Raw genomic sequence first — 115343 nt, forward strand, 5'->3', positions numbered from 1 at the left:
TGGAAGCAGATACCATTATCCCGCCCCAACTGGACATTCAAAACAGGTATATACCGTCTTCTGACAAAGGTAGAAATATCCGTTTACGAACTTACAGATCGAAGGAGAAAAGCAATCTACCGATCTTACTATATTTTCATGGTGGTGCTTTTATCTATGGAACTCCCGAACAGTATGATTTTATATTCTTTCGACTGGCTTCGGATCTGGACTTAATGATTGTTTCTGTCGATTATCGATTAGCTCCCGAACACCCATTTCCTGCGGCTATGGAAGACGGATATGATAGTTTAAAATGGCTCGTTCACCACGCTTCTCAACTTGGTGGAGATCCGAATCGTGTCCTCATTGGAGGCAGCAGTGCTGGAGCCACAATTGCGGCCTCCATCACCCATTTGGCACGGGATAAACAAGAAATAAAAATCAGACATCAGCTTTTACTTTATCCTGCGATGAGTCATTTGCTCAACACAGCTTCAATGGAATCATTGGCGGATGCACCTATGCAAACCAAAAATGCCGCGAAATGGATGTGGAAACATTATCTACCCCATATGGATCAACGGCCTGCCTATGCGGTGCCGCTACTTGAAGAAAATTTCAATCAACTGCCCGATGCTACGGTAGTGGTCTGCGAATTTGATCCGCTTAAAGATGAGGGGAAAATGTATGCCGAGAAATTACGACAAGCAGCTGTATCGACGGAGCTTATCGAAATACAAGGAGCGGTGCACGCGTTTGATTTTTTCGAGAGTTCGCTATCAGATGCATTTTATGACCGATTATTGAATGTATTAACAAAAACAGTAAATCAAGATAAATGAAAAAAATAATAGTAGTCAATGGACATCCGGACAGAGAAAGTTTTAACAGTGCTATTGCTCAAACCTATATCCAATCGGCACAAGAAGCTGGCGCTGAAGTTCGATACCTCGCCATAGGGGAATTGGATTTCAATCCAAACTTGCAATTTGGTTATCGGAAAAGGATGGAATTGGAACCTGATTTGGTAAAAGCTCTTGAAGATATCCACTGGAGTAATCATCAAGTATGGATACATCCCATGTGGTGGCTGGGGATGCCGGCTATTATGAAGGGCTTCTTTGACAGAGCATTTCTTCCTGGCCTTACTTTTAAAAGCAACAAAAATGGAATCAGCGAAGGATTATTACAGAACAAGACAGGAAGAATCATCACCACAGCAGGTGATGTATCTCTGGATAGTTATGAAAAAAATTATGGTTCGAGTGGACTTATTCAGTTGAAAACAGGAATTTTGGAATACTGTGGAATATCTGATATAGAAAATAATTTTATTGGACCTCTGTATGAACTGGATGAAAATGATCACCTCAACTGGCTCATCAAGATCGCTAATTTGGCGAAGATGGATACTGAAAATAAGGCAGCTGAAAACCTTTATTATAGTTAAGTGGAAGGAGTTGACGCTCCTATCCACCATATATGGCTATCCCCTTTTCTTGTAAGACAAGTCCTTTCCAGGCAAATAATTTATATTGTTTTGAATCCCAATTGCCTTCACTTGATTTTTCTAGTACAATTCCCTTATCGGAATCTGGTAAAAAAATTTCGGCTTTCGAGTTGTCCGCACTGAAAATGATATAGGTTGGATTTCCTTCTACTCGAGCGCCATCTTTTAAAGGATTTAGTTTAGTTTTAAACGAAGCCAAGGTTAAACAGTTTTGCTCTAGTGTAGAATATACTTTTCCATCTTTATACAAGCAAGCATTTTTCTGCTCATCGCAATCCGTTTTAACCAATGGCATATCGGAAGAAAATGTTAAACTGTTGACATCCTTAAAGGTGGTACCATCTGCATTCATATCTCCGTAACCTTCCATAAGCGTATCTTTTTGGACTTGAAATGCTACTTGTCTAACCGACTCTAATCCTTCGGATTGAAAGGTATAATTTGCAACCAACACCCCGTCTTTCACTTGACCAATAAAAGTTCCTGTATTCTTGTCCTTTTCAGCAAAAGCATAGCTTAAATTTCCTTTCACTTCTGCTCCACTTTCAGTAATTTCTAAGGAAACTTTATTTTTGCCATCATTAAAGACATAGCATCCTAAATCAAGTGCCGTACTGGTTTGCTGTGGCACCTCAGATTTAACCTCATGAGCATCAGCTTTTTTCGCATCTTTATTTCTACAGCTTAGCATGGCGAATACGACACAGGATAATATAATCAGCTTTTTCATATTTTTCTATTTTTAATATTTTTATTGCTTTCTCTAAATTTAATTTTAATTTCTGACATCTTAGATGTTAAGTGTTTTTTTAGAAATTATTAACATGCTGTTTTTCCAAAATTGTTCTGAAGAATCGTTTAAAAATCAATGACACTTTCCATGAACGGCCTATTCAATTGATAAAAGACAAAATGAATTTCGATCATTGTCCCCTACTCACCGCATGCCTACTCTGTAACAAGCTATTAAGCCTTTTCGACAAACAAATAAGTACAAGAGCGAAAAATGTGGTGATAAACATCAAAATTAAAACGTTGCAACAGTTGTAACTCGATTTGCTGTTATGGCAAATACCTCCTGCCCTGTTTTAGCTTGAATTAAATATAATCCGGTAAACAAACTAAAGGCGGGCAATAAAGCGCTGGAGTCGTCAAAAACAAAGCAAGGTAATTTTAACCGTTGTCTTGCTGGCCCCTTCAATAATATGCCGGGGTGTATATGTCCCGAAAAAATATATTTACCGTGATCAGGTGCATCTTTTCGCTCATGTACAAAGCAGAAATCACCAATTTCATAGTAGGTTGAAAAAAGGTTAATCGCTAATTGTTCATAAAAAATCCCCGCCAACTTATCATGATTGCCTTTCACCAAAATAATTTCCAATGTTTTATTTGCTGTCCTCCATATCCGAAATTCCTCTAAATCCATATTATGATGATGATGAAACATATCACCAGTTACCAATAACGTTTTTGGATTGTACATCGCTACCAGATGATCAAGACGCATTATATCGGTTTCGGATACTTGTTTAGGAATTTGCAGGCCCTCTTTCCTAAAATGTCCCGACTTACCCAAATGAAAATCACTAATAACAAGCAACTGATAATAAGGAATATATAACGCCCTTTCCTGATCAAGTATGAGCTCAATTCCTCTTTTTATAATGCGAATCATCTTCATCTAAATTTTTAAATACCTCTGCCTTCATTCTTTCTATTCTTGCCTCTAATTCTTCAGAACTCATACTCTCACGCATACTATCAACTTTAATTGGAAAAGAAAAAGGGGTAAAACGCTCTGCCGACTTTAGTACAATAGTACTCTGCTGAATTCTCTGTAAAGCTCGCAATAATCTCGGTTCTTCAAGCTGATAATGAAAATTTTCATCATAAGCTTGTCTGAGTAATAGATTTTTTGAATCATAAGATTCAAATACATCAAAAAATAAAGATGATGATGATTGAATCTGTTTATTTTTTAAATATTTACCTGGATAACCTTGAAATACCAGTCCTGAAATACAGGCAATATCTCTAAACTTTCTTTTGGCCATTTCTGTCCCATTGATACTGGCATTGATATCTTCACTCAAATTATCAGGTGAAAAAACGTCATAAACAATCGCATCATCCATGGGAATTTCTTGATCACTCAACAGTTCAAAACCATAGTCATTCATCGCAATTGAAAATGTAATGGGCATCAATTTTGAAATCCGGTAAGCCACCAGTGCCGCCATGACTTCATGGACCAATCTTCCTTCAAAAGGGTATGCAAAAAGATGGTATCCTTCTTTGGTTTTGATGAGTTCTACCAAAAACTCATGTTCCAATGGTACATGCGTAATCGATTCTTGCAATTCAAACAATGGTTTTATTACGGTCAACTCTTCTTCTTCATGATTTCCATTCAGTACTTGGCTATATTTTTTACGTAGTATCGCTCCCAAATTAGAACTTAATGGCAGTCGTCCACCCATCCAACTTGGTGTTATCGTCTTTTTATGATTACTTCTTCTCACAAGAACCAGCATATCTCGGACCATGACAAATTCCAGACTTCGTCCCGCTAAATTAAAACGGTCTCCAGGTTTTAATTTGGAAACAAAATACTCTTCGATCATCCCAATATATCCGCCAGTCAAAAACTTTACTTTTAGCATCGCATCGCTCACGATAGTACCAATATGTAAACGATGGCGCATGGCAATCTGTCTACTCGTTACTTTCCAGAGGCCATCCTCATCATCTAAAACTACTTTATGAAATTCGGGATATGCCTGTAAACTATTACCTCCTTGAGTAATAAACTGCATACACCAAGCAAATTCTTCTGCCAGTAATTCTGAAAATGCAAAAGTATTTTTTACCTCATCAAAAACTATTTTATCGTCAAACCCATCGCCGACGGCTAAGGTCACCAAGTATTGAATCAGGACATCAAAAGGTAAGATAAAGGGTTCACGTCTTTCAATCTGCTGTGTCTTTGCTGCCGTTTTTATTGCAGCAACTTCAAGTAATTCAAGAGCGTGCGTGGGCATAAAATAAATTTTTGAGGTTTCAAAGGGCGAATGCCCACTACGTCCGGCACGCTGTAAAAAACGCGCCACCCCTTTTGGAGATCCCACTTGGACTACGGTATCTACAGGTTTAAAATCGACGCCCAAATCGAGAGAAGAGGTGCAGATCACGACTTTTAGAATACCGGTATGCAGCGCATCCTCAATCCAATTGCGCAACTCAAAATCAATGGATCCATGGTGTATAGCCATTTGACCGGCAAAGTCTGGATGAATTTTTAGTAAATGTTGAAACCAGATTTCCGCCTGACTACGCGTATTGGTAAAGACTAGCGTGGTTTTACTTTTTTTGATAATTGGAATTAATTTATCTGCCAATTTTATGCCCAAATGCCCTGCCCAAGGAAGCATTTCAATGGTATCTGGAATAATGGATTGTATCCGGATTTTCTTTTCGGCATCTGCTTTGACAATTATTTTTGGAACCATCTGGTGGGGCTGCAACACTTCCAGAGCTTCTTCTAAATTACCTATTGTAGCAGAAATACCCCAAATACGAAGTGTTCTGTCCGTTCTCGATCGAATTATTCCTTTGATTCTGGACAAAGCCAATTCGACCAATACACCACGCTTTGTACCCAATAGCTCATGCCACTCATCTGCGACAATACAAGCGAGGTCATCAAATAGATGGTCTGTATTTTTTTGTGCTAAGAGCAAATGTAGGCTCTCTGGTGTAATCAGTAACACCTGTGGCATGGCACGTTTTTGTTTTTGTCGATCCGATATGGATGTATCGCCGTTACGTACACCCACTGTCCAGTCGATATTAAGCTCTAACAAGGTCTCCTCCATTGCACGCGCCAAATCTTTTGCTAAGGAACGTAAGGGTGTTATCCAGATCATGCGGAGTCCTAGTTTTTTCTTTTTCTTGGATTGACCATGTTCTTGATTGAGATAGGCAATAATAGGTGCTAAAAAAACGGAATATGTTTTTCCAAAACCTGTTGGAGCATTGACCAAACCACTATAACCTTGCAAATAGGATTCCCATGTTTTTTCTTGAAATGGAAATGGCTTTCTTTTATTTGTTTTAAGCCACTTTAAAACGTGTTGATAACCAATTGTTTTTTTCATCTTTCACTAGCTCTCAAAGTTGATTGTAATAGCATTTGCAGATCTTCTAGTGTGTTGATATCAGCGACTTTTTTATCTCTTCTCCAACGGACAATACGTGGGAATCTTAACGCTAGTCCGGCTTTGTGACGCTTACTCACTGCTATACCTTCAAATGCAATTTCAAATACTAATTCTGGTTTAACAGTACGAACTGGTCCAAATTTTTCAATCGCATTTTTCACAACAAAACTATTCACCTCTTTGATTTCTTTATCTGTAAGACCCGAATATGCTTTGGCAATTGTAATAAATTGATCTCCATCACGCACGGCAAAAGTATAATCTGTAAAAAAGTTTGCTCTTCTTCCACTCCCTTTTTGAGCATAGATCATGACGACATCGATCGTGAAGGGTTCTATTTTCCATTTCCACCAATCTCCTCGTTTTCGACCATTATGGTAAAGCGAATCTTTATGTTTTAACATAATTCCTTCACTATTCAATTCACGAGACTGCTTTCTTTCTTCTTCTAGTGCGTCCCAAGAATCAAATACCACCATTGGCGCAGGAAGTATGATGTTTTCTATGGGCAATAATTGTTCCAGTACAGCTCTTCTTTTATGCAGGGGCTCATTTCTATAATCTACACCAGCAAATTCGAGTGCATCATATGCATAAAAAGCAATAGGTGCTTCTTCCAATTGTTTCTTATAAATTATCTTTCTATTTAGACGCTGTTGCAAGGTACTGAACGATAATACTTCACCATCACGAACAGCCAATATTTCTCCATCGATCACCGTACCATTGGGAAGACCAGTTAAGGCAATATGCAATTCGGGAAATTGATCGGTGACTAATTCTTCTCCTCGGGACCAGATAAACAATTCGTCATTTCGTTTAATAATTTGCCCTCTAATACCATCCCACTTCCACTCCGCCTGCCAGTCCTCTGGAGATCCTAGTTCATGCACAGGTACATCAATTGGATGTGCTAGACAAAAGGGATAGGGCCAAGAACTATCTGTATTAACATGTGAACCGTTTACTAAATCGGTAAAGGTAATCTGGTCAGGATCCCACTTTCCCATGATGCTATGCGTGATGTGGTTGCTATCTAAACCTGTTAATCTGGACAAAGCATGAATTAAATTTTTGGTCGATATGCCTATTCTAAAATTACCTGAAATCAATTTATTAAATACAAATCGCTCTTGAGTATTTAATTTTTGCCAAGCATGAAATACAAAATCTTTTTTTTCCTGATCACTACTGTGAACCAGTCCCTTCAACTGTAAGATCCATTGATGTAAAGGGACATCAGATTCTGATGTAGAAGGTGGTAAAAGCAGTGCTATGGTTTCGCTTAAATCGCCTACATTATGATAACTCTCGACAAAAAGCCAAGGAGGTAAACCCGTGATTTCGATAATCCATTCTTTCAATAACTTGGTATTGATAGTTCTTTTAGGCTTTTTACCCGTAAATAAGGCAATCACCCAAATTTTATCAGCATCATCTGCTTCTGAAAAATAATCCACCAATGCAGCTAGTTTATCATTGGTTTTGTTGCTTTGCTCAAGCTTGGAAATTAACCTGCTGAATTTTTTCAAATTATCACCTCCTTTTCTGCTGCAACATCATCATCTTCTTGACCAAACTGCGTCGTTACGGCTTGGGCAGCTATGCCTTGTTCGGATAAGTATCGAGCAAATACCGATGTAAATCCATGCGTCACATATATTTGTTCGGCTTCAGTAGCTTTGATTGCTGTAATCAGACCATTCCAGTCCGCATGATCACTTAATGCAAAACCAGCATCAGCACTCTGCCACCTTCTGTGACTACGCACCTGCATCCATCCTGAACAGACACCAACAGCTGCTGACTGTAAACTCTTGATCCACTTGCTATCGCGCATTACTGGGGGCACGATCAAAATACCTCCCTGTAACTCGTCCTTAGTCAATTCTGGAGTTATAGTTTGATATGCGGCTAATGGCACTCCTGCATGTTCAATAGCTTCATTTAATCGTCCAATACTGTTGTGCACATAGATCGAAAGATCGCCCGCTAAATTTTTTAATAAGCGTTGTGCTTTGCCTAAACTGTAAGCAATGAGCACGGTTGTTTTATGGTCTTCTTTATTTTGAACAGCCCATTTTTTTATATCGTCGAAGATGATGTCCTGTGCCAACCAATTGTATGTAGGCAGCCCAAAGGTGCTTTCTGAAACAAATGTATGGCATTTGATCGGTTCAAAAGCCGTGCTGACTCCATCATATTCGACCTTATAATCTCCCGAAATAACACAAATCTCCCCTTTGTAGGCCAATCGAACTTGTGCCGAACCTATTACATGACCGGCTGGGTGAAAAGATATTTCAACTCCATTTCGCACGACAGTCTCTCCATATCCTAATGATTCGACAATAAGATCGGCACTTATGCGGCACTTGATGATCGCTTTTGTGAAATGGTGACATAGGTAATATTTATTACCCCAACGCACGTGATCGGCATGACCGTGGGTGGTGACAGCATAGTCTACAGGCAACCAAGGATCAATGTAAAAATCTCCTTGTTTGCAATAAATACCTCGATTAGTAAAACTTATTAAAGCCATATGACTAATAACAAGAATGACAGTAATTAGTTTACAAAGCACCACGATTGGATGCTCATCAAACTATTTGCCATCCAAATTGTTTAATCTGTGTACGATCTACTTATTTTTAAGCGAAAAACAATATGGACATACAATATGTATTAGAAGAAAAAGGTGGACCAATCTTTGCGTTGGCCATTCACGACGGACACCAACTTGCAGATCAACTTACGCCTATCATGAATCTCTCGGAATCTGAAAGATTGAGAGAGGAAGACCCCTTTACAGGAATGTTAACGGACATTGATACCAATCGGCTGGTTGTTAAAACCTCCAGATTTCAAGTGGATCTAAACCGATCCATTCAAGACGCCGTTTATTTACGCCCCGATCAGGCTTGGGGACTACAGGTGTGGAAAGAAGCTCCCACTAAAATGATGTTGACTGAGCTACAACGTTCTTATCATTATATTCAAAAAATATTATCACTGATTATCGAAAATAGTATTCAGAAGTATGGGTATTTTATTATTTACGATATCCATAGTTATAATGCCAAACGTCAAGGACCTGATGAAATAGTGGATACTGAGGCTAATCCGCAAATAAATATTGGAACACTTAATAACAAAGGAATCTGGAGACCGTTAATAGACTCCTTTGTAAAATATATAAAGGATCACCGTATTCAAGATCAACCTATTGACATACGTGAAAATGTGAAGTTCTCAGGAGGATACTTGTCCAAATGGATAACAAGTAAATATGGTCAAAAAGGATGTGTTCTATCGATTGAATTTCGTAAAGATTTTATGAATGAATGGACGGGTATACCTCACCTTGACCATATTGAGTCGTTGAGAAAAATCTTACATTCTTCTGTATCCTTCATCAAAAAAAGCTATCAAAATCACTATGGATCAAAGTAAAGCAATCGCAAAAGCAGTTACATCCATCATACAAAGAGAACCCGTTCACATCCAGTTTTCAAAAGACAGTAAGCTCGTTCTGAAACGCATCAGCCCGTTACTTTTGATCTATCGTATTCCTGCTGAAGGCAAAGATCAGATGATATCCAATCTGGCAAAATCGGAGACATGCTCTCTTGTGGGCAAAGAATCTGATTTAGATTTTACTGCTGTTGTAACCCCTATCATCCGACAAATGATAGATGAATTTGGGGCTTGTCAGCTCATTGAAATCTGGCAAGATAAAGAGATGGAAAGCGATGTATCTATTTATATTTCGCAAAAATCGGCTTTGACTATTGCTCAAAAGTTTATTAAAGATTTTAAAACCAATGAGCAGCAGATGGCTTTGTCGATTGACATAAAAAAAGATACCAAGTCACCAAGTCCTCCGGGAACACAACCGGTTATCAATCCTTTAGCGGAAGAATTTAAGCAGTTGCTCTATGCTGGAATTGCTATAAAACCACACTATCTGGATGAAAATTCTGGCAAAGCCTATCCGCTAATTTTGCGAAATTACAGAGATGTTTTAACGAAAAGTCTACGCAAGAGCTTTTTAGAATTTGTTCGTCTTTATACTTCTTTGAAAGTTTCTCAGTTCCGCATGTTAAGTACAACGGAGCTTCAACCGCTGGTGTTAGAAATTGATCAAGAATTGGCTCTAGAAAGTCAAAAATTTGATTTTTTGTTATTAGTAAGTCCATTAAATGCGCGTGAAGCTTGGATCCAATTTAAAAAAGATAAATTTTTAAAAACACCTAAATTTAGGTACAGACCGATGCCTGTAGATCCAGAATTGGTCAAACGAAATTTATACAATCTTCGGATCGAGGATATTGATGATCCAACAATCGCATATCTTTTTAGAGATAAAAGAAAAGAGTTGGATGCGATGATGACGATGCTCATTGATCGCGGAAATGAAGGCTTTTTGCATGGTAGTTTACAAGTTTTTGGTAATGTGAATGACCATTTGTTAGAAACAGCGCGCGCCATTTTAATGGTCTATGAGCACAGCGAAGATAAGCCCGTTGCTCCGAAGAACATGATCAATGCTACTGAATTTGCTAAATTGGCGAAAGAGGAACTTCATTATTTGAGACAGCAGATGCCTGCTTTAGAAACGGGTGTACGGATTCGAGATGATATTACGGGTATTATGGTCAACCGTGGTGTGCTCAATATCAGTAAAGATTATCAAATCGAAGCTTCAAGAGCTATCGCATTGATTCAGCATGAAGTCGGAACCCACATCGTCACCTATTTTAATGGTAAAGCGCAGCCTTTCAAATTATTCAGTCTAGGTGTACCGGGCTATGAACAATTGCAAGAGGGTCTTGCTGTATTTTCGGAGTATATGGTCAATGAACTTAGTGGTGATCGTCTCCGCATTATTGCTGCTCGTGTTGTTGCTGTTCATCATATGTTAGCAGGTCATAATTTTAGCGACACATTCTTCCTATTGGTCGATCGTTATCATTTCACCGAAGAGATATCCTTTCATATCTGTACGCGCGTATACCGTGGTGGCGGATTTACAAAAGATGCGCTTTACCTCAAAGGTCTGATGAGCATCATTACTTATATCCGAGAAGGAAGAGATTTATCTCCTCTCCTTATTGGTAAAATACGGGAAGATTATATTCCAATCGTAGAAGAATTAACACAACGTGGATTATTAAATAATCCCATCTTGAAACCGCGCTATCTAGCAGAACCATATTTACACAATTTAGATCGAATTAAATCAGGGGACAATATTTTCAACCTATCAAATCATTAACATCATATCATCTATGAACATTGCATTCGTCATCAATCAAACGCATAAAGAAAAAGCTAGTTTTACAACAACATTATTAGCACTAAAGGCCCTACAACGTGGTCATTCGATCTATTACATCGGTTTGGCAGATTTTGTCTACCTCGGTCAGGATCAGATTGCGGCACATGCCCGAGCAGTACATCAGATTGAAGATATCACGGATTGCGAAGAGCTGATGGATAAACTTCGATCTACAAAAAAAGAACGGGTTCTAGTCCAAGATTTAGATATCCTGTGGCTTCGATTTGATCCCGTCCTTGATATGATCAATCGTCCATGGGCAGCATCTATGGGATTACAGTTTGCTCAGCTGGCACAACACAGTGGTGTCCGGGTTCTTAATAATCCGAAAGCCTTAGTTGATGCTGAAAATAAACTTTATCTTGAAAAATTTCCAGAAGAAATTCGTCCGAAAACAATCGTGACTCGCAGTTACGACGACGTAAAACAATTCTTTGATGAAGAGAACCATAAAATCATCTTAAAACCATTAAAAGGATCTGGAGGAAAGAATGTATTTCTGGTCAATGAACAAGAAAGTAAAAATCTAAAGCAGATTGTAGAAGTCATCTGTCGAGATGGTTATTTAATTGCACAAGAATATTTACCAAATGCTCAGTATGGCGATATCCGTTTTTTTCTATTGAATGGAAAGCCGTTGGTTATCAATGGAAAATATGCAAGTGTTCATCGAGTGCAACCTGAGGGCGAATTACGAAGTAATATTCATCAGGGGGCGACAGCGCAGCAGGCTGTAATCACTCCTGAGATATTGGAAATGGTCGAAAAAGTTTCCGAAAAACTGATAGAAGATGGGATGTATTTTGTCGGATTAGATATCATTGCAGATAAAATCATGGAAATCAATGTTTTTAGCCCTGGGGCATTACCACAGGCCTGCGAATTGAATGGTGAAGATTATATAAGCGCAATCCTTGAAGATTTGGAAAAATCAACTTCAAAAAAAGAAATCAAATCATAGATACAGTCTTACATCAGATCAAATAAATCTACTGTTTTTTTTAATGTAATGAGTAGTAAAGTGTTTGGGAGAAATATGCATTTCCATTGTTGTCTTTAAAAATTAATCGATATCTTGAACCTATATTTTATAGCATTCAGAAGAAGATTTTAAAGTGGAACAACTCAATCGATTTGATCGCATTCTTGCAATTTTAATTCAACTCCAATCAAAAAAAACGGTCAGGGCACAAGAGCTGGCAAACCGTTTTGAAGTCAGTTTACGTACCATCTACCGAGATGTAAAAAGTCTGACTGCTGCCGGAATACCGATTATCGGTGAAGCTGGATTAGGTTATGAATTGGTAGATGGTTACAAAATACCGCCTATGATGTTTTCTAAGGCTGAGATTTCGAGTTTTGTGGCTGCAGAAAAATTGGTGTTCAAATTTATTGATCAGGAAATGAAGAATCATTTCTCTTCGGCTTTGTTTAAATTGAAGGCAATTATCCGAAGTTCGGATAAAGATTGGATGGAGACTATCGACAAACATGTCGTCATGAAATCGATTGGGCACAATCAACAAAATAAAGCTTTACCCAATACGCTAACCCTGCTTTTCCAGTGTATCGCACAGAAAAATGTATTGCAAATTGGTTATCAGGCAGCTTATCAATCTGATATTACTATTAGGGAAATCGAACCTATCGGGGTATTCCATGAAAGTAATCATTGGTATATCTATGCTTTTTGTTTAGTTAGAAATGATTACCGTCAATTTAGAAGCGACCGTATTTCGGATATCAAAATATTGGATCAGATGCAGTTTAAACAGCATCCCCCGTTGGAAGAGTATTTAGCTGAACGAGAATTGGATGCAATAATTACTAGAGTGGTTATACAGGTCGATCGGCTGTTTGCCCATTATCTACATTGGGAACGCAAATATTTTGGTTTTAAGGAAGAAAGCATTAAAGGTGATCGTATTGAAATGATTTTTGATGTAAAAAATGCAGATATGGGTTTTGCAAGATGGTTTCTTATGTTTGGTGATCGTGCTGATATCATCAGTCCACAATCGCTTAAAGATACGGTCAAATCTCTGCTACAATTACAGATCAAACGCTTGACATAATCAATACTTCCAAAAAAGTGTTTCGCCTTTTCGGAAGTATTGATGATTAAAAATTTTCTATTTGGTATAACGGTCCCAAAAAAATGGAGGCTCAATGCCTAATGCTCGTAGATATACAAAACCCTGCCCGCGATGGTGCACTTCGTTATCTATAAAATATAAGATATTATCAATAATAGGGAATTCATATTGACCAAATAAATTAAATGTCTGATGAAATTCATCCTCTTTCAATTGTGACCATAATTCTTTAAGTTCTTCTGTATGCTGGTCCCAAACGGCTAATATGTCCGCCTTAGTCGTGTATTTCATTCCTTCGGTATATGCTTCTACCTGTTTATGAACAATACCTTTCAAACCCGGAACTGCAATCGAGATGAGCTCATTGACCATTTCACCGAATGTACGCATACCTGGTACGGCATAATTGAAAAGTTCTGCTTCAGGAAATTTCTCAATGGTTCTTTTAGTCAGGTTTCTATGCCCCAACCAATGCTTTAATAATTCTTCTTTCGAAATAATTGCTACTGTATTCATATCGCTTATTTTAAATTGATACTTCAAAAATAGCGGGGATATTGACAGCCTATTGTCAGTAACAAAAAAATTATTTAGGCATGACCCGGTAAGTGGGATCGTTTTCAGAAGTCTCGATGAGTACAGGGCTGTCTGCTTTTTTCAATATCGCTTTACAGTCTTCACTCAAATGTCGCAATCGGAGTATTTTGGATTGACTCTGATATTTCTCCGCAAGTTTATTGACCGCATCAATAGCACTCATATCGGTGATCTTACTTTCTTTAAAATCAACAATCACATATTGAGGATCATCATTTATGTCAAACTTTTCTAAAAATCCTGTTACCGATCCAAAAAATAAAGGTCCATATATTTCATATACTTTATTTCCTGCTGCATCAATTGTTTTTCGGGCACGGATACGCTTCGCATTATCCCAGGCGAATACCAATGCGGCAATAACTACTCCAACGAGAACAGCTAACGCTAAGTTGTGGAGTACAATCGTAATCAAAGCAACCAACATACCCACAAAAATATCAGACTTTGGCATCTTGGTGATAATACGGAAAGAAACCCATTGAAAAGTGCCAATAGCGACGACCATCATCACGCCTACCAATGCTGCCATGGGTATTTGTTCTATCAATGGGGATGCGACTAAAATAATGGTTAAAATAGTCAGCGCACCAATAATACCAGACAAACGTGACCGAGACCCTGCATTGATATTGACCAAGGTTTGTGCGACCATGGCACAACCGCCCATCCCTCCAAAGAAACCATTGACCAGATTAGCTGCACCTTGCGCCATTGCCTCTCTATTGGCATTGCCTTTTGTATTGGTCAACTCATCCACCATCGATAAGGTCAACAAGGACTCAATGAGCCCTACTGAAGCCATAATCAGTGAAAATGGAAAGATAATCATCAAAGTTTCCCAGCTGAAGGGTAATTCTGGTATATGGAACGCGGGTAAATTTCCTTTTACAGATGCGATATCACCTACCGTTTTGGTATCGATGCGGAAGATATATACCACTAAAAAAGTCGCCAATATCGCGATTAAGGAAGCTGGGATCGTTTTTGATATTTTAGGAAATACATATACGACAAATGCTGCAAATAGCGTCAAACCGAGCATGATATAGGCAGATGGTCCAGACAACCAATGCGTGACTCCCGAGGCATCGACTGTCTTAAACTGCTCCACTTGCGACATAAAAATAATAACTGCTAACCCATTTAAAAAACCAAACATCACGGGTTGTGGTATCAGTCTCACAAACTTCCCAAATTTAAAAGCGCCTACAAGAAACTGAATAATACCCGCCAATACAACTGTTGCAAATAAATATTCTACACCATGCATACTGATCAAGGCGATCAGGGTGACAACTGTAGCCCCTGCTCCTCCCGATATCATACCCGGTCGACCGCCTAAAACAGCGGTCACGATACCCATTATAAAAGCAGCATACAACCCTGTTAAAGGAGAAAGTCCTGCTAGTATGGCAAAAGACAACGATTCGGGAATCATCGTCATCGCAACAGTCAATCCAGCTAAAATCTCTACCCTGTAATTGATTTTCCCATGTGGATTTAAATATCGAAGTGGTGCACTCATTAATTTTTTTTTGCAAAAATACACAAGCATCCGCAGATACTTACGGATTTTATATTCTTTTTGATATCTCTCAGAGATAAGGGCTGCAGAGGCTTGTATCTGTCAGTAAGGGTATTGAAATCATGAGTAGCTGAAGAGATGAAAATAAAAATCTCTCAAAATAATCTCCAGGAATATTTTATACCGATCTTATAGAATACAATAAATGAATGTTTTTAACTTTGTATCTTAAATTTAGACCCCGTTCAGTAATAATTAAAAACTCATGATAGAGGAGAATGTCTTATTAGTATTATCATTATTTTTTGTGATGGCGATGTTATTTGTGATCAGCCAAAGAATAAAAATCTCTTATCCCATTTTATTGGTTATTGGAGGTTTAGGAATATCACTTATCCCAGGAATGCCTGTAATAAGCATCAATCCTGATTTGGTATTTTTAGTTTTTTTACCACCCCTACTTTTTGAAGCGGCTTGGTATACGAACTGGGATAGCCTAAAAAAGTGGCGTCGATCAATAATAAGTTTAGGCTTTGGACTAGTATTTTTTACTTCGATTGCGATCGCTTATTTCTCTGTCAATATTATTCCTGGATTTACCCTTGCATTGGGATTTTTGTTAGGGGGCATTATTTCTCCTCCAGATGCTGTTGCAGCGACATCGGTATTGAAGGGGGTCAAAATTCCAAAGCGAGGTATCACATTATTAGAAGGAGAAAGTCTCGTCAATGACGCTGCTTCGCTAACTGTATTTAGATTTGCGGTTGCTGTTATTCTGACTGGTCAATTTGTGTTTCAGAAAGCAGCATCAGAATTTGTGGTATTATCCATCATGGGTGTTGTCGTAGGTTTGGCTGTCGCACATATCTTATATTTATTTTTACGCTACGTCGCTAAATCTTCCAGCATCTCCACTCCTATCACACTGATAGCTCCCTATATCATGTATATCGTGGCAGAGCATTTCCACTGGTCTGGTGTATTGGCAGTCGTGAGCGGCGGATTGTTTTTATCCTTTCGTTCTGGTGACTATCTGAACTATCATACCCGCATCCAAACCAAAGAAGTTTGGGCTACTTTAGGTTTTTTATTGAATGGATTTGTATTTATTTTGATCGGACTGGAATTACCGGTCATTGTGGCCGGATTAGGAGCATATTCTCAAGGAGAGGCGATTAACTATGCTTTAATCATTAGTGCTATTGTTATCGTGCTGCGTATAGTATTGGTATATCTATCCGAATTTCTTCCTCGCATGTTATCCAAAAAAATAAGGGTTAGAGAAAAGAGTCCAGGTTGGAAATTACCTTTGATCGTAGGCTGGGCGGGCATGCGTGGTGTTGTTTCTCTTGCATCTGCATTGGCAATACCATTAACTTTAAATAATGGAGACCCTTTTCCGCATCGCAATTTAATTCTCTTTATCACCTTCGTTGTTATTTTGATTACATTAGTTTTTCAGGGATTGACGCTTCCTATTTTAATAAAACTTATCAAGATAGATGAAATTGATATTGAGGAACCTGTCGAAAATCAGATCGACGAAATTCGTGTATTGTTAGCAAAAGAATCTATCGCATATTTAGATCAGAATTATAGCAAAGAAATGGAAGAATATGAAACAATTGCGAGAATAAAAGAGCAATTACAAAGAAGTATCTCGGTTTCTGAAAGTGCAAAACAGGATGATAGCTGTGCTCAATTGACTGCGGTAAGGAGTCTCTATAATAAAATCATGTTAGAAATTGTTGCCATTAGAAGAAATGGACTTTACAAAATACGTGAAGAAAAGCATTATGATAGTAGTATTATCAAAGACTTAGAATATACGCTTGATCTGGAAGAATCAAGATTAAAACGTAAATAGTAGAAACCTAAACTCTGGTGCCGACAATAAAGTAATAATACTTAACTTTCCGGACTATTTGATAAATTCAATTTATATGGCAAATGAATAGTCCGGGGCAAATTCCTTTTAATAGCTTTATCCACTTAAATAGACAGGATAGCACTGCTATTTATGTACAATTGGCACAGCAAATTATTCAGGCTATCCAACGAGGTTTTATACCTATCGGAACGAAATTACCAGGGAGCCGACAACTGGCTCACACTTTATCCATCCATCGTAACACCGTCGTAGCAGCTTTGCAGGAACTTGAGGCACAAGGATGGATTGACGTCAAAGCGAACATTGGATCGTTTGTTCTTAAAAATTCTACGAAAGCAAAGAAAAATATCGAACGATCTGGTACAGTAGTACAGAAACAGTATGCTGAGCAGACAGGTTATGAATTTGAAAAGAGCACCATATTAGAAAATCCTTTCGAACCCAGTATGTGTGTACTGAAATTTGATGATGGTATTGCCGACAGCAGGCTTTCTCCCATTTACCAGCTATCCAAATTTTATACGGCAAACTTAAAGCGAAAGAAAAACTTAAAATATCTAGGTTCCATCGACCAAAACAGACCGGCATCTTTTAGAGAACAATTGTGCAACTTTTTAAACCAAAGCAGAGGGTTACACATCCAACCTAAAAATCTTTTAATAACGCGCTCTGTCGAAATGAGTACTTATATCATTGCTCAAACTCTCTTGCAAGCGCATGATCTGGTCATTGTCGGTCAGCCCAGTTATTTTGCAGCGAATATGATTTTTCAGCAAGCTGGTGCAAGAATTAAATCTATACCTGTAGATCATGATGGTATTGTGATCGAAGCTCTTGAGCAGATCTGTCAAACACACAAAATAAGACTTCTCTATCTTACTCCGCATCATCATTATCCGACTACAGTAACGCTGAGCCCGCATAGAAGAACGGCGGTGCTACATCTGTCTTCCCAATATGGTTTTGCGGTCATTGAAGATGATTATGATTATGAGTTTCATTATAATGAGGCTCCCCTTATGCCCATGGCGACTGTAGATTATGATGGTATGGTCATCTACACCGGCAGCTTTGGCAAATCGTTAGCACCGGGCTTTAGAACTGGCTTTATCGTCGCTCCTGAAAATCTGATTTTAGAGCTACAAAAGCTGTTAAATATGATGGATCATCAAGGTGATTTTGTGATGGAACAAGTGCTAAGCGATCTGATAGAGGAAGGTGAAATACACCGATCGTTAAAAAAATCGATAAAACTTTATAAAGAAAGACGCAATTATATGAGTTATTTATTTGCCCGTGACCTGCATGAATATGTAGATTTTGAGATCCCTAATGGCGGACTTGCACTTTGGACCAATTGGTCTAAAAATATAAATTTAATCCAGTTGAGAAAGGAATGCGCTAGGGCGAATCTATTTTTACCTAAAACTATCTTGTACCAAGCGAAGGATATGACAGCAATACGAGTAGGATTTGGCAATTTGAATGAAGTAGAAATGGAAAAAAGCGTCACCATCCTTGCTGAGTCACTAGCCAGAATAATATAGAAGTTTGTATTTTTCATCATTAAATCCCTAATTTTACATTAAATTTTTCACTATGAGCTATCCCATTCCTGCTAGCGAGTCGACTCCAGCAACTGCTTTTCAACGATTATTAGATGTCTTATATACGCTTCGTGTAGCTTGTCCCTGGGACAAAAAACAAACGATGGAATCATTGCGTCACCTCACGATCGAGGAGCTCTATGAACTTACAGATGCTATTTTGGACGAAGATTACCCAGAGATCAAAAAAGAATTGGGTGATGTGATGATGCACTTGGTATTTTATGCCCGTATCGCGGAAGAAGAAAATCGCTTTACGATTGTGGATGTCTTAAATGGCATCTGTGACAAGCTGATCAGCCGTCATCCGCATGTATATGGCGATATCAATGTGGAGAATGAGGATCAAGTAAAACAAAACTGGGAGACGCTTAAGCTAAAAGAGGGAAACAAATCTGTATTATCTGGTGTACCTCATGGTCTGCCTGCTTTGGTAAAAGCGTATCGGATCCAAGATAAAGTTCGTGGAGTAGGATTTGACTGGGAAGACAAGAAGGAAGTTTGGGCTAAAGTGGAGGAAGAATTAGATGAATTTAAGGCTGAGTACGATATTGACAAACCAGAAGAATCAGATCTCGATAAAGCAGAAGGTGAATTTGGAGATTTGCTATTTTCATTAATAAATTATGCAAGGCATATTGGTATTAATCCTGAAAATGCATTGGAGCGTACAAATAAAAAATTTATCAGCCGCTTTACTTATCTCGAACAAAGAGCAGGTGAAAATGGACAGAACCTACAGGATATGACTTTGGAGGAAATGGACGTCTACTGGAATGAGGCGAAAAAATTAACGAAATCGTAATAAGCCTGAACTTTCGGATCTTTTTGATGTGTAAAACTCACTATAGATAAAAAAAAAGCCTTAAAATATAGCGGATATGATCTGCTATATTTTAGGGCTTTTTTACTTTATGATTAAACTTGAGATTAGTTTTGTCTTTTAATATCTTCTAATGTTTCCAGTTCGTTGAGATCGAATGGAGTCTCTTGATAAACATAATAATTCAACCAATTATTAAACAACAAATTAGCATGTCCTGACCATCTGACCAAAGGTCCTTGAGCTGGGTCATTGTTTAAGTAGTAATTATCTGGAACCTCTATCTCGAGCCCTTTCTCTACATCACGCATGTATTCTGTATGCAAAGTCAAGGGAGCGTATTCGGAATGTCCTGTCAGATAAAATTCTCTTCCACCGCGTGAAGATAAAATAGCTAAGCCTGCTTCTGGCGACTCGGACAATAGTTCAATTTCTGGTTTATTTTCAATTTCTGATTTTAATATCGTGGTATGTCTACTGTGTGGGATGAAAAATTCATCGTCAAAGCCTCTGAATAATGGATTGGTTTTATCTAAAGTGGTATGCTTAAACACGCCGAATAGCTTTTCAGCCAATGGGCTTTTTTCAACTCCATAAAAGTGATAGAGTGCCGCTTGTGATGCCCAGCAAATATATAAGGTTGAAGTGACGTGTTTTTTTGCCCAGTCGAAAATACGGGTGACTTCATCCCAATAGTTAACTTCTTCAAAAGGCATCATCTCGACAGGCGCACCTGTAATGATCATACCATCATAATACTGATCTTCTATTGCTGAAAAAGACTTATAAAATAGCTCTAAATGCTCCTGAGGAGTATTTTTAGACATATGAGTATCCAATCGTAAAAATTCGACTTCAACCTGCAATGGATTATTTGACAATAATCTAATAAAATCGGTCTCTGTTGTAATTTTTAACGGCATTAAATTTAGAATGAGCACCTTCATGGGACGAATGTCTTGTTCGTTGGCTCTCAGATCGCTCATTACAAAAATATTTTCCTTTTTTAATAGCTCAATAGCTGGCAAATTATCTGGTATTTTTACTGGCATATGCTTTCTCCCTCCCCTTGGTTTAGTTTGGGTATAAATATAAAAAAAATTAAATTACTAATCTCCCAAATACTGATAATAACAACAATTAAATATTGTTTAACAGGGATTTGACTCATAGAAAAAGCACGCAGAGGGTACCTTTCAATCTTAAAATAATAGATGGCAAGAATATCGATTATTAGATTTTTTCAGATTCGGTTTTACTGAGAAAGACTAAGTTCCTTTTGTACCACATTTAAGAAAAGATCAATTCCCGGATGGCTGACACTGGCATTATAGATCAATGATAAGGTGGTCCTTTGCTTAATATGGATTAAATCAATAAATTTCACTTTTGAAGTATAACCTTTTTTTAATGAGGCTGGAACAATCGCTACTCCTAACCCCTGTTCCACAAGATTAAAGATGGTCAAGGCATTGACTGTACGTAAAGCTACATGCGGATCAAATGCCGCATCTTTAAAAATGCTCATCACTAAATCATAATAGGAATGACTATAGTCTTTTGAAAAAAGAATAAAGGGTTCATTCTTGAATTCACTCACACTGGTGAAGTTTGCCTGCTGAATGGGGTAATCTCCTGGAACAACTAAAGAAAAGTGCTCTTTGACGATGGCAATATGATGAATTCCTTTTGGAAAATCATCTAATCGAACAAATCCAAAATCTAATTCTTCTTTCAATACCTTTGCAATCTGCATTTCATTCGATAGTTCCTGCAAGTCGACTTCTACTAAAGGGAAATCATGTTTCAGATGGACCAATACTTTAGCAAGGACAGATTGAACAGCAGATCCAATAAAGCCAAGACGAAGTTCCGTAAGATCGTCAGATCCCATAATACGGAGCTCACGTGTCATCTTATCCATGTGGCTGAATAAAAGATCTACTTCCTTTTTTAGATATACTCCTGCTCCGGTCAATCGCACATAGCGTTTACCCCTATCAAATAAAACAGCCTGATAGATATCTTCCATTTGTTTGATCTGGCGCGATAACCCCGGTTGGGAGATATAAAGTCGTTCAGCTGCTTTTCTAAAATGTAATTCCTCTGCTAAGACTTTAAAATAATAAAGATGCCTCAATTCTATTTGATAACTCATAGTAATCAACACTTGTCAAAATTGGTATTTATAATCATTAAAGATATCAGTTAAATTTGAGATAATAGAATGAAATCATAGCGGGCAAAGTATTTTTTATCCTGCGACAATGGTATAATCGGCGTACGTGAAATCTAAAAAATAGGCTTACTGTATTTCGCAATATGATTCTTCATGATTTTAAAAAGCTTAAAATAATATGGCTGCTCAAAACCAAATAATCAAGTCGCGTGCAGCAAATTTATCCAAAGATGTGGATACACGTTTAATACAATTTATTCAATGGAAAATAAACTAAAAATATTTCAATACGGCAATGATCAATTAACTTGTTCTATCGCCATGCAACTTGCGACAGGACGTATTAAAGGAGAACTCACTGCATCAACTATAGAAAAGGTCGTACAAAGCGCTCAATATGTGCAAGATATAGTTGATTCTAATAAAATAGTGTATGGTATCAATACTGGATTTGGACCGTTGTGTACTACGTTAATCAATCCTGCAGACACTAAAAAATTACAAGAAAATATTTTAAAAAGTCATGCCGTGGGTGTCGGAGAACCGATCGATAAGCAATTGTCCAAATTGATGATGATCTTAAAGGTGCATGCGCTTGCTAAAGGATATTCGGGGATTCAGTTGACCACATTGGAACGCATGATATGGTTTATTGATCACGATATCGTCCCGATCGTTCCCAAGCAAGGATCTGTAGGAGCATCTGGAGATCTTGCCCCGCTCTCCCATTTATTTTTACCACTAATTGGATTAGGAAAAGTTTGGTATCAAAATGAGATACGACAAACTTCAGAGGTATTAGCATTATTGGGAACGAATGCGATTACATTGGGTGCCAAGGAAGGGTTAGCGCTCATAAATGGAACACAATTTATGGCGGCACATGCTGTTAAAGCGGTCTCAGAAATGCATAATTTACTTGAAAATGCAGATCTGATTGCAACATTGATGATAGAGGGTTTAAATGGATCGATCAAACCCTTTTTTGCACAACTCCATCAACTTAGACCTTACAAAGGGAACCAATATGTAGCAAGTACTATCTATAACTTATTACAGGATTCGGAAATAGTGACTTCTCATCATAATTGTTCACGTGTTCAAGATCCTTATTCCTTACGCTGTATTCCGCAAATACATGGTGCATCGCGCAACGCATGGTTACATTTAAAAGATACCATTGAAATTGAGATCAATTCTGTAACAGATAATCCGATTATTATCGACAGTGAATTGACTATTAGTGGGGGAAGTTTTCACGGTCAGCCGATTGCGCTTCCCATTGATTATGCGACATTGGCGATCTCTGAAATCGGAAACGTTTCTGATAGACGCGTCTATCTTTCACTGGAAGGTGATACGCCAAATGTGCCCAAATTACTATTGAAAGAAACTGGCCTCAACTCAGGTTTTATGATCTTACAATATAGTACTGCGGCATTGGCAAGTGAAAATAAAGGATTATGTTTTCCGTCCAGTGCTGACAGCATCCCAACATCATTAGGACAAGAGGATCATGTGAGCATGGGATCCATTGGTGCCCGAAAACTGCTACAAGTCATCAATAATGTCGGCAATATACTGAGTATCGAACTCATCTGTGCGGCACAGGCTTTTGATTTTCATAAACCACTCCAATCGACAGCTATTATGGAAGCAGTGCATCAGGAAATCAGAAAAGTGATACCACATATAACGGAAGATCAAATGATGGAAGATATTCTTTCTGCTGCGCAACAACTTATTTCTTCAGGATGCTTGGTACAGGTTGCAAAACAAATAGCGGAGGAGCAACATGTGCCTTATCACGGATTACATCACGAATATTTTAATAATTTTTAATAATGGATAAAATATTAATTGGTCCCTTCTCTCAATTGCTATCATTTGATAAAACGCCATTAAAAGGAGCGTTAGGAGATGATCAGATCGAAATTGCGAAAAACGCTGGCATAGTGGTTGAAGACGGTAAAATAGTTGCGATTGGCGACTATCGTGATTTAAAAAAAAGTGTACATAACGAGGCAGAACTGCTATTGATGGAAGGCGATACCGTATGTGTCCCAGGTTATATCGACTGCCACACGCACCTAGCATTTGCTGGAAATCGAGCAAATGACTTTGCATTACGAAATGCTGGTGCCAGCTATCTTGAAATTGCAGAATCAGGTGGAGGTATCTGGAGTACCGTACTGCATACTCGAGCGGCCAGCGAATCGGACTTGACTGCACATATCGTCCACTATGCAAAAGAATTATTAACACAAGGAATCACCACTATTGAAGTTAAAAGTGGATATGGGTTATCCATCAAAGAGGAACTAAAAATACTGCGTGCCATTAAGAAAGCACAACAATCTGTTTCAGTTGACTTGATTCCGACTTGTCTAGCAGCTCATATGAAGCCCAAAGACTATACGGGTAGCAGTAAAGACTACCTGAATGAAATCGCTCATGAGCTTTTCCCAGTATTAAAAAGTGAACAGCTGACCAACAGAATTGATACCTTTATTGAAAAAAGTGCTTTCACTGCCGATCAGATTGAACAGTACTTCAGCAAAGCTAAAGAAATGGGCTTTGACATCACGGTACATGCGGATCAATTTTCAACATCAGGATCTGCGGTTGCAGTTCGATTTGAAGCAGTAAGTGCAGATCATCTGGAAGCATCAACCGATTTGGAAATTGAATTATTGGCAAATAGCCATACTGTTGCTGTCGCATTGCCAGGTGCGTCAATTGGTATCGGTTGCGCGTTCACTCCTGCTCGAAAGCTCTTGGACCGCGGGGCCTGCTTAGCTATTGCTACTGACTGGAATCCGGGATCTGCACCAATGGGTCAACTCATGACACAAGCTACTATTCTAGCAACTGCGGAGAAATTGTCAAATGCTGAACTCTTTGCCGCAATTACATACCGAGCTGCTCAAGCCCTAAATTTGAGTGACCGAGGAAGATTGAGGAACGGAGAATTAGCTGATTTTGCCGTTTACAAAACCGATAACTATCAAAATATCACATACAGACAAGGTACTTTAAAACCTATCCAGGTATGGAAGAAAGGAACCTTGATCTATACGAAAGGAGATGAAACATGTTAACTTTTAAAGACGAAATATTACAGGGAATACCTAAGCATTTACCTCCAAAAGTTGCTTATGATGCAAGTGTAAGTCATGCTCCTAAACGTAAAGACATCTTATCCAAAGAAGAGAAAAAATTAGCGATAAAAAATGCGCTTCGTTATTTTCCTATGGATTGGCATGTAGAATTGGGAAAAGAGTTTCTACAAGAATTAGTACAATTTGGACGTATCTACATGCATCGTTTTCGCCCCAGCTATACGATGTATGCAAGACCAATTGCGGACTATCCTGGCGAAAGTCTTCAAGCGCGAAGTGTCATGCTGATGATTCAGAACAACCTCGACCCCGCTATTGCGCAACATCCTCATGAGCTCATCACCTATGGTGGAAATGGTGCTGTGTTTCAAAATTGGGCACAGTATGTATTGACCATGCAATACTTAGCTCAAATGACCGATAATCAAACGCTGCACATGTATAGCGGTCATCCTATGGGATTATTTCCTTCGTCAAAAGATGCTCCAAGGGTGGTGATTACCAATGGTATGATGATTCCAAATTATTCTAGACCTGATGATTGGGAGAAGTATAATGCCCTGGGTGTGACACAGTATGGTCAAATGACAGCTGGCTCCTATATGTACATCGGACCCCAAGGTATCGTCCACGGTACTACCATAACGGTCATGAATGCTTTTCGAAAGCAATTGTCAAAAGAGGAAAGTATACATGGCAAGGTATTTTTGACTTCGGGATTGGGGGGAATGAGTGGTGCACAACCTAAAGCGGGCAATATAGCTGGTTGCATTACCGTCTGCGCAGAGGTTAATCCTGCTGCTGCTCGAAAAAGATATGAGCAAGGATGGGTAGATGTATTAATAGAAAATATGGATGAACTCATTACTGTTGTGAGGCAAGCTATTGAAGACAAACAAATTGTTGCCATCGCTTATATAGGCAATATCATCGAAGTCTGGGAATCTTTCCTGCACGCTGACATTCAGATTACCGTAGGTTCTGATCAAACTTCTTTGCATAATCCTTGGGCAGGTGGCTACTACCCTATTGGATTAACCTTTGAAGAGTCGAATGTCTTGATGGCGGAAAAAACCGGAGCAATTTAAAAGAGAAGTACAACAATCGCTAATTCGTCACGTGAAGGCAATCAACGATCATGTCGCACGAGGCACGTACTTCTTCGATTACGGTAATGCTTTTTTTACTAGAAAGTAGCCGTGCCGGAGCAGAGGTAATGGCAACGGATGGTATCAATTTCCGTTACCCTTCTTATGTACAAGATATTTTAGGACCGATGTGCTTTGATTATGGATTTGGCCCTTTTCGTTGGGTATGTACTTCTGCGGATCCAGATGATTTAAAAACGACAGATCAAATAGCATTAAACGTTCTAAAAGACTTACAAAACACTGCTTATCCCGAAATTCAGCAACAATTGGGGGATAATATCAAATGGATTGAACAAGCTGACCAAAATAAGCTGGTTGTAGGCTCTCAAGCTCGAATCCTGTATGCTGATGCGATCGGTAGAATACGAATAGCAAAAGCATTTAATCTGGCTGTCCGAAATGGCGAATTAAGTGCTCCAATTGTACTGGGAAGGGATCATCACGATGTCAGCGGAACAGATTCTCCTTACAGGGAAACTAGTAACATCTATGATGGAAGCAAATTTACAGCAGATATGGCTATTCATAATGTCATAGGTGATAGCTTTAGAGGAGCGACTTGGGTCTCTATTCACAATGGTGGTGGTGTTGGTTGGGGTGAGGTTATTAATGGCGGTTTTGGTTTGTTGTTGGATGGCTCTGAAGATGCAGATCGAAAACTCGAAAATATGCTTTTTTATGATGTCAACAATGGTATAGCACGTCGTGCATGGGCTCGAAATGATACGGCTAGACAGGCTATTGAAGTCGAGTTGGCAAGAACTAAATCCCTAAAAGTAACGTTGGCAAATCGTGTTGAAACTGTAGCAATAAATCAAATTTTTGAAGAATATGGAGACTAGGCATTGGACCTATTATGATCGGGCAGATTTAAAAAAATGGTCTGGTCGTATAGATGGTACGACAGAGGAGCATTTAAGATGGCATCAAATTATTCATTGCATTGATCTCAGGGATGAGCTGGATCTTAGCGGCAGTTATGTGCTACTAGGTTTTGCATGTGATGAGGGTGTGTTGCGAAATCTGGGGAGACCCGGTGCGGCAAAGGGTCCTGAAATCTTAAAGCAAACGCTTGCAAACCTTCCTGTATTTCGGAATAAGAAAACGAAGCTGATTGATGCTGGGACAATCCATTGCAAAGATAAGCAACTGGAAAATTCCCAAGATGCACTTGGTTTTGTGATCCACCTTATTATACAGCGTGGAGGGTTCCCGATCGTACTGGGGGGTGGACATGAAATCACCTTTGGCCATTACTTAGGTCTCAAAGCTAATTACAAGAATAAACTTGGCATCATTAATTTTGACGCTCACTTTGACATCAGGAAACCGCAACATGAAATCCCAACATCAGGTACGGGTTTCTATCAAATCGCACAATTGGAAAAACAGCTGAATTACCTACCTATGGGGATACAAAAGATCAGCAATACTCAAGTTTTATTTGATACCGCAAGAGAGTATCAAATTAATTGGATAGAGTCACAAGATTTTCGGGATCGCAATAAAAAAGTAATCCTAGATCAAATCGATGCATTCATCAGCGGTATTGATCATCTATATCTAACAATAGATCTCGATGTATTTGCTGCAAGCTATGCTCCAGGAGTTAGTGCGGCTGCCTTTTATGGTATTGTTCCCGACGCATTTTTCCTTGACATATATACGCATATCATTGCTTCTGAAAAGCTCGTAAGTATAGATATTGCAGAACTTAATCCAGAGTATGATTATGATAATCATACCGCCAAGTTAGCGGCAGATCTACTATTTAGGCTCGTTATAGCTTAACAAACAATAAGTTTTAAATGACCTACTAAAAGCCTAAAAATATTACTAAAATTAGAAAACTGAACTGGATTTTCTAGCGACAGTGTAGAGATCGATTAAAATGGATGAAGTAATGGATGAAATTTTATTTTTAACCTTAAGTTGCAATTATTCTAGTGATCGTTAACTAGAATAAGTATTTCCGCAGCTCTAGCGGTATTGACCCTAACCTAAATTAAAGTAAAAGAAAAAAAGGAAAAGAAAAAGTCAGCAGAACAATATTTAAGGAATTTATACTTAAATTCGCAAGCAATATGGAAACTGTTGTCAGTGGTATTAGAAGTACCGGAAAATTACATTTAGGAAACTACTACGGCGCATTAAGCAATTTTGTGAAAATGCAAAATGAATATAATTGTTATTTTTTCATTGCCGATTTACATTCTTTAACGACTCACCCAACACCTCACGGTCTTCAAACTACCGTTCGCCAAGTGATTGTGGAGTATCTTGCGGCTGGTATAGACCCTGAAAAATCAACAATATATGTACAATCGGATGTACCAGAAGTCTCCGAATTATACTTGTATATGAATATGAATGCTTATTTAGGTGAGCTCGAACGTGCAACAGCTTTTAAAGATAAAGTACGTAGCAATCCCGATAATGTCAATGCCGGGCTGCTTACCTACCCTGTTTTGATGGCTTGTGATATCTTACTTCATCATGGTACAAAAGTTCCTGTTGGCAAAGACCAAGAGCAACATTTGGAAATGACCAGAACATTTGGTAATCGTTTTAATCGCTTGTACGATGTCGATTACTTTAAAGAAGCATTTGCTTTTAGTTATTCGGATAAACTTGTTAAAATACCAGGATTGGCAGGACAAGGTAAAATGGGCAAATCTAACGGTGAAGCAGATTGCATCTATCTATCGGATAGTGCAGATGTGATTCGCAAAAAAGTCATGCGTGCTGTGTCAGATTCAGGTCCTACGGAAATGAACCAACCTAAACCAGAATCTATTCAAAATTTATTTGATTTGATGAAAGTGGTTTCAAGTGCTGATACCTTACAACATTTTGAAGATTTATATAATAATTGCGCCATTCGGTACGGTGACTTTAAGAAGCAATTAGCAGAAGATATGGTCAACACGACTGAACCGGTGCGTTCGCGAATTGAAGATATATCAAATGACAATGATTATATTGCTAAAGTGGCTAAGCTAGGTGCCGAAAAAGCTGGTGAATCAGCTCGTAAAACATTGAAAGAGGTGCGCGAGATCATTGGTATTAAAAGATTTTATTAAGAATTTAAACCCAAAAATATGCATATTGCTATTGTCGGAAATATTGGTGCCGGAAAAACAACCCTAACAAAATTATTAGCGGATCATTTTAAATATGAACCTCAATTTGAAGCAGTAGACAATAATCCATACTTAGAGGATTTTTATGCTGACATGAAGCGCTGGTCATTTAATTTGCAGATTTTTTTCTTGAATAGTCGCTTTAGACAAATTGTCGAATTGCAAAAAACAAATATTGATATGATCCAAGATCGTACAATTTACGAAGATGCTTATATCTTTGCTGAAAATTTGTATGATATGGGATTGATGAGTGCGCGTGATTTTGAAAATTATAGTAACATTTTTCAAAGTATCATACATTATATCAAACCTCCTGATTTATTAATATATTTAAAAGCCTCAGTCCCTACCCTGGTCAATAATATTCAGGTTCGTGGACGCGATTATGAGTCTGGCATTCGTTTAGATTATTTATCCAAATTGAATGAGAAATATGATAAATGGATCGATAATTACAAGGAAGGTAAGTTGATGATTCTTGATAAAGATAATTTAGATTTTACAAAGAATCCAGAAGATTTAGGTACTATCGTTGAAAAAATTGAATCCCAATTATTTGGTTTGTTTTAATCAACATAAGATAATATAATTCATAAGCCAGTTTTTGATAGAAACTGGCTTTACTTTTAAAGCTAAAATAATGAAGGTAATAGGTATTATTCCTGCACGGTATGCTTCTTCCAGATTTCCTGGAAAACCATTAATTGATATCGCTGGTAAATCCATGATTCAACGTGTATATGAACAAGTAAAAAGTGCAAGTTGTCTGCATGAGGTCATCGTAGCAACAGATGATGAGCGGATAGCTGAGCATGTGCGTAGCTTTGCTGGAAATGTCGCTATGACATCATCTGCACATCAATCTGGAACAGATCGTTGTGCAGAGGTGGTATCTAAGATCAGTGGGTTTGATATCGCAATCAATATTCAAGGAGATGAACCGTTTATCAATCCGCTACAGATCGAATTACTCACATCTTGTTTTAATAAGGAGGATACACAAATAGCTACGCTTGTCAAAAAAATATATACAACGGAAGAATTGTTTAATGTCAATATCCCAAAAGTGGTACGTAATGCTCAGGAACAAGCAATTTACTTCTCGAGACAAACAATACCTTACTTGAGAGGCGTAGAACATGAGCAATGGCTCTCAAAACGTACTTTTTATAAACATATTGGAATATATGGTTATAGAACCGCTGTTTTAAAAAAACTTACAGCGCTTCCTATAGGATCTTTGGAAGAGACAGAAGCTTTAGAACAATTGCGCTGGATCGAGCATGGATATACCATCCAAACGGCGGAAACAGAGCATGAAACAATCGCTGTCGATACAAAAGAAGATCTGGAACGTATTATACAAACTTATTTCACCTCCTAAATTAACGGTGCTCCGTAAAATATAATGCACGGACACCGCTTAACAATTCTTTTTTTTCTGTTAAACTTAAAAGACGAATCTGTTCTTTAATTTGAATAAATTCGGACATTTGCACTGGGGTATTTATGCCCAATAACGCGGAAGTCACGGCTTCATTGGATAGTACAAAAGATAGCGCAGCGGTGAGGTTGTTAACTTCGTGTCTTTTAGCAAAAGCATTCAGATTGCGGATGATATGCTGCACTTCACTGGAACTATATTGTAAAAAACTTTCAGCTGGTTTATTGATTAACATTCCTTTTGCGATTGCTCCTCTAGCCAATATCGACACTTGATTTTCCAACAAATAAGCGGCAATTTGTTCTTCTAAACGTCGATCAAGTAAACTATACTGCATCATGACAGCACTTATATTTGATTTTGCCACATACTGTCGAATGACATTGGGACGGATCGAGGATACACCATAGGTTCGAATTTTACCTGCATCGACGAGTGTTTCAAATGCTTCGATAATTTCATCTATAGGATCTTCAATAATGCCTCCATGAAGCTGATAGAGATCGATATAATCTGTTTTTAACCGTGATAGTGATGATTCAACTGTTTTGATAATATAATGCTTGGAGGCTTTCCAATCCCAGCCGTTTCCATCAGCTCGCCAACTGTTTCCAACTTTAGTTGATAGCACAATATCCTTTCTGAAATCTTGTACGGCCTCACCAACGAGCATTTCATTAAATCCTTTTTCATATAAATCAGCGGTATCAAAGAAATTGATCCCGCTGTCAAATGCTTTACGAATGAGCTCTATGCCTTGCTTGTGCTTACTGCCCTTTAAGGACATACACCCTAAACCGACGGCCGAAACTTCTATAGCTGTTTTACCTAATTTATTATACTGCATCTTTGACAAAATCCAATAACTCAATATCAAATATCAAAATACTATTTGGCGGAATTGCACCCATATTTTGACTTCCATATCCTAATTTGCTAGGAACATAAAATCGATATTTGGCTCCCTTGGACATGAGGGGCACGCCTATTTTCCAACCTTCAATCACACGATCCAACTTCATTTTCAAGGGTTCATTGCGATCAAGAGAACTATCAAATTTTTTACCATCCAATAAGGTTCCCGTATAATGCACTGTTACTTCATTTTCACGACTAGGCTTTTCACCATTACCCTCGACCAATATTTCATATTGTAATCCTTCTTCCGTACTTTTGACTGTCGCTCTCTTAGCATTTTCAGTAAAAAAAGCTTGCTCTTTTGCAAGATTCTCTTTTTCTTTAAGTTCTCTGGCTTCGTTAACGGCATTTTGGATCACAACACGTAATTGATCTTCTGCAATTAAAGAGTTCTGTCCATCAAGTGCACTGATGATAGCTTTGCCTATCAGTTCTTTATTCCAGTCGGCAATTTCTAAACTTTTTAAAGAACCACCAATATCGCGTCCAAAAGCATAAGAGATAGAATCTGCTTTTGAGGATAATAATGGTTTTACCGTTGTCGTTGTTTTTACGGTTTTCTTTTTCTGTTGTGCTGATACCGATAGTGTAGCCAAAGACAGTAATGCTAAAGCAATATATTTCATAAAATTTTAAGTATGTTTTGTCACAATATTAGTAATAATTTCTTGAGTATTATTTTTATAATCCACTACTACTCGAGATTTGCTATTTAACCAAGCTTCTATGGACAACATATTTTTTTGCTTAAGGCTAGATATGACAGGTACCCCCATTTCTTCTAAAGCTGCGGCATTCAAATGTTGTTCATACTGATTTTTCATCGGAACGACCAATAATTTCTTTTGTAGGAATAATGCTTCAGCAGGTGTTTCAAATCCTGCACCACATAGAACACCAGAAGAGCTTGCCATACTGGTGATGAAGGCATCGTTATTAATAGGACGTATGGAAACATTTTTCATATCAAAAGCGCGCGAATTATGTTTACTAAATACCTGCCAATTGATATCTGAAAATTTCATCAGATGCTTCAAGAGATGCGCATCATCATATGCTGGTAGATATACCGTATAATGCCCCTTGTCTTGCACATCGAGTTCACGAACAGAATTTCGAATAACAGGAGTAAATATGTTTTTATTATAACTTTTGAAGTGAAATCCATAAGCATAGGTAGAAGGAGCATAATTTTTCATGATAAATTTACCCAACATATCGGTATCATCGGGCTTAGGACTGGACGGGTCTAAAGCAGCAATCTGATGGCTCAACCCAATACAGGGATACTCTTTCATATGGGCCGACCAAGCAGATATGGGTTCAAAATCATTGATAACAAGATCGTACTGTTCGATAGGAAGTGATTTAATCTCCTGAGTAAATTTGCGAACCGTGGAACTCATAAATGTCTTCCAAAGATCTACTCCCCCCGATTTCCCAAAGATAAAGCTCAAACCATGTAATCGATACTTTACTTCAAACGGTAAAACCAAATCAGCCTGTGTCCCGCTAACCAATACATCTACTTCTCCAAAATTACGTAAACAAGGTACAATATCCAGAGCTCGACTGAGATGACCATTTCCTGTACCCTGTACCGCATAAAGTATTTTCATAAACTTCGCGATTATTTATCGCCAAAATAAAAATTTTTGATGACATTAAAGTTAAATTTAGGTTAGGTTTTTATATTTCTCGAGAATAAATAGTTGGCATTTTAAATGATAGTATGTAACTTACTTTCTATTAACCAATTATTGAACTATGAAAAGATTATCCTTTATAATCTCTTTATTCATTATTTTTCTTCTATGCGGTTCTTGGGGATTTTTTGCACATAAAAAAATTAATGAATATGCTGTATATACCTTACCTCCTACATTAGCATCCTTTTATAAGAAAAATATTCTCTTAATTAGTGAGAAAGCTGTCGATGCAGATAAAAGATGTTACATCGATAGTCTCGAACCAACTCGTCATTATATCGACATCGATGATTTTGATGAACCTACTATTGACTCTATTCCGATACATTGGTCAAAAGCAAAAGAAAAATATCAAGAAAAACAGTTATTATTAACTGGAATCGTTCCTTGGCAAATCTCTTTCAGTTACAACAAATTAGTACAGGCATTTAAAGATAAAGATATTCCTAAGATTATTCGATTTTCAGCAGATTTGGGTCATTATATCGGGGATGCCCATGTCCCGCTTCATACCACTAAAAATTACAATGGACAATTGACTAACCAAATAGGTATACATGCTTTCTGGGAAAGTCGTCTACCCGAAATGTTTTCTAACAAATATGTATTTATTAAGGGGCGGGCACAGTTTATTAGCGATCCAATAACGACCGCTTGGGATATCGTAAAAGAAAGCAATCGACTTGTAGATTCTGTACTCATGCTTGAAAAACAATTGAACAATTCATTCTCAAAATATCAAAAATATGCATTCATTGAACGAAACAATATATTGATCAGAACGTATTCGGATGAATATGCAAATGCTTATCATCAACTACTCAATGGTATGGTTGAAAGAAGAATGACAGGCGCTATACAACAAGTAGGTGCATTTTGGTACTCTGCATGGGTGGAAGCTGGTCAACCAAACCTCAAAAACATAGGCAAAGTGACGATTGATGAGGCGCCGATTAATACAAGAAATAAAAAAAATATGGGTAGAGAAGAACTCTAAATCATCCGGACTAGATACAATTTAAAAACCGGCACCTTAAAACACGACGTGATGAAATTACTTTTGTCCCATAAATTTTAAGACATGCCCTATGAGTAAAAAAGTTACCCTACTAGCACTTGCTTTAGTAGCATCTACTTATGTTTTTAGTCAAGTGAATAGTGATCAAGTCGCAAGATTAAAAGATACAACAAATTTAAGTGAGGTGATCATCAATCAAAATCGATTGCAAATTCCTTTTACAAAACAAACAAGAAATATTCAAATTATCACGCAGGAAGATATCAAACGGTTGCCTGCACGCTCTGTTAATGAATTATTAGCCTATATAAATGGTGTCGATATGCGCCAAAGAGGGCCATTTGGTTCGCAGGCTGACGTTAACATTGATGGGGGGTCTTTTGAGCAAACACTTATACTGTTAAACGGAGCTAAAATATCTGATCCACAAACAGCACATCATTCGCTTAACCTTCCTATTCCAACAGAAGCAATTGAACGTATTGAAATTATTAAGGGTCCTGCATCTCGAATTTATGGTATCAATAGTTTAACGGGTGCGATTAATATTGTCACCAAATCAGCAACGAGCAACCTCATCAGTGCTCATGTATACACGGGAAGTTCTTTTCAAAACAGTGAGGATACAAAAACTGGAAAATACTATGGTAAGGGGTTCCAGTTGGGGATTATGAATAAGATCGCTAAGTTTGACCAGCAGCTTTATTTAGGACATGAAGATTCAAATGGACAGCGCTATAACACCGCATCAAAAAACAATAAAATTTATTATCAAGGAACTTATACTCCAGATAGCTTAAATAATATTGCAACTTCTATTGGCTACATCGATAATCAGTTTGGAGCAAATGGCTATTACGCTTCTCCTGGAGATAAAGAATCCTACGAATTGGTTAAAACAGCTTTTGCAACCATACAGTCAAAACATAAACTTACCGAAACAATAACTTTATCTCCTCGGATTTCTAATCGTTATAATGAAGACGATTACCGTTATTTTAGACATGACCTCAGTAAAGCAAGAAGCCAACATTACAATAATGCTTTTATGGCAGAATTAAATGCTACTTACGATCAAAATTACGGTTCATTTGGATTAGGGGTTGAAAGTCGTTTTGAAAATATAACCAGTTCCAATATAGGTAAGCACAGTCGTGAAAACTATGGTGGATACATCGAATTCAAGACTGAAATGATCAAAAATCTATATATCAACTTGGGTACTTATGTCAATTATAACAGTGACTACAGTTGGCAAGTATTTCCGGGAATAGATTTAGGATATGATCTAAATACGAATTGGAAATTGATTTTTAATATGGGATCGAGTCAACGTATACCATCGTTTACAGATCTGTATTTAAATCAAAGGCCTGCTAACATTGGAAATCCACAATTGCAAGCTGAAAGAGCTAAACAAATTGAAGGGGCTGTCAAATATACGAATGCGCATATCATTGCACAAGCTGGATATTTCTACAGAACAATTAATGATTTTATAGACTGGACGCGTTCTGCAACTACTGAACCTTGGCAACCACAAAACATAGATCACAATAAGGTACAGGGTTTTAATGCTAATATACGTATAGACTTGAATGCCCCAGAAGCTTACACAAAATATTATGCTACAGTGGGCTATAGTTACTTAAATCCTAAAATAGAGAATGACCATAATAATGCCTCTAAATATGCTATTGAAAGTTTGAGAAATCAGGTTAACGTAAATTTGACAGTTAGTCATAAAAACTGGAGTTTAACCGCAGCTAATCGCTTCAATGAACGACTTTCGTATAAATCGTACTATATATCAGATATTCGTCTTGCAAATCAGATCAACAAATTAAATATTTATGCAGATGCACAAAACCTGTTTAATGTGAAATACATTGAAGCGGGTGCAGTACCCATGCCTGGCACTTGGTACACGCTGGGTGCAAAGTATACAATTAGCTATTAAAGTAACAACTGGGTAGCTAAAATAAAATGGCCCCAAATAGTTCGTCACTATTTGGGGCACACTAATGGAACTACCCTTTTGTTATTTTTTCTTCATTACATATTGGAGTCCCCCAATAATATGCTGTTGAAATTTTTCAGTATCAAAGGCATCTACAGTATGACCGAGACCGGTATAGAATGATCTTCCGCCATCAAACTCTTGATACCAGGCAATGGGATGAAATTTTCCCATCTTTCCTCCTTTATAACTGGTCTCATCCAATTCCATTAAAATATGAAGTCCTTTTTTCATTGATTTAAAATCATACCATTCGTCGCGATGAAACCAAACTTTAGGTAAGTGTTTCGTTGCTAAATGATCATGATCAACAACATTAATGTTAGCTTTCTGAACAGCTGGATGAGAAGCAAAATATCCACCGACAAGCTGTCCATACCAAGGCCAGCTATATTCGGTATCACTTGCGGCATGTATGCCTACAAATCCTTTTCCAGACTGCATAAAGCGAACAAATGCGGCTTTTTCACTTTCATTAAAAATATCACCAGTTGTGCTCAAAAAGACTAAAGCATCGTATTTTGCTAGCGTAGAGTCTGTAAATAAGCGACTGTCTTCTGAATGATCAGCCTTCATATTATTCCGTAAAGCTAATTGCTTTAATACGGCAACACCATGCTCGATACTTTCATGCCTAAATCCTGTTGTCTTTGAAAAAATTAAAATTCGCTCCTGAGCACTCACCTGAGTTGCACAAAATGTTGTAAAAAGGAATACTATTTTTTTGAAAAGATTAGACATAACTATTATCAGGTTTATGCTATTAAATTACGATAAAAATCTAAACTTTCAATAATTAAATCTTCCGTAACAAAAATATCATAATCACATGATCCAATTTTACTCAATAAAGCAAACCCAATCTGATTGGAATGATTTTTCTTATCGTTATTCATCAAACTGAGTAACTCGTGATCAATGGAATCATCAAATCTATAGTCATTGAAGTTTTTCCTAAATGTGGCAATTAAATCTTGTAGATCTTCCAACGGAAGGCCATTCAACTTGTGCGACAAATAAGCTTCGCAAATCATACCGATTGCAATAGCCTCACCATGAAGTAGGGATTGCTCATCATGAACTAATGAATAACCTTCTATAGCATGACCAATCGTATGTCCAAAATTTAATATTTTACGAAGCCCCTTTTCCTTTGGGTCTTGTGTGATCACCGTATTTTTGATTCCTACCGAATGTCGGACATATTCTGAAGTAATCGCACTTACGTCAAGATTTTTGACCTTATTATAATAGGAAGCATCAAAAATCAATCCGTGTTTAAGCACTTCTGCAAACCCCGAAACCAATTGTTTTCTTTCCAGAGTTTTCAAAAATAGGCTGGATATATATACGGCTTGAGGCTGAGTAAATGTACCGATGATATTTTTATAATTATCTAAATCTATACCAGTCTTACCGCCAACGGATGCATCTACTTGAGATAATAGTGTGGTCGGAACTTGAATAAAATCAATTCCTCTTTTGAACGTTGAAGCAGCAAAACCACCCATATCTGTCACCACACCACCTCCTAAATTAATTAACAGACTGTGTCTATCTGCACCAAAATCAAGCATGGTATTCCATACACCGATACAAAAATCAATGTTCTTATTTTCTTCTCCAGGATCGACTTCAATCACATCAAAATTTCCGAGATCAGCCAAAATAGGTTGTAAAATAGGTAAACAATGATCACTGGTGTTTCGATCAACTAAGACCAAAATCTTGGAGTAATTTCTTTCTTGTATAAAGGTTTTTAGAGACTGTAATGAGTCGTCAAAGACTACTTGATAGCCTAAACTTTCTATAAATTGCATTTCTATTGCGTTCAGTTGATGTTTTTTATAAACAAATTTTGTTAAATATTATACCAATTTTACTTGTTGACCTTCAAATTCAACGATATCATTAGGTCTCACTTTCATTCTTTTCCTGTACTCCACCTCACCATTAACGATGACCATACCTTCAGTCACAACTAATTGAGCCATAGCACCATGTTCCACCCAGTTTAAAGCTTTAAGTAACTGAATTAATGGAATATATTCTCCTTCGATTTTGAATGTTTGCATACAGCAAAAATAAGTTAATATTTCAGGAATCTCCTAATCAATAAGTGGTAATATTTTTGAATTTACTACATTTGTGTGGATTAGATTAAAATGATGACACAGATTGTTGAAACCAGAAAACTATCTTTTGATAATACAGAAATTGCATTCAAAAGTAAAACCGATAAAGATTTAGATCGTGCTTATTTACTTTACAAAGTAATAGCTAGCAACTTTTTAGTAAAAGTCGGTCCTCCAATCACTAATTTTGCACTTAATATTGGATTACCTATTCAAGGAATCATTAAATCAACAATCTTTAAGCAATTCTGTGGGGGAGAAACAATTGAAGGTTGCACGGCAGCAATCAATCATTTGGGCGAAAATAACGTTGGTACGATTTTAGACTACTCGGTAGAAGGTGAGGATACAGAAGCAGCTTTTGATGCTACCTTTAAGGAAACCTTACGCACGGTAGTTGCAGCTAAAACTAATAAATACATTCCTTTTTCCGTATTTAAACCTACTGGATTAGGTCGTTTTGATCTATTTGAAAAAGTAAATGCAAACCAAACATTAACTACAGCAGAACAAGCGGAATACGACAGAATGTATGATCGTTGTGATCAAATTTGTAAAGCTTGTTATGAGGCTAATGTGAAGGTACTGATCGATGCTGAACACTCTTGGATCCAAGATGCTATTGATGATATCGCACGTGATATGATGGAAAAATACAATAAAGAACAACCTATTGTATACAACACCTACCAGTTATATCGCCACGATAAATTAGCATCATTAAAAGCAGATTTTGACTATGCTAATACGCAAAATTTCTTTATAGGGGCTAAAATAGTACGTGGTGCTTATATGGAGATTGAGAGACAGAGAGCTGCTGAGAAGGGCTACCCATCTCCTATCCAACCAACAAAAGCAGCAACTGACAAAGATTATGATGCTGCTATCCATTTCATATTGGATCATATCGATCGGTTTGGCATGATGGCTGGTACTCACAATGAGGAAAGCAGTCTTTTGTTAGCGAATGAACTGGACAAACGTGGTATCGACCATAGAAGTGATCGCATCTATTTTGCACAATTGTTGGGGATGTCTGATAATTTGACATTCAACCTATCTGAGTCAAACTACAATGTGGCAAAATATATGCCTTATGGTCCAATTAAGGCTGTAATGCCGTATTTATTTCGGAGAGCACAGGAAAATACTTCGGTTGCAGGCCAAACAGGTCGCGAACTGGGTTTAATCATAAAAGAAAAACAAAGAAGAAAAGCTAGTCGTTAAGACTAGCTTTTTTTGTAAGTTTGCAGACTTAAAATTTAGATATGTCACCTGAATCAATAGCGAAATTTAATAAACTTAATGAAATAGCGGAATCATACGAAGCCTTATTATTTGATGTAGATGGTACATTAGCCGATAATATAAGTGCACATAAAGCAGCCTATGTCGCTACGGCGCTAGAATATGATGTATTATTGGATGATGGCCTCATCGATGAAACTGCGGGCTGGCCTACTGTCGCGGTTGCAAAAGAAATTTGTATTCGCTATAATAAATCTTTTGATGTTCAAGAATTTTCAACTCGTAAATCAGCGATTTTTATAGAACGTTTTATTCAGGAAACCCAACCTATAGACTATGTTGTCGAACATTTAAAATTTCAAATTGGCAAAAAACGTATTGCAGCGGTATCGGGAGGATCTAGATCAACTCTAAATATCACCTTAACAGTACTTGATGTATTGGATAAATTGGAAACTTTGGTATGTGCGGGTGACACGCCTCATGGCAAACCCTCTCCAGAACCTTTTCTTTTGGCAGCGGAGAGATTGCAGATAGCTCCATCAAAATGTTTAGTTTATGAAGATGGAGTACCTGGAGTGCAGGGCGCTTTGGCTGCAGGAATGGGTGCTGTACGTATTGACCAGATTTAAAAGCTGGTCACCACTTTCAGACCTCCGTTGGTATAGTTAAAATCGGTAGACTTAAGTCCGCCAACAGGAAGTTTTACAAATGGTTCGACTGCTACAGACAATTTCTTTCCTACCTGCATCTTTTTACCAACAGAGAAATTGACAAATCCATTAAACTCGTTTGTATTGACCGCATTCCCCTTAAAGGATTGTTTCATATTTTCTGGTGCGTAAACTGCATTTCCATTATCTGCCGCAGTATTCTCATTTATTCCATTGACAAAATAATTTTCTTGCGTTTGATCCAAAACACCTATGTAAGATACACCAACGGAAGTATAGAAACTCTTCGTGACATGATAGCGTACATCTACGGGTATATCAATGGTCAAAAGTTTATTATTTACTGCACTTAATTCTTTATTTGGAGCTTGCTGTTTGGCCAATAGCAATGATTCATCATGTCTAACGATCGAATTATTGGATACAACTGCATTATAGGAGATATTTGCGGATTGCACAGCGCTTAAATTATCTTGACGATTTGCACCTGCACCATATTGTTGCATAGAAACTCCCGATCGAATACTGATTTTATCCGTGACTTGATATGCTAGACTTAAACCACCACCTAAGCTCATCTTATCCACAGTCGAAGACGGGGATACAAAGGCTCCTATCTCCCACTTTTTAATCGCTGAAGCAAAATCATGCTTTGCTGCATTACCAGGATATAAGGACCCGAGGTTTTCCAGTTTTTCAGCAATGGAACGAGTACTCTCGTTAGTGTTATTGACACTGCTATTGGTTACTAAATTATGATCCTTTACTCCCTCTCTCTTTGTTTCTACAACTTCTTTAATCGTTGAAGGTTGAGGATCTATAAAATCATTTCTTTGATCATGATCATTGAAAGTAGGAGTTGAAAAACTCAAGTCATGTCCAGCAGTAAGCATGTTATGCTCATCATGATCTATGGTACGAACAGGACTTTGATCAGTAGAATTGGAATTGGCTTCTGTACGATTTTTCTGCGGATCACTGAATGACCATGTCGGAGAATCGATTGTTGTATCTAAATCATCCTTTTGCTGAACCAGTTTTTCTGTTATTTTTAGATGTGCAACACCAGGTAAATCTTCCTGAGGTAGATGTCTTAGATATAAAAATGAAGCGCTGGCAATACATAATACTGCTGCAGCTGTACTCCAATACTTCCAATTAACTTGCTTTTTTGAAACAAGAGTAGTATGATCTGACGCAAATTTTTCCCAAGCCCCTTCTAAATAAGGAAGCTCATGAGCTTTCATTTTATCGACGATGTCGTCTATCAATTCCTTATCTTTTTCTTTTGTCATCTTAGTAACTACTTCTTATTATTTAAATTCCTGTCCTATCTTATTCTGTTCCAAATAAAGCATCCTTAGTTTTTGCTTTGCTCGAGTAAGATAAGTACGGGAGGTGCTATCGGGAATTAATAACTGCTTTGCAATTTCATCATGTGAAAAACCTTCAATCTCATATAAATTGAAGATAATACGTTGCAATTCAGGCAATGAATCTAATAACTTCATGATATCGCTAACCTCTAAATTACTTGAATTGTAAACCATGGGAACATGTATACTATTTTCTGCCACATCTTCTAATGAAATCATCTGCTTTTTTGATCGCAGAAAATCAATGGATATGTTGGCTGCAATTCTACCGATCCATGATCGAAATGATTTTTCTAACACTTCTTCTTCAACCAAATGATTAAAAGAATCTAAACGTCTGAAAATTCGTATAAATGCCTCATTTGTTAACTCTTCTGCATCTACATCGGATTTGACATAGCGAATAATGATAGCCATTAAGTATCCATAGTACTTTTTATAGACAAAAGCCTTCCCCTGCTCACGACCACGCAAACACTCATCCAGTGCACCTTTCAGTGTTTCTTGCTTTCCCTTTTTAAAGTATGATTGTATAATGCTCACTCAAATAAGACTATATTAATTTGCTAATCTTCATCTAAAATAATACTTTCTAAATTAAGATTCTAAAAGTCTTTATTTCAATTTCTGTCATGCTATTTATTAAGTACAGTTTAATAACGATCTCCAATAACATTATGCTACAGGATTATTTTATAAAATATAAAATAGTTTGAGCTCCTATAAATGCAAAAAAAAAGCTATTTTTGTCTGATTTTTATATTATTTAATCCTTACCAATGAGTACTGTATTATCCGAACAGGAACAATTAAGAAGACAGGCATTGCAATCTCTTGTGGATTTGGGTATCGACCCCTATCCGGCTGAAGAGTTTGAGATCAGTGCAAATGCTGCTGATATATTAAAAAATTACGATAGAGATAAGCTTAACTATAAGAATATAAGCATTGCGGGACGTATCATGAGCCGTCGTGTCATGGGAAATGCTTCATTTTTCGAAATTCAAGATAGTTCAGGCCGTATTCAAGCTTATATAAAACGTGATGACATCTGTCCTGATGAGGATAAAACGATGTATAATGTCGTTTTTAAAAAATTATTAGATATTGGTGACATCGTTGGAATCAAAGGCTATGTTTTTACAACTCAAACGGAAGCAATCTGTGTTCACGTTGAAAAATTAACAGTATTATCGAAGTCATTACGCCCTCTTCCAATTGTAAAAACTGCAGAAGGAAAAACATACGATGCTTTTACAGATCCGGAATTACGCTATAGAATGCGATACGTAGATCTTGTTGTTAATCCGCAAAATAAAGAGATTTTCGTCAAAAGAACGAAGTTGTTTAGCGCTATGCGTAACTTCTTTAATGAAGCAGGTTATATGGAGGTGGAAACTCCAGTTCTTCAGTCTATCCCTGGGGGTGCAGCAGCACGTCCATTTATAACGCATCATAATGCTTTAGATATGCCTCTATATTTGCGTATCGCAAATGAATTGTATCTGAAACGCTTGATCGTGGGTGGTTTTGATGGTGTTTACGAATTTTCAAAAAACTTCAGAAATGAAGGAATGGATCGCACACACAATCCAGAATTTACAGCAATGGAAATTTATGTGGCTTATAAAGACTACAACTGGATGATGAAGTTTACAGAACAATTGTTAGAACACTGTGCAATTGCTGTAAATGGAACAACGAAAACGACATTCGGTGAACATGAAATCGATTTCCGTGCCCCTTATAAAAGGATTACTATGGCCGATTCAATTAAGGAATTTACAGGTTTTGATATCACTGGAAAATCTGAACAAGAAATTTTTGAAGCGGCTAAAGACATGGGAATTGCGGTGAACAACACCATGGGCAAAGGAAAATTAATTGATGAGATTTTTGGCGAAAAATGTGAAGGAAACTATATTCAACCGACGTTTATCACAGATTATCCAAAAGAAATGTCTCCATTGACTAAAAAGCACCGGGATAATCCAGAGATTACTGAACGTTTTGAATTGATGGTGTGTGGTAAAGAAATCGCTAATGCTTATTCTGAGTTGAATGACCCTATTGATCAGCGTGAGCGTTTTGAAGCTCAAATGGCATTATCCGCTCGTGGAGATGATGAAGCCATGTTTATCGATCAGGACTTTTTACGTGCACTGGAATATGGTATGCCTCCAACCTCTGGTTTAGGTATTGGTATGGATCGTTTAATCATGTTCCTAACCAATAATGCTTCTATTCAGGAAGTATTATTCTTTCCTCAAATGCGTCCAGAAAAGATTACGACAGTTGCTTCAACTGAAGATTATATAGCACTAGGAATTCCAGCTGAATGGGTGCCTGTATTACAAAAAATGGGTTTTAATACAATCCCTGAATTGAAAGACGCTAACCCAAACAAAGTTTTTAACGACTTGGGCGGAATGCGTAAAAAAATGAAATTAGAAATCGCAATGCCAACAAAAGACGAGGTGTTGGCTTGGTTTTCTTAAATCACGATTTGACCTATAAGGGTGCGATTATTAGCTTAATAATCGCACCCTTTTTATTTGAACTCTAATTTGATACATTCATGTCATTCGACAGTAATTGTTCCACAAACAAGACGATATCCAATAAATAAAGAGAAAAAGCATTTACCTATTTCATTATTTAATCCTATTTTTATAAGGATAAACATTAAAAATGAAAAATATACTTTCCATAGATGGGGGTGGGATTAGAGGTATAATACCAGCTTTAGTATTAGTGGTATTAGAAGAAATTCTTCAAAAAAAATGTAATGATCCTGATGCTCGAATTGCCGAATATTTTGATTTTATAGCGGGTACAAGTACAGGTGGTATTTTGGCGTGTATCTTATTATACCCTAGTGATGAAAATCCTTTAAAACCTAAATTTTCTGCTAAAGAGGCGCTCAATCTCTACGTTTCTCACGGTAGTGATATTTTTAAAACGACAAAATGGAGAAAATTTTTAAGCGAATTTGGCTTGGTAAGCGAATTGTATTCTGCTACTGCGCTTGAGAGTGTATTGAAACAATATTTTGGAGAAACGAAACTCAGTCAACTCATCAAGCCATGTATCATCACGGCGTATAATATAGAGCTCCGAAAGAATCATTTTTTTAGGCAACAAAAAGCGATCACGCATGGTACAGCCCGCGACTTCTATTTAAAAGACGTTTGCCGAGCGACCTCAGCTGCTCCTACCTATTTCTCTGTTGCTGAAATCTATTCCATAGCGGGAACGAGATATCCATTGGTAGATGGTGGGATGGTGGCTCAAAATCCATCCATCTGTGCTTTGTTGGAGGTGATGAAGGCTTTTGAAGATACGGAAATAAACGATCTATTTATGGTTTCTTTAGGTACAGGTATAGCAAAGACGGCCTATAATTATGAACATTTTAAGAAAAAATTAGCTATTCAGATCGGACCTGCCTTGGTGGATATCATGACAAGCGCCTCTTCTGAAAGCACAGAGTTTTTTATTGAACAATTATTCAAGTTTAATCGAAAATCAAAAAATTATGTTCGTTTAGAACCTACAAATATGTCAAGTGTCGAATCTTCTATGGATGCAGCTTCTCAAAACAACATCCAAAAGCTCATCTCTCTGGCAGATAGACTCATGAGTGAAAATGAAAATCAACTGAACCGGATCGTAGATCACTTGATCAAAGAAAATAATGCTAAAAACAAGAAAAATCCGTGGTCGAAGTTGATGGATAGGTTGTAAAAGTTTACATTTACGCATATTTTAAATCAATATGGCACTAAATATCGTTTGGATCTCCTTTTTTGTTATTGCATTCATTGTTGCTTTGATCAAGCTCTTTTTTTTTGGTGATACCGAGATTTTCATGAAAATAATCAATGGCATGTTTGACAGTGCTAAAAATGGGGCTGAAATTTCGTTAGGGCTAGTTGGTATGATGACGTTTTGGTTGGGTATCATGAAAGTTGGTGAAAAAGCAGGTATGATTACATTGTTTGCTAAAGCGGTTAATCCTTTTTTTAGTAAGTTGTTTCCTGGGATTCCAAAAAATCATCCTGCGAATGGTTCTATTATCATGAATTTTTCTGCGAATATGCTTGGTTTGGATAATGCCGCCACGCCCGTTGGACTTAAGGCAATGCAAGAACTACAGGAACTCAATCCTGAAAAAGAAACAGCGACTAATGCACAAATCATGTTTTTGGTTTTAAATACGGCTGGTATTGCATTAATTCCTACATCAGTCATTGCACTACGGATGGCTAATGGTGCTGCTAATCCTGCTGATATTTTTATTCCAGCCTTAATCGGAACATTTATTTCTTTTATATCTGGTATGGTGGCTGTTGCTTTTTTTCAAAAAATCAACTTATTTAAATTACCTATACTCATTTTTTTAGGGAGCTTTGTTGTTTTAATGGCTGCATTATATTTTGGTTTAAATGGCTTACCTCCTGAAAAAATTGAAATTGTTACTGGATTAATTGGTGGCGTTTTAATCTTTTCTATTATCATCTTATTTATCGTTTATGGTGCATTTAAGAAACTAAATGTATACGATGCTTTTATTGATGGGGCTAAAGATGGGTTTAAAACTTCTATTATGATTATTCCTTTTTTAATCGCTATTTTAGTTGCTATTTCTGCTTTTAGGACTACTGGATGTATGGATTATCTTGTAAATGCAATCGGGGCATGCTTTGCTTATTTTGGTCTAGACACGCGTTTTGTGCCAGCACTTCCGGTTGGATTGATGAAAACGTTAAGTGGCGGTGGTGCAAGAGGTCTTATGGTAGATGTGATGCAAGCGTACGGGGCTGATTCGTTTCAAGGTAGACTGGCAAGTGTTATCCAGGGATCTTCTGAAACAACTTTTTATGTTCTGGCTGTCTATTTTGGTTCTGTCGGTATTAAAAATACCAGACACGCTCTTATATGTGGCTTGATTGCTGATTTGGTGGGTTTGATCGCGGCTATTATTTTAGCCTATATCTTTTTGGTTAAATTTTTCAATATTTATTTAGATGATAAAAACAATTGCTTTAATCGCGCACGATGGTAAGAAACCAGAAATGGTTGCTTTTGTAAAGGATCATATCGAGTTTTTAAGAAAGGCACATTTGGTCGCAACTGGTACAACTGGTTCTTATGTAAAACAAACAGGGCTTGAAGTGGAGCTAAAGTTAAGCGGTCCTATGGGTGGTGATGCACAAATTGCTGCTCTTGCTGCGGAAGGAAAGGTGGATGGTATCATCTTTTTTAGGGATCCACTTGGTAAACATGCTCATGAACCAGATATTCAAATGCTAATGCGGGTCTGCGATTTATATAATGTTCCACTGGCAACCAATCCAGCGACTGGAAGCCTGATCATCGAAGGGCTATTGGAAGATGAATAAGGATTTAAAAAACTTTAAATTCATACTATCCTAATTATTATTTATATTTAGAAATATGAACGATAACGAGATCTTGGTAACGATTGGCGATATTCCTTATACAACAACCATTACACATGGGAAAAATACCTTGATTGCTGATGAACCACAGGAACTAGGTGGACAGGATAAAGGGGTTAATCCTCCTGCCCTATTACTATCTGCAATAGGCTCATGTAAGGCAATGACAGTAAAAATGTATGCCGATCGTAAAAAATGGAAATTGGAAGAGGTCAATATTAAACTTTCCTATGAAACTTTAAAAAGTGAATTACAACAAACAACCTATATAAAATGTCACCTCTCTTTTAAAGGAGAATTGGACCAGGAGCAAAAAGATCGTCTGCTACAGATCGCAGAAAAATGTCCTATTCACAAAATTTTATCTAATCCAATTATCATTTCTTCTAATTTGATCTAAAAAAATCGATTAGAATTTTTGATTATATCCATCAGATGCTATATTTGTCGCCACAAAGAATCTATGAACATGCAAAATGAACAGCACACTCCAATTGACTCTCCTTTTACTTCAATAAAAAGAGAAAATTGGAAAAAACTGAATGGTCACTTGAAGCACAAATTTTCGCAACACGATTTGGATCAATTGCATGCACTCAATGAACCTTTGAACGCTGAAGAAATTGAAGATGTATATTTTCCGCTAAGTCATCTTTTGGGTATTCATATTGAACGTTTTCAGGACTTGCATAAAAGTACAAACCATTTTTTTGAAAAAAATGAAAGTACACTTCCATTTATTATTGGTATTGCAGGTTCTGTTGCTGTTGGAAAAAGTACGACTGCCCGTGTACTACAACGGGTTTTGAGCTTACTTCCTAATAAGCCAAAAGTAGATTTAGTAACGACCGATGGATTCTTGTATCCTAATCATATCTTAAATGAGCGAGATATCATGAATAGAAAGGGCTTCCCTGAGAGTTACGATGCTAAAAAATTAATACAATTTTTATCGGCGATAAAATCAGGTATGGGATCCCTTTCGGTCCCCTTATATAGTCATCTTGAATATGATGTCTTACCGGACGATCAACAACAATTGATAGATCATCCGGATATCCTTATTGTTGAAGGGATCAATGTACTGCAAGTCAATTCGCAAAGACCAAGAAAAGGACACAGTGTTTTCGTTTCTGATTTCTTTGATTACTCCATTTACGTTCATGCCAGTGAGAAAAATCTATTAGAGTGGTATACCAATAGATTTGAGTCTTTACGACGTACAGCTTTCCAAAATCCAGCATCTTTTTTTCATCGCTATGCCGATATGAACGCAGAGGAGAGTATTCAGATGGCGCATCAAATCTGGAATGAGATCAACAAACCAAATCTAATACACAATATATTGCCGACTCGATATCGAGCAGATCTGATCTTAGAAAAAGGTAGTCATCATTTTGTTAAAAATGTAAAAGTTCGCAAAATCTAGTCTTCTCTAGAGCGAAATAATAACATTTCATTTAAGATTTCATTTTGAATCTGATGATGTAACTTATTGCTGCTGGATATGGTTGTCAGTTCAATTTTATATTTAACAAAATCCTTGCCCACTTCAGCGACTTTTATTTTAAATAAATCATTCCAAATAATGTTGCTATTTACTTTGAGCAGCGGTTTCAAATGGTTTTCAAAAGAAGTAATCTCAAGAGGTTTTTCTAAAGGAAGCTCAAACTTGACAATGAGCTTATTGGACTTTTGAGATGACTTATTCACCATAGTGGACGTAAATATCAGATTATTAGGAATTAAAACCACATCATCATCTTCATCCCTAACAACAATATTGGCTAAGGTAATATCAACGATCTTACCTTGATAATTGCTAATTTTAATATGATCTCCAATAGAAAATTGGTCAGAGAACATGACCAATAATCCACTTATCATATTGGTTATGTACTCCCTAAAGATAACGGCTATCGCCATCGCGACAATGGTCATACTAGTAATGAATTCCTTTGGATCAATACCCAATGCAATCATAACCGTAACCACAATCATAGCAGCATTGAGCACACGCGCAACGCGTGAGATACCTAAAACAAAATTACCCCTGACATCGTGATTTGCATGTTTACGATTGTATAGCGAAACAATTAAAAATCGTCCAATAGAAATAAGCAGATTGGCAGTCAAAAATGTGTTTAAAGCATAAGCGAAATGTAGTATAATACGATTTTGTTCATAAAATGAGGCTAAACCAACAAATGAGTAGCTTAAGGCTAGCCAAAGAATGCAACGAACGACGAATGATAGGGACAATTTATTTTTAACCATTTAAATCTGATTTTCTTGAGGAACTAAACTAATCATTTTTCAATCAATATAGAAAAATGATACACCTAAAATTAAGTATATTTGCAGTAGACCAGCGGTCGAAAAAGTATGAAGGAAGAAACAACAACTGTAGAACTTACTGTAACTGGGATGCATTGCACGAATTGTGCAATAGCCATACATCAATATTTAGAGAAAAAGGATGCTAAAGATATATTTGTGGACTTTGCTTCAGATGAAGTGAAATTTTCAGGTATCGCACAAGAAAGTCTTACAGAAATAACCAAGGGTATAGAAAACTTAGGCTTCCATGTCGTAACCGATGAAGCGCCGAAAGAACATTTTTACAAAAAAATAGAAACTAAATTTTGGTTCAGTCTGATTTTTACGATTCCATTATTTGCCCATATGTTTATCCATCACCCTTTGTTGCATGATCCTTATGTACAACTTGGGCTATGTATTCCTGTATTCTTACTTGGTTTCTTTCATTTTGGCAAAAGTGCATTTTTTTCCTTAAGGAATGGAATGCCTAATATGGATGTGCTTATATTTATAGGGTCGTCGGCAGCATTCACCTACAGTCTCATCGGTACCATCCAGCAGCTGGGCCCTGATTATATGTTTTATGAAACATGTGCTACGATTATTACTTTAGTTCTTTTAGGAAACTTGCTAGAAAAGAAGTCTGTCAAAAAAACAACCTCAGCAATTGGAGATCTCATCAAAATTCAAAATGTGAATACGACCAGAATCTCAGGTGAACATGAAGAAATAATACATACGAAAGATGTCAAACAGGGAGATGTTCTACTCATCAAATCAGGAGATCTCATCCCTGTAGATGGTGATATTTTATCTGGGGATGGGTTTGTCAATGAAGCTATGATTACGGGGGAAAGTCTACCTGTATTTAAAAAGAAATATGATAGCGTTATTGGAGGAACAACATTAACAGATGGTAACTTTAAGATAACAGCGACTAAAGTAGGTCGTAAAACGGTACTTTCACAGATCATCTCCTTGATCAAAGATGCGCAATCAAAGAAACCTCCTATTCAAAAGCTAGGTGATAAAGTTGCCTCTTATTTTGTACCCTTAGTGGTTGTCATAGCGGTATTCACATTTTTCATCACGTATTTTATTGCTGAAATTTCATTGCAACAGTCGTTAATGAATGCCATTGCTGTACTTGTCGTCTCCTGCCCCTGTGCTATGGGGTTAGCAACACCAACGGCAATCATGGTTGGATTGGGCAGAGCTGCAAAAATGGGAATATTAATCAAAGGAGGTGATACGATCGAAGAAATGTCAGAATTGAAGTATATGGTATTTGATAAAACAGGTACTTTGACAACGGGCGATTTTAATATTAAAGCAATCCAAACCTTTGGTATCGAACAAAAGCAAGTTGAATCTATTATCGCCCAATTAGAAAGTTATTCGAATCATCCTATTGCAACCTCTATACGCCAACATATGACAGAGGTGAAAGCATACCGCATCATCTTTCAAGATGTCAAAGAGATTAAAAGCGAAGGCATCTATGCAACAGATACCAACAACAATGCATACAAACTGATCAATGCACGATTAGGAAAAGTTGATTATTCGAACCGTTATGACTTGATATTATCTATCAATGACGTTGTTGTTGCGGGACTGGTTATTGAAGATCAAATAAAACCTTATGCAAAAGAATTGATTCAGGCGATTAAAGCTAAAAACATTATACCCGTCATACTGAGTGGCGACCGCAAAACTAAATGTGATCAAGTGGCTCAAAAACTGGGAATAGCAGAAGTTTATTCTGACCGCAATCCAGAAGAAAAATTAAACATCATCAATCAATTAAAAAAAGCAGGTATCACCGCCATGGTTGGAGATGGAATCAATGATGCCCCTGCCCTAACCACAGCTCATGTTGGCATCTCTTTGGGAGATGCAAGTCACGTTGCCATTCAATCGGCAAAAATTATCTTATTGAACTCTGATCTAAAATCCATTGAGAATCTATTACTTATTGGTCGACATACCTTACAAACAATCAAAGAAAATTTATTTTGGGCTTTTGCTTACAACATCGTGGCAATACCACTTGCAGCGATGGGATTTTTAGGTCCTATGCTGGCGGCATTCTCTATGGCATTTTCAGATGTAATTGTGATTGGCAATTCACTTCGACTACGTTTTAAAAAATTAAGATAGAGAGCAACTGTGATTAGATTTTGATTTTAAAATCAATAAAAAAATAGACTATTTTTTTCACTATCTTGAACCTCAAAACATTCGCTTTTGAGGTTATTTTTTTGTAACTTCGCATGCGTAGCAATCCGTGTAGACGGCATTGTTTAATAGTTTTATCGAAACCAAATTAATATGGCTGAAGAAACAGAAAATGATAATAATTTAGTGCCTGCAAACGATCGAATTATTTCGGTAAGTATAGAGGATCAAATGAAAACTGCTTACATTGATTATTCAATGACAGTTATTGTTTCTCGTGCATTACCAGATGCTAGAGATGGCATGAAGCCTGTACACCGTCGTGTTCTTTATGGCATGTTGGATTTAGGTGTTACAAGTAGTAAACCTTACAAGAAGTCGGCACGTATCGTTGGTGACGTTTTAGGAAAGTACCATCCACATGGTGATACTTCCGTATACGATGCAATGGTGCGTCTCGCGCAAGATTGGAACATGCGCTATCCTTTAGTGGACGGGCAGGGTAACTATGGTTCAGTCGATGGAGATCCACCTGCAGCAATGCGTTATACAGAAGCAAGATTGAAAAAAATTGCTGAGGAGATTTTATCGGATATTAATAAAGATACAGTTGACTATCAATTGAACTTTGATGACTCTTTGCAAGAGCCAACAGTATTACCTACCCGTATTCCTAATTTATTAGTAAACGGAGCATCAGGTATCGCAGTTGGTATGGCGACAAATATGGCGCCGCACAACTTGACAGAAGTCATTAATGGTACAGTTGCTTATATTAATAACCGCGATATCGACATTCCAGAATTAATGCAATACATCAAAGGCCCAGATTTCCCTACTGGTGGTTTGATATATGGTTATTCGGGAGTGCAAGATGCTGAAAATACAGGTCGTGGTCGTGTGGTCATGCGTGCAAAAACCGAAATTGAAGTATCAAAATCTGGTAAAGAATCAATCGTTGTAACAGAGATTCCGTATCAAATCAATAAAGCGAATATGATTGAACGTACCGCTGAATTGGTTAATGAGAAAAAACTAGAAGGTATTTCAGCTATTCGAGACGAGTCCGATCGTACGGGTTTACGTATTGTCTATGATATCAAACGTGATGCTAATGCAAATGTTGTTCTCAATAATCTATTTAAGTATACTGCTTTACAGACATCGTTTTCAGTAAATAACATTGCACTTGTCAAAGGAAGACCAGTGTTGATGAATTTGAAAGATATGATTCAGGTATTTGTCGATCACCGTCATGATGTAATTACACGCCGGACTCGATTTGAATTATCTGAAGCAGAAAAAAGAGCGCATATATTAGAAGGATATTTAATTGCACTAGATCATTTAGATGAGGTTATTAAACTTATCCGTGCTTCTGCGACTCCTGAAGATGCCCGCGTAGGTTTAATGGAGAAATTTGGTTTATCAGATCTCCAAGCTCGTGCTATTCTAGATATGACGCTTCGTCGTCTAACTGGACTGGAACATGACAAAATCAAAGAAGAATATGCTGAATTAATGAAAACAATCGAATACTTAAAATCTGTTCTAGCAGACGAAGGTCTTCGTATGCAAATCATTAAGGATGAATTGATCGAAATCAGAGAGAAATATGGTGACGAACGTAGATCGGTTATCGTACACTCGGCTGAAGATATGCGTATGGAAGATTTTATTGACGATGAAGAAATCGTGATTACAATCTCTCACAATAGTTATGTAAAACGTACTCCACTTACTGAATATAAACGTCAAGGTCGTGGTGGACGTGGATCTATCGGTTCAACTACACGTGAAGAAGACTTTACGGAACACATCATTACAGCTTCGGCACATAATTACATGTTGCTATTTACAGAATCTGGACGTTGTTTCTGGCTTCGTGCATTTGAGGTACCGGAAGGAAGCAGAACTTCTAAAGGTCGTGCTTTACAGAATATCATCAATATTCCAAAAGACGAAAAAATTAAGGCCTACATTTTAGTGAAGAATTTAAAAGACCAGGAATATCTGGAGAATAATTTCATCATTATGTGTACTAAGAAAGGTACAATTAAGAAAACATCTTTAGAAGCTTACTCTCGCCCTCGTGCTAATGGTATTAATGCTATTAACATCAACGAAGGAGATCAATTATTAGAAGCTTGTTTAACGAGTGGCACTAGCGAAATTGTAATGGCATTACGCTCTGGACGCGCTATTCGCTTCAACGAGTCTACGGTTAGACCAATGGGAAGAACAGCTACTGGTGTCCGTGGTATCACTTTGGGTAGTGAAACTGATGAAGTAATTGGTATGATTAGTGTAGATGATCCAGAGACTACGGTACTTGTTGTTTCGGAAAAAGGTTATGGTAAACGTACAGACATCGAAGATTACCGCGTTACAAACCGTGGTGGTAAAGGTGTGAAAACAATTAGCGTTACAGAAAAAACAGGTAGTTTAGTAGCGGTAAAAGGTGTTAACGATACTGAAGATTTGATGATCATCAATAAATCAGGAATTGTTATTCGTATTTCAGTAGAACAACTAAGAGTAATGGGACGTGCTACACAAGGTGTACGTTTGATTAATCTAAAAGGTGATGATGAAATCGCATCTATTACTAAAGTAGATCGAGAAGAAGAGGAAGAAGAAGTGATCGCAGATGAAGATGGTGAAATGCCAACAACAAAAGATGGAGAAGCTTCGACTGAAATAACAGAAACCGATCAAGACGAAAAATCTGAATCTAACGAAGAATAAAATAGAATGAGAGCATTATTGACATCATTAATACTGTCAGCTTCAAGTTTAACTGTTGTTGCCCAATCCAATATCAAGGAGGGCAGCAACAGTTTTGCACTTTATACGCAAACTGGAGATATAAAACATCTTGAAAATGCACGAAAATTTAGTGATGCTGCATTTAAAACTCGAAAAGATTCATCTTCTGTTCGGAATAATATTTTAAGAGGATTAGTTTATAGTTCCTTTGCTGTGGCAGATTCAACAAGAAAACAGAAATATACCCTCGACCCTATTGATGAAAGTCTAAATACATTAAAACTGATCAATAGCAAAAAGGCTTATAAAAATTTTCCAACTGAAGTTGACTATATCAAACAAAATTTAGCAACGTCTTTAATTTACAAATCAAATATTGATTTGAAAAATAACAAGTTTGATGAAGCTTACAAAGGATTTCTTAAAGTAGATTCTCTTGGTTTTAAAAATGCTGACTTAAAATTTAATTTAGCAACGCTGGCGGTAAGTAGCAAAAGATATCCTGATGCCATTAAATACTATAATGAGTTAATCAAACAGGATTCTCGCAAAGCGCAATATTATCTGGAACTAGCGGCGGTATACGAGAAAATTGGCACCAAACAAGATGAACTTAACACATTGACAGCTGGTCGTCAACAATTTCCTCAAAATAAAGAGATTCTTTTTAAGCTAATCGATATTTATGCTAAAAATGAATCTTATGACGCTGTTTTGCCTATCATTGATGAAGCGATCAAATTGGAACCTGAAAATGTGGAGCTAAATTATCTAGCTGGATATGCATATGAAGACGCTAAAGATATTCGAAATGCAAAACAATATTACAACAAGGTTTTGCGTTTAGATGCTAATAATTATCCATCAAATTTAGCTTTAGGACTTATTTATTTGAAAGATTTCCTAAAGTCTAAAACAGACGAAGATAGACAATATGCACAAGCATATCTGCTGAAAGCAAATGAAATTAAACCATATGATGTTAATGCACTTAAAGCCCTATCTACTTACTACAATGCGATAGAAGATTTTGTACAATTAGATCGTGTGAATATATTATTAAATCAATTAACAGTTAATTAGAGATGAACATTAAATCATTATTATTATTGGCAGCTATTGCATCGGCAGGAACATCTGTGTATGCACAAAAAAATAATGTTAATAAAGCAAAAACGGGTATAGCCAAATTTGAAGAACTGAAAGGCGCAGGTACTCCACAATTAGCTTTGCCAAATTTAAAAACTGCACAAGAAGCTATCGATCTTGCTGTTGTTCATGACAAGACAAAAGATAATGCCGAGGCTTGGACGATCTATTCTTTAGTATATGCTAATTTAGCTAATTTGGATAAATCTACGGAAGCTGCAAAAAAAGCAGAAGATGGAATTGCTAAAGCTAAATCTTTGGATACTGATGGTGCAAATAAAGATAATATCCGTGTGTCGGAGCAAGTATTAGGTCAATATAATTTTAATATCGGTGCTGAAGAATATCAAGGTCAAAAATATAAAGAAGCTTATGACTCTTTTGAAAAAGCTTTGACATACTTACCAGGTGATACCACATTAATTTACTATGGCGGTATTTCGGCATTACAGGTGAATGATTACGGTAAAGCAATTGCAAAATATAAGCAATTGATTCCTGTGAAAGAATTTTCTTCTCACAAACAGGTAGTGGTAGATCTTCCAAAATTATATTTATCAGCAAAAGATACAACTTCAGCATTAGAATATGCTGCTAAAGCGGTAGAATTATATCCTGAAGATAATGCTGCGGCAGTTCAAAATATTGAGTTTAACTTGATTACTGGACGTGAAAAGGAAATTTTAGCTGGTATCACGGCACAATTAGCAAAGGATCCAAATAATAAAAGTTTAAATTATTATTTAGGTATTGCTAATTCTGCAAATAAAAATGACGCTGCTGCTATTGAGGCTTATAAAAAAGCACTAGCTATTGATCCTGATTATTTTGAAGCAAATACCAATATCGCGATTACAATGATGAACGGTGTTCGTGAAAAATTGAATATTTTGAATAATGATAGATCATTGAGTCAAGCAAAATACAATGAAGGGGTTGCTAAGATTAAAGAAGAGATAAAACCTGCATTAGTATATTTAACAAAAGCAGTGGAGCTGCAACCTAAAAATGTTGATGCTTTAACAAATCTAAAAAACTATTACGTTTTCATGCAAGATGAAGCAAAAACTTCAGAAATTACAGCTAAAATCAATGCTTTAAACTAACATTGAAGATTGATACAGAAGAGGGGATTGCTAATTACAGCAATCCCCTTTTTTTGTGCAGTTCTTAAAAATTTCATATTATATGCAAAATTTAAAATAAAACTTGAATCTCAATAAATAACTCTGCATAAAGGACCAAATTACTTTTTAAAACCTTTAACTTAAATTAACATCATTGAAAAAAATATTTGTTACCTTTATACAAATAATAAATTAATCAATTTAAGCTCTGTATGTAAATTTAGTTTTACCATTATTTTTAACCAGAGTTAAACGATCTCAATGAAAACAACAATTAAATTTAATAATGTTAACACATTATTTTCCAAATCTTTAAAGGAAAGAATTAACGACTACTTCAAAACTAATAAAATTCAAAAAACAGGAGAAAAAAGAGTACTAACAAAAGCAATTATCCTGTTTTTAACGGCTATATCTTTCTATATCATATTAGTTGTCATTCAACCTCATTGGCTAATCAGTGTTGTTGTTTTAATATTGCTCGGTATTAACTTTGCTGCGATTGGATTCAATGTGATGCATGATGCCGGTCATGATACTTTTTCTAACAGTAAAAAACTAAACAGCGCTTTGTCTTACAGCCTTAATCTTATGGGCGGCAATATATATTTTTGGAAACTAAAACATAATATAGCACATCATACTTATACCAATATTGAAGGTGAAGACCATGATATTGATATTAAATTTATGCGTGTGCACAAAGACCAAGAGTTAAAGAAGCACCACTCCTATCAAAAGTATTATTTTATGCTTTTATACAGTATATCTTATTTAGCGTGGATCTTTTACCAAGATTATGAAAAATATTTTCTTGAAGCTATGGGTAGCAGAAAAAAATCATTTGACTTCCCTTTACGCGAAAAAGTAATATTTTGGGTAAGTAAAGTTGTTCATCTTAGCATTTTTATTGTTATCCCTGTTTTAGTTGTTGGTTGGGTGCCTACTTTAGTGGGATTATTAATATCGGGCATTGCATGTGGTATATGTTTGGCAACAGTTTTCCAACTGGCTCACGTCGTAACAGAAACAGAATTTGTTGCTTTAGAACAGACAACAGATCCAACTAAAATGGAAAATGAATGGATGATCCATCAATTGAGCTCAACAGCAAATTTTGCTACAAAAAATAAGTTTTTGACTTGGATATTAGGTGGTCTAAATTATCAAGTGGAACATCATTTATTCCCAAAGATAAGTCACATACATTATCCAGCCATTAATAAATTGGTGAGAGAAACTTGTCAAGAGTTTAATGTTAAATACTTGGAATATAAAACATTAAATTCGGCTTTTAAATCACATGTTAATGTGATACAGTCCATGTCGAGATAAATAAATTTAAAGATATTCAAAAAGGCTAATCTTAATCGGTTAGCCTTTTTTTTATCTAAACCTGGTCTTAATGAGTATTTTATACTGAAAAAACATGATCGATCATAAGGTGGAAAATAGTCGTGATCGACAGCAGAATAAAGCTTATAACCATGTCTATTTTCACCTTAAATTAGATATCCTAACCCTATCTCATTGTTTCTCCATTCTAATAAATCAATTGGCAAAAATAATATAACATCCCAGAAAGAACATCATATATCTTTCTTTAAGATCCAGATTAATCGGTATTAAAAAAGCCGTTGCAAGTATAGTATTGCAACGGCTTTAAGAAATATAATTATGTATTTGTATTCGAGCTTAGAAAGTGAATTTAACAGACGCATTCCATGTACGTCCCCATCCCATCAACACGTAGTTTGAAGTATCAATGCCTTTCCAGTATGTGGCACCTGCTTTAGACTCAACATTTGAAGTAGCTTCAGAAATATACAACTTGTCCAAAACATTATTCATATTAACACGGAAACTGATCGCATTTTTCTCACTCACGGCAACTCTATAAGATATACCCGCATCTAACAGATCATAATTCGGTAATTTCATTGTAGGTGTATTACTCGGTAATGCACCGTATAATCTTTCATATCTTCTGTAATCAGCATCTACAGAAAGACCTTTTATGATGAATACTTTAGCACCAGCTCCGAATGATGTTTGTGCAGCATCACCCACTTTAACACCTGTTAAATCCCTTACTTTATTCTCTAATACAACGCGATCCTCGTTACGGACGATAGTATTGGATTCACCATCATATACCCACTTACCTACTGAACCGAAACCCTTTAATTGTAAGAAAGAAAAAGGACGTGTCAATAATTCCAATTCTACACCTTGGTGATCCTGTTTTACACCATAGTTTGTATTGTAAATAAGACTACCAACTTGAACTAAGTCAGCTCCATATTTATCCACTTCTTTTTGAGTAGCAGTAAAAGAACTACCAGTTGTACGGTCAGCCCAAGTTGTACGGTACGCATTTACGCTTAAATCAAAATATCTAGAATTATATTTATAACCTAATTCTAATCCTAAGATTTTTTCATTAACAGCATATGGATTAACATCATTTTTGTAGTTCATGAAGATATTGTTCTGGTAAGGTTGACGTGAATAATATCCCGCATTACCAAATAACGTATGACCACCTAATGTATAACTTAATCCTCCTTTAGCATTATATCCAAAATTGTTAACAGATTCTGATTTACCTTCACCGATTTTGTATAAAAATACATCATTACGGCTATTGTGCTGTTGCGATACCGATCCTTGCGCAAATGCTGTGAAACCATCCTTCGCATATTCGATCTGTCCAAACAAACCCGCGTAACGAATAATTTGTTCGTAATCCCAAGCTAAGCGATCTTTAGCATCAGTTGGTTTATCTGACAATGTTTTCCAAGGATTTGTAGAATACTGATTTGAAGTAACGGTCAATCCAGGTAAATTTACATTGTCTTTATGTGATATACTTGGAGCTCCTAATAGATCTGTAACTTGTCTATAGTGCTCTCCTTTGTAGTCTCGTAAATCAAATCCAATATTAAAGTTTAAATTATCGTTTAATTTACGGTTATAGTTAGAAACTACACCATACCATTGGTGATTATTAACATCAGCAGCTAAATAAGGAACTTTTTCTTTAGAAGCATCATTACGTAGTGACTGACCGCCACCACGAGCCATAGAAGCATATAAAACCGTTGATAACGATGATTTATCATCAATTGTCCAATCCCAGTTTAAATTAGCAACTGGTTTATGATAATAATTTTTACGTGGGTTAGTCTCTACCCCGTTAATTATTTTTATGTTATCATTATACTTTCTTCCTTCTTTCAAGAAGTTAGATAATTCGGAAGTATAACCTTGATTGTGCCATTGAGGAGCACCTGTCACCATTAGATTTAAGTTGTGCTTCTCGTTTACCTTATAGCCAACAGATAAAAAATAGTTTTGACCAGCACCTTCAGTACCTTTCATGTACCCATTACCTTGCCATCCTGTAACCATTGCTGAGACAGCGAATCCGCTTTTCATTAAACCTGTGTTATAAGCTATGGTTGATTTTACAAACATATCGTTACCGATCGTTGTCTTAATAAAACCACTTTGTTTCATATCTGTCGACTTAGTAACAAAGTTTGTTGTACCACCAACAGAAGAAATCGCTAATTTTGAGGATCCTAAGCCACGTTGAATTTGAACAAGAGAAGCAATATCTGTCAAACCGCTCCAGTTAGACCAAAATACACGACCATTGTCCATACCATTGATCGGTTGACCGTTTAATAAGAAGGCAGTATTAGATTGATCGAATCCTCGAGTGGTCATCGAAGACTCTCCAAAACCACGCGCTTGACTTGTCACATATACAGATGGAGTATTAGCCAAAGTCGCCGTGATATCTTGTGCACCTACTTTTTCTTCAATTTCTTGTTGAGAAATAGTGGAAACAGCAATTGGCGTTTTACGATCTTCAGCAATGTCAATCAAACCACGACCTACCACAACAACTTCACCCAAATTTGTTGAAGATGATTCTGCAAAAACAGGGTCTAAATGTAGTGCTTGACCGGCTTTCAAGAACACATTTTCGTAAACAAGGGGTTTTTGACCAATGTAGGTAACCTCAATTTTGTAAGGCCCTCCTTCTTGAAGATTTACGATGTTAAATTGTCCGTTAGAATCTGCCGATCCGCTGAAGGTGGCTCCGCTTGACTGGTGTGTAACTTTAATGGTTGCACCTGTCGTTGTTTGTCCAGTAGATTGTTTGACAACCCCTGTAACACTACTTGTTGTTGTTTGTGCATGGATTGTGCCATAACTTGCAACAGCAAGAGCAAAAAAAAGTAGAGACTTTTTCATGTAAGATGTGTTTGATATAGTTTTGATGGTGCAAAAGTAAAACTCCCATACCTATTTAACTAATTTTAACATCAATTGCATGTGTTAAAACATGCTTTTTGTTGCGTTAAATTTTAACAAAAACATATAAAAAACGCATATAAGCTAAAAAATAAACACTATAACATTGCACTTATTATGGATTTGAACATAAATTCCAATCATATATGAATCAATGGCAATTTTGCCCAGAATAAAATTTTGTCCTTTTTGAATAAATTTAAAATTATATGGAATCGGTCGAAAGCAGTTGAAGACAGAAGGAGATATTGAGGTATAATCGTTAAGAAATAAGTATTATATATGTTTATTCTTACAACTCTAAAAGTAAATCTAAAGAATCTTTGTCGAAATAACAATAGATAAAAATAAAAAAGGCTTAAAAATTAATTTAAGCCTTTTCATAAAAACTAATATATTACTTCTTTGGAATTTCCTTCAAGATCTGTTTTACAAATTCCCAGTACTTCTGAACAGAAGAAATAGATACTCTTTCTGCTGGAGAATGGGCTCCCAAGATGGTTGGCCCAAACGATATCATATCCATTTCAGGATAATTTTTACCTAATATTCCACACTCCAATCCAGCATGGCAAGCAACCACTTTTGGTTCCTCCTGATGCTGTTCTACATAAATACGCTTTAATATTTCTAAGATTTCAGAATTTGCATTTGGAGTCCAACCTGGATATGAGCCGGAAAATTCGACGTCAAATCCTGCTAAAGAGAAAGTTGCTTCCAAAGATTGTGCTAAATCTATTTTAGAACTCTCGACAGATGATCTTGTTAAGCATTTGATACTCATTTTACCGTCAGCAACACTAACCTTGGCAATATTATTAGAAGTTTCCACTAAATCGTCGAAATCAGCACTGATCCGATATACGCCATTTTGGGCTGCATAGATCGCATTGATCAGCTGTTCTTGATCATGAGCTGAAATAATTCGGGCGGGAACCTGCGTTAGCTTTTCAATGGTTATCGTCAAACCAGCGTCTACTGTTCTAAATTCAGCTTGAATATCAGCTACTAAAGGTGCTAGATCGGATGCAAAATTATCTTCATGTTCTGAAGACACAATCACTTTGGCAACCGATTCGCGAGGGATTGCGTTACGTAAGCTTCCGCCATTTAAAGTAGCAATCTGTAAACCAAATTCTTCATATGATTTGTACAGCAATCGGTTCATAATTTTATTTGCATTGCCTAATCCTTTGTGAATCTCAATACCAGAATGGCCACCATTAAGGCCTTTTACAGCAATTTCAAAAGCTATTGCCCCGGAAGGACTTGCTTCTTCAACGTAAGATTTAGATGCCGTTACATCAATTCCTCCGGCACAACCAATATCAATTTCATCATCTTCTTCCGTATCTAGATTTAATAAGATTTCGCCTGTTAAAACTCCTCCTTGCAGTCCCATTGCACCAGTCATACCTGTTTCTTCATCAATAGTAAATAAAGCTTCGATAGCAGGATGTACCAAATCTTTTGATGCCAATATAGTCATAATCGTGGCTACACCAATACCATTATCCGCACCTAAAGTGGTTCCATTAGCTTTGACCCAGTCTCCATCAACAAACATATCGATTCCTTGCGTATCAAAGTCAAAATTAGTATCATTGTTTTTCTGATGTACCATATCTAAATGAGATTGCAGAACAACTGTTTTACGATCTTCCATTCCTGGAGTCGCAGCTTTTCTCATCAAAACATTCCCAACATGATCTTCAGTAACTTCTAATCCCAATTTTTTACCAAAATCTATCATAAATGCGATAACACGTTCTTCTTTCTTAGAAGCACGAGGAACTGCATTTAATGCAGAAAAATTTGCCCACAACTCCTGAGGAGCTAGAGCTTCTAAATTATTATTTGTCATAATTTTTTCTATTTCAATAACAAAGTTAGTTTTTTTGAAGTAATTTCGACCCATGGATAATAAGAATGTAACGAATCAATTCTATCGTGAATCGGGAAAAGAACTTTTCGAAAAAAGACTCCATGCAAAAATGCAGATTAAAAAATTTAATGATACCGAGCCAAAATCGTTTAAGGAAAGACAACTCATCATTAAGAATCTATTAAAAGCAAAATCCAATCGTTTCTTTATCGAAGCCCCATTTTATTGTGACTATGGCTTCAATATTTCGATCGATGATAATTTCTTCGCTAATTACAACTGTACTTTACTTGACTCAGCTCCTATTACCATAGGTAAAAATGTATTATTTGGACCGCATGTATCGTTATTTACTTCTACACATGCGATTCATCCAGAGGACCGTGCAAAAGGTTGGCAATGCTCAAAATCTATCACGATTGCTGACAATGTCTGGTTAGGGGGGCATGTTATCGTTAATCCGGGCATAAACATTGGAGAAAACAGTATCATTGGTTCAGGATCAGTAGTGACCAAGGATATTCCTGCAAATGTTATTGCTGCTGGTAATCCATGTAAAATTATAAGGAATATTACCGAAGCTGATAGACTTGAAATTAAAGAATCTAACAATTTTTAATCAGATTTCGGTCAAATTAACTGTATTTCGATGATATTTTTCGGCATTAAATTTAAAACTATTTAAGTTTATTACTTGTTTATGAATTTAAGCCTGATATATGACATGCTCAAAATGACGAAAATTAGATTTCTTTTCTTATATGTAATAATGCTACTGCTGCAGTTTCTGCTTTCGACGCAAACTTTACATGCCCAAGAGTATATTCAGGAATATATCGATACGGTTAATAATTTCGAACCGTTACAGAATAAAATTCCTTTTGATACAACTAAAAACAGTAAAAGTATCCTAACTTCTTCTACAGTTACTAATGGAAATTACCAACTTCCTAATTATCAAGACACCATCAATCATAATCCACGTAAACATTTTGCTAGGGCAGCAACAGAATGGTTTATGTTTCAGGCTTTACCGGCTTCATTCAATTATTTCATCAGAAAAGATCCATACTCACATATCACGCTAAATAATTGGTTTAAACATCTTAAACCAAACGCATGGGCATGGGACGATAATGCTTTTGCGACAAACCAAATTGCTCATCCTTATCATGGTCAATTGTATTTTAATGCGTTCAGATCTAATAATTATAGCTTTCTGCAGTCTTCTGCTGCCACTTTGGCGGGAAGCTTTATATGGGAAACGGCAGGCGAGACACAGGCCCCTTCTATCAATGATTTAGTTAACACCACTTATGGTGGTATTATATTAGGTGAAATCACTCACCGTATTTCACAAAATGTGCTATCTAGACCGACAAGTTCTTTGGCAGAGCGACAAGGAAAAGAAGTATTAGCTTTTTTTATTAATCCTGTCAATGGCCTAAATCGCCTACTGGATGGACGTTGGGGAAGAGTCGTAAAAGGTGCTGTAATTGATTCTTCAACAGTTAGAGCTGAGGTCGATTTTGGTTTTCGACGCTTCGACACCAAAGATCTAGATATCATCACGAAAGGCAAAACAGATTACTTTGTCCGGTTAAGCTTGATTTATTCCAATGATGATATTGAAAACAAGAAACCATTTGATGATTTTTATGTCAATTTGGAAGTCGGCGGTGACGACAGTTCATTTGTCAACACCGTCAATGTATATGCCTCACTTTATGGAAAACGGGTACTAAAAAATCTACCGGGAAGACATCTGGGAGTTTTGTCTGCAAATTATGACTTTTACCATAACGAAGCTTTTTTTTATGGAGCACAGAGCATGAATTACAATGTCATATCAACCTTTAGTTTGGGTGGTAAAAATCGATTAACAACAACCCTAGGAGGCGGTCCTGTGATATTAGCTGCAGTACCAGATCCCTACCTCCTTTTTGGAGAAAGCCGAAATTACAATTATGGGCCAGGTGTTGACGTCCGCGGTTCTGGGGAAATTAGTGTACTGAACAGGTTTAAGTTCGGTGCACAATACCATGGGGGGTATTTTGTCACCTTGAGCGGCAATGAATCCCACTATTTTTTACACACAGCTTCCATCAGCGGAAGTCTACGTCTGTTGAAAAACTTTTCATTAAACATGAATTCTGGTTATTTTAGATTAGAAGGTAATTTTAAAGACTATCCTGATGTAAACAAAAGTTATCCATTTGCCCGTCTTTCTCTAGGATATAATGTTTTATTTTAGAATCAACTGTAATGAAAATATTGTGTATTATTTCTATTGGTTTCATCCTGATAAACTGTACTGCATCTTCCAATCAAAATAAATTGGAAGATAAGTCCGAACAATTGCATATGGTTGATGGCTATAATCAGCAATTGGTAGATGCCGAGGGAAAAATCATTAAAGATAGATTCAAACCTCCGGTTGGCTACGAAAGGATAAATTATAAGAAAAATGAATTTGGTTATTTCTTAGAACAGCTCCCAGTCAAACCTATTGATAAACTCGTGACCTATTATAATGGAAGGACTAAAGATAGAAGAGACATCTATGCAAGTGTGGTTGATCTGCCTATAGGAAAAAGAGATCTACATCAATGTGCAGATGCTGTTATGAGACTGCGAGCTGATTATTTATATCAAAATAAGAAATATAATGATATTCATTTCAATTTCGTGTCTGATGGCAAGCCTAGGTATTATAATAAATTTGCAGATGGGGACTATTCCTATTCAACATACTGGAAGTACTTAGAATATATTTTCGCATATGCTAACACTGCATCTCTTCATGATGAATTATCGACAGTTAAATCGATGGATGACGTGCGAATAGGAGATACTTTTGTTCAAAAAGGAAATCCTATCGGCCATGCTATCGTGGTTGTAGATATGGTAGTAAATCCCAAAACAGGTCAAAAATTAGTATTAATGGCACAAAGTTACATGCCTGCGCAAGAATTACAAATCATCAATAATCCCATTAACAAATCTATAAGTCCTTGGTATGCCCTATCTGATGAAGTTATACGAACACCAGAATGGAAATTCTATTCTGAAAATTTAAAAACGTGGAATTAGGTCTATACATTGTTTAACACATGACGACATCATACTCCCGTAGATAAACCTATTTTGATATCGATACTAGCTCATATCAAATAGTATCATGCTAGATCGGCGGTTAAACAAATTTGCATGCGGACATATGCAAGCGTTCCCTTAAGAAAAGGTTGCCCTTTCTCTTCCATACCAAATTTTTTATAAAATGAAACTGCTTCTACTCGCGCATCACAATAAAGTGTACGACCATTCCATAGCACACAAAAGTCAAAAACAGACTGTAGCAATGCAGTGCCTATACCATATCCTTGAAATTTAGGTATTACGGCAAATTTTCTAAATTGATAAGTCTCTTTATCAACCTCAAAAACAGAAATAACACCCACTATCTCCCCTTCTACGCTAGCGGCAAAGTGTGTTCCATCAAAGTCATCATCAATCATCACATCTTTTAGTGACCCCTTAGGATATAATACCTCTTGACGAATTTTCCATGTTCGCGAGGCAATCACTTGCTCTACATAAATTTGATTAATTTCCATTCATTAAATTATAGAATCATTGACCATAACATCATATTAAGCTTAAATCGCCTCAACAAGAATAAAATAAGCTCGTGAATTAAGCCAATATCACCATCATATTGTTTAAAATAATTTATCATATTTCTTTCACATTTCCAGTCCATTTTAAAGTTCCCCAGCTAGTTAGTTCTCCTTTTAATGCTTTCTTAAGTTAATGCTTTCTTAAGCGATCTAAAGAGTACAATATACATCAATTGTCTCCAAAAAAAACGTTGTGGAATAATATAAATAAGGGATATTCCATTCACCTCGCTTAACGAAAATAAACCGCTCAATAAAGAAAAAAGCATAAATAAATCTGCTAAGGGTGAAAATATAGGCAAAATGATTTGAAATATTAAAATATTACATTTTGCACTCGGAGAATTGATCTGTATTTTTAACAAAAGAGATGTTAAAAAATATGTGACTAGTCATTACTAAATTTCATTCAATATATATTAATTCTAATAATATTAGTACATTTACTAAAATTAATAGATTTATGTCAGATCGTATATTTCAAAAACTTAATATTTTAGCAGACGCAGCCAAATATGACGTAAGCTGCAGTTCGAGTGGAAGCAATAGGGCTAATAAAAATAAAGGTCTAGGCAATGCTAATCAAGGAGGGATCTGTCATTCTTATACCGAAGATGGTCGATGCGTCTCCTTATTAAAAATCTTATTGACTAACCATTGCATTTATGATTGCGCTTACTGTGTATCAAGAAAAAGCAATGATATAGAGCGTGCAGCCTTTACTGTACAAGAAGTAGTGGATCTGACCATCAATTTTTATCGTAGAAACTATATTGAAGGTTTATTTTTAAGTTCGGGCATTTTTAAAAACGCAGACTATACAATGGAAAGGTTGGTTTCTATAGCTAAAAAGTTGAGATTAGAACATAAATTCAATGGCTATATTCATCTAAAGACTATTCCAGGAGCTAGTGATGAACTTGTACATCAAGCAGGTTTATATGCTGATCGTCTCAGCATCAATTTAGAAATACCAACAAAAGAAGGGCTTAAACTCTTAGCTCCAGATAAAAATCGCGAAGATATGATTGTCCCTATGCGTTATCTTAAAAATGAAATTATAAGAACAAATGAAGAACGAAAGATCATCAAATCGACACCGACCTTCGCTCCTGCTGGACAAAGTACACAGATGATCATTGGCGCATCAGGCGAATCTGATAAACATATTATTCAGACTGCGCAGCATTTTTATAAAAACTTTAACCTAAAGCGTGTTTATTACTCGGGCTATGTTCCGATATCTTACGATAAGAGACTGCCTGAGATTGGTTCTGCAGTACCTATGGTGAGAGAAAACAGATTGTACCAATCCGATTGGCTTTTGCGTTTTTACGGTTTTAATGCCGACGAAATCGTTAATGATACTCACCCACTGCTTGATCTTGATATTGATCCTAAATTAAGTTGGGCACTACGCAATCAGCATGTATTTCCTATTGATATCAATAAAGCTGATTATAATGCCATCGTGCGTATCCCAGGTATTGGAGTTCAATCTGCCAAGAAAATCATCATGGCTCGACGATTTGGTCCCTTACGCATAGAAAATCTTCAAAAGTTAGGAGTTGCGATCGTTCGTGCGAAATATTTCATCACTTGTCTTGGATTTCAACAAATATATGCTGATAAAACAGGAGCAAATATTAAACAATACATATTAGCACAGTCTACTAGTAAATACATCAAAAATAATACGCAACAATTAAGCTTATTTTAAGATGCTCAAAACACTTATTTATGATGGTACATGGTCAGGACTGATTACTTGTGTATTTTGTTCTTTTGAATACAAATGGCAGGTTGAAAATATTCAGCAAAATAACCAGGACATACAGTCCGGATTATTCGTTACTGCAGAAACAGTAATAACAGATGATGTTAAGGTGAAACGCGTTCTTCTGGGATTAGAGAAAAAAATAGGAATGCAAGGAATTAAAGAGCTTTACTACGTATTTCTTTCCGAGGTGAAAAATATGGAACTCCTCATACTGAGGAGTATTGTTTATTACTTTAAATCGAATAATAAACCAAATCTTAATTACGCAAATGATCATATTTTAAAAATAAAAAAAATAGTAAAATCTGTCTCTAGGGAAAGACATCGCATTAAAGCATTTGTTCGATTCCAAAAAATGAAAGATGGCTTATATTATGCAAATCTAGAACCCGACTTTAACGTATTACCCTTAATTGTTAATTTTTTCAAAGATCGTTATGCCGATCAAAAATGGCTGATCTACGACTTAAAGAGGAATTACGGCATTTACTATGATCTAGCACAGGTCACAGAGGTTAAATTTACTAACAGATTAAATAAAAATCATGTTGTAATTCAATTAGATGATGAAGAATTACACTATAGTAATCTATGGAAAAATTACTTTGATGCTGTTAATATAAAAGAACGAAAAAATACAAAATTACATGTTCAAAGTTTGCCAAAACGCTATTGGAAATATTTAAATGAAAAAAAATTATTGTAAAAAATCTTATTTTTGAAAAACCAAAAATAGAAATTAGCTGTTTATTTAAATAAAAAGAGATGACTATAAAAAATATTGAAGACGAAAAGAAAGGTCAAATAATCGCAGAAATAGATGGTAAAGAAGCCGGTATTATGGAATATACCTGGGCAGGAGAAGATAAATTCATAATTGACCATACAGAAGTATATCCAGAATTTAACGGCAACGGTGTGGGAAAAAAAATGGTTTTGGAAGCTGTAGATTATGCACGTAAAAAAAATGTTAAAATCATGCCGCTTTGTCCCTTTGCAAAATCTGTATTTGACAGAACAGAAGCATTTCAAGATGTATTGTTTTAAAAACTACATGGATGGTATAAAGTAAAAGCTTATTGTAAATGGGTCAATTTATGGACGAAAAAGAACGTCCGGTAATAAAAACTTACCCTGAATCACTTCGATAGAGCAACGCTCATCTATTAAATGTATAAGGCTAGGGAAACATAATGAAACAACAATACATCAATCTAAAAAGACGCTTTCGATAATTCAAAAGCGTCTTTTTTACACTTTCTCTTGCCCCGGTTAGACGACTATATTGATAATCTTACCTTTGACAAAAATTAACTTCTTTAATGATTTCCCGTCCATAAAACGTTGAACATCTTCATTCGATAAAACAATTTCTTCGACAGCTTTCGCATCCAGATCCAATGGCAATAAAAGATTCATTTTCATTTTTCCATTGATCGATACTGGATAAGCAAACTCAGATTCAACTAAATAATCAGCAATAAAAGTTGGGTATGTCGCATATGAGATGGATCCATTTTCTTTTCCCAATAATGACCACAACTCCTCTGAGATGTGTGGTGCATAAGGTTGAAGTACAATAACCAGTTGCTCTAAAATAGCACGCTTATTACATTTAAGATCTGTAAGCTCATTGACACAAATCATAAAAGCAGAAACAGAAGTATTGAATGAAAAACGTTCAATATCATCCTCAGCCTTTTTAATGATCTTATGCAAAGCCTTATATTCAGCTTTTGTAGGTTGATCACTTGATATATTAAAGTTACCTTCAGCGTCATGGAATAAGCGCCATACTTTTTTCAAAAACTTATATACCCCCTCAATACCATTCGTATTCCAAGGTTTCGCCTGCTCCAATGGACCTAAGAACATCTCATACAAACGAAGCGTATCTGCACCATATGTATCAATGATATCGTCAGGATTTACGACATTGAATTTCGATTTAGACATTTTCTCCACTTCCGTTCCGCAGACATATTTACCATCTTCTAATATAAATTCTGCGGTAGCATAATCCGGTCTTGAGGCTTTGAATTTCTCCAGATTCAAGACGTCGTTTACGACAATATTAACATCTACGTGTAGTGGAATGGTATTATATTGATCTTTCAATCCGTAAGAAACATAGGTATCTGTCGCTTTCCCCTCATCACTCAATAAACGGTAAACAAAGTTAGAACGTCCCTGAATCATTCCTTGATTTATTAATTTTTTAAAAGGCTCTTCCTCATTGTGGAAACCTAAATCTTTGAGGAATTTATTCCAGAAGCGTGAGTATAGCAAGTGACCTGTAGCGTGCTCAGAACCACCTATATATAGATCGACAGATTTCCAGTAATCGACAGCTTCTTTAGAAGCAAAAGCCTCCTCATTTTGAGGATCCATATAACGGAACCAGTACCAAGAAGAACCAGCCCAACCTGGCATTGTACTCAGTTCATACTCGTATTGATCTTCATACTTCCAATTTTCTGCACGTCCTAACGGAGGCTCGCCAGTTTCTGTTGGCAAATATTTATCTACCTCAGGCAATAGCAAAGGAAGCTCCTCTTCTTTAATCAAGTATGGCAATCCATTTTTAAAGTAAACCGGAACCGGCTCTCCCCAGTATCGCTGACGACCAAAGATCGCATCGCGCATACGGTAGTTAATTTTAGCCTTTCCTAATTTTAGCTCTTCCAATTTTGCGATTACAGCAGTAACACCATCTTGGTAGTTCATGCCGTTCATAAAATCAGAGTTGATATATTTACCATCTTTATTTGGATCCGCTTCTTCCTCGATCTGCTGTGAATCAGAAATTTGTATGATAGGCAGATTAAAATGCTTAGCAAATAGATAATCTCGCTGATCTCCAGATGGTACTGCCATCACAGCTCCAGTACCATAGCTTGCCAATACATAATCAGCAATCCAAATCGCAACATCTTCTCCCGTGATCGGATGTTTTGCATATGAGCCTGTAAAAGCGCCCGATACCGTTTTAGTATCAGACATACGATCCAATTCAGATTTTTTACTTGTTCTATCAATATATGCGCTGATGTCGGCCTGTTGTTCAGCAGTCGTCAATTTTGAAACCAATTCATGTTCGGGAGCTAACACAACAAATGAAACACCAAAGATCGTATCTACACGTGTCGTGAATACTTCAATATTTGTATCTAATTGTGGAACTGGAAACTTCACTAAGGCACCGACAGACTTGCCAATCCAGTTACGTTGCATCTCGACTAAGGGTTCAGGCCAGTCAACTAGATCCAATCCCTGCAACATACGATCGGCATATGCTGTGATACGCATAGACCACTGCATCATCTTCTTTTGTTCTACTGGAAATCCGCCTCTTTCAGAAAAACCATTGATCACTTCATCATTAGCAAGTACAGTTCCTAATGCAGCACACCAGTTAACAGTACTTTCACGCAAATAAGCAATCCGGTATTTCAACAACTCACGCTGTTGCTTCTCTTCATCAAATGCAAGCCATTCTCCTGCTGTAAACGATAACACATCATCATCAGAAACAGCATTAATTCCTTGTGAACCAGACACCTCAAAACGACTAACTAAAGTATCTATTAACTCAGCCTTATTCGATTCATTATTATACCACGAATTGAACAATTGCATAAAAATCCATTGCGACCACTTGTAGTATGAAGGATCAGAAGTACGTACTTCTCTACTCCAATCAAAAGAAAACCCGATGTTATCCAACTGTTCACGGTAGCGACTTATATTCGCTTCAGTTGTGATCGCTGGATGCTGTCCCGTTTGAATTGCATATTGCTCCGCTGGTAGACCGAATGAATCATATCCCATGGGATGCAAAACATTAAAACCTTTTAAACGTTTATATCTTGAAAAAATATCCGAAGCGATATAACCAAGTGGATGACCGACATGCAAACCAGCTCCAGAAGGATAAGGAAACATGTCTAAAACATAATATTTCGGTTTGTCATGTGTATCCGAAGATTTGAATGTTTCATGATCGGCCCAAAATTTTTGCCACTTTTTTTCTAACGATTTGTGATTGTACTCCATTTTTGTATTGAGGAATTTTGTAAGACTTGCGAAAATACAATTTTAATGGGGAATTATAAGAAAAGTTTTGTAGTTTGAACAATAAATGATAGTATTGAAAAGTTAATTACAAAGGATATAGCGAATTTTTGCAGTTTCGAAATAAAGTTATTACAAGATTAATTCGAATTAATCCCCTCAAATCATTACTTTCGCAAATAAATTTTTATTGCTTATTATGTCAGAATACGAATCAAGCACGCAAAAAAGAAAAACAAAATCAGTTTACGTCTCTACTGTTATCAGTATAGCACTGGTCCTTTTAGTGACTGGATTATTAGGTTTATTACTTGTGCACGCAAAGAATTTATCCAAATACGTTAAAGAAAACATTGTTTTAAATGTTATCGTTAACGATGGCACTAACGAAGGCGATGTTCTTTCATTGCAAAAAGATCTAGAAAAGGATAATTATGTTTTACGCTCAGAATATATCAGCAAGGAACTTGCCGCAAAATCGTTGAAAGAAGATTTGGGTGAAGATTTTGTTCAATACTTAGGCCACAATCCTTTACTTCCTTCTATCGATGTTTATATGAAGGAAGATTATGCAAACTCCGACAGTATCAAAACTTTTATCGATAAAATATCGCGAAATAGCAGAATAAAAGAAGTTGTTTATCAAGAATCACTTATTGATATGGTCAATAAAAATGTGCGCATCATCAGTATTGTTGTACTAGCATTTGCTGCAATTTTATTGGTAATTGCAGTAGCACTGATCAACAACACGATACGTTTAGCGATTTATTCACAAAGATTCCTGATTAAAAGTATGCAACTAATTGGGGCTACAAAAAACTTTATACGTAAGCCATTTATTACCTATGGTATCATACATGGTTTGTTAGGTTCATTGATAGCAATCTTATTATTAATATTTACATTAAAATTTGCACAGCAGCAAATTCCTGAATTGGTATTTTTAAGAAATTGGTATGAGTTTGCGGCTATTTTTATTGTAGTTATCGCAATTGGAATTCTAATTTCTGGCCTTAGTACATACTTTGCCGTTACCAAATATTTAAAAGCAAAATCTAACGATTTATACAGTTAAAAATGGCTCAAATCAAAAAATCTGAATCGACAAACAAAAGTTCTTTTGTTTTCGGAAAATTGAATTATCAATTATTTATTGTCAGTATTATTATTGTAATCATTGGTTTTTTCCTAATGAGTGGTAATACAGATATCTATAGCTTCACTAAAATCACGTTAGCTCCCATTGTCATAGTACTTGGTTTTGCTTTAGGCTTTGTAGCCATTCTTTACAAACCAAAATCTAAATAAAACAATACTAGACTATGTCCTTATTTGAAGCTATCCTTCTCGCGATTGTTGAAGGATTAACTGAATATCTTCCCATTTCATCAACAGCTCATATGGGTTTTACTGCAGCTTTAATGGGCATGCAGGAAAGTGAATACCTCAAAATGTTTCAAGTGTCCATCCAATTTGGCGCTATCCTTTCCATTGTAGTTCTCTATTGGAAGAAATTTTTTGATATTAAAAATATCCAACTTTATTATAAATTAGCTATTGCTGTTATTCCGGCATTGGTATTAGGAAAACTATTGGACGACAAAATCGAAGCTGTATTAGGTAATCAGATCGCGATCTCTACGGTATTGGTCCTTGGCGGTGTAGTTTTGCTATTTGTCGACAAATGGTTTAAGAATCCTACGATCTTGGATGAAAAAGAAATTCCAATAAAGAAGGCATTAATTATCGGTTTCTGGCAATGTCTAGCCATGATGCCTGGTACATCTCGGTCAGCTGCATCTATTATAGGTGGACTGACTCAAGGATTAGACCGAAGAGCTGCCGCGGAGTTTTCTTTCTTCTTAGCAGTTCCTACTATGCTTGCCGTAACCGTTTACTCCGTATTTGTTAAAACGTGGGGAGAAGGAACAGCACATGCACAGAAAGGCTATGAGATGATATTTGCCAGCAATGAAAATATCATTGTTTTTATAGTCGGTAACGTCGTTGCCTTCATCGTTGCTATGATAGCTGTTAAATCATTTATAACCGTATTAACAAAATATGGATTTAAATTTTGGGGTTGGTACCGTATTATTATCGGTATCGCTTTATTAGTATTTTTCTGGAATAACTAAACCATTTGACGCTACACTTACTATTTAAATATTAGTGCGAGAAATAATATTAGTACCTTTGCAAAAAAAATACAAAATCAACTTGACTTTGTTATGTTAAATGCTTGTTTTAACGAGATTCAGCAAATGGAAACAAAATCAATGATCTAGTGCAATTGAATCAATGAATGGAAAATAACGAAAAAGATCAAATAGAAAAAGTGTTTTCATTTGCCGAAGGACAAATGTTATTGATAGATAAGCCACTGACCTGGACAAGCTTTGATGTAGTTGGGAAAATTCGTAACTCCATTAAGCCATTAAAAATAAAAGTAGGTCATGCAGGTACATTAGATCCATTAGCAACGGGTTTGTTAATTGTCTGTACTGGTAAATTCACAAAAAAAATAGATAGCTACCAAGCAGAGGATAAAGAGTACATGGGAACCATCACGTTAGGTGGGACAACCCCTTCTTACGATCTTGAAACAGAAGTCGATGAAACTTTTCCTACAAATCATATTTCGGAACAAATGATATATGATGCTGCGAAAACTTTTGAAGGTGATATCGACCAATACCCTCCTGCGCATTCGGCTATTAAAATCAACGGAGAGCGTATATATGAAAAAGCTCGTCGAGGTGAAACAGTGGAATTAAAAACCCGCAAAGTAACGATTAATAGCTTTATCATTGAAAAAATAGAAATGCCTGTTATCCATTTCAGGGTTTCGTGCAGTAAAGGAACCTATATTCGTTCACTAGCATTTGATTTTGGAAAAGTACTCAACAGTGGTGCTCATTTAAGTTCACTCAGAAGGACTAAAAGTGGCGATTACCAGGTTGAAAATGCTTGGAACTTAGAAGAATTAATTCAAAAAATAAAAGTTCATAAAGAAATTAATATCGAAGAACATCAATCTTAGGAATTGATTTCTATCTATTAATTTATCGAAAATATTTCATTAAATGAAAATTTATAGAAGTTTAGATGATTTTAAAGCATTGGAAAATGCAGTTGTTACCATTGGTACATTTGACGGCGTCCATATCGGTCATCAAAAAATATTAACTCATTTAAAAGAATGTGCTAAAAAAATTAATGGTGAAACGGTTTTATTAACCTTTTACCCTCACCCAAGATTAATTATCAATCCTGACGATGATAGCTTAAGGCTTATTAATGATATTGAAGAGAAAGTCAGTAGACTTTCTGAATTAGATATTGATCATTTAATCATTACCCCTTTCTCTCGTGATTTTTCAAACCAAACTCCTGAAGAATATATTAGCAATGTATTAGTCGGAAAATTAGGTACAAAAAAGATTGTAATTGGATATGATCATCACTTTGGAAAAGATAGAAAAGGTAGTTTAAAAGATTTGCAGCAGTATGCTGATATTTTTGATTATTCCGTAGAGCAGATCCCGGAGCAGGATATCAATGATGTAGCCGTATCCTCAACCAGAATACGCCTCGCCTTGATTACGGGTGATATCAACACCGCAAACCTGTATTTGGGTTATCCCTTTGAATTAACAGGAACGGTAATACGTGGTGATCAAATTGGACGAACAATAGGTTTTCCTACAGCCAACCTGCAGGTACATGAACAGCATAAATTGATTCCGGCCTATGGTATCTATGCTGTAGAAGTTCATATTTTTGATCATCTTCAAAATATCACCACAGGTGAATACATCGAAACAGAACCATATAGCATTGCTAAAGGAATGGGATACATAGGCACACGTCCGACGGTAGATGGAATGAATAGGAGTATTGAAATTAGTCTTTTCGACTTCAATGAAGATATTTATGGTAAAACATTGCGTGTGAAATTTTTACACTTTATTCGTCATGATGAAAGATTTGATTCGCTACAAGAAATGAAAGATCAAATTAAAGAGGATGAAAAACAAATAAGAGCGTTACTTTTTTAAATAAGATCAAGAATAAATAGAAATGGGTCAACGTTTTTTAGCGTTGACCCATTTCTATTTTAAAATTGATTCTACATTACCAAATCACGATTCTATTCTTTTTAGGGACAAATAATTTATCACCTTCTTTAGTACCGAATGCTTCATGGAAACCATCTAAATTGATGATGGGCGCAAAAGCACGGTATTGTGCAGGCGAATGGGGATCTGTCTTCACTTGGTTCACAACAAACTCATCTGTGGTTTTCGTTCTCCAGATTGTCGCCCATGATAAAAAGAAACGTTGCTCTTGTGTATATCCATCGATCAAGCCTGGATTACCTTTATCTTTCAAATACATCTTCAATGCATCAAAAGCTACAGATGATCCACCTAAGTCTCCAATGTTTTCTCCTAAAGTAAAACGGCCATTTACTTTAACACCTGGTACGGGTTCGTACGCCTCAAATTGCTTTACCAACGCATCAGCCGAAGCTTCAAACTTAGCTTTATCTTCTTCAGTCCACCAGTTGTTCAAATTACCATTTCCATCATATTTAGCTCCTTGATCATCAAAACCATGAGATAACTCATGACCAATCACAGCACCGATACCACCAAAATTAACAGCTGCATCAGCTTTATAATCGTAGAATGGCGGTTGTAAAATAGCTGCTGGGAATACGATTTCGTTAAATAAAGGACTGTAATAAGCATTTACCGTTTGTGGAGTCATACCCCACTCTGTCTTATCAACAGGTTTACCTTGTTTATCTAAATTGTCTTTAAAAGCCCATTTGCGTTCATTTAAAATGTTGTCAAATAAAGAAGTACCAACTGCTAAAGTAGAGTAATCCTTCCATTTATCCGTATAGCCAATCTTCACTTTGAATTTAGCCAATTTTTCTAAAGCTTTCACTTTCGTATCTGCAGACATCCATGCTAGATCTTTGATGTGTTGCTGAAAAGATTTGATCAAATAATCGACCAATTCTTCTGCCTGTGCTTTTGCTTGTGGCGGGAAATTTTCTTTTACATACAACTTACCCAAAAGCTCTCCCACAAGGCTATTGACAAATTCAAGACCCCTTTTTTCCAGATCGCGCTGCTCTTTTTGACCTTTTAGCTTTTTACCCCAGAAATCAAAATTGAGTTGATCCAAATCCGCAGTTAGGTATCCTGCAGCATCATTCATGACATTAAATTTGAGCATCTCTTTGATCATATCCAAATTCTCAGGTTTCAGTACCTTATCTAGATTTTGGTAATAGCCCAATTCTGAAATAATAACCGTATCCGCCTTAAATCCTGTATCTTTCAAATATTTCGCTAGATCAATATTCTTAACCATCTTACCTAAATCAGCAACTGCAACTGGATTATAACGCTTTTCAGCATCACGCGACTGCTCTACTGTTTTTAGATTTTTAGCCAATTCTTTTTCAAATGCAACAATTTTTGGACCTTTTAAGTCACGAGTACGTTGACCGACTTTGCTATAAAGCGCCGAAATAAAATTAGAATAATCACCTAAAGTCTCGGTATTTTTAGCGTCTACCACTTGGTAATAAGAACGGCCAAGACCTAAACTGGCAGCACCTAAATAAACCGTATTGACATTACTGTTTTTCAAATGCGCATATACATAACCACCAAAGAAAGGATTGCCACCGATAGGTGTTACTTCGACTAAGTAATTATATAGTCCTTTAAAATCCTTTATAGCATCGATCTTATCTAAAAAAGGCTTTATTGGAGTTACCCCCAATTGATTACGCTTGTCAAAATCAATGTAAGAACGGTACAAATCACCAATCTTTTGACCATCAGAGCCTTGTTCAAATGTAGTACTTAAGGATTCTTTTAAAATCTTTAAAGTGGCGATATCCGTATTTTCACGAAGTTCATCAAAAGATCCCCATCTTGCTTTATCTGAAGGTATTTCCACTGTTTTCATCCATTGACCGTTTACAAAATTGTAAAAATCATCCTGTGGACGGACACTCTTATCCATAAATGCTGGATTGATTGCTGGATTTTGCTGTGCAAAGAGAACCCCTCCACACATCATCAAAGCAGCAAGTACTGTGTGTTTTTTCATATCACCGTTATTTTGTTTTAATTTAATGACAAACTTAATAAAAGTAAGTATTATGTTTACAAGGAGAAACATTTAATTTCCATATGATCACTGAAATAGCTGGAAAACACTATAAAATCATTACCACAAATGCGAAGGATATTCGTTTAGAAACGAAGTTGGGTGTTCATACCATCTTTGTTCCTGCGAATATTGATGTCAATACATTAGAACAGTTTATAAAAAACAAAAAAACGATTACAGCTATTAACGAAGAAATTAGTTATATAGATGAGCCTATTCAACTATTTCAGCAAAACTATTTGCTTAAAATTATCGAGAGGAGCGCTATGCCTAATATCGTTCTAAAAAATACAACGATTTCCATTTATTGTAAACGTAAGAAGGAGTATCAAAAACAGTTAAAAAAATGGAGGAAACAATTTATATTACAGCAACTGGCAGATCTCATTGGTTATTGGGAAGAAGAACTGCAGATATTGATCAATGAGATCAAACTTAGATCCATGCAAAAGCGTTTATACACTATTCAAGACCAAAATAGTATCACTTATAGCAACGTTATTATTTGTTTGTCTATTTCTGAGCTGAAATACCTCATTTTTAATGCAATTGCTGAACTTTTGAATTTGAGCCCCAAAATACGAACACACTATTTTCCTGAAGAACAATTGATTCAGGATCAAATTGCTTATACATTAAAGACATGTCAACAATCAAATTAAATATAAAGGTGTCTGAAAAAGAATGGGTAGAAATCAATCATAATTTCACATTATTAGTCAATAAAATCACAGTTGACGACCGAAGAAAATTACAGGAAGTTGTATTTGACAATTTATCAGATAAAGATGGTGCTCCGCAAATTGATGATCTGATTATCGAAAAATTCACTATTGATGAAAAAAAGACACGTGGTAAGTTCCGAATTAATTTCAGTATAAATCGTCAATTCTGTTGCAGCGATACCAGCTCTTGTCAGTCGGATTATATCGATTTCACTTTTACTTATCGGCCAAATTTTATAAATGCCATAGGAGATTTTGTAAACTGGAATATTGAAAATTAGTATAAAATGGAAATACCAAATCGGTACAAAGTCAATACTTCCTCTTTTCAACATTATTGGACAAAGGGAGCTGGAGTAAAACTATTAAAAAAGTTAGACCATAAACCCAGCATAGATGATGCGAAAAACCTTATTCCTTATCTGTACGCATACGATGAGTCTGCAGACAAATTGGTGAACCAACTGCATCTACAAGTGGGATTTGTAAAAGGTCAACAACTTATAAAAGATTATTTAACAGATCCTAAAAGTGTTCTGATGCCCTTTAAAGATGCACTAGATACCTTTTTTAAACAAATAGACACTTCACCATCATGGCTCAATTGGAACATGGTAGAAAAAGGTATAGAAGTTTGCCAACGGTCAGGTTTAAGTGGATTAATTGTACTTCGCGATTATTGCCTTATGGGTGGCTATGAATCTGCGGCCATCAATAAACCATTAATTTATACAGGCGCTTTAAAAAAAGGAGCAGTCAAAAGACTTGCTGATACAGTTGAATTCTGGGTTGATATCATGCAAAACCAATCCTTAAAAAAGGATCAGATCGGTTTTCGGAAAATCATTGAAACCAGAATGATCCATTCCTATTCTCGGATTAATATTTTGAGTAAAACGAATTGGAAGCAAGATGACTGGGGCATTCCACTCAACCAGTGGGACATGTTGGCAACAAACCTAGGCTTTTCTTTAGTTTTTATGGTAGGTCTACAACGTATGCATTTTCAAATCCTTCCTGACGACATCACTGCTGTACTTCACCTTTGGAAATATATTGGTTACTTATTAGGAATTCCTCTTGAATTATTGCCTGACACAGAGCAGGAAGCAATCCATGCACTTTATTATTGGACTATGACACAAAAAGAAGGCGATGCAGATTCTAAACTGCTAGCAAATGCACTACAGCAGGAACCAATAGCAGCATATTACCCCACATCAGCATTAGGACGTAAAATGATGCGTGAAATTCACCTTTATTACAACTACTACCTTTTAGGTAATTATTCATGTCAACTTTTAGGTTTAAACAAATCGCGATTTGGCGCTATTGCCTATCTTAACATCTTAAAAAATAAAATCCGAAATAGCAAGCTTATGACGGACAATCATCTACATATGATGATTACAAAAGGGAGATCCGAACAATTAGAAGTAAAAAGAATTTATCTGACTTATAATAAAAGAGAAAACAATAAAAAGAGTTAGTTTGTCTACCTCAATGCAATTCCATTTGCTTTTAACATGGTTTTAAATTTAGGATTGCGAATATACTGGTTAAAAGCGTGGCTTTCCATTCCTGAAAAATCAGTTTTATCAATGCAAGTATAATGTTTGATCAATTCGTTGTAGACATCATCTTTGTACCCTAAATCCGTTGGTGTTAATTTATCCGCAAGAAATCCAACAAATTTCTTGAGCATCTTGTCGGTATTATTCGTGGTAATATGAATTTTTTTAATTTGAGGACTAAATGAACAGAAAGAATCATTACCCATTTCATTTGATTTAAAATCTATCAATCCAATTGCTGGTGCTAACATAATACATGTAATACGATTTTGGTTTTCTGATAAGCTACTTGCTTTTTCTACATCAACATTATGAACTTCCTTAATTTCTTTAATAAATTTCTCATTAAAAGATGGCTTACTCAACGCGCTGAGCACTACAGATGCTCCACGACTATGTGAAATAATATAAATATCTTTATTAGATATCGCATTTAACACCCTTCGTAAACCAAACTCACCTGCCATTTGGCTGAAAGATGTGGCCGTAAACCAAACTTTGACTCCTGCAAAAGGATTTGTAATGGACAATCCATCCCAGTAAAAACGTATGATCTCGTCTTCCTGAGCATTAATCTTAATCAGCTTTTGGATGTAACCATAACTCTCATTTACTTCTTGATTGGTAGCATTAAATCCATGAACAAAAATAAAAATACGTTTCTTTGATTTCACATGCTCCTTGAGTTCTTTTAGTTTTTTAACTTCAAATCCATTCAGTTCATCTACAATTCCTCTGTCTGTCGCTATTTTCATCAATGAATAGGCTTCTCTTTTTCCATTCTGCGGAGGATTTCCATAAGATTTTCGCCAATTATCAGGATAAAAATTTCCATTCTGGTCTACAAATGAATTTGAGATATTGGGTTTTACGAATGAATTAGGTTTCTGCGAAATAGGCACATTGTGGATAATACCACAAGAAGAACAAAATATGAGTATGATTAAATAGCGCAAGTTTGAATTCATATATCTTTGAAATATAGTTAAACTAAAAATAGTGGAAATTATTGATAGAACGTCACCATCACCTAATTGTTTTATCTTGCTAATGATAAAAGTATTGTAAATAATATCAATTACAATACTTTAATTATATTTCGCTGCAAAATCGTGGCTATATACTAAATCTCGGCACTATGTTTGGTAAAGAAATAATTCAGAAAAAACTATCCTTTAAGAAGTTAAGATTTTCTGATATGTCATCGTTTTAATCAGCCATGTTTTATGAAGTATTTCTCTGTCGAAAAAAAATTACAATTTACTATTTTTATATGTCTCCTATTTATTTCTTGTCAAAATGGGCAACCTAAAAATAGTCCCCAAAAAGATACTACTGCAGATTCATTGGCAGCGTCGAAAAAGAAAGCAGAGCAAATAGCGAAAGCTGAACCAAAGACCGCAGAAGACATCAAGATCACCAAAGAGTTACAATATACAAAGTATACATTGGAAGATACTTATCCATATAAAGATACTGTACGGCAATTTCAATGGGATAAAATAAAAGAAAAATTAGCCTTTATTGAAAATTTTCAAGATGGAGAGTCGATCTATGGAGTTTTGCAAAATTATCAAAACTCGAATGGTGAGGCACCAACAATTCCTAATTTTAAAAGAGATTCTTACAAGCGCGTTGCCGATTCTTTAGGAACGGAGCGCTATCAAGCAAGTCCATTATATCGTATAGGGGAAACAAAATTACCTGCTATATATGGTAAAGATGGATGGCTAGTCAAGCTACAAAGTAGTGACACCCTAAAACGTATAAAAGTTGAGGGTGTATCTTTTAATGGAACTTGGGAAGTGCCAAAAAGATATGTTAAAATAATTGGAGATTCGGTCAAATTTGACCAAGTAGCGGTTGTAGATGTTACAAACCAAAATATTTGTACACTGGATAAAACAGAAAAAGGATGGGTAGTACGCAGCATGAATCCTGCTACAACAGGCCGTCACAAGCCTCCTCATGCACAAGAAACACCTACAGGTATATTTGTGCTTCAACAGCATAAATCTAAAATGTTTTATTTTAAAGATGGTACAAAGAGTATAGAGGGATATGCGCCATATGCAAGCCGTTTTACGGCCGGAGCTTATATACACGGGGTTCCTGTTAATAATCCTAATGGAAAAATAACAGAATATAGCTCTACTTTAGGTACCATTCCTCGTTCACATATGTGTGTCAGAAATGCGTCATCGCATGCACAATTTGTTTATAAAAGGTCAAAAGACTTTCAAACATTGGTGATAGTTATTGATTAACAATAATTAATAAACTGATTAACAATTTTTTACACTTTTTAACTATCTTTAGTTCTTAGATTTGTATTTGAAAAACAATTAAGGATAAGATATGGAGAAATTAGTGTTCATTTTATTTATGGGTTTATATGCGGCAGTATTCTCAGAATCAAAAAATACAGTAGCGCCAGAAATTCATAAAAAACAAATTGAAATTAAAAAAGAACTATCGAAGGTAGATTCACTCTACCAAAGCATGAATCTGAAGGATGTGGTGAACTATAAAGCATTCGCAGAAGCAATGGAAGGTTATCAATTACTACCGGCTAAAAACAAAGATATATTATCAATAATTGATTTTACATTGGCATCAACAGAAAAAAGACTTGTTGTATTAGATATTAAGAACGAAAAAGTCCTTTTTCATTCCCTTGTTTCGCACGGTAAAAATAGCGGAAGCAATTACGCTACTTCTTTCTCAAATACTCCCGAATCTTACCAAAGCTCACTTGGTTTTTATGTAACGGAGAATACTTATCAAGGTGAAAATGGATATTCTCTAGTGCTAAATGGATTGGAAGAGGGGTTCAATGACAAGGCTAAATCAAGAGCTGTAGTGGTGCATGGAGCAGATTATGTAAACACAGGTATCGTAAGTGCGTTGGGTCGATTAGGACGCAGCTATGGCTGTCCTGCCTTACCCAGAGAATTAAGCAAACCTATTATCAACACCATCAAGGATGGTACGCTGTTATTTATATACGCGGACAATGAAGAGTACTTTGCAAAATCAAAAGTCTTAAATCATCGCAATGCGCTCATGGCACATTACGAAAAAGATATGGCTGATCGTCAATTTGGAACGTTAAATTAATAAAAAAGCTCTCAAGTAAATCTTGAGAGCTTTTTTATTAATTACCGTAAGGTAAAGTTGCATGTAGAGACTGACTCCATCTTCAAATGCGTTAATTCTTAATATATGATTGATGATACATCTCTTCTATAATTTTTCCTGATCCCAAAAATCTGCGTTTTTAATGCCCAATTCCCTTGCACTAAATTTTGGATTCAACTCCCCTCTATTTCGTTTCATTTTATAGTCTTTCCAAACCTTTAATGCTGTTTTGCTCATCAATAATATAGCAATCAAATTGACATAAGCCATTAGACCGACCCCAATATCTCCAATTGCCCAAGCAATCTCAGCCGTTTTTACAGATCCATAATATACCGCACCTAAAAATACCACTCGTAAAACCCAAGTAATTGTAGGATTTACCTTATTTGAAAAGATATAGGACAAATTAGTTTCTGCATAATAGTAATAGGCCATTACTGTAGTAAATGCAAAGAAGAATAGTGCTATTGCGACAAAGCCATTACCTATCAAAGGAAAATGGTGCGATACTGCTGCTTGTGTAAAAGCTGTATAATTTACTCCAGGTATATGTTCTGAAATAAACCCCATCAGTTGGCCAGCACCATCAAATTGCCCCACATTATACTGATTGGTAAATAAAATCATGAGCCCTGTGGCTGTACAAACAAATAGAGTATCGACATATACTGAGAATGCTTGCACCAATCCCTGTTGTGCTGGATGACTCACTTCTGCTGCTGCGGCAGCATGTGGGGCAGTGCCCTGTCCAGCTTCATTGGAATAAATACCTCTCTTAACTCCCCAAGCTATGGCCATACCGACCACTCCTCCAAATGTAGCATTCACACTAAAAGCAGAGCTGAAGATTAAACCAAAAACATCGAATATCTGGGTATAATTTAAAGCAATGATCACTAAAGCCATTAATATATAAGCTCCTGCCATAAACGGCACAACAAGCTCAGCAACACGTCCGATACGCTGTACACCACCAAAAATGATAACAGCAAGTAAAATTACTACTCCTATGCCTGTGTATGCTACAGGTATCTCAAATGCGTTGTGCATGGAAGATGCAATGGCATTACTCTGCACACCTGGTAATAAAAAACCAGTACTTGCAATTGTTATAATAGCAAATAAAACAGCATACCATTTTACACCGAGACATTTTTCGATATAATAAGCCGGACCTCCTTTAAATTCACCACCGACCTGCTGTTTATATACCTGCGCTAAGGTAGACTCAACAAACGCTGACGCAGCACCTAAAAATGCAATGGCCCACATCCAAAAGATAGCACCTGGACCGCCCATATATATAGCTGTGGCAACTCCGATAATATTTCCGGTACCCACACGACCTGAAATAGCCAGTGCAAAAGCCTGGAAGGAAGAAATACCTTCGTCGGTTTGTTTCTTTTGAAACAACAAACGCAACATATCTTTGATATAGGTCAGTTGAAGAAATCCGGTACGTATGGAGAAAAACAAACCCGTCAATAAGCATAAATAAATAAAAATATCACTCCATACAAGGTCAGAGGCTATTTTCACAACATTTTCAAAATAATTTTCCGTCATAATTTAAGGTTTTGCTAATTACTAGCGTTTAATTCATATTTCAAGTTCTGAAAATATAAATTTTTATTCAGGATGATGCAAAAAACATTTCAGAAAATAAAAAAAAGCCAGACTAATCAAAATTAATCTGGCTTTAAGTGATCTATGCAGTGTAACGCTACACCATATCAATTATAGAACAATATCGAGCAAATAGAAAATAGCAAATATCACCGATGCGATACCATTTGTTGTCATAAAAGCACGATCAACACGACTCAAATCAGTAGGACTCACAATTCGATGTTGATAGATCAGTAAAGATCCGTAAAAGACAACACCTATATAATAAAAACAGCCTACTTCCATATACAATATCGGTAGTAGGACGAATATAAATGAACATATGTGTAAAATTTCAGAGAACCTTAAAGCTCCTTTTGTACCTAGCAATACAGGAATAGAGTTCAACTTATTTAGACGGTCAAATTCCTCATCTTGTAATGCGTAAATAATATCAAATCCACTTACCCAACACAACACTGCCAGTCCATAAAGTACGGGTACAATATGAAATTGTCCTGTAACTACTAAATAAGCACCGACAGGAGCTAAACCTAATCCTAACCCAAGCACCAAATGACATAATGAAGTAACACGTTTAGTATAAGAGTAAAACAGCACAACAAATAAAGCAATAGGTGATAACATAAAGCACAAACTATTGATAAAATAGGTCGCAATTACAAAAATCAAGCAGTTCGTGATGGTAAATAGTAGTGCACCATGTGCAGAAATTCTACCAGCTGGAATATCACGCATTGCTGTTCTAGGGTTAATTGCATCAATATCCCTATCTAAGTAACGATTGAACGCCATGGCTGCATTCCTTGCTGTAACCATACAAATAAGCATAAGTAATAACAGCTTCCAATCAAAAGTATGATTGGTTGTATGGATTGCTAAGAAAAAACCAATAATGGCAAATGGCAATGCGAAAATACTATGCGCAAACAATACTAAGGATAAATATTTCTTCATAAACTATTCCTCTTCGTCAGCATGACGATATCTATCAAGATCGACGTCACCGTATTTATCCTCATCATCATATCCCTCTTGATCAATATCTGAAGTCACCTCAGGCAAAACAAATCGCGTATTGATATCAGCGATAGTATCCAATATAGCATCACAACCTGATTTCACTTCTGCAGAAGTTAAGAAACATTTGGGGATCTCTTCAAACCATTCCGACAAAGCTTTTCTAAATTTTGACATATTCACATCAGATTTCACATGGGATTGTTTATCTGCTTTGGTAAATACGAGCATAAAGGGCAAGCCCTTCTCACCTAACCAATAACAAAATTCAAGATCTATTTTCTGTGGTTCATGGCGGCTATCGATCAAAACAAAAATACATTGCAAATTATCGCGATGGGTCAAATAACGGCGAATAAATTTCTCCCAAGCTTCACGATTAGTTTTCGAAGTCTTAGCAAAACCATAACCAGGCAAATCCACTAAAAACCAATCATCATTGATAATAAAATGGTTTATAAGTTGCGTTTTACCGGGTTTTTGAGACGTTTTAGCTAAACCTTTTTTACCAACCATAGCATTGATTAGTGATGATTTACCCACATTGGAACGACCAATAAAAGCATACTCTGGTAGTTTGCCTTCCGGCAATTTATCAACTCGTGTATTACTACAGATGAATTCGGCTTTTTTAATTTGCATCTTGCAAAGGTAGCATAAAACTCTCCTTCTGACAAATTCAACTCAGATCCAAATTTATAAAAACGATAAAGTAAATAAAAGTGTAACATTTCATGCGGACTGTTTACTAACTTTAAAAATACTCATGTTAAGCACATGTAACTGATTAGCTAACTGATACACATTATCGAGAAATAGGATGAGTATCATCAACTATCAAAAAACAGCAAGAGTACACTACAAAGCCGTTACAAAATATATAACACATAAGAATTAACCAAAATAAAACATGCTTTTAGAAATCAAAAATGTCGTAAAAGACTATGCGAGTCATAGAGCCTTGGATCATGTATCTCTTAATATTCCAAGAGGAAAAATATTTGGACTTTTAGGTCCCAATGGTGCAGGAAAAACATCATTGATCAGAATCATCAATCAAATAACTGGTCCAGATTCTGGAGAAATTATTTTCGATGGTGAGCCATTAGCGCCTAAACATATTGGACGTATAGGCTATCTTCCTGAGGAAAGAGGACTTTATAAGAAGATGAAAATAGGTGAACAAATTCTTTACTTAGCTCAATTAAAAGGTCTGAATAAGAAAGAAGCAACTGATCGAATTAATTATTGGTTTGAAAAACTAGACATTTTGTCATGGTGGGATAAACGAGTAGAAGATCTCAGTAAAGGCATGCAACAAAAAGTACAATTTATCGCCACTGTACTTCATCAACCTGATCTGATTATCTTGGACGAACCGTTCTCTGGATTTGATCCCGTCAATGCTAACCTAATCAAAGATGAAATCATCGAATTGAACAAAAAAGGTGCTACAATCATCTTTTCGACACATCGTATGGAATCTGTCGAAGAACTTTGCGATCATATCGCTTTGATAAACCGTTCGAAGAAAATACTAGATGGCAACATTAACGACATTAAAAACAAATATAAAAATCAAACCTATAAAATAGAATTACAGTCTTTAGCTGATGAAAAATTAATCCATATAGAAAATCTATACGAATTAAAATATTTAGAACAAATTGAAAATAAGACAAATATAACAATAAAGATAAACAAAGACATTAACATAAATCAAGTATTACAAAGTCTCCTACCATTAGCCGAGATCCATCAAGTATTAGAGATCGTTCCGTCAATTAATGACATTTTCATCGAGCAGGTTACCCTATCCAATAATTCTAAAAAAGAAATCGATCATGCATAAAATATTACTCATTATCCAACGCGAATACTTTTCACGTGTCAAAAAGAAATCATTCCTATTGATGACATTTCTGGTTCCCCTATTTTTCATCGCTTTATACGGTGGAATATTTTATTTGACAAAGAAAAGTTTCAAAGATGCCCATGCTCATGTTTACATTCTGGATCAACATGGTGACTTTGCTTCCCAATTGAAAAGTGACCCCAACATAACGTTCACTGTAAGTGACCGCTCGCTAAAAGATTTGAAAATACAAATCAAAGACGATGAGCAAAACAGCTCCATTCTGGTTATTCCAAAAAACATCTACCAGAAATCTGACATTGAGCTCATTTCTGCTGATAAAGCAAATATTACAATCCAAAACTCCATCGCTCGCCAGCTCGAAGGTATCATCCGACTAACGGAATACAAAAAACTGGGCATTGACCCTCAAGTACTAGTTTCTGTACAACCGCATATAAACGTCAATGCCAAAGAATTGACTGAAGACGGGGAAGAGAAAAACAGCAACACAGGTATCGCTATGGGTATCGGTGTAGGGCTAGCAATATTAGTTTACCTTTCGCTATTTCTTTATGGCGTTCAAGTGATGCGGGGTGTCATTGAAGAAAAAAGTAACCGTATCATCGAAGTCATTATCTCATCGGTCAAACCTTTCCAGTTGATGATGGGCAAAATCATCGGCATTGGTATGGTGGGACTTACCCAATTCCTACTTTGGATTATACTTACAGGTGGATTAATCTTTTTAGCTACTAATCTGCTAAATAAAGAAGCTGTAGAACAGGCGGCAATGCAGCAAGGCAGTATGGCGAATATGCAGCAAACAACAGGCTCTGGATTTGGTTTCGGCATATTGCAACATCTCGATTCAGTTAACGTCACAGAGATCATTATTTGTTTCTTCCTGTTCTTCCTTGCAGGTTACTTACTCTATAGCGCTATCTTTGCCGCAGTTGGTTCAGCTGTAGATAGTGAGACAGAAGCCAATCAATTCACCATGCCCATCACAATGCCTTTATTGCTAACTTATGTGTTATCGTTTGGTGTCATTATCAATGATCCTAATGGCCCTATAGCAACATGGTTAAGCTTCATACCCTTCACCTCCCCTATTGCCATGTTGGTGCGTATACCATTTGGAGTGCCGACTTGGCAGATCGCTGTGTCATTAATCATTTTGATTCTTACTTTTTTGCTCGTAACTTGGTTAGCAGCCAAAATATACCGAGTTGGTATTCTGATTTATGGTAAAAAAGCAAATTATAAAGAGATTATGAAGTGGATGAAATATTAGTACACTTTAGCCTCTAATAAAACAGTTCTTTTCAGTCAAAAAAAGAACTGTTTTATTCAAAAAAACTATTTACCGAGTATTTTCATATGTCTTTTCTCTTTACCGAGGCCTCCCCCCCTTTTACCGAGTTTACCAGACCATTTACCTGATTGCCGTTCATACTTTTAGTTGACGTATCTATTTTTGATTTAACAAAAGAAAAACTTTAATCAAGAATCTAAAACTAAAAACCATGAAAAATTCATTCAACTCGATCTTTATCGTATTTGCACTAATAGGAGCTCTCGTAGCTTTGACAACGAATAGTTTTGCAAGAGATAAAAAGATTAAAAACACAAATCCTATCACTGTCATTGATAGCTATATCCAGATCACAACGGAAGGTAATACCGAAGGTATCCAACATTTATTTTCCAAAGATTTTAAGTGGACACAATCTTCAAATGCAAAAACAAAAACATATAATAAATCAGATCTGATTACCTACCTTAAATCAAACAAGGGACTTATTCAAAATTGTAAAACGAACTACAGTATTGTTGAAAAGAATGACAACTGTGTCATAGCAAGAATAGAGATGAAATATGATACATTTACAAAAATTGAATGTATAACTTTATGTAACGAAAATCAAGAATGGAAAATAAATCAAATCATCGAGTCTTACAAATAGCAGCGAGCAATATCAACGAAAAAAGGTCTTAAAACTAAATTTTAAGACCTTTCATTATTTTATTTTATAGTTTTCTATTTCATTAAGAATCCACCACCAATCAAATCATTGCCTTCATAAAAAACAGCAGATTGTCCAGGAGCAATTCCTTTTACATTATGGACAAAGTCAATCTTTACCATATCTCCCTCTTGCGAGATCGTTGATAAAGCTCCAGCATCTTTATACCGTACTTTTGAAATTGCTTCCATTGGTTGATCCAATGAAGCATATTTCACCAAATTGACGTTGCGCACATAAGCGAATGATTTTTCCAATTCATGCTCCTCACCTAAAACTACGGTATTACTTTCTGGAAGTATCTCGACCACAAACATAGGTTTGCCCAATGCAATTCCCAAACCTTTACGCTGCCCAATAGTAAAGTAAGGATAACCGATATGCTGACCTACTACTGTACCATCTGTCAAGATAAAGTTACCTTGACCAATTTGTTGATCTAATGTTGGCACTTTATGTCTTAAAAAAGCACGGTAGTCATTATCCGGTACAAAACAGATTTCATAGCTTTCCGCTTTATTAGCAAGCTCAACCTGCCCCATATCTAAAGCCATCTGGCGTATTTCCTTTTTCGTAAATGATCCTAATGGAAATTGAGTTCGTGCCAAGTTTTCTTGTGCCACTCCCCAAAGTACATAGGACTGATCTTTATTTTCATCTTTACCTTTCGAAATCACATAACGGTTATTGTCGTGAAGGCGAATATTGGCATAGTGTCCCGTAGCAATAAACTCACAGTCCAATTTGTTAGCACGCTTCATTAACGCCTCCCATTTGATATGGGTATTACACAATACACAAGGATTTGGTGTACGACCGGCAATATATTCCTCTACAAAGTTATCAATAACAAAATCGCCAAACTCATCTCTAATATCCAATATATAATGTGGAAAACCATAATTGACAGCCAATGAACGTGCATCGTTGATACTATCCAAGCTACAACATCCAGTTTCCTTAGACGAACCACCAGATGCTGCGTAATCCCAAGTCTTCATCGTGATCCCTATGACTTCATATCCCTGTTCATGAAGCATGACAGCCGCGACCGAACTGTCAACACCCCCACTCATAGCAACTAATACTCTTCCTCTTTTACTCATTTTATTTTATTGAAATGCAAAGATAGGCTATTTCAAATTTTAACGTGTTAATTTCTTGTAAATTTTATCTGTATCTAAATCAAGTCTTTCAAAAAAATACATGAAATAAATGGGTGAAAAATTTTAGAATTCGAATTATCGGGGTATATTTGCATCGCATTCAAAGTTAAATGTGAGTGCAAATGATGGTGCCATAGCTCAGTTGGTAGAGCAAAGGACTGAAAATCCTTGTGTCGCTGGTTCGAATCCAGCTGGCACCACCAAATCTGAAAGTAACAGATTCAAAATAAAAACTTGGAAGGTGCCATAGCTCAGTCGGTAGAGCAAAGGACTGAAAATCCTTGTGTCGCTGGTTCGAATCCAGCTGGCACCACCAAATCTGAAAGTAACAGATTCAAAATAAAAACTTGGAAGGTGCCATAGCTCAGTCGGTAGAGCAAAGGACTGAAAATCCTTGTGTCGCTGGTTCGAATCCAGCTGGCACCACCAAATCTGAAAGTAACAGATTCAAAACAAAAACTTGGAAGGTGCCATAGCTCAGTCGGTAGAGCAAAGGACTGAAAATCCTTGTGTCGCTGGTTCGAATCCAGCTGGCACCACCAAATCTGAAAGTAACAGATTCAAAATAAAAACTTGGAAGGTGCCATAGCTCAGTCGGTAGAGCAAAGGACTGAAAATCCTTGTGTCGCTGGTTCGAATCCAGCTGGCACCACATCAATAGCTTTAACATATATGTTAAAGCTATTTTTTTTCCTATCCCGCTTCAGTAACAAATTGATTATTTATACATACTATTCGCATCACGGTAATATTTTTTTGTAACTTCAAGGTTTAATATTTTTTCACAAAAAAACTTACATGCTACGAATATCCAGCATCCTATTTTTTTCTTTTTTAATCCTAAGTAGTGCGTGTAACAACTCTACTGGAAGTACAATAGCGTCTGTACTAAAATCACGTTTTGATGGGCACTACGCTTACCCAATATTATCTTGGGCAGGAAAAAATCCAGCAGAAATAGGCTGCATCATCGAAAAACATTTTGATTATCGAGATTCCATATTTAATTGCGATCATAACAACTACATTAATAAAGGAGACCCCTGTGTATTGACCGATGCCTATTATGAAGGTATACAATTTCCATCTACATTGACATCTAAAATTTCCCCATTAATTAAGGATATTGGTCTTAGTTTTGAAAACGGCAGTTTACAAGAGATATTTGTAACCTTTAAAGATAGTATAGCAAAGAACAAGCTGGAAGAACTATTTCAATTACCCAAGGACAAAGTAAATCTACCTGAAGATATCATGCGGATAGATTATGGAGACAATATTTATTCAAGTGACAAACCTATCGACACCAATTACACTAAGTGGCTAACTATAACAACCATCGAACATATAGGTACAACTGATATGGACTGTGAATAAGTTAACGGATTACCTTAAAACATGATTAAGGAATACAGTTTCTTCAAATCAAACTTTCAAGTCAATACACCGTGACATATCCCATATACGCTCAATCTATCAAGTTATAATGAAAAAATATTCATTATAACTATCAATGACTACTAAAATCGATTCCGTTCACAGCAATCCCCAATTTTTAGTTTATATACTCAAAAATTAATTAGCTTGAAAAGCAAGGACTTAATGTTTTTGATTAAAAAAAAACATTTAAGTTTTGGAAATATAGATCATTTAAGTACTTTTGCATCACCGAAAGGGACACGCGCTCATAGCTCAGCTGGATAGAGCATCGGTTTTCTAAACCGACGGTCTCAGGTTCGAATCCTGATGGGCGTACTTAAAATCCTCTTTACAAAAGTAAAGAGGATTTTTTGCTTTATACTTTTTTCTCTTCTATATTGTTTTCAATCCACGATTTAAATTTAATAAGAAAGGACTTTAGAAAATCTCGAGTAGATGCATCTATTAATGTGCCTGACTCATCAAATAGATTGGCTGCATGACTTAAATAAGCTTCTGGTTGTTGGAGAGTTGGCATATTTAAAAACACTAAAGATTGACGAAGATGATGATTAGCTCCAAAAGCACCTAATCCCCCCGCTGTACAGCTGATAATAGCAGCAGGTTTACCATCCCATACACTTTTGCCATAAGGTCTTGAGCCCACGTCTAATGCATTTTTAAGTACTGCGGTTACAGATCGATTATATTCGGGAGTAATAAACAATACCGCATCATAAAGTTTCAATTCCTTTCGAAAATTTTGCCATTCAAGGGGCTCATTTTCTTCCAAGTCTTCATTATATAAAGGTAGCTCCCCGATTTCAATATTTTCAAAATGCAGACCTCCAACCTTGAACTCACTAACAGCCCTAGCAATTTTTTTGTTGAATGATTCCTTTCTTAAACTGCCAACGACGAGTGCAACTTTGAGTAATTTCATACGTATAAACTTTTATTTATATCATAACATATGATCTCAAAATTTGTTTTTTATAACCCTACAAGAGAAAAACAAAGACAAAATATACTTTTTTCCATGATCTCATCATTTCTTTTTAAACACTAAAAGTTTATGTTTATCATTTAATACACCTTTAACTCCCATCCTAAATCATAAAATAAATAAAATTAAAGCCCTTAATATCAATAAAATCCCCTCTTATATTCCATTAAAGTGATTATATTATCAAAATAAATTTGGTAGCAATGTTAAAATTCGTACTTTTGTCGCGGAGAGCTGGCAGAGTGGTCGAATGCGGCAGTCTTGAAAACTGTTGACTGTCATAGGTCCGGGGGTTCGAATCCCTCGCTCTCCGCCAACAAAAAATAAAGCCCAAAGTAATTTGGGCTTTTGTTGTTTATAGACTTTTGGAAGCTTGCTCCAACAATAAGACATAAACAACAAAGTAAATGAGCATAGCGAATGGCTTTATTTTATGATGAAGCCTCCCCCTTTAAGGGATCATGTAATAATCCCTCGCGCTCCGCATCCTAACAAGGAGAAAGTATCAAAACCCTACAAATTGTACAATTTGTAGGGTTTTTCTTTGATCCGCCATATCGTTTTTTTCAATACTTCTCATTTCCAGCGAGACCCTAGCGAAACCCTAAAAAATGGTTAGCTAGGGTCTCGCTAAAATGAACCTCTAGATGAACACCCAACAAAGGCATTACCTGACCAGTTGTTGAACATCTTGACAGTTTATATCCAATAGAATAAATTGAATATTGAAATAAAACACCACCACAATGAGCAATCAAGTTACCGTCTACATGTATGCCCGTGCAGCAAAAGCCAACAAAGCAGGCCTGCACCCCATTTATGTCCGGATAACCATTCAGGGCAAAAGCACCGTATTCTCCACTAGGAAATTCCTCATACCATCCAAATGGGATCCAAAAACTCGGAATATGGGTCGTACTAAGTATCATGATGTCCTTTACGAAAAATAGATTAAAATACAATGTATAAAGATTATGTCTTAAGCAACAAACCTGTTAGAAAACAAAAACCAGTAGGAAATATTTGCTGAATCATATAAAAAGCCCTAGATTTACGACGATATGAATTGCTATAGATTAAACATAACAAAAAAAATTCATCGTATCTTATTTATCATTGCCACGATTTTTTTTGTGCTTTTGACTTCCTGTGCAGTAAAAAGTAGTATCAAAAGCTGGGCTGATATCCAAATCAGTACAGTACAAGCCCCTGTAAAAAACGGAAATTTATTTTCAGGCAGCAGTAAGGATAAATGTAGCAGTGCTGAAATCACAGACACACAGATATCACAAACTATTTCTTATAAGGCTAGTGATTATACACCAACAGTCTTATTTACAATCGCATTTTTGCTGCTTTTTAGCGTTACTACTGGCAGGCTGCAAGTACCTACACATTATGGAAAATTAAAATCATCAAGTTCCATACCCATCTTTATACGAGATCGTAATCTCCAAATTTAATATTCTTTTTCACCTCCCCGTACTCCTATTGATCATCACTTTAATAGGCAAAACTTCTATTTTATTCAAGATAGATCGTTGATATACCAACGGTCTCATAATAATTATAATCACTATGATAAAACACATAGTGGCAACTACATATTTGTGGTTTGCCATTGCGTCCTTATCGCCAATATACGGACAGCAACAAATCGATCATACACTGGGCAATTTATGGCAACAGGTGGAAGAGAATTATCCCGGAATTGGGGTTAAAAGAAATATAGCACATGCTGCCCAGTTAAAAGCGAGGGCTATAAAGACTAGTAGTCTTCCGCAACTAAAAACACAGGTACAAAATACTTTCGGGACATATGAAGGTAATGCAGGAGCTTTTTTTCCACAACCCGGTTTTTTCAATGTTAGTGGCAATTCAACTGCACAAGAAAATAGCCGCCTAGCCGCAAATAGTTTCGCGTCTGCTACTATAGAATGGGAATTATTCACCTTCGGTAGAATTAAAAATGAAAATGAAGCAGCACAGATGTTATTTCAGAAAAAAGTCAGTGAGCAAGAGGCATACATTCTCAACCTCAAAAAAGTACTATCCGAACGCTATATTATATTGCTCTATCATAACGCAAAATTAGATTTATCAAAGAAAAACACCGAACGATTAGACGATATTCGCAAAATCAGTTCCAGTTTAGCCTTATCCGGTCTTAAACCTGCAGCTGACAGTCTCTTAGCATCCTCTTCTTATATGCAGGCTATAGGCGAGTATGACCATTGGATGGGTAATAAGCATTCATCTTACATCAAACTCAAAGAATTATATGGCAGAGAAAATCTGACTTACACTTCATCTATTCATCGCTTTTCTAATCCGAGGGAAAAATATCATCTGCTTGCTGATCAAGGCATATCAAATACACATCCAACATTAGTTACATTAGAAAAACAAGCACAATATTACATCCATACAGGAGAAGCACAAAAAAAAGCAGCCATGCCCTCTTTGAAATTATTAGGTGGTTATGGATATCGGGGAACAGGTGTTAGCACCACTGAAAAAACTTCAAATGCGTGGCAAGATGGGTTTAAAAATAGCACCAACAATTTGTTGGTTGGAATAGGATTAACCTGGAATATAACGAGCCTATATACTAATCGATTTAGAGGAGAAAGCTTATTAAAAGAATCTGAAGGCACGAAGTTATTACAGACACAATATCAGGAAGCTATGCAAGCTGATCTATCTGCATATCAGACAAAAAGCATCTGGAAATATAAACAGATCCAAAAATCCCAAATTGCTGTTAAACAAGCTCAAGATGCTTATATCATGTATCTCGCTCGATATAAGAGTGGATTGATCACACTGAGTGAATTATTACAAATCCGCAATTTATTAGAACAAGCTGAAAATAATCATATCGAAGCTTCACTTTCCTACTGGATATTATTGGCTCATGAATCAGAGTTAGCTGCCGATTTTGACTATCTTTTTAATAACCTTTAATACATAGACATGAATCTAGTTAGATTTGCACTTAGGAAACCCATTGCTATCATGGTAGCAGTCATTACGATCGCCTTTTTTTCCTACAGTACAATAAAAAAAATAAATGTAGACATCTTTCCTGAAGTTGAACTACCTGCCATGTATATCGCTATGCCTTATGGGGGTTTATCTCCAGCCTACATGGATGGATTTATGGCAAATGAATTTCAGAAGGTACTTTTATTTGTAAGTGGTGTCAAAAACATTGACTTTAAAAGTGTACAAGGGCTAAGCCTAATGAAACTTACCTTTTATCCGGGCACTAATATGGCACAAGTGGCTGGAGAGGTTTCAACATCAGTTTCAAGAGCCATGGGTTTTCTACCTGCAGGAGCAGTACCTCCTATGGTCGTACGCTTTGATGGAAGTTCACTCCCTGTCGGGCAATTGGTATTTGAAAGTGACAAGCTCTCAATCAACGAAATACAGACCCTTGTCCTGACGAAAATTAGGCCCATGTTCGTTGATATTCCTGGTATTACGGCTCCTGCACCATTTGGAGGAAGCACACGTTCTATAGTGATCGATATTGATCCCCAGGCCATGCAAGCAAAAGGTCTGAGTCCAGAAGACATTACCATAGCCATTACAAAAAGTAGCATTCCATCTCCTGCAGGAAACATCCGTATCGCAGATGAAAATTTAATGGCTCCCATTAACTCAATAGTCAAAAATCCGGAAGAATTTTTAAACACTCCTATTAGAACAACAGACAATCGCATCATTTATGTACGCGATGTAGCCTCAGTATCTGACGCGGCGGATCAGACTGTAGGTTATGCCTTGATCAACGGAAAGCGTTCTGTGTACTTGCCCATTATTAAAAAAGCTGATGCTTCGACACTTGATGCTGTTAATAATTTAAAATCATCAATGGGAATGTTAAAAAATCAACTTCCTGAAGATGTAAATATCCGTTATGAATTTGATCAGTCAAAATATATAGAACGTTCATTAACAAATCTCATACATGAAGGTATATTGGGAGCCGTATTTACCGGATTAATGATCTTCTTATTCTTGGGTGATAGTCGAGGAGCAATTATCGTGGTACTTACTATCCCGATTGCTATTCTTTCAGCTGTTATGGTACTATACTTCTTTGGCCAAACACTTAATATCATGACATTGAGTGGTCTTGCATTATCGATCGGCATCCTGGTTGATGAAGCCACAGTTACCATTGAAAATATACACCAGCATATGGAAATGAAAAAAAGTAAGCAAAGAGCTATTCTCGATGCATTACTTGAAATTTCTGTTCCTAAATTGTTAATTCTACTTTGTATCCTTGCTGTGTTGACACCTGCTTTTATCATGACAGGTATTCCTAGAGACATGTTTATTCCCCTCTCTATGGCTGTAGCTTTTGCTATGATTGCCTCATTTATAGCTTCTCAAACCTTTGTTCCAATATTGGCCAATTGGTTTATGAAAGATAAGCATCAAGAGATAAAGAAAATACCAAGAAAAAGAGTATTATTTGAAAAATTCAGCCTCAACTATTCGTATAGGATAAGGAAATGGTCTACCCAATCATTATCCCTTTTTATAGTGTACGTATTATGCACTGGAACTGCAACCTGCTTATTATTGAACTTCGTCGGTACAGATGTGATGCCTATTTCCAATAGTGGAGATTTTCAGATACGTATCCAAGCAACACAAGGAAGTAGAATTGAAAAAACAGAACAAATTGTCAAAGCAATAACAGAGGATATCAAAGTCATGCTTCCTGACAATGGAACTACGATCACATCAGCTTTTATTGGGATGCATCCGGCAACATCCCCAATCAATCCTATTTTTCTGTTTACCAGTGCTTCTCATGAAGCGGTATTGCAAGTATCCGTTAATCAAGAGATCTATAAAAATTCCATGGAGGACCTCAAAGAGGAAATAAGAAAAAAAATAAACGAAAAGCACCCACATGTACAGCTAAATTTTGAACCGATGGAGCTGACTGAAAAAATAATGGGACAAGGAGCCATGACTCCGATTGAAGTTAAAGTCGGAGCTGGGCAATTAAAGGCTGCAAGTGCATTTGCAGCAAAAATTGAATCCAATTTAAAAGAAATATCATATTTAAGAGATGTACGCATCGCAGAACCGCTGGAATATCCTACAGTAGAAATTGAAGTCAATCGTGATCTTGCGGGGCAGTTTGGTTTAACCATGCAAGACATCACACGAAGTTTGATTACTGCTACATCATCTACTAGATTTACAGATAAAAATCTGTGGGTAGATCCTAAATCAGGACTTGTTTTTCAAGTTCAGGTACAAATCCCCGAGCAGATCATGTCATCAGAAGAAATGCTCAAGTCACTTCCGTTAAAAAAAGGAAATCTTCGCCCTCTACTAGAAGATGTTGCAACAGTACGCAGAGTGACAGCTCCAGCACAAGTAAACCGTAAAGGTCCCAATCGTTATGTCACCATTATCGCCAATGTTTACAATAAGGATTTAGGTACAGCGTCTGCAGCCGTAAAAAAAGCAATCAATGATGTAGGACAACCTCCTCGGGGTATCAATGTATGGACAGAAGGAACAATGCAACTGCTGGATGACACATTAGGGAGCCTGTTGACAGGGTTAGCAGTAGCGATTATCGCTATTTTATTGATGTTATCCGCTTATTACCAATCTTTTAAAATTCCATTAATTATTTTATCCGTTATTCCTGCGGTGATTACTGGAAGTTTAATTATACTTTTTTTATCCGGCAGCACACTTAATTTACAATCCTATATGGGAATAATTATGTCCATCGGTGTATCAGTATCCAATGCTGTATTGCTTGTTAATCAAGCCGAATATTATAGGAGAAATAGGGCTTTGACACCAGTAAATGCAGCAAGACTAGCAGCATCATCTCGTTTGAGACCTATATTAATGACTGCTGCTGCCATGCTAGCTGGTATGTTGCCGATGGCCATAGGCATAGGTGACGGAGCAGAGCAAGTTGCACCATTAGGTAGAGCCGTTATTGGTGGGCTTATTGCATCTACCCTAGCTATTCTGCTTCTCTTACCACACTTTTTCTCGTCTCTTATGTCCAAAACAACTATTATCAGTCCATCTCTTGATCCTGATGATAAGGAAAGCCAGTTTTTTTCTAATCAAACAACATAATTCATTTAAACTCTACGATCATGTACCCTGCAATATCAATATATAAAACTATACGCCTGACCCTCGCACTTGCTTTATCAATGACACTTACGGCATGCTTACAGCAAGAAAATCAGATTAATAAGGAAACAAAAAAAACTGAAAAAAGAATAAATTATCCAACAGCATCCGTACAATTTATCAATCCAGAATACGAAATTTCAATTCCTGCGGAATTAAGACCCTATGAGCAGGTAGCGGTATTTGCAAAGGTATCAGGATTTGTAAAAAAGCTATATGTAGATCGTGGAGATCATGTACGCAAAGGCCAACTATTAGCAGTATTAGAAGCTCCCGAAATGAATCAGCGGTATTTATCTGACAAAGCTACAGAGCAGAAGATCTACAGTGATTATCTTTTTGCTCGGCAAGCATATGATCGCTTAAAAGATGCTTCAACAACATCGGGTGCCATAGCGGCAATTGAATTAGAGAGAGCGAAAAGTAATGTTGAAAGTACAAGGGCTGCTTTCGAATCTTCTAGAGCAGGTACTTCACATACCTCACAATTACAGCAATATCTACGTATCACAGCTCCTTTCGATGGCGTAATCACTGAAAGAAGTGTATCTATTGGCGCATTGGCGGGTTCATCGTCCAACCAATCCCTATTTACGATTGCTCAAGGAAATAAATTACGTTTAACTCTATCTCTTCCAGAAAAACATGGTGCATCAGTACAACAAGGCGTACGAGCCAATTTTACTGTCAGTTCTCAACCTGGAAAAATATTTAAGACGACACTTTCACGTACATCTGGATTGTTAGATCAACATGATCGATCACTAACACTAGAATTTGACGTAGATAATACATCTGGAGAATTACAAGGAGGAGATTATGCACAAGTCAAACTTACGTTAAAACGTAATAAACCGTCAACTTGGGTACCTAAAAAAAGTATTCTGACTAATCAGAGTGGTACATTTATATTTATATTAGACAATCAGGAAATAAAACGTATTCCAATCAAGGAAGGTGTATATTTGGATACTTTAACAGAAATATTTGGTCAGGTATCAGCAGGTAGTCAAATCATACTGAAACCATCGGAAGAAATAAAAGAAGGTAAAATAAGTAAATAGAAATAAATATGATAATCCATTTAAATAAGAAAATGATCGGTATATTTCTGATCGCGACGTGTATTACTGCCGTATCTTGCAATTCAAAAACTAACGATACGCAAACTTCGCAGGTAATCGAAACAACTGTTGACAGTGCTCTATCAAGTCCAACACACCAAGCTAATGAGGTTTCCTTTACAGATGAAAATGGAAAAAATATTACGTTAAGCTCATTAAAGGGTAAAGTAGTATTCATTAATTTCTGGGCAACGTGGTGTCCTCCATGTATTCATGAAATGCCATCTATTAATTCCCTAAAACAGTCTTTTAAAGGAACTAATGAAATCATATTTTTAATGGTCGATGTAGATGGTATGATGGATAAATCGAAAGCATTCATGGCTGAACATAAATATGATTTACAAGTCTATGTACCTCATGGTGAAATACCATCTGAGTTCTTAGGAAACGCTATTCCAACGACAGTAATCCTTGATAAAAAGGGAGATCTGGTGGATCGACTGGAAGGTGGACGCGACTATGCTGATCCCTCAATTAAAAAATCTCTGGATAAACTCATTCAAAGCAATTAACATAAATTGTCAAAATTAGGATATCAAATATACGTAAGATAAAAAATACATCAAGCCTTCGTCATAAACTGACGAAGGCTTTTTATCAGATCACCTCCCCGATCCAGGCATAATAAAAGTCTCCATGCAAGCATGATGTTACTTACATTACATAGATTATCTCACAAAAATTGACGTAAATAGGTTTTCATCATTCTTCACCTAGACAACAGCATATTACTTTTTATTGAAGTATTTTTCCAATTAACAACATACAACTACTATTGAACTTAAAAAAATATTGAATTATTATATTTTTTCCTTTTTTATATAGATTTAACTCCTTACATTTACTATATGAGCAGAACAACAATTGCCCATTAAATAACCAACTATACGATTATATTTAGAGTATAAATTAAAATTTATACCAATGATTACCTTGTTCTTTTCACATTAATTTTTTTTATATGAAAAAACTTTTACCTTTTGTAATAAGTGTCATGATCAGCTTTTTACTTTTGAAAAGTCACGCTGTTCGCGCCCAGGTTCCAGATAGTACACAAGGAAAAATTTTGGATAGTTATCCTAAATTTCAATTCAAAGGTCTTTTTCAAGGTCGATTCACCACAAGTCTTAAAAAAAATGTTGATGTAGAAGGTCTTCATCATATAGATGACAAGGGTACCAACAACTCCTTTTCTCTTAAATATATGCGCGCACAAGTGAAAGGACAGATCAGTAAAAGAGTGGAAGTTGTAGCTTTAGCCAACTTCGCAGATTTTAAAAATGATCCCAAAACACGAGTTTTAGAAAATGCTTATCTGAGATATAGCTTTAATCCTAAGGTTGCTATTACCGTAGGGCAGTTCAGGCCTTGGTTCGGACTAGAAGAAACATACCCCGTGGATATTATAAAATCATTAGAATGGTCAAATCAATATACAGAGTTTGGTAAAAATGGTTGGACAAGCTTTCAGATAGGAGCCTCCGTTGGCGGCACACTGCCGGTTGGTAAGATACCTATGCGGTATGCTATTTCTGTAGTTAATGGAAATGGAAAAAATCAGGTTTCGGACAAAGATAATGGTAAACAATTTTTAACGCGTATTGTATTTGATCTTTCAAAAAGATATGATTTTAGTATAGGATTAAACGGAGGTACAGGTACCGTATTTAAAAGAAATGTACACGCTTTAGCATTTGATATATCATCCAAATTTCAACTTGCGCAAAAGTGGAACATGGATTTCCAAATAGAAGCAAAACAAGCGATTAATCACAATTTATATTTCAGTCTTGAAGAAACAAATCGACTAGAAAACATATATCAATATCAAATGCGAGGGGCTTATTTTTTACCCAATATGCGTTATGAAATTGATTATAAAAACCTAAAAGCTATTGAATTTTCATGCAGGTACGAATATTTAGATACTGATTTTAGGCAAAATTCCAATCCAAGACAATCTATAGTCCCCATGTTCAGTTTAGAATTCTTAAAAAACTATGGTGCTAGAATACAAATGGGTATGCAGATAGACTATTATAAACATCAAATCGAAAGTTCAAACAAATACAATGGTAATTTGTTCATTTTACAAGTTCAAAGTCGATTGTAACCTAACGTACATATTATGAAAGAAGTGGACATTAAAAAAATGGGGATTACCTTTGCTTTCGCATTGATTATTTGGTTTATACCGGTACCACATGGTGTATCGCCCGAAGCTTGGCACCTATTTGCAATTTTTGCAGCAACCATATTAGGTATTATTCTAAAAGCAGCACCTATGGGAACCATGTGTATGCTAGCTATAGGATTTACAGCTTTAACACAAGTATTAGCACCAGGTAATCCCGCCCTATCTATTACCAAATCATTAAGTGGTTTTGGTGACAAAGTAATCTGGCTTATTGGTATTTCATTTTTTATAGCTAGAGGCTTTATCAAAACAGGTTTAGGAAATAGAATTGCGTTTATATTTATCAAAATTTTCGGAAAGAGTTCATTGGGCTTAGCTTATGGACTAGGTCTTGCAGACGTTTGCCTTGCTCCCGCTATCCCAAGCAATACGGCTCGAGGCGGAGGTATCATCTACCCCATTATGAAATCCATGGCAATCAGCTTTGGTTCACTCCCAGAAGACCCGAATACACATCGAAAAATTGGAGCCTATTTAACTTTAAATAGTTATTATATGAATCTCATTGCCTCATCAATGTTTCTTACCGGAACAGCAAGTAATCCGATGTGTCAGAAATTTGCAGCAGATTTAGGAATTAATATAACATGGATGTCTTGGGCAGCTGCAGGATTTGTTCCTGGACTTGTTGCATTTATTCTAGTACCACTAGTCTTGTACAAATTATATCCACCTGAATTAAAAAAAACAGCTGATGCCCCCAAAATGGCAACGGAAAAACTAAAAGAAATGGGAGCAATTAAAACAAACGAATGGTTGATGTTACTTGCCTTTTTCATTCTATTGAGTTTATGGATTTTAGGTGGTTCGTTATCCATAGATGCCACGACAACCGCTTTTATAGGACTCACACTTTTGCTGCTCACTTCCGTACTCACTTGGGAAGATGTCAAATCTGAAAAAGGCGCTTGGGATACGATCGTTTGGTTTGCAGTGTTGGTCATGATGGCTAGCTCCTTAAATGAGCTAGGATTTATAGGATGGTTTAGCGATTTAATTAAAACCCAAATCGGAGGTCTTAATTGGATTATTGCATTTCCTGTAATTATTTTAGTCTACTTCTACAGTCACTATATTTTCGCAAGTGCGACAGCTCATGTTGCCGCAATGTATGCTGCTATGTTAGGTGTAGGGGTTTCCTTAGGTATACCAGGTATGCTACTCGCAATGATGCTTGGGTTTGTTGGTTCAATATATGGTGTTCTGACTCACTATGGACATGGCCCCGCCCCCGTTTATTTCGGCAGTGGATATGTAGACCTTAAATCATGGTGGGTAAAAGGTTTTGAAATTGGTGTTTTATTACTTGTGATCTACATGGCAATTGGTGGTCTGTGGATGAAAATAATCGGTTACTATTAATTCTTTGCTTATGTTGACAACGCTATCTCGAAAATTGCTGATGTGTTTTACAGGTTTGTTTCTTTGTTTTTTCTTAATCATTCACTTTTTAGGAAACTTACAATTATTTCTTCCTGTCGAACAAGCACATACCCAATTTAATGCATATTCTCATTTTTTATCAGGCAATATCGTTATTAAAATAGTATCATATGTCTTATATACCAGCATCATATTACATGCATTAGATGCAGTCGTGATCACCATTAAAAATAGAAGATCAGGAAAAAAATACCATTGCGATCAAAGACAGCGGGCCAGCAAATGGTATAGTCGCAACATGGGAGTTTTAGGTACAATTATCTTAATATTCTTAGTCATTCATTTTCAAAATTTTTGGTATATCTATAAATTTGGCACCCCACCAATAGACAGTAATGGCAATAAAGATCTCTACATATTGGTGGTCACCACTTTTAGAGAATGGTGGTATGTGGTGATTTATGTTTTATCTATGGTCGCATTGTGCTATCATTTAATACATGGTGTACATAGTGCTATTCGTACCTTAGGGCTTTTCCATCCCAAATATGTAAAATGGATAAGAAATTGTGGCATCGCTTATTCCGTCATCATAAGTGTAGGATTTGCAATGATGCCCATCTACATTTACTTTACACAATAGGTTAACCTTCATATTTTAAGAACATGAATTTAGATGCAAAAATCCCAGAAGGTTCTTTGGAAAAAAATGGGAGAACTATAAAAAAAACGCCAAATTGGTCAATCCTGCAAATCGCAAAAAATTAGATGTCATTGTCATTGGAACTGGGTTAGCTGGAAGTTCCATCGCTGCATCATTAGGAGAAATGGGCTATAATGTCAAATCCTTTTGCTTCCAAGACAGCCCTAGACGTGCACATTCTGTCGCTGCACAAGGAGGTGTTAATGCAGCAAAAAATTATAAAAATGATGGTGACAGTGTGTATCGTATGTTTGTTGATACACTAAAAGGTGGTGATTTTCGTGCTCGCGAAGCAAATGTTTACCGTATGGCCGAATGTTCACTTAATCTAATTGACCAAGCAGTGGCTCAGGGAGTACCCTTTGGTCGTGAATATGGTGGCTATTTAAACAATCGCTCTTTTGGTGGGGTGCAGGTAAGCCGTACCTTTTATTCACGAGGACAGACAGGACAACAATTGTTATTAGGATCTTATCAGGCGCTTATGCGTCAGGTAGGAAAAAAAAGTGTCGCTTTATATAGTAGACATGAAATGTTAGATTTAGTTGTTATTGAGGGGAAAGCACGAGGTGTAATTATAAGAAATCTCGATACCGGTCAAATCGAACGGCATGCAGCACATGCAGTAATATTGGCAACGGGTGGCTATGGTAAAATATACTATCTTTCTACCTTAGCAATGGGATGTAATGGTTCTGCCATCTGGAGAGCCCATAAAAAAGGGGCTTTAATGGCTAGTCCAAGCTGGATTCAAATTCATCCTACTTCACTACCGCAATCTGGAGATTACCAATCCAAATTAACGCTGATGTCTGAATCATTGCGAAACGATGGAAGAATCTGGGTACCGAGTAAAGAAAATGAACAACGATCTGCCAATGAGATTCCCGAACAGGAAAGAGACTATTACCTAGAGCGTAGATATCCAGCTTTTGGAAACCTTGCCCCAAGAGACATCTCGTCTCGTGCAGCAAAGGAAAGGATTGATGCTGGCTTTGGAATCGGGCCATTAAAAAATGCAGTTTATCTTGATTTTGCTAAAGCAATTAAAGAACAAGGGATCGATAAGATTAAAGAAAAGTATGGTAACTTATTCGATATGTATGAAAAAATTACCGGTTACAATGCATATGAAGTACCGATGATGATTTCTCCTTCCGCACACTTCTCAATGGGCGGTCTTTGGGTAGATTACGAACTGATGACCACAATTCCTGGATTATTTGCCTTAGGCGAAGCTAATTTTGCTGATCATGGGGCTAACCGCTTAGGTGCAAATTCACTCTTGCAGGCTTCTGTAGATGGATATTTTATAGCACCTTATACGATTGCAAATTATTTATCAGGGGATATCCATACAGGAAAAATATCGACAGATCATATTGAGTTCGAAAAAGCTGAACAAGAGGTAAGAGCACAATTGCATCGATTCAGCAATAGCAAAGGAGATAAAACCGTAGATTATTACCATAAAACACTTGGTAAAATATTGTATGACTATTGCGGACTCGTTCGAAATGCAAATGGATTAAAATTTGCAATCTCTGAAATAAGAAAATTAAGAGAAGAATTTCATAAATATGTTCATATTCCAGGAACTGAGGCAACCATGAACACCGAAATAGAAAAAGCAGGGAGAGTTGCAGACTATTTGGAAATTGGTGAACTGATGTGTTATGATGCAATTACAAGAAATGAGTCTTGTGGAGCACATTTCCGTGAAGAATATCAAACAACAGAGGGTGAAGCCAAACGAAATGATGAGGAATATCAATTTATTTCTGCTTGGGAATGGAATAATAATGAAATACCCCTATTGCATAAAGAGCCCCTATCCTTTGAAGTGATTCAACCAATTGTACGTAGTTATAAATAATACTAAAATTCAAGCTATGAAGTTACAACTGAAAATATGGAGGCAAGAAGGTAAAAACACTGAAGGCAAACTCGTAGATTATACATTAGAAAATCTCAATCCACATATGTCTTTTCTCGAAATGTTGGATACCCTCAATGAGAAACTCATATTGTCCAATGACACACCAGTAGAATTCGATCACGATTGCCGTGAAGGAATTTGTGGTCAATGTGGTATAATGATTAATGGAATTGCACACGGTCCTCTTAAAAATACAACGACCTGTCAATTACATTTGAGATCTTTTAAAGATGGAGAAATTATTATTATTGAACCATTTAGATCAGAAGCTTTTCCTGTTAAAAAAGATTTAAAAGTAGATCGCTCTGCATTTGATCGCATTATTTCCACTGGTGGGTTTGTATCTATCAATACAGGACAGGCACCAGAGGCACTCACCATACCGATTACACATGAAATAACAGAAGCTGCATTTGATTCGGCAGCTTGTATTGGTTGTGGTGCTTGCGTTGCCACTTGTAAAAATGGAAGTGCAGCACTTTTTACTTCTGCCAAAATCAATCATATGGTATTACTTCCGCAGGGTAAAGAAGAACGTCTATCACGTGTGATTGATATGGTACATCAAATGGATAAAGAACTTTTTGGGCATTGTACAAACACTGAAGCTTGTGAAATAGAGTGCCCTCAAAGTATTTCGGTTCTAAACATTGCCCGAATGAACTATGAATATAATCGTGCGCAGATTTTAAAAAAGTAGATCAATAAGATGCCAATTAAAAATATGCCACCTTTGAAATCAATCAAATATGAAGTCAACAAAAAAAAGGTTGCACTTTTTTAAGTGCAACCTTTTTTTTATTTATTATCCTTCACAGGGATATTTTATACTTAAAGACTAAATTTAATTCATAATACAGCCTATTTATATAACGTAAATGGGATATTACAATTTACGTTTTACTTCAACTTGTTCGTAAGCTTCTACAATATCTCCTTCTTGGATATCGTTGTATCCTTGAATATTCAAACCACACTCATAACCAAATGACACTTCTTTCACATCGTCTTTGAAACGTTTCAATGAAGCTAATTTGCCTGTGAAAACAACAACCCCATCACGTACGATACGAATATCATTATTGCGGTTAATCTTACCATCCAATACCATACAACCTGCAATAGTACCAACTTTAGAGATTTTAAATGTTTCGCGGATTTCAACGTTAGCAACGATTTTCTCTTCAAATTTCGGAGCCAACATGCCTTCCATTGCTGATTTAAGTTCAGCAATAGCATCATAGATGATCGAATAAAGACGAATATCGATTTGCTCTTGCTCAGCCAATTTACGTGCACCTATAGATGGACGAACTTGGAAACCAATGATAATCGCATCAGAAGCAGAAGCTAACAATACATCTGACTCAGAGATTGCACCCACAGATTTGTGGATTACATTTACCTGAATCTCTTGTGTTGATAATTTCAATAATGAATCTGATAAGGCCTCGATCGAACCATCCACGTCACCTTTTACGATTACGTTCAATTCTTTAAAGTTACCGATTGCCAAACGACGACCAATCTCATCCAAAGTAATATGTTTCGTAGCACGCATACCTTGCTCACGTTGCAATTGAAGACGTTTATTCGCCACATTACGTGCTTCAGATTCGCTTTCCATTGTGTAAAACTTATCACCTGCAGTAGGTGCTCCAGCCATACCCAATATCTGAACCGGCACAGAAGGACCAGCTTCTTTAACACGTTCTCCACGTTCATTGGTCAAAGCTTTTACTTTACCACTATGAGAACCTGCTAAAATTGGATCTCCTACACGTAACGTACCTCCTAAGATCAATACAGTTGTAACAATACCTCTACCTTTATCTAAAGCAGCTTCAATAACAGAACCTACAGCACGCTTATTAGGATCGGCTTTAAGGTCTAACATCTCTGCTTCTAATAATACTTTTTCTAATAAAAGATCAACATTTAATCCAGTTTTTGCTGAGATCTCTTGCGCTTGGTATTTACCTCCCCAATCTTCTACTAATATATTCATTTGAGACAACTGCTCTTTAATACGATCTGTATTAGCACCAGGCTTGTCTATTTTTGTAAATGCAAATACAATCGGTACACCAGCAGCTTGTGCGTGGTTGATTGCCTCTTTTGTTTGTGGCATCACAGCATCATCCGCTGCAATAACAATAATAACAATATCCGTTACTTTAGCACCACGGGCACGCATCGCTGTAAAAGCTTCGTGACCAGGAGTATCTAAGAATGTGATCTTACGTCCACCATCAAGTTGTACCGCATAAGCACCAATGTGCTGCGTGATACCACCTGCTTCACCGCCTGTTACGTTTGCTTTACGCACATAATCTAACAAAGATGTTTTACCATGATCGACGTGACCCATTACAGTAACGATTGGAGCACGAGAAACTAATGAATCTTCATTATCTGCTTGTTCAAGATCAGCAATTTCTTCATCTTCAGGTTTAATAAACTCGATTTGATAACCAAATTCATCAGCAACAATTGTTAAAGTTTCAGCATCTAGACGTTGATTAATAGACACGAACATACCTAAACTCATACAAGTTGCGATAATTTGTGTTACAGCTACATCCATTAAGTTTGCAAGTTCGTTTGCTGTCACAAATTCCGTAACGCGCAAAACTTTTGCTTGCATTTCTCTTTCTAATGCTTCCTCTTCTGCATTACTAGCTACATCGTCACGCTTTTGACGTCTCAATTTAGCACGTTGTGCGAATTTACCTGATTTACCAGCGCCACTTAAGCGCGCTAATGTTGCCTTGATTTGATCTTGAATTTCCTTTTCTGTAGGTTCCTCTTTTGGCTCATTAGGTCCTTTACCCCTATTATTGTTAAAAGGAGGACGACTTTTGTTAGCACCTGGACCTCCTGGACGGTTATGTTGTCCACCAGGACCACCTCCTGGGCGGTTTTGATTTACACCTGGAGCACCACCTGGGCGATTTTGGTTATTTCCAGCAGGATGATTTCCTCCAGTACGATTTGGATGAGTACCTCCACTTTGATTAGGACCACCAGTACGATTTGGATGAGTACCACCACCCTGAGGTGCACTTCCTGGGTTATTTGTACGCTTACGTTTACGTTTCTGATCATTGCCAGTAGCACTTGAAGAAGATGCTACAGGTTTATCTCTATGAGAAGGTCTTGCCGTTGGCAATTCAATCTTTCCAATTACTTTTGGACCTGTTAATCGTTCTGCCTTAGCACTAATGACTTCATCTGCAGGATTAACTTTTTTCTCTTCCTTTACAGGAGTTTCAACCGGTGCTTTTACAGCAGGTTTTTCATTTTTTGGCTTTTCTTCTACCACTTTCTTCTCTTGAACTTTTGGAGCTTCAGTTTTAACTTCAACTTTTTGAGGTGCAGCAATGACAACCTTCGGTGCTTCCTTCACTTTCTCCTCTGCTTTTGGTGCTTCCACTACCGGAACTTTTGGCGCTTCAACTTTCGGAACCTCTAATTTTGGCTCAGTTATTACAATAGGTTTTGGAGCAGCAGGAGTTGCTTCTTTAACCACCTCAGGCCTCTTCTCCACTTCCTTTGGAGTTTCAGCTTTCACTTCTGGAGTGTCTTCTTTTTTAGGTTTAGAACCTCTTTTCAAAGCATCTAAATCTATTTTACCAACGACTTTCATCCCTCCAGTATGCGTATTTGACGAACTTTCTTTTGCTTCATGTTCAGTTACTTTTTCAGTAGGCGTCTCATTTTTAACAGCATCCGATCCTTCTCTTGTATTAACTGCAACATTTTTAATCAAAATTTCTTTTGAAACTACAGTTTCTTCATAATCGTCATTTTTAGATGATTCTTTAGGAGAAGCGACTGGCGACTCATCACGACGAATTTTGCCAATAACAATTTGTTTAGCTTCATCTTTCACGATTTTGTCACCTTGAAACTCTTTCAACAGCACATTGTACATCTCTCCGGATAGCTTAGTATTAGGCTTGGCGTCGACGTCATATCCTTTTTTCACTAAACAATCTACGGCAGTAGATATGCCAATATTGAGTTCCTTTGCTGCTTTAAGCAGGTTTGTACCTTTTCCTTCAGTCATCTATTATTTTAACTAATTAAATATTTAATACAAAAATATGTTTTTTTTACATCTCTATAACAATTAAATTCGAAATAGAGATGAAAATAAATTATATGGCTTCATTTTATTCAAATTCAGCCTGCAAAATACGTAAAATCTCTTTTACCGTATCTTCTTCCAGATCAGTACGTCTGGACAATTCTTCTTCTGTCAATGCCAATACTGAACGTGCAGAGTCTAAACCAACACGTTTCAATTGATCAATAACCCAGCTTTCGATCTCATCGCTGAATTCTTCGATATCCACATCCTCATCAAATTCATCATTCTCACGATATACATCGATTTCATAACCCGTCAATTTACCGGCCAATTTGATATTGTGTCCACCACGACCAATTGCCAAAGATACTTGATCAGATTTTAAATACACAGCGGCAGTCTTATTTTCCTCATCAATTTTGATTGAGCTAATACGAGCTGGGCTCAGTGCGCGTGTGATATAAAGAGAATGATTGGTCGTAAAATTGATCACATCAATATTTTCATTGCGCAGTTCACGAACAATACCATGAATACGAGATCCTTTCATACCAACACAAGCACCAACTGGGTCGATACGATCGTCGTAGGATTCAACAGCTACTTTAGCACGCTCACCTGGTTCACGAACGATTTTCTTAATTGTAATTAAACCATCGAAGATTTCAGGAACTTCAAGCTCAAATAAACGTTGTAAAAATTCTGGAGCAGTACGAGAAATAAGAATCTTAGGATTATTATTCATCATATCTACTTTATAAACTACTGCACGAATGCTATCGCCCTTCTTGAAATAATCCGCAGGAATCTGTTCAGTCTTTGGTAAAATCAATTCATTACCATCATCGTCCAAAACAAGTAATTCCTTTTTCCAGATTTGATAAACTTCACCAATAACCAATTCACCTTCTCGGTCTTTATATTTTTTGAAAACTTCGTCTTTCTCTAATTCCAATACTTTTGAAACCAAAGTTTGACGTGCTGCCAAAATAGCACGACGACCAAAGCTCTCTAATGTAATTTGTTCAATATAGTCATCACCGACTTCCAAATCAACATCAAATTTCTTCGCTTCTGTTAATTCAATTTCTAAATCATCATCTTCCGAAAATTCATCTTCAACAACAACGCGAGTTCTCCAGATTTCCAAATCCCCATTATCTGGGTTGACAATAACATCACAATTCTCATCTGTGCCGAAACGTCTACGGATCATACTACGGAATACTTCCTCTAACACAGAAATAACCGTTGGTCGGTCAATGTTTTTAAACTCTTTAAACTCTTGGAAAGAGTCAATCAAATTGATATTGCTGCTCATTTTTATTTAAATGAAATTAACACCTTAGTTGCTTTTATTTGTTCCAAAGGAATAATACGAGCAGCCTGCTGCGCCTTTTTTCCTTTTTCTTTTATTGTTTCTTCAATAGTAATCTGTGAGTCATCAACTTCAAGCAAAGTACCTTCAGCTTTCGTTCCATCATTTAACTTCACTTGTACATTGCGTCCAATATTTTTTTCATACTGTCTTTGATGAACAAAATTAGTATCTATACCTGGAGATGAAACTTCTAGACGGTAAGCTTTTTCTACTACACCCTCTTCTTCTAGCTGGAATCCGACAAATTTGCTAACTTGTACACAGTCATCGATACTAATCCCTTGATCACCATCCAATAAAACCTCCAAGACACTGTTTGGATGAAACTTAACACTTACAATAAACAAATCATCGCGATCTGCTATTTTTTCTTGAACGAGTTCGATAACTCTTTTCTCTACATTTTGCATATTCTGTCGAAATCGAATAAAAATACTGAAATCAATGAATTAAAAAAGGGGGCATACGTTGCCCCCTTCCTCTCAGATAGGACAAAGGTAAATATTTTTTTTCAAACAATCAAAATTCGCATAAAAAAAGTTTACTTATAATCTACATTTAACCTTTATCAACAACCGAATTTATCGTTTTTTGCATTTCGGCCATCATGCTTGTTAGCGTCTCCATCGTAGGCTCATTACTAGGCTCCGGTAAGGTGGTACTAATAAATGCTTTTGCTCGCCATACTTCCATAATATCACCAGCCTCAACCCAGTAAGGATCATAACTTTTGTTATCCGAAACCAGCTTCAACCCTTTATCTTCCTTAAATTTATAAGCCACCCGCTTATATACAACACCTTCATCCTTGGAAACAATGACATAAGTATGTCCTGGTTTAATTTCATTCCAGTTTTCAACATATTCTGCCACAATGATAGATCCACTTGGTAGAGGTCGCATCGAATCTCCTTTAATTTCAAAAGCACGATAGGTCCCCTGATTGAACATAGGTAACGAAAATTTAGGCAAAGTCGCTACATACTCGGGATCAGAATAACCGTTCATATAACCAGCACTAGCCTTTACCGGAACAAGCTCTATATTCTCACGATCCTGCCCATCTACCGTTACACTCAATACACGTAAATTAGAAGCATTGCTTTTCGGTGCTCGTTTCCACTTATCATTAATCTCATCATTAGCAAGCTCATCCATTGATAGCTCATAAAATTCTGCTATCTTTTTTAGTAATTCATATTTTGGCTCAGCCCGATCCTCTTCATACGCCCCTACAGAAGCACGCTTTATTTCCAATAAATCGGCAAACTGCTGTTGTGTAAGTCTTTTCGTTTTTCTTAAAAACTTAAGATTGGAAGCTATGTTTGGCATATTTTTTAAAATTTAATTTTTAATATCTAAAAATATTAGTAATATTGTGCCAATAAAATTAGTAAAAATTATACAAATAACCAAATTTATTAGCTCAAACATGAAATCATACACATTATACATTATTACTGACAGCAATAGACACTTCCTAAATGTAGACATTACATCAGATTTCGCATTAATTGCAAACGAAATTAGAAGCAGCAGTAATATCTTTTTTCCAAACGGACCGCACTTAACACGCATCGTTTATATAGAAAAATTCGAATCTAAAGAAAAAGCTGAGAAAAGATTACTTGAACTGCGTCATTTTACCTTTATGCAAAAAGAAAAATTGATCCGCAAACAAAATGCCGACTGGAAAAATTTGTGTCCATTCCACATGAATACGGTAGAAAAAAAATCGGTTGCTTATACTTCATAAACAACCGATTTCCAAAAAATATCATATATTTACTTTACTCTACAGTATCGATCGAGTCAGGTGGTTTTGTCGCAACGACATCTCTTTCGGTAGACAATACATCAATGTTATCTCTCTGCTCAGGTGTTGACAATCCCTCTTCTTGAGTTGTACCTTCGCTACCACTATTTTCTAATTCCTCCAAAGGCAATTCGTCGTCTGTTGCTGTGGAATCTAACACTACTTCTTCTCGAGGAGGACGAGGTGTCTCACAATTATATTTCTTGGTGATTTCGACAGT

The 115343-nt window shown here is 36.4% G+C and carries 97 protein-coding genes, 7 tRNA genes and 1 pseudogene (2 of these 105 only partly in view); 71 read left to right on the top strand and 34 right to left on the bottom strand.

Annotated features, from left to right (window positions below; translation table 11 throughout):
• Together MUB18_RS17810 and MUB18_RS17815 are read left to right on the top strand one after the other, a co-directional pair.
• Positions 1–824, top strand: the 3' portion of a protein-coding gene (locus MUB18_RS17810; RefSeq protein WP_248754110.1) for an alpha/beta hydrolase. Its footprint begins 127 nt before the window's first position; the window shows 824 of its 951 coding nt (coding positions 128–951); the start codon falls outside the window, past its left edge; it ends in the stop codon at positions 822–824.
• The gene (locus tag MUB18_RS17815; protein WP_248754111.1) at positions 821–1432 is read left to right on the top strand and encodes an NAD(P)H-dependent oxidoreductase; all 612 of its coding nucleotides are present in this window, start codon (positions 821–823) and stop codon (positions 1430–1432) included. Before MUB18_RS17810 ends, MUB18_RS17815 begins: the two co-directional genes overlap by 4 nt.
• Positions 1433–1451: 19 nt before the next feature.
• Here MUB18_RS17815 and MUB18_RS17820 read toward each other — a convergent pair whose 3' ends face one another.
• From MUB18_RS17820 to MUB18_RS17840, 5 genes are all read right to left on the bottom strand, one after another.
• Positions 1452–2222: a hypothetical protein gene (locus tag MUB18_RS17820; protein WP_248754112.1), complete on the bottom strand. Its 771-nt coding sequence runs from the start codon at positions 2220–2222 to the stop codon at positions 1452–1454.
• Positions 2223–2519: 297 nt separating this feature from the next.
• Positions 2520–3170, bottom strand: a complete 651-nt coding sequence (gene pdeM / locus MUB18_RS17825; protein ID WP_248754113.1) for a ligase-associated DNA damage response endonuclease PdeM — start codon at positions 3168–3170, stop codon at positions 2520–2522.
• Positions 3142–5652, bottom strand: coding sequence for a ligase-associated DNA damage response DEXH box helicase (locus MUB18_RS17830; protein WP_094771604.1), 2511 nt, complete (start codon positions 5650–5652; stop codon positions 3142–3144). The genes pdeM and MUB18_RS17830 overlap by 29 nt, the downstream gene beginning before the upstream one ends.
• Positions 5649–7247 carry an ATP-dependent DNA ligase gene (locus MUB18_RS17835; protein WP_248754114.1) on the bottom strand — a complete coding sequence of 533 codons (1599 nt, stop codon included), beginning with the start codon at positions 7245–7247 and terminating at the stop codon, positions 5649–5651. Before MUB18_RS17835 ends, MUB18_RS17830 begins: the two co-directional genes overlap by 4 nt.
• Entirely contained in the window at positions 7244–8260 is a 1017-nt protein-coding gene (locus tag MUB18_RS17840; protein ID WP_248754115.1) for a ligase-associated DNA damage response exonuclease, read from the bottom strand. Before MUB18_RS17840 ends, MUB18_RS17835 begins: the two co-directional genes overlap by 4 nt.
• 125 nt (positions 8261–8385) lie before the next feature.
• Between MUB18_RS17840 and MUB18_RS17845 the strand changes: the two genes are divergently transcribed.
• The 4 genes from MUB18_RS17845 to MUB18_RS17860 all read left to right on the top strand — a co-directional run bounded on the left by MUB18_RS17845 (position 8386) and on the right by MUB18_RS17860 (position 13134).
• Complete coding sequence (locus MUB18_RS17845; RefSeq protein WP_248754116.1) at positions 8386–9171, top strand: N-formylglutamate amidohydrolase; 786 nt, start codon at positions 8386–8388, stop codon at positions 9169–9171.
• Positions 9158–10996: a flavohemoglobin expression-modulating QEGLA motif protein gene (locus tag MUB18_RS17850; protein WP_248754117.1), complete on the top strand. Its 1839-nt coding sequence runs from the start codon at positions 9158–9160 to the stop codon at positions 10994–10996. The genes MUB18_RS17845 and MUB18_RS17850 overlap by 14 nt, the downstream gene beginning before the upstream one ends.
• Before the next feature lie 13 nt (positions 10997–11009).
• Positions 11010–12020 (top strand): ATP-grasp domain-containing protein, encoded by a 1011-nt coding sequence (locus MUB18_RS17855; protein ID WP_248754118.1) that lies wholly within the window; start codon positions 11010–11012, stop codon positions 12018–12020.
• Between the two features lie 154 nt (positions 12021–12174).
• Positions 12175–13134 carry a helix-turn-helix transcriptional regulator gene (locus MUB18_RS17860; RefSeq protein WP_045753039.1) on the top strand — a complete coding sequence of 320 codons (960 nt, stop codon included), beginning with the start codon at positions 12175–12177 and terminating at the stop codon, positions 13132–13134.
• Positions 13135–13191: 57 nt separating this feature from the next.
• On the opposite strand, the gene MUB18_RS17865 is transcribed toward MUB18_RS17860, so the two are convergent.
• Complete coding sequence (locus MUB18_RS17865) at positions 13192–13671, bottom strand: DinB family protein (RefSeq protein ID WP_248754119.1); 480 nt, start codon at positions 13669–13671, stop codon at positions 13192–13194.
• 70 nt (positions 13672–13741) lie between these two features.
• The gene (locus tag MUB18_RS17870; protein WP_248754120.1) at positions 13742–15280 is read right to left on the bottom strand and encodes a SulP family inorganic anion transporter; all 1539 of its coding nucleotides are present in this window, start codon (positions 15278–15280) and stop codon (positions 13742–13744) included.
• A gap of 265 nt (positions 15281–15545) precedes the next feature.
• On the opposite strand from MUB18_RS17870, the gene MUB18_RS17875 reads away from it, so the two are divergent.
• From MUB18_RS17875 to mazG, 3 genes are all read left to right on the top strand, one after another.
• Positions 15546–17147: a Na+/H+ antiporter gene (locus MUB18_RS17875; RefSeq protein WP_045755979.1), complete on the top strand. Its 1602-nt coding sequence runs from the start codon at positions 15546–15548 to the stop codon at positions 17145–17147.
• Positions 17148–17230: 83 nt separating this feature from the next.
• The gene (locus tag MUB18_RS17880) at positions 17231–18718 is read left to right on the top strand and encodes a PLP-dependent aminotransferase family protein (RefSeq protein ID WP_248754121.1); all 1488 of its coding nucleotides are present in this window, start codon (positions 17231–17233) and stop codon (positions 18716–18718) included.
• A 52-nt stretch (positions 18719–18770) separates the two neighbouring features.
• Positions 18771–19583 carry a nucleoside triphosphate pyrophosphohydrolase gene (mazG, locus tag MUB18_RS17885; protein WP_248754122.1) on the top strand — a complete coding sequence of 271 codons (813 nt, stop codon included), beginning with the start codon at positions 18771–18773 and terminating at the stop codon, positions 19581–19583.
• A gap of 125 nt (positions 19584–19708) precedes the next feature.
• On the opposite strand, the gene metA is transcribed toward mazG, so the two are convergent.
• The gene (gene metA / locus MUB18_RS17890; protein WP_045756094.1) at positions 19709–20653 is read right to left on the bottom strand and encodes a homoserine O-succinyltransferase; all 945 of its coding nucleotides are present in this window, start codon (positions 20651–20653) and stop codon (positions 19709–19711) included.
• A gap of 203 nt (positions 20654–20856) precedes the next feature.
• Positions 20857–21759 (bottom strand): LysR family transcriptional regulator, encoded by a 903-nt coding sequence (locus MUB18_RS17895; protein ID WP_094771614.1) that lies wholly within the window; start codon positions 21757–21759, stop codon positions 20857–20859.
• Between the two features lie 282 nt (positions 21760–22041).
• Between MUB18_RS17895 and hutH the strand changes: the two genes are divergently transcribed.
• The 8 genes from hutH to kdsB all read left to right on the top strand — a co-directional run bounded on the left by hutH (position 22042) and on the right by kdsB (position 30583).
• Positions 22042–23622, top strand: a complete 1581-nt coding sequence (hutH, locus tag MUB18_RS17900; protein ID WP_248754123.1) for a histidine ammonia-lyase — start codon at positions 22042–22044, stop codon at positions 23620–23622.
• A 2-nt stretch (positions 23623–23624) separates the two neighbouring features.
• Positions 23625–24881 carry an imidazolonepropionase gene (gene hutI, locus MUB18_RS17905; protein ID WP_248754124.1) on the top strand — a complete coding sequence of 419 codons (1257 nt, stop codon included), beginning with the start codon at positions 23625–23627 and terminating at the stop codon, positions 24879–24881.
• A complete protein-coding gene (locus tag MUB18_RS17910; RefSeq protein WP_262917502.1) occupies positions 24875–25990 on the top strand; it encodes a hypothetical protein in 1116 nt (371 codons plus the stop codon). Before hutI ends, MUB18_RS17910 begins: the two co-directional genes overlap by 7 nt.
• A gap of 50 nt (positions 25991–26040) precedes the next feature.
• Entirely contained in the window at positions 26041–26895 is an 855-nt protein-coding gene (locus tag MUB18_RS17915; protein WP_248754125.1) for a hypothetical protein, read from the top strand.
• Positions 26885–27844 (top strand): formimidoylglutamase, encoded by a 960-nt coding sequence (gene hutG, locus MUB18_RS17920; RefSeq protein WP_248754126.1) that lies wholly within the window; start codon positions 26885–26887, stop codon positions 27842–27844. Before MUB18_RS17915 ends, hutG begins: the two co-directional genes overlap by 11 nt.
• A gap of 293 nt (positions 27845–28137) precedes the next feature.
• On the top strand, positions 28138–29136 hold the full coding sequence (gene trpS, locus MUB18_RS17925) for a tryptophan--tRNA ligase (RefSeq protein WP_045753548.1): 999 nt from the start codon (positions 28138–28140) through the stop codon (positions 29134–29136).
• Positions 29137–29154: 18 nt separating this feature from the next.
• On the top strand, positions 29155–29769 hold the full coding sequence (locus MUB18_RS17930) for a deoxynucleoside kinase (RefSeq protein ID WP_094771620.1): 615 nt from the start codon (positions 29155–29157) through the stop codon (positions 29767–29769).
• Between the two features lie 70 nt (positions 29770–29839).
• Positions 29840–30583 (top strand): 3-deoxy-manno-octulosonate cytidylyltransferase, encoded by a 744-nt coding sequence (gene kdsB, locus MUB18_RS17935; protein WP_248754127.1) that lies wholly within the window; start codon positions 29840–29842, stop codon positions 30581–30583.
• A 1-nt stretch (position 30584) separates the two neighbouring features.
• Here kdsB and MUB18_RS17940 read toward each other — a convergent pair whose 3' ends face one another.
• The 3 genes from MUB18_RS17940 to MUB18_RS17950 are packed head-to-tail and all read right to left on the bottom strand — an operon-like array spanning position 30585 to position 33180.
• Entirely contained in the window at positions 30585–31490 is a 906-nt protein-coding gene (locus tag MUB18_RS17940; RefSeq protein ID WP_248754128.1) for an aldo/keto reductase, read from the bottom strand.
• Positions 31480–32187 (bottom strand): FKBP-type peptidyl-prolyl cis-trans isomerase, encoded by a 708-nt coding sequence (locus tag MUB18_RS17945; RefSeq protein WP_045753552.1) that lies wholly within the window; start codon positions 32185–32187, stop codon positions 31480–31482. The genes MUB18_RS17940 and MUB18_RS17945 overlap by 11 nt, the downstream gene beginning before the upstream one ends.
• A 6-nt stretch (positions 32188–32193) precedes the next feature.
• Positions 32194–33180, bottom strand: coding sequence for a glycosyltransferase family protein (locus tag MUB18_RS17950; protein ID WP_248754129.1), 987 nt, complete (start codon positions 33178–33180; stop codon positions 32194–32196).
• Between the two features lie 148 nt (positions 33181–33328).
• Between MUB18_RS17950 and MUB18_RS17955 the strand changes: the two genes are divergently transcribed.
• Together MUB18_RS17955 and MUB18_RS17960 are read left to right on the top strand one after the other, a co-directional pair.
• On the top strand, positions 33329–34267 hold the full coding sequence (locus MUB18_RS17955) for a zinc dependent phospholipase C family protein (RefSeq protein WP_045753554.1): 939 nt from the start codon (positions 33329–33331) through the stop codon (positions 34265–34267).
• Positions 34268–34358: 91 nt separating this feature from the next.
• On the top strand, positions 34359–36248 hold the full coding sequence (locus tag MUB18_RS17960; protein ID WP_248754130.1) for a TonB-dependent receptor plug domain-containing protein: 1890 nt from the start codon (positions 34359–34361) through the stop codon (positions 36246–36248).
• 81 nt (positions 36249–36329) lie between these two features.
• Here MUB18_RS17960 and MUB18_RS17965 read toward each other — a convergent pair whose 3' ends face one another.
• The 3 genes from MUB18_RS17965 to MUB18_RS17975 are packed head-to-tail and all read right to left on the bottom strand — an operon-like array spanning position 36330 to position 38383.
• Positions 36330–37049 carry a ThuA domain-containing protein gene (locus tag MUB18_RS17965; protein ID WP_248754131.1) on the bottom strand — a complete coding sequence of 240 codons (720 nt, stop codon included), beginning with the start codon at positions 37047–37049 and terminating at the stop codon, positions 36330–36332.
• 14 nt (positions 37050–37063) lie between these two features.
• Complete coding sequence (gene aroB / locus MUB18_RS17970) at positions 37064–38128, bottom strand: 3-dehydroquinate synthase (protein ID WP_248754132.1); 1065 nt, start codon at positions 38126–38128, stop codon at positions 37064–37066.
• A gap of 48 nt (positions 38129–38176) precedes the next feature.
• Positions 38177–38383, bottom strand: a complete 207-nt coding sequence (locus MUB18_RS17975) for an RNA-binding S4 domain-containing protein (RefSeq protein WP_045753558.1) — start codon at positions 38381–38383, stop codon at positions 38177–38179.
• Positions 38384–38476: 93 nt separating this feature from the next.
• On the opposite strand from MUB18_RS17975, the gene MUB18_RS17980 reads away from it, so the two are divergent.
• Positions 38477–39670: a proline dehydrogenase family protein gene (locus MUB18_RS17980; protein ID WP_045755412.1), complete on the top strand. Its 1194-nt coding sequence runs from the start codon at positions 38477–38479 to the stop codon at positions 39668–39670.
• Positions 39671–39711: 41 nt separating this feature from the next.
• Positions 39712–40323: an HAD family hydrolase gene (locus MUB18_RS17985; protein WP_045753559.1), complete on the top strand. Its 612-nt coding sequence runs from the start codon at positions 39712–39714 to the stop codon at positions 40321–40323.
• Here the strand turns inward: MUB18_RS17985 and MUB18_RS17990 are convergent.
• Together MUB18_RS17990 and MUB18_RS17995 are read right to left on the bottom strand one after the other, a co-directional pair.
• Positions 40320–41660, bottom strand: a complete 1341-nt coding sequence (locus MUB18_RS17990; RefSeq protein ID WP_248754134.1) for a hypothetical protein — start codon at positions 41658–41660, stop codon at positions 40320–40322. The two genes, MUB18_RS17985 and MUB18_RS17990, sit on opposite strands and share 4 nt — an antisense overlap.
• Before the next feature lie 18 nt (positions 41661–41678).
• Positions 41679–42284 (bottom strand): RNA polymerase sigma factor, encoded by a 606-nt coding sequence (locus MUB18_RS17995; protein WP_045754491.1) that lies wholly within the window; start codon positions 42282–42284, stop codon positions 41679–41681.
• Between the two features lie 236 nt (positions 42285–42520).
• On the opposite strand from MUB18_RS17995, the gene lysS reads away from it, so the two are divergent.
• From lysS to coaA, 6 genes are all read left to right on the top strand, one after another.
• Positions 42521–44239 (top strand): lysine--tRNA ligase, encoded by a 1719-nt coding sequence (gene lysS, locus MUB18_RS18000; RefSeq protein WP_094771630.1) that lies wholly within the window; start codon positions 42521–42523, stop codon positions 44237–44239.
• A 193-nt stretch (positions 44240–44432) separates the two neighbouring features.
• A complete protein-coding gene (locus MUB18_RS18005; RefSeq protein WP_248754135.1) occupies positions 44433–45488 on the top strand; it encodes a patatin-like phospholipase family protein in 1056 nt (351 codons plus the stop codon).
• A gap of 31 nt (positions 45489–45519) precedes the next feature.
• The gene (locus MUB18_RS18010) at positions 45520–46809 is read left to right on the top strand and encodes a nucleoside recognition domain-containing protein (protein WP_248754136.1); all 1290 of its coding nucleotides are present in this window, start codon (positions 45520–45522) and stop codon (positions 46807–46809) included.
• Positions 46772–47146, top strand: a complete 375-nt coding sequence (locus tag MUB18_RS18015) for a methylglyoxal synthase (protein WP_045754487.1) — start codon at positions 46772–46774, stop codon at positions 47144–47146. Before MUB18_RS18010 ends, MUB18_RS18015 begins: the two co-directional genes overlap by 38 nt.
• A 55-nt stretch (positions 47147–47201) precedes the next feature.
• On the top strand, positions 47202–47606 hold the full coding sequence (locus tag MUB18_RS18020; protein WP_045754486.1) for an OsmC family protein: 405 nt from the start codon (positions 47202–47204) through the stop codon (positions 47604–47606).
• Positions 47607–47669: 63 nt separating this feature from the next.
• On the top strand, positions 47670–48635 hold the full coding sequence (coaA, locus tag MUB18_RS18025; RefSeq protein WP_248754137.1) for a type I pantothenate kinase: 966 nt from the start codon (positions 47670–47672) through the stop codon (positions 48633–48635).
• On the opposite strand, the gene MUB18_RS18030 is transcribed toward coaA, so the two are convergent.
• Positions 48632–49483, bottom strand: coding sequence for a mechanosensitive ion channel family protein (locus MUB18_RS18030; protein ID WP_045754484.1), 852 nt, complete (start codon positions 49481–49483; stop codon positions 48632–48634). The two genes, coaA and MUB18_RS18030, sit on opposite strands and share 4 nt — an antisense overlap.
• 108 nt (positions 49484–49591) lie before the next feature.
• Between MUB18_RS18030 and MUB18_RS18035 the strand changes: the two genes are divergently transcribed.
• From MUB18_RS18035 to MUB18_RS18055, 5 genes are all read left to right on the top strand, one after another.
• Positions 49592–51691: a heavy metal translocating P-type ATPase gene (locus MUB18_RS18035; RefSeq protein ID WP_248754138.1), complete on the top strand. Its 2100-nt coding sequence runs from the start codon at positions 49592–49594 to the stop codon at positions 51689–51691.
• A 171-nt stretch (positions 51692–51862) separates the two neighbouring features.
• Complete coding sequence (gene gyrA, locus MUB18_RS18040; RefSeq protein ID WP_045754482.1) at positions 51863–54457, top strand: DNA gyrase subunit A; 2595 nt, start codon at positions 51863–51865, stop codon at positions 54455–54457.
• Between the two features lie 6 nt (positions 54458–54463).
• On the top strand, positions 54464–55561 hold the full coding sequence (locus MUB18_RS18045) for a tetratricopeptide repeat protein (RefSeq protein WP_094771633.1): 1098 nt from the start codon (positions 54464–54466) through the stop codon (positions 55559–55561).
• Between the two features lie 2 nt (positions 55562–55563).
• On the top strand, positions 55564–56733 hold the full coding sequence (locus tag MUB18_RS18050) for a tetratricopeptide repeat protein (RefSeq protein ID WP_248754139.1): 1170 nt from the start codon (positions 55564–55566) through the stop codon (positions 56731–56733).
• A 282-nt stretch (positions 56734–57015) separates the two neighbouring features.
• Positions 57016–58089, top strand: coding sequence for a fatty acid desaturase family protein (locus tag MUB18_RS18055; RefSeq protein WP_045754479.1), 1074 nt, complete (start codon positions 57016–57018; stop codon positions 58087–58089).
• 360 nt (positions 58090–58449) lie between these two features.
• On the opposite strand, the gene MUB18_RS18060 is transcribed toward MUB18_RS18055, so the two are convergent.
• Positions 58450–61023, bottom strand: coding sequence for a TonB-dependent receptor (locus MUB18_RS18060; RefSeq protein WP_248754140.1), 2574 nt, complete (start codon positions 61021–61023; stop codon positions 58450–58452).
• Positions 61024–61480: 457 nt separating this feature from the next.
• Complete coding sequence (locus MUB18_RS18065) at positions 61481–62947, bottom strand: aminoacyl-histidine dipeptidase (RefSeq protein WP_248754141.1); 1467 nt, start codon at positions 62945–62947, stop codon at positions 61481–61483.
• 52 nt (positions 62948–62999) lie between these two features.
• Between MUB18_RS18065 and MUB18_RS18070 the strand changes: the two genes are divergently transcribed.
• The 3 genes from MUB18_RS18070 (at position 63000) to MUB18_RS18080 (ending at position 66061) form a co-directional block, all read left to right on the top strand.
• A complete protein-coding gene (locus tag MUB18_RS18070; protein WP_248754142.1) occupies positions 63000–63587 on the top strand; it encodes a sugar O-acetyltransferase in 588 nt (195 codons plus the stop codon).
• Positions 63588–63701: 114 nt separating this feature from the next.
• Positions 63702–65222 carry a DUF3943 domain-containing protein gene (locus MUB18_RS18075; protein WP_248754143.1) on the top strand — a complete coding sequence of 507 codons (1521 nt, stop codon included), beginning with the start codon at positions 63702–63704 and terminating at the stop codon, positions 65220–65222.
• Positions 65223–65233: 11 nt separating this feature from the next.
• Positions 65234–66061, top strand: a complete 828-nt coding sequence (locus tag MUB18_RS18080; RefSeq protein WP_248754144.1) for a DUF4846 domain-containing protein — start codon at positions 65234–65236, stop codon at positions 66059–66061.
• 86 nt (positions 66062–66147) lie between these two features.
• On the opposite strand, the gene MUB18_RS18085 is transcribed toward MUB18_RS18080, so the two are convergent.
• Complete coding sequence (locus MUB18_RS18085) at positions 66148–66585, bottom strand: GNAT family N-acetyltransferase (protein WP_094771638.1); 438 nt, start codon at positions 66583–66585, stop codon at positions 66148–66150.
• A 526-nt stretch (positions 66586–67111) separates the two neighbouring features.
• On the opposite strand from MUB18_RS18085, the gene MUB18_RS18090 reads away from it, so the two are divergent.
• The 3 genes from MUB18_RS18090 to MUB18_RS18100 are packed head-to-tail and all read left to right on the top strand — an operon-like array spanning position 67112 to position 69475.
• Complete coding sequence (locus MUB18_RS18090) at positions 67112–68368, top strand: putative DNA modification/repair radical SAM protein (RefSeq protein WP_248754145.1); 1257 nt, start codon at positions 67112–67114, stop codon at positions 68366–68368.
• Between the two features lies 1 nt (position 68369).
• Positions 68370–69134 (top strand): TIGR03915 family putative DNA repair protein, encoded by a 765-nt coding sequence (locus MUB18_RS18095; protein ID WP_248754146.1) that lies wholly within the window; start codon positions 68370–68372, stop codon positions 69132–69134.
• A gap of 59 nt (positions 69135–69193) precedes the next feature.
• A complete protein-coding gene (locus MUB18_RS18100) occupies positions 69194–69475 on the top strand; it encodes a GNAT family N-acetyltransferase (protein WP_045754472.1) in 282 nt (93 codons plus the stop codon).
• A 225-nt stretch (positions 69476–69700) separates the two neighbouring features.
• Here MUB18_RS18100 and leuS read toward each other — a convergent pair whose 3' ends face one another.
• Positions 69701–72484, bottom strand: coding sequence for a leucine--tRNA ligase (leuS, locus tag MUB18_RS18105; RefSeq protein WP_248754147.1), 2784 nt, complete (start codon positions 72482–72484; stop codon positions 69701–69703).
• 217 nt (positions 72485–72701) lie between these two features.
• Between leuS and MUB18_RS18110 the strand changes: the two genes are divergently transcribed.
• The 5 genes from MUB18_RS18110 to MUB18_RS18130 all read left to right on the top strand — a co-directional run bounded on the left by MUB18_RS18110 (position 72702) and on the right by MUB18_RS18130 (position 76566).
• Complete coding sequence (locus MUB18_RS18110) at positions 72702–73580, top strand: cell division protein FtsX (RefSeq protein WP_045754416.1); 879 nt, start codon at positions 72702–72704, stop codon at positions 73578–73580.
• A 2-nt stretch (positions 73581–73582) separates the two neighbouring features.
• Complete coding sequence (locus MUB18_RS18115) at positions 73583–73813, top strand: DUF3098 domain-containing protein (RefSeq protein ID WP_045754415.1); 231 nt, start codon at positions 73583–73585, stop codon at positions 73811–73813.
• A gap of 14 nt (positions 73814–73827) precedes the next feature.
• Positions 73828–74643 carry an undecaprenyl-diphosphate phosphatase gene (locus MUB18_RS18120; RefSeq protein ID WP_045754414.1) on the top strand — a complete coding sequence of 272 codons (816 nt, stop codon included), beginning with the start codon at positions 73828–73830 and terminating at the stop codon, positions 74641–74643.
• A 167-nt stretch (positions 74644–74810) separates the two neighbouring features.
• Positions 74811–75548 (top strand): tRNA pseudouridine(55) synthase TruB, encoded by a 738-nt coding sequence (truB, locus tag MUB18_RS18125; protein ID WP_248754148.1) that lies wholly within the window; start codon positions 74811–74813, stop codon positions 75546–75548.
• A 43-nt stretch (positions 75549–75591) separates the two neighbouring features.
• Positions 75592–76566, top strand: a complete 975-nt coding sequence (locus MUB18_RS18130) for a bifunctional riboflavin kinase/FAD synthetase (protein ID WP_045754412.1) — start codon at positions 75592–75594, stop codon at positions 76564–76566.
• Between the two features lie 76 nt (positions 76567–76642).
• On the opposite strand, the gene MUB18_RS18135 is transcribed toward MUB18_RS18130, so the two are convergent.
• Positions 76643–78646, bottom strand: coding sequence for a M13 family metallopeptidase (locus tag MUB18_RS18135; protein ID WP_248754149.1), 2004 nt, complete (start codon positions 78644–78646; stop codon positions 76643–76645).
• Positions 78647–78729: 83 nt separating this feature from the next.
• On the opposite strand from MUB18_RS18135, the gene MUB18_RS18140 reads away from it, so the two are divergent.
• Genes MUB18_RS18140 through MUB18_RS18150 form a run of 3 tightly spaced genes read left to right on the top strand, consistent with a single transcriptional unit; the run spans position 78730 to position 80924 of the window.
• Positions 78730–79371 (top strand): YgjP-like metallopeptidase domain-containing protein, encoded by a 642-nt coding sequence (locus MUB18_RS18140; RefSeq protein WP_248754150.1) that lies wholly within the window; start codon positions 78730–78732, stop codon positions 79369–79371.
• Entirely contained in the window at positions 79353–79715 is a 363-nt protein-coding gene (locus MUB18_RS18145; RefSeq protein WP_045754409.1) for a hypothetical protein, read from the top strand. Before MUB18_RS18140 ends, MUB18_RS18145 begins: the two co-directional genes overlap by 19 nt.
• A 6-nt stretch (positions 79716–79721) precedes the next feature.
• Complete coding sequence (locus tag MUB18_RS18150) at positions 79722–80924, top strand: oxygenase MpaB family protein (protein WP_248754151.1); 1203 nt, start codon at positions 79722–79724, stop codon at positions 80922–80924.
• A 5-nt stretch (positions 80925–80929) separates the two neighbouring features.
• Here the strand turns inward: MUB18_RS18150 and MUB18_RS18155 are convergent, their stop codons facing one another.
• Entirely contained in the window at positions 80930–81976 is a 1047-nt protein-coding gene (locus MUB18_RS18155; RefSeq protein ID WP_045755563.1) for an alpha/beta hydrolase, read from the bottom strand.
• A gap of 258 nt (positions 81977–82234) precedes the next feature.
• Between MUB18_RS18155 and MUB18_RS18160 the strand changes: the two genes are divergently transcribed.
• Entirely contained in the window at positions 82235–83275 is a 1041-nt protein-coding gene (locus MUB18_RS18160) for a L,D-transpeptidase (RefSeq protein ID WP_248754152.1), read from the top strand.
• A gap of 91 nt (positions 83276–83366) precedes the next feature.
• The gene (locus MUB18_RS18165; protein ID WP_045754406.1) at positions 83367–84128 is read left to right on the top strand and encodes a murein L,D-transpeptidase catalytic domain family protein; all 762 of its coding nucleotides are present in this window, start codon (positions 83367–83369) and stop codon (positions 84126–84128) included.
• A 126-nt stretch (positions 84129–84254) separates the two neighbouring features.
• Here the strand turns inward: MUB18_RS18165 and MUB18_RS18170 are convergent, their stop codons facing one another.
• The 3 genes from MUB18_RS18170 to yihA form a co-directional block, all read right to left on the bottom strand.
• Positions 84255–85718 carry an alanine/glycine:cation symporter family protein gene (locus MUB18_RS18170; RefSeq protein WP_248754153.1) on the bottom strand — a complete coding sequence of 488 codons (1464 nt, stop codon included), beginning with the start codon at positions 85716–85718 and terminating at the stop codon, positions 84255–84257.
• Between the two features lie 171 nt (positions 85719–85889).
• Positions 85890–86738 carry a UbiA-like polyprenyltransferase gene (locus MUB18_RS18175; RefSeq protein WP_248754154.1) on the bottom strand — a complete coding sequence of 283 codons (849 nt, stop codon included), beginning with the start codon at positions 86736–86738 and terminating at the stop codon, positions 85890–85892.
• Between the two features lie 3 nt (positions 86739–86741).
• Positions 86742–87443: a ribosome biogenesis GTP-binding protein YihA/YsxC gene (yihA, locus tag MUB18_RS18180; protein WP_248754155.1), complete on the bottom strand. Its 702-nt coding sequence runs from the start codon at positions 87441–87443 to the stop codon at positions 86742–86744.
• A gap of 268 nt (positions 87444–87711) precedes the next feature.
• Here yihA and MUB18_RS18185 point away from each other — a divergent pair, with 268 nt between their 5' ends.
• The 3 genes from MUB18_RS18185 to MUB18_RS18195 all read left to right on the top strand — a co-directional run bounded on the left by MUB18_RS18185 (position 87712) and on the right by MUB18_RS18195 (position 90626).
• A complete protein-coding gene (locus tag MUB18_RS18185) occupies positions 87712–88653 on the top strand; it encodes an ABC transporter ATP-binding protein (protein ID WP_248754156.1) in 942 nt (313 codons plus the stop codon).
• The gene (locus MUB18_RS18190) at positions 88646–89953 is read left to right on the top strand and encodes an ABC transporter permease (protein WP_248754157.1); all 1308 of its coding nucleotides are present in this window, start codon (positions 88646–88648) and stop codon (positions 89951–89953) included. Before MUB18_RS18185 ends, MUB18_RS18190 begins: the two co-directional genes overlap by 8 nt.
• A gap of 232 nt (positions 89954–90185) precedes the next feature.
• Positions 90186–90626: a nuclear transport factor 2 family protein gene (locus MUB18_RS18195; RefSeq protein ID WP_248754158.1), complete on the top strand. Its 441-nt coding sequence runs from the start codon at positions 90186–90188 to the stop codon at positions 90624–90626.
• 74 nt (positions 90627–90700) lie between these two features.
• Here the strand turns inward: MUB18_RS18195 and mnmA are convergent, their stop codons facing one another.
• The gene (gene mnmA, locus MUB18_RS18200) at positions 90701–91792 is read right to left on the bottom strand and encodes a tRNA 2-thiouridine(34) synthase MnmA (protein ID WP_094771649.1); all 1092 of its coding nucleotides are present in this window, start codon (positions 91790–91792) and stop codon (positions 90701–90703) included.
• A 187-nt stretch (positions 91793–91979) separates the two neighbouring features.
• Here mnmA and MUB18_RS18205 point away from each other — a divergent pair.
• The 7 genes from MUB18_RS18205 to MUB18_RS18235 all read left to right on the top strand — a co-directional run bounded on the left by MUB18_RS18205 (position 91980) and on the right by MUB18_RS18235 (position 93607).
• A tRNA-Phe gene (locus MUB18_RS18205) sits at positions 91980–92055 on the top strand.
• Between the two features lie 37 nt (positions 92056–92092).
• Positions 92093–92168 (top strand) — tRNA-Phe (locus tag MUB18_RS18210).
• Between the two features lie 37 nt (positions 92169–92205).
• Positions 92206–92281: transfer RNA gene (locus MUB18_RS18215), tRNA-Phe, on the top strand.
• 37 nt (positions 92282–92318) lie between these two features.
• Positions 92319–92394 (top strand) — tRNA-Phe (locus tag MUB18_RS18220).
• A gap of 37 nt (positions 92395–92431) precedes the next feature.
• Positions 92432–92504 (top strand) — tRNA-Phe (locus tag MUB18_RS18225).
• A gap of 146 nt (positions 92505–92650) precedes the next feature.
• Complete coding sequence (locus tag MUB18_RS18230) at positions 92651–93229, top strand: hypothetical protein (RefSeq protein WP_248754159.1); 579 nt, start codon at positions 92651–92653, stop codon at positions 93227–93229.
• Positions 93230–93533: 304 nt separating this feature from the next.
• A tRNA-Arg gene (locus MUB18_RS18235) sits at positions 93534–93607 on the top strand.
• A 40-nt stretch (positions 93608–93647) separates the two neighbouring features.
• Here the strand turns inward: MUB18_RS18235 and MUB18_RS18240 are convergent.
• Complete coding sequence (locus MUB18_RS18240; protein WP_094771651.1) at positions 93648–94214, bottom strand: NADPH-dependent FMN reductase; 567 nt, start codon at positions 94212–94214, stop codon at positions 93648–93650.
• Between the two features lie 291 nt (positions 94215–94505).
• On the opposite strand from MUB18_RS18240, the gene MUB18_RS18245 reads away from it, so the two are divergent.
• From MUB18_RS18245 to MUB18_RS18300, 12 genes and pseudogenes are all read left to right on the top strand, one after another.
• A tRNA-Ser gene (locus tag MUB18_RS18245) sits at positions 94506–94593 on the top strand.
• A 454-nt stretch (positions 94594–95047) separates the two neighbouring features.
• Positions 95048–95227, top strand: a complete 180-nt coding sequence (locus MUB18_RS22055) for an Arm DNA-binding domain-containing protein (protein ID WP_411028125.1) — start codon at positions 95048–95050, stop codon at positions 95225–95227.
• Positions 95228–95338: 111 nt separating this feature from the next.
• Complete coding sequence (locus tag MUB18_RS18255; protein ID WP_248754161.1) at positions 95339–95740, top strand: hypothetical protein; 402 nt, start codon at positions 95339–95341, stop codon at positions 95738–95740.
• A gap of 115 nt (positions 95741–95855) precedes the next feature.
• Positions 95856–97244, top strand: coding sequence for a TolC family protein (locus MUB18_RS18260; protein ID WP_248754162.1), 1389 nt, complete (start codon positions 95856–95858; stop codon positions 97242–97244).
• Between the two features lie 9 nt (positions 97245–97253).
• Positions 97254–100421, top strand: a complete 3168-nt coding sequence (locus tag MUB18_RS18265; RefSeq protein WP_248754163.1) for an efflux RND transporter permease subunit — start codon at positions 97254–97256, stop codon at positions 100419–100421.
• Positions 100422–100441: 20 nt separating this feature from the next.
• Entirely contained in the window at positions 100442–101545 is a 1104-nt protein-coding gene (locus tag MUB18_RS18270; protein WP_248754164.1) for an efflux RND transporter periplasmic adaptor subunit, read from the top strand.
• Between the two features lie 8 nt (positions 101546–101553).
• Positions 101554–102120: a TlpA family protein disulfide reductase gene (locus tag MUB18_RS18275; protein WP_248754165.1), complete on the top strand. Its 567-nt coding sequence runs from the start codon at positions 101554–101556 to the stop codon at positions 102118–102120.
• Between the two features lie 449 nt (positions 102121–102569).
• A complete protein-coding gene (locus tag MUB18_RS18280; protein WP_248754166.1) occupies positions 102570–103721 on the top strand; it encodes a porin in 1152 nt (383 codons plus the stop codon).
• Between the two features lie 15 nt (positions 103722–103736).
• Positions 103737–105167: an anion permease gene (locus tag MUB18_RS18285; RefSeq protein WP_248754167.1), complete on the top strand. Its 1431-nt coding sequence runs from the start codon at positions 103737–103739 to the stop codon at positions 105165–105167.
• Between the two features lie 10 nt (positions 105168–105177).
• Positions 105178–105831, top strand: a complete 654-nt coding sequence (locus MUB18_RS18290) for a succinate dehydrogenase cytochrome b subunit (RefSeq protein WP_045754914.1) — start codon at positions 105178–105180, stop codon at positions 105829–105831.
• Between the two features lie 23 nt (positions 105832–105854).
• Positions 105855–107767 (top strand): annotated as a pseudogene (locus MUB18_RS18295) (fumarate reductase/succinate dehydrogenase flavoprotein subunit).
• A gap of 16 nt (positions 107768–107783) precedes the next feature.
• Positions 107784–108530 (top strand): succinate dehydrogenase/fumarate reductase iron-sulfur subunit, encoded by a 747-nt coding sequence (locus tag MUB18_RS18300; RefSeq protein ID WP_248754168.1) that lies wholly within the window; start codon positions 107784–107786, stop codon positions 108528–108530.
• Between the two features lie 186 nt (positions 108531–108716).
• On the opposite strand, the gene infB is transcribed toward MUB18_RS18300, so the two are convergent.
• From infB to MUB18_RS18320, 4 genes are all read right to left on the bottom strand, one after another.
• A complete protein-coding gene (gene infB / locus MUB18_RS18305; protein WP_045754912.1) occupies positions 108717–111902 on the bottom strand; it encodes a translation initiation factor IF-2 in 3186 nt (1061 codons plus the stop codon).
• Between the two features lie 106 nt (positions 111903–112008).
• Positions 112009–113247, bottom strand: a complete 1239-nt coding sequence (nusA, locus tag MUB18_RS18310; protein WP_045754911.1) for a transcription termination factor NusA — start codon at positions 113245–113247, stop codon at positions 112009–112011.
• Positions 113248–113249: 2 nt separating this feature from the next.
• Positions 113250–113717, bottom strand: coding sequence for a ribosome assembly cofactor RimP (rimP, locus tag MUB18_RS18315; RefSeq protein ID WP_045754910.1), 468 nt, complete (start codon positions 113715–113717; stop codon positions 113250–113252).
• Positions 113718–113865: 148 nt separating this feature from the next.
• Positions 113866–114639 (bottom strand): XRE family transcriptional regulator, encoded by a 774-nt coding sequence (locus MUB18_RS18320; RefSeq protein ID WP_248754169.1) that lies wholly within the window; start codon positions 114637–114639, stop codon positions 113866–113868.
• A 100-nt stretch (positions 114640–114739) separates the two neighbouring features.
• On the opposite strand from MUB18_RS18320, the gene MUB18_RS18325 reads away from it, so the two are divergent.
• Positions 114740–115063: a hypothetical protein gene (locus tag MUB18_RS18325; protein WP_045754908.1), complete on the top strand. Its 324-nt coding sequence runs from the start codon at positions 114740–114742 to the stop codon at positions 115061–115063.
• 34 nt (positions 115064–115097) lie between these two features.
• On the opposite strand, the gene MUB18_RS18330 is transcribed toward MUB18_RS18325, so the two are convergent.
• Positions 115098–115343 carry the 3' end of a penicillin-binding protein 1A gene (locus MUB18_RS18330; protein WP_248754170.1) on the bottom strand. 2172 nt of this gene lie beyond the right edge of the window, so the window shows 246 of its 2418 coding nt (coding positions 2173–2418); its start codon lies off the right edge, out of view; it ends in the stop codon at positions 115098–115100.

The sequence above is a fragment of the Sphingobacterium sp. PCS056 genome, from assembly GCF_023273895.1.
In the GTDB taxonomy this organism is placed as follows: Bacteria; Bacteroidota; Bacteroidia; order Sphingobacteriales; family Sphingobacteriaceae; genus Sphingobacterium.

Coding starts and splice junctions, on each gene's coding strand:
- MUB18_RS17815 (WP_248754111.1), top strand. CDS start 821: ATGAAAAAAATAATAGTAGTCAATGGACATCCGGACAGAGAAAGTTTT.
- MUB18_RS17820 (WP_248754112.1), bottom strand. CDS start 2,222: ATGAAAAAGCTGATTATATTATCCTGTGTCGTATTCGCCATGCTAAGC.
- pdeM (WP_248754113.1), bottom strand. CDS start 3,170: ATGATTCGCATTATAAAAAGAGGAATTGAGCTCATACTTGATCAGGAA.
- MUB18_RS17830 (WP_094771604.1), bottom strand. CDS start 5,652: ATGAAAAAAACAATTGGTTATCAACACGTTTTAAAGTGGCTTAAAACA.
- MUB18_RS17840 (WP_248754115.1), bottom strand. CDS start 8,260: ATGGCTTTAATAAGTTTTACTAATCGAGGTATTTATTGCAAACAAGGA.
- MUB18_RS17845 (WP_248754116.1), top strand. CDS start 8,386: ATGGACATACAATATGTATTAGAAGAAAAAGGTGGACCAATCTTTGCG.
- MUB18_RS17850 (WP_248754117.1), top strand. CDS start 9,158: ATGGATCAAAGTAAAGCAATCGCAAAAGCAGTTACATCCATCATACAA.
- MUB18_RS17855 (WP_248754118.1), top strand. CDS start 11,010: ATGAACATTGCATTCGTCATCAATCAAACGCATAAAGAAAAAGCTAGT.
- MUB18_RS17865 (WP_248754119.1), bottom strand. CDS start 13,671: ATGAATACAGTAGCAATTATTTCGAAAGAAGAATTATTAAAGCATTGG.
- MUB18_RS17870 (WP_248754120.1), bottom strand. CDS start 15,280: ATGAGTGCACCACTTCGATATTTAAATCCACATGGGAAAATCAATTAC.
- MUB18_RS17875 (WP_045755979.1), top strand. CDS start 15,546: ATGATAGAGGAGAATGTCTTATTAGTATTATCATTATTTTTTGTGATG.
- MUB18_RS17880 (WP_248754121.1), top strand. CDS start 17,231: ATGAATAGTCCGGGGCAAATTCCTTTTAATAGCTTTATCCACTTAAAT.
- mazG (WP_248754122.1), top strand. CDS start 18,771: ATGAGCTATCCCATTCCTGCTAGCGAGTCGACTCCAGCAACTGCTTTT.
- metA (WP_045756094.1), bottom strand. CDS start 20,653: ATGCCAGTAAAAATACCAGATAATTTGCCAGCTATTGAGCTATTAAAA.
- MUB18_RS17895 (WP_094771614.1), bottom strand. CDS start 21,759: ATGAGTTATCAAATAGAATTGAGGCATCTTTATTATTTTAAAGTCTTA.
- hutH (WP_248754123.1), top strand. CDS start 22,042: ATGGAAAATAAACTAAAAATATTTCAATACGGCAATGATCAATTAACT.
- hutI (WP_248754124.1), top strand. CDS start 23,625: ATGGATAAAATATTAATTGGTCCCTTCTCTCAATTGCTATCATTTGAT.
- MUB18_RS17910 (WP_262917502.1), top strand. CDS start 24,875: ATGTTAACTTTTAAAGACGAAATATTACAGGGAATACCTAAGCATTTA.
- MUB18_RS17915 (WP_248754125.1), top strand. CDS start 26,041: ATGTCGCACGAGGCACGTACTTCTTCGATTACGGTAATGCTTTTTTTA.
- hutG (WP_248754126.1), top strand. CDS start 26,885: ATGGAGACTAGGCATTGGACCTATTATGATCGGGCAGATTTAAAAAAA.
- trpS (WP_045753548.1), top strand. CDS start 28,138: ATGGAAACTGTTGTCAGTGGTATTAGAAGTACCGGAAAATTACATTTA.
- MUB18_RS17930 (WP_094771620.1), top strand. CDS start 29,155: ATGCATATTGCTATTGTCGGAAATATTGGTGCCGGAAAAACAACCCTA.
- kdsB (WP_248754127.1), top strand. CDS start 29,840: ATGAAGGTAATAGGTATTATTCCTGCACGGTATGCTTCTTCCAGATTT.
- MUB18_RS17940 (WP_248754128.1), bottom strand. CDS start 31,490: ATGCAGTATAATAAATTAGGTAAAACAGCTATAGAAGTTTCGGCCGTC.
- MUB18_RS17945 (WP_045753552.1), bottom strand. CDS start 32,187: ATGAAATATATTGCTTTAGCATTACTGTCTTTGGCTACACTATCGGTA.
- MUB18_RS17950 (WP_248754129.1), bottom strand. CDS start 33,180: ATGAAAATACTTTATGCGGTACAGGGTACAGGAAATGGTCATCTCAGT.
- MUB18_RS17955 (WP_045753554.1), top strand. CDS start 33,329: ATGAAAAGATTATCCTTTATAATCTCTTTATTCATTATTTTTCTTCTA.
- MUB18_RS17960 (WP_248754130.1), top strand. CDS start 34,359: ATGAGTAAAAAAGTTACCCTACTAGCACTTGCTTTAGTAGCATCTACT.
- MUB18_RS17965 (WP_248754131.1), bottom strand. CDS start 37,049: ATGTCTAATCTTTTCAAAAAAATAGTATTCCTTTTTACAACATTTTGT.
- aroB (WP_248754132.1), bottom strand. CDS start 38,128: ATGCAATTTATAGAAAGTTTAGGCTATCAAGTAGTCTTTGACGACTCA.
- MUB18_RS17975 (WP_045753558.1), bottom strand. CDS start 38,383: ATGCAAACATTCAAAATCGAAGGAGAATATATTCCATTAATTCAGTTA.
- MUB18_RS17980 (WP_045755412.1), top strand. CDS start 38,477: ATGACACAGATTGTTGAAACCAGAAAACTATCTTTTGATAATACAGAA.
- MUB18_RS17985 (WP_045753559.1), top strand. CDS start 39,712: ATGTCACCTGAATCAATAGCGAAATTTAATAAACTTAATGAAATAGCG.
- MUB18_RS17990 (WP_248754134.1), bottom strand. CDS start 41,660: ATGACAAAAGAAAAAGATAAGGAATTGATAGACGACATCGTCGATAAA.
- lysS (WP_094771630.1), top strand. CDS start 42,521: ATGAGTACTGTATTATCCGAACAGGAACAATTAAGAAGACAGGCATTG.
- MUB18_RS18005 (WP_248754135.1), top strand. CDS start 44,433: ATGAAAAATATACTTTCCATAGATGGGGGTGGGATTAGAGGTATAATA.
- MUB18_RS18010 (WP_248754136.1), top strand. CDS start 45,520: ATGGCACTAAATATCGTTTGGATCTCCTTTTTTGTTATTGCATTCATT.
- MUB18_RS18015 (WP_045754487.1), top strand. CDS start 46,772: ATGATAAAAACAATTGCTTTAATCGCGCACGATGGTAAGAAACCAGAA.
- MUB18_RS18020 (WP_045754486.1), top strand. CDS start 47,202: ATGAACGATAACGAGATCTTGGTAACGATTGGCGATATTCCTTATACA.
- coaA (WP_248754137.1), top strand. CDS start 47,670: ATGAACATGCAAAATGAACAGCACACTCCAATTGACTCTCCTTTTACT.
- MUB18_RS18030 (WP_045754484.1), bottom strand. CDS start 49,483: ATGGTTAAAAATAAATTGTCCCTATCATTCGTCGTTCGTTGCATTCTT.
- MUB18_RS18035 (WP_248754138.1), top strand. CDS start 49,592: ATGAAGGAAGAAACAACAACTGTAGAACTTACTGTAACTGGGATGCAT.
- gyrA (WP_045754482.1), top strand. CDS start 51,863: ATGGCTGAAGAAACAGAAAATGATAATAATTTAGTGCCTGCAAACGAT.
- MUB18_RS18045 (WP_094771633.1), top strand. CDS start 54,464: ATGAGAGCATTATTGACATCATTAATACTGTCAGCTTCAAGTTTAACT.
- MUB18_RS18050 (WP_248754139.1), top strand. CDS start 55,564: ATGAACATTAAATCATTATTATTATTGGCAGCTATTGCATCGGCAGGA.
- MUB18_RS18055 (WP_045754479.1), top strand. CDS start 57,016: ATGAAAACAACAATTAAATTTAATAATGTTAACACATTATTTTCCAAA.
- MUB18_RS18060 (WP_248754140.1), bottom strand. CDS start 61,023: ATGAAAAAGTCTCTACTTTTTTTTGCTCTTGCTGTTGCAAGTTATGGC.
- MUB18_RS18065 (WP_248754141.1), bottom strand. CDS start 62,947: ATGACAAATAATAATTTAGAAGCTCTAGCTCCTCAGGAGTTGTGGGCA.
- MUB18_RS18070 (WP_248754142.1), top strand. CDS start 63,000: ATGGATAATAAGAATGTAACGAATCAATTCTATCGTGAATCGGGAAAA.
- MUB18_RS18075 (WP_248754143.1), top strand. CDS start 63,702: ATGACGAAAATTAGATTTCTTTTCTTATATGTAATAATGCTACTGCTG.
- MUB18_RS18080 (WP_248754144.1), top strand. CDS start 65,234: ATGAAAATATTGTGTATTATTTCTATTGGTTTCATCCTGATAAACTGT.
- MUB18_RS18085 (WP_094771638.1), bottom strand. CDS start 66,585: ATGGAAATTAATCAAATTTATGTAGAGCAAGTGATTGCCTCGCGAACA.
- MUB18_RS18090 (WP_248754145.1), top strand. CDS start 67,112: ATGTCAGATCGTATATTTCAAAAACTTAATATTTTAGCAGACGCAGCC.
- MUB18_RS18095 (WP_248754146.1), top strand. CDS start 68,370: ATGCTCAAAACACTTATTTATGATGGTACATGGTCAGGACTGATTACT.
- MUB18_RS18100 (WP_045754472.1), top strand. CDS start 69,194: ATGACTATAAAAAATATTGAAGACGAAAAGAAAGGTCAAATAATCGCA.
- leuS (WP_248754147.1), bottom strand. CDS start 72,484: ATGGAGTACAATCACAAATCGTTAGAAAAAAAGTGGCAAAAATTTTGG.
- MUB18_RS18110 (WP_045754416.1), top strand. CDS start 72,702: ATGTCAGAATACGAATCAAGCACGCAAAAAAGAAAAACAAAATCAGTT.
- MUB18_RS18115 (WP_045754415.1), top strand. CDS start 73,583: ATGGCTCAAATCAAAAAATCTGAATCGACAAACAAAAGTTCTTTTGTT.
- MUB18_RS18120 (WP_045754414.1), top strand. CDS start 73,828: ATGTCCTTATTTGAAGCTATCCTTCTCGCGATTGTTGAAGGATTAACT.
- truB (WP_248754148.1), top strand. CDS start 74,811: ATGGAAAATAACGAAAAAGATCAAATAGAAAAAGTGTTTTCATTTGCC.
- MUB18_RS18130 (WP_045754412.1), top strand. CDS start 75,592: ATGAAAATTTATAGAAGTTTAGATGATTTTAAAGCATTGGAAAATGCA.
- MUB18_RS18135 (WP_248754149.1), bottom strand. CDS start 78,646: ATGAAAAAACACACAGTACTTGCTGCTTTGATGATGTGTGGAGGGGTT.
- MUB18_RS18140 (WP_248754150.1), top strand. CDS start 78,730: ATGATCACTGAAATAGCTGGAAAACACTATAAAATCATTACCACAAAT.
- MUB18_RS18145 (WP_045754409.1), top strand. CDS start 79,353: ATGTCAACAATCAAATTAAATATAAAGGTGTCTGAAAAAGAATGGGTA.
- MUB18_RS18150 (WP_248754151.1), top strand. CDS start 79,722: ATGGAAATACCAAATCGGTACAAAGTCAATACTTCCTCTTTTCAACAT.
- MUB18_RS18155 (WP_045755563.1), bottom strand. CDS start 81,976: ATGAATTCAAACTTGCGCTATTTAATCATACTCATATTTTGTTCTTCT.
- MUB18_RS18160 (WP_248754152.1), top strand. CDS start 82,235: ATGAAGTATTTCTCTGTCGAAAAAAAATTACAATTTACTATTTTTATA.
- MUB18_RS18165 (WP_045754406.1), top strand. CDS start 83,367: ATGGAGAAATTAGTGTTCATTTTATTTATGGGTTTATATGCGGCAGTA.
- MUB18_RS18170 (WP_248754153.1), bottom strand. CDS start 85,718: ATGACGGAAAATTATTTTGAAAATGTTGTGAAAATAGCCTCTGACCTT.
- MUB18_RS18175 (WP_248754154.1), bottom strand. CDS start 86,738: ATGAAGAAATATTTATCCTTAGTATTGTTTGCGCATAGTATTTTCGCA.
- yihA (WP_248754155.1), bottom strand. CDS start 87,443: ATGCAAATTAAAAAAGCCGAATTCATCTGTAGTAATACACGAGTTGAT.
- MUB18_RS18185 (WP_248754156.1), top strand. CDS start 87,712: ATGCTTTTAGAAATCAAAAATGTCGTAAAAGACTATGCGAGTCATAGA.
- MUB18_RS18190 (WP_248754157.1), top strand. CDS start 88,646: ATGCATAAAATATTACTCATTATCCAACGCGAATACTTTTCACGTGTC.
- MUB18_RS18195 (WP_248754158.1), top strand. CDS start 90,186: ATGAAAAATTCATTCAACTCGATCTTTATCGTATTTGCACTAATAGGA.
- mnmA (WP_094771649.1), bottom strand. CDS start 91,792: ATGAGTAAAAGAGGAAGAGTATTAGTTGCTATGAGTGGGGGTGTTGAC.
- MUB18_RS18230 (WP_248754159.1), top strand. CDS start 92,651: ATGCTACGAATATCCAGCATCCTATTTTTTTCTTTTTTAATCCTAAGT.
- MUB18_RS18240 (WP_094771651.1), bottom strand. CDS start 94,214: ATGAAATTACTCAAAGTTGCACTCGTCGTTGGCAGTTTAAGAAAGGAA.
- MUB18_RS22055 (WP_411028125.1), top strand. CDS start 95,048: ATGTATGCCCGTGCAGCAAAAGCCAACAAAGCAGGCCTGCACCCCATT.
- MUB18_RS18255 (WP_248754161.1), top strand. CDS start 95,339: ATGAATTGCTATAGATTAAACATAACAAAAAAAATTCATCGTATCTTA.
- MUB18_RS18260 (WP_248754162.1), top strand. CDS start 95,856: ATGATAAAACACATAGTGGCAACTACATATTTGTGGTTTGCCATTGCG.
- MUB18_RS18265 (WP_248754163.1), top strand. CDS start 97,254: ATGAATCTAGTTAGATTTGCACTTAGGAAACCCATTGCTATCATGGTA.
- MUB18_RS18270 (WP_248754164.1), top strand. CDS start 100,442: ATGTACCCTGCAATATCAATATATAAAACTATACGCCTGACCCTCGCA.
- MUB18_RS18275 (WP_248754165.1), top strand. CDS start 101,554: ATGATAATCCATTTAAATAAGAAAATGATCGGTATATTTCTGATCGCG.
- MUB18_RS18280 (WP_248754166.1), top strand. CDS start 102,570: ATGAAAAAACTTTTACCTTTTGTAATAAGTGTCATGATCAGCTTTTTA.
- MUB18_RS18285 (WP_248754167.1), top strand. CDS start 103,737: ATGAAAGAAGTGGACATTAAAAAAATGGGGATTACCTTTGCTTTCGCA.
- MUB18_RS18290 (WP_045754914.1), top strand. CDS start 105,178: ATGTTGACAACGCTATCTCGAAAATTGCTGATGTGTTTTACAGGTTTG.
- MUB18_RS18300 (WP_248754168.1), top strand. CDS start 107,784: ATGAAGTTACAACTGAAAATATGGAGGCAAGAAGGTAAAAACACTGAA.
- infB (WP_045754912.1), bottom strand. CDS start 111,902: ATGACTGAAGGAAAAGGTACAAACCTGCTTAAAGCAGCAAAGGAACTC.
- nusA (WP_045754911.1), bottom strand. CDS start 113,247: ATGAGCAGCAATATCAATTTGATTGACTCTTTCCAAGAGTTTAAAGAG.
- rimP (WP_045754910.1), bottom strand. CDS start 113,717: ATGCAAAATGTAGAGAAAAGAGTTATCGAACTCGTTCAAGAAAAAATA.
- MUB18_RS18320 (WP_248754169.1), bottom strand. CDS start 114,639: ATGCCAAACATAGCTTCCAATCTTAAGTTTTTAAGAAAAACGAAAAGA.
- MUB18_RS18325 (WP_045754908.1), top strand. CDS start 114,740: ATGAAATCATACACATTATACATTATTACTGACAGCAATAGACACTTC.